This is a genomic window from Clostridium weizhouense (genome assembly GCF_019431045.1).
GTDB lineage: Bacteria > Bacillota > Clostridia > Clostridiales > Clostridiaceae > Clostridium > Clostridium weizhouense.
The window spans coordinates 230,687-346,029 of sequence record NZ_JAHXPT010000002.1; the positions used below are offsets into that span (position 1 = coordinate 230,687).

Below are 115,343 nucleotides of genomic sequence, written 5' to 3' on the forward strand. Positions count from 1 at the left end.
ATTGCTATAACTCTTTTTTCTTTAATTTTATCTAATCCAACCATTTTAATCATATTATTAACAGTAGTAGGACTAGTAAAAAAGACAATATCAACTTCATCAAATACTCTTTTATTTTTTACCTCTCCACAAACAGTTTCATATATATTAACTTTGTCTACATTCACTCCTTGTTTAATAAGTTCTTCTTCTATATATTTTCTACTCTTTGATGAACATGGTAATAATACATTATCATTTTTCTGTAAATTAGGTTTTAAAACTTCAACTAATCCTTCTGCAATAAATTCATCTGCCTTTATATCTGGAATTATTCCTCTTTCTTTAACTGCTTTTTCAGTAGCATTTCCTATTACTGAAATTTTTGCTTTTAAACTTCTTATATCATATTCCTTTTTCATTAAATAATCAAAAAATACATCTACTGAATTTACAGAAGTAAATACTATGTGATTATATGTTTTAAGTTTATCCATATAATTTTCTAAACTATTTTTAATTGGTTGAATTTCTATAGAATGTATTTCTGTTACCTCTGCACCTAATTCTACTAATCTATTTTTTAATGGCTCTGACTGTCTTTTTGATCTAGTTATACATATATTTTTTCCAAACAGCGGTTTATCCTCATACCACTTCAAATCTTCATTTAATTTAACTACATTTCCAACAACTATTATACAAGGGGATTTCAATTTAGCCTTTTTAACTTTTTCTTCAATATCAGCTAATATACCTGTTACTTTCTTTTGTTTTGATGATGTCCCTTTCATAACAACTGCACATGGTGTATTAATATCTTTTCCATTAGACACTAGATTTCTTACTATGTTCCCTAAATTTTCAAGTCCCATCATAAACACTAATGTTCCTTCTTCTATTGCAAGTGCTTTAAAATTAGCATTCATTTTTCCAGCAGACATTCCTGTAATAACATGAAAACTTTGAGCTATTCCTCTATGTGTTATTGGAATACCAGCATAATTTAATACAGCTATAGGGGATGTAACACCTGGTATAACTTCAAAAGAAATATTTTCTTTTACTAAAGCTAATACTTCTTCTCCTCCTCTACCAAATACATAGGGGTCTCCTCCCTTTATTCTGCCTACAACATGTCCTTCCTTTGCAAGTTTTACTATCATTTGATTTATTTCTTCTTGTGTCTTATAATGAGCTCCTGGCTCTTTTCCACAATAATATATTTTACAATCTTTATCTAAATAATTTAATATATTATTTGAAACTAATCTATCATACAATACTGCTGTACATTTTTTTAAATATTTTACTGCTTTTAGTGTTAATAATTCTTCATCTCCAGGACCTGTTCCCATAATATATACTTGACTCATACTTCTATAATTCTCCCTTTAATATTTTATTAGCTAATCTTTTTCCTAAATCAATATTATTATTTTTTTCACCTAAAATATCTTTTTTAATTACTTTACTTCCAACTTGATAAGTCCCAATCATATAAAGATCATTTCCTCTTATTTCTGAATATGCTCCTATAAGACTATGACATCCTCCATTTAATTCCTTCATAAAACTTCTTTCAGCTTCTACTGTTAATCTTGATATTTTGTCATCTAATGCTTTAAAATATTTTTTTGCATTACTCATTTTTAGAGTTTCAATTCCAAGTGCACCTTGTGCTATAGCAGGTAAAAACTCTGTTGGATCAAAATATTCAGTTATTAACTTTTCCTGATTTAGTCTTTTTAGTCCTGCTGCTGCTAAAATAATACCATCTAAATTTTGTGTTTCCATCTTTTCTAATCTAGTTTGAACATTTCCTCTTATCGGAACTATTTCTAAATCATTTCTAAGAATCTTAAGTTGAGCTGCTCTTCTTATACTACTAGTCCCTATTTTAGCGCCCTTAGGTAATTCTTTAAAACTTATATTATCTTTTGATATAAGTGCATCTCTTACATCTTCTCTTTCTGGTATAGATACTATTTCAAATTCATCATTTAAAGCAAATGGTACATCTTTCATACTATGCACTGCACAATGTGCTCTTTCTTCTAGAAGTGCAATCTCTATTTCTTTAACAAAAAGTCCTTTTCCTCCTATTTTATCTAAAGAAACATCTAACCTTCTGTCTCCTTCGGTTACTACCAATAATTTTTCACTATCTATATCAAAATTATCTCTTAATCTTTTCATTATTATTTCTGTCTGTACCTGCGCTAATTTACTCTTTCTTGTTGCTATTATTAAATTGTTCATATTTTCATTAGTCCTCCATAACGAAAGTTATTATTTAATTATCCAAGTAAATATTCAACTATTTCTTTAGAAAAATACATATTCAATATTAAATTACTTTTTCCTTTATCATAAAAATATTTAAAATCTTCTGTTCCAATAAAATTTATTATTTCTTTTTTGTGATTTTTTAAAATTTTAGCTTTATTTCTAATGTCAGTAGTAAAACCTATAAATTCATCATATTCTTTTAACACCTCATTAACCTTATTAGAAAGCAACACTGCCCCTTTAGGATTACCTCCTATTGTATTTATTCCAAATGATATATTTTCTAAGTCTTTTTGAACAGGTACCACACCCATTCCTTCTTTAAAATTAGATGAATTTATATATATCTTAAAATTCTCTTCACAATATTTTTTTACCTTTTGAATTGTATTTATATCATCAATAGCAATTAAAATAATATGTTTATCTTTTATAAATTCACAATTAAATTCTTCTTTTATAAGTTTTAATTTACTTTTTGAATTCTTAGTAAGCTTTATAATTTCTTCATTAAATTCTTTTGATATAACTTCAACATAACATCCTAAATTTATAAAATGCCTAATCTTTATAAGACTAGCTTTCCCTCCTCCTATTACTCCTATTCTAATTTTACTAGAAAGTAACGATATAAAAGAATAATTTACTTTCCTGTCATAAATATCTTCTCTATTATTCTTAAACACTCTTCGCCACTTCCTTTTAAAAATTCTTGCTTCATTACTTCGATTGCTCTATTTATATAATAATCCGAAGTACTTTTAATTAATTGATTTGCTAAATTAATATCTTTTTCACTTTTAGATTTATTTTTAAAAGTGAAAATTCTTTTTTTATATACTACTTCACTATTATCTTTAACTTTCTTAATTACTGGAGATATACATCTAAGTTTTCTCCAATCATAATATTCATTTAAATATTTATCCAAAATAAATTTATTAGAGTCCATTTTATCAAAACGCATTTTTTTATTTCCATCATTAATTAAACTAATATTATCAATATTATATACTTCAGTTCTTTCTATATTTTTCACTTTTTCTTCAACATCTCTTGGAACTGCTAAATCATAAATTAAAATTTTATTTCCTTGCAGATTAATATCCTCTTTTTTCACAATTATATGTGGAGCTGAAGTACATGAAATTATACAATCAACTTCATTTATATAATTATTTTTCTCATCAAAATTAATTACATTAACTATATTATCATTATTGAATTCTTCTTTTATTTTGAGATTTCTAACCACCAAATATATACTCTCTATTTTGTGAGCTAATAAATATTTCATAATTAATCTTCCTACATCTCCATAACCTATTAGCATAAATTTTTTACAATCCCTATTAATTGCTTCATTTACCGCAATAGATGATGATGAAACTGGTATTTCATATAGTCTTGATTCACTTTTAAATCTTTTACCACATGTTAAAGCATATTGAAAAAGTCTCTGTAATTCCAATTTAACAGCCTTTTCATGTAAAGAAAGTAAATATGCATTTCTTACCTGACCTAAAATTTGATCTTCACCTAAAATTTTTGAATGAAAACCACAAGTCACTTCAAATAAATGCTTACATGCTTTTCTATCTTCAGAAATAAACACATATTCACTATAATCATAATTCCAATTAAATATTTCAAAAATCTTTTTTAATAGTTCTTCTTTTTCAAAAGAAGCATTAAAATAAATTTCTGTTCTATTACATGTTGCTAATATTACCACTTCATCTAGATATTTTAAAGATTCTTCTATATACGCTTTACATTTATTAGATTGTATTGTTAATTTTTCTCTTATATCTATTGGCGTATTCTTTTTTATTCCTATTAATCCTATCATTTATTGTTTCCACCTTATAAGTTTAATTATTTATCAAATTATCTCAACTTTAGACAAAAGTTATTAAAAAAAATTTAGATAGACTACATATTCTATCATAATTATATATTAATATCATACTAAAATACAAAATTATATAATTAAATACTAAATTTTTTTATATTTCATATCTTAAAAGTAATTATAAAATTTATATGATTATAATTTATTTTCTCAATTTGTTCTTCTTGTAAATAATATTTTGCTATATAATAATTATTATCTGCCGAAAAACATTATAAATTAAATTATAAATTTATTCTAGTATTTAAGATACATAAAATAATTTAATTTAATATCTGTGCATTAATTACGTTGATATATCTATAATTCAGATATTAATTTATGTAAAAATTAATATCTGAATTACTACTATCTATATTACAATGATATATGTACCACATTTTCTCTCTGTAATAATTAAGAATAATCAAAAAAATAACAAATTCATCTGTAAATTATGTTGTTTTATTTATTTAAAACATTATTTATAAATTCATCTTTACCAACCCTATCTAGAACTTTTGATATTCGTTCTCCTGACTTTCCAATTTCTTTGTAATATTCCATTATCTTATCAATCATTGGTATCAATTCTTCCTCTTTGAATATTTTCCCTAAAGAATCACCAATTCTTATTCCTCTTCCAAATCTTCCTCCTATAAATATTTCTCCACCTTTTTCTTTAGCTAACACAGCTTTAGTTTTACATGCTCTTACACATCCACCACAATTTACACATAAATCTTTATTATAAACTACCTTCTTCTCTATTATTTCTAGTGCTTTTTGTCTACATGCACTAACACACAATCCACATCCAACACAATTATCTAAAATAAACTCAGGAATTGTTCTTCCTATAATACCTATATCATTTATATTTGCCTTTGCACAATTATTTGCACACCCTACAACTGCTATTTTGCATTTATGTGGTGTATTGGTTCCAAAATATTTATCTTCTAATTGTCTACATATTTCTTGAGTATCAATATTTCCATGAAGGCATACTGTACCTTTACATGAAACTAGAGGTCTAACTTTTTGACCTGTTCCACCATGCCTTAATCCCAATTTTTTTGCTTCTTCTATTACTAATTCAACATCATTATCTTTAATCCATGGAACTTCAATTTGAAGTCTTGTTGTCATTCCACAATATCCTCTACCATATTTTTCAGCAATACTATTTATATTATTTAATTCTTCTACTGTGAAATTTCCTGCTCTTCCTAAAAATCTTACTTCAAAATGTTCCTTATCATTTTGAAGTAAAAATCCTAAACCTTTTAACTCCTTTTGTCTTTTTGCATTAACTGCCATAACTTGTCCTCCCTAAAAATAAATATATTTACTAATTTTATACTAGTTTTAACATATAAATAATAAGTTCAAATCTTTAACTTATATGTTAAAACTTCTGTTTCCTATTTTAATAAAACCATTAATTATAATCCAATACTTTTTAATGTATATTTATAATAAGTATATGGTTATATGTGTATTTTTGTATTTATTGGATATAATGTATTTATATATAATTTTTATTAAACTAAAATGAAGTTTAATAAATACCTCTTCACTTAAATTAAAAATATATAATAACTATATTTATAAAATCTAAAAAACATATATTAGGAGATTTTAAAATGAGAATACCAAAACATATAGGAATAATTCCTGATGGAAATAGAAGATGGGCATTAGCTAACCAACTAACTAAAGACAAAGGATACTCTTTTGGAATATCACCTGGATTTAATGTTTTTAAACTATGCCAAAAAGAAGGAATTGAAGAAGTAACTTTTTATGGTTTTACAGTAGATAATACCAAGCGTCCTAATGAACAAAAATTGGCATTTACAAAAGCATGCATTGAATCAGTTATGCTACTTACAAAAGAAAATTGTGAAATATTAGTACTTGGAAATACTGATTCAAATCTATTTCCTAAAGAACTATTACCTTTTACTAAAAGAACAAAATTTGGTCAGGGCGGCATAAAGGTAAACTTCTTAATAAACTATGGTTGGGAATGGGATCTTAATATTTTAAAAACACAAGATTCATCAAAAAAACATGTTATACCTTATATACATTCTCAAGATATATCTAGAATAGATTTAATTATTAGATGGGGGGGACGGAGACGATTAAGTGGTTTCTTACCTGCTCAATCTGTATATTCTGATTTTTATATTTTAGATGAATATTGGCCTGATTTTAATGAGAAAGATTTCTATGATGCTTTAGCTTGGTATGATAATCAAGATATTACTCTTGGTGGTTAAAATATTATAATTGAAATCACAAAAAATAGAAGTAAATTATGCTAATATATAATATAATTTACTTCTACCTTTAAGCACATTTCACTCTTTATATTTAAATACAATTAATTTTAAATATATAAATTTGATTAAATTTATATAAATGATTTTAAAAATATTATAATAATTAAAACTGGAGCTATGTACTTAATTATAAATATTAAAATTCCTATTACTTTTTTATTGTTTAAGGTTTCATTATTACTTAATTGATTACAAACACATTTTTTATTTACAAAATATCCAATAAGAAGAATTATTAATAATCCATTTATAGGTAAAAATATGTTTGAAACAAGAAAATCACATAAATTAAAAAATGACATTCCAAATATCAATTTATTTCCAAGACTTCCTTCACTGCTAGCTGATAATGCAGCAAATGAACCTAAAATAGAAATAATTAATATATTAATTATTATTGCTTTTTTTCTTTCTATTTTTAATTCTTCTGTAAAAAAAACAATTACAACTTCTAATAAAGATATCATCGCCATGGTTGCAGCCATTGCAGTAAGCATAAAAAACATAATACATAATATTTTTCCACCTGGCATCTGTGAAAAAATTAATGGTACAGTATTGAATAATAATCCTGGCCCACTACTTGGCTCCATTCCAAATGAAAATACTGCTGGGAATATAGCAAGACCTGCCAAGAGTGATACAACAGTATCTGCTATAGCAACTTTACTTGCAGTATTGATTAATCTATTATCATCAGTATAGTAACTACTATATGTAATCATTGATCCAGTACCTACAGACAATTTAAAAAATGCTAATCCTAGAGCTGAAATTATAACACTTATATCAACTTTTAAAAAATCAGGATTTATTAAAAATTTTATTCCTTCTAAAGCTCCTGGTAATGTTATACTTCTAAATGCACAGATTATAAGAAGAATAACTAATACAGGCATTAAAGTTTTAGTTAATTTTTCAATTCCACCTTTTACACCTAATACTAATATAATTCCACCTGTTAAAAGTGCAATAAACTGCCATAAAATAGGTAAAATTATATTTGTGCTAGTATTATAAAAAATACTATTTGCAGTTTCTAATGTTATTCCATTAAAGGTTCCGGTTAATGATTTAAAGACATATGAATAAACCCATCCAACAACTACCGTATAAAAAAACATTAAAAAATATGTAGCTAATAATGCTATAATTCCTATACTTTTAAATCCTTTTTTATCTGTAATTCGAGATATCGCTCCATATACATTTTTCCTTGTTGTCCTACCTATTATAAATTCACTAATAAGCACCGGCAAACCAACCAAAGTTACACAAAGCAAATAGATAATAATAAATGCTGCTCCGCCATTTTTTCCAGTAATATAAGGAAACATCCATATATTACCTAATCCCACTGCTGAACTAAGTGTTGCTAAAAAAACTGTTAAACTTGATGAAAATTTTTCTCTTTTATGTTCCACATAAATCCACTACTTTCTTTTGTCAAATAACTTTCTAATATAATTTAAATATTATTTTTAATATAATATTTAAATTATTTTCCTCTAAGTATATTTATTTAACTAAATCATATAACTTATACATAACTTTAATAAATTTTCAGTAAAAAAATTAAGAACTATTTTAAAATACAAGTTTAATACGTATTTTAAAATAATTCTTATCAATTTTATTCTTATATATATTTCTAACTAGATAGTATTAATTAGAACATATCTATTTAAGTAGCATTTAATTAAACAATATTAAGAAATTTCATTAAGATTATAAGGAGTATTTTGATAAACGCAATAATTTAACCAATTTCCAAAAATTATATTAGCACTTCCTCTCCAGGTAAACTTAGGAATACTATTTATATCATTATCTACAAAATAATTTTTAGGAATATCTATTTCCATACCTTTTTCTTTATCTCTTATAAATTCTTCTTTTAATGTATTTCTATCATATTCAAGATGTCCCATAAAAAAAATTTTTCTTCTATCTTTAGTTGCAACAATAAATACCCCAGCTTCTTTTGATTCAGATAAAATTTCAAGATCATCAAATTTTTCAATATCTTCTTTTTTAACTTCTGTATGCCTAGAATGTGGAGCATAAAACTCATCATCAAGACCTCTTGTCAAATCAGCATTTTCATAATTCACCCAATGAGAAAATACACCAAATATTTTTTTGTTTAATTCATATTTAGGTATTTTATAGTGATAGTATAATGCTGCTTGTGATCCCCAACATATATGTAATGTAGAAAATACATTTGTATTACTCCATTCCATTATTTCAGTTAATTCTCTCCAATATGCAATATCTTCAAATTCCATTCTTTCTACAGGCGCCCCAGTAATTATTAACCCATCAAACTTTTCTTCTTTTATTTCATCAAAATAACTATAAAACTTGTCCAAATGTTCTATTGGCGTATTATGAGAAACATAAGTCTTGGTTTGGATAAGCTTTATCTCAACCTGTAATGGAGTATTTGATAAATGTCTTAGTAATTGATTTTCTGCTAATATTTTTTTAGGCATTAAATTAAGTATTGCTATCTTTAAAGGTCTAATATCTTGTGTATTTGCTCTTTTATCATTCATCACAAAAATATTTTCCCCTGATAATACTTTAAATGCTGGTAATTCTATTGGAATTTTTATCGGCATTCCGATTTCCCCCTTTATTACTTATTGCTTAAATTTAACATATTTTGATTAATATGCATTGTTTATACCTATTATATCAAAAAGTCGAGGCTTATCAAAATTTCCTAATATAAAAGTTCTAATAAAGTTTGTTCATTAATATATCTCTTATATTTCTTATATCTCTTATTAATTATTCATTAAAATTTTTTATTATTTTTTTTAACTTTATTATAAATTATTTTATAAAGTTAGAATTTTAATATAAAATTTACTTTGTTTATTAAAAATTAAAAACTCATTGAAATTTATGTATTTTATATAGAATTATTTAATTAATTATTTATGATATACTTATAATTATACAAACAAAAAGGGGGAATTAATTTTGATATTGCATCAAGATCTTATTATTGGTTTTATAGGAACTTATACTAAAAACAATACTATGGGGATTTATAAGTTTAGCTTCAACTCAAAAATAGGAAAAATAGAAAAGATCAATTTAGCTTATGAAATTGATAGTCCAAATTATTTAGCTATTGATAAAGAAAGAAACATACTATATTCTGCTTGTAAATTAAATAATAAATCTGGAGTAGCTTCATTTAAATTTTTTGGTGAAAAAGATTCTATTGATCTTATTAATTACAATGTTGTAGAAGGAGAAGCTCCCTGCCATTTAAGCATACGTAAGGATAAACAGCTTTTAATTTCTTCAAATTATTATGAAAATAAAATGAATGTTTATAATACTTTAGATGGTATAATTTTAACTTCTTATGCAAGTGCTGAACATAAAGGTTCAAGTATTGATCCAATAAAACAAACAAAACCGCATATAAACTGTTCTATTTTTACACATGATGAAGAGTTTATATTATCAGTTGATTCAGGAATTGACAAATTAATGTTATATACATTTAATGATAATAAGTTAGTTGAAAGAGATGATCTTAGTTACCATTTTCCTAAAGGTACTGGACCTAAACATATAACTTATTCAAAATCTAAACCGTTCTATTATGTGTTAAGTGAACTAACTTCTGAAATTTTTATTTTTAAATATAATAAAAAAAGTAAAACTCCATTTGAAAATATTCAAACAGTAAGCTCTTTAGCGCCAAACTATACTGGTAAAAAATCTGGTGCTGCTATACATGTGCATAAAAATAATAAGTTTTTATATACTTCTGATATAGAAACTAATTCTATTAGCTTGTTTTATATAAATGAAAATAACGGGAAATTAGACTACATAAATGCATTTTCTTGCAATGGTAATTCTCCTTGTGATTTTCAAATAGATCCTGCCGGAAAATATATAATATGTGGAAATAAAGATTCTGATAATATAAGTATTTTTTCTATTAATCAATCAACAGGCTCATTAAAGTTTTTAGGTTCAGAACATCTTCCTGGACCTACATGTATAAAATTTATTGATTAAAATGAAGTAGAAAACTCTACTCATGTACATTCGTGGGCTAAGCTCAAAGAACTAAATATAAAATTGTGGATTCTCACTTAAAATATAATAAAAAAATTCGACTATAAATTTAGTCGAATTTTTTTATTAATGATATAAAAGCGTATTCTTTATAATACAAATTTTTCTATAGCATATGCTACTCCATCTTCATCATTACTTTTTGTTATAAATTCTGCTACTTCTTTAACTTCTGGGAATCCATTATCCATAGCAACACCTAAACCTGCATACTTAACCATAGATAAATCATTGCCTGCATCACCCATAGCAATTACTTCTTCTCTTTTTATTCCAAGACTTTCTGCTAATTTTTTTAGTCCTTCACCTTTATCAACTTCTTTATTCATAAATTCTAAGAAGTATGGAGTACTTCTTAATACTGTATATTTTTCATAAACCTCTTTAGGTAATTTTTTTATGGTTTCTTCTAAAACTTCTTCTGGATCTATCATCATTACCTTTACTATGTTTTCATCATCATCAATTGAATCAAAATCTGCTATAGTTATATTAATTTTATTTATATCTGCTTCAACTTCTGTATATTTACTAATTTTAGGAGTTATTAATCCTCTTTCTTCAGAAAAAGCATGTATATTTACACCTGTTTCTTTAGCTATATTATTTAGGTATTTTAAGTCTGATCCATTTAAGACAGTGCTAGACATTATCTCTCCAGTTTTTGCATTTTGAGATACAGCACCATTAAAGCTAAGAACATAATCTTCTTCTTTTAATAAATTAAGTTCTTCCAAATAATGCCTTAAACCTTCAGAAGGTCTTCCTGAAGCTAAAACAACTTTAACACCTTTTTCTTCTGCTTTTTTTATTGCTTTTTTATTTCTTTCAGAAATCTTTTTATCACTTGTTAATAATGTTCCATCCATATCTAATGCTATTAGTTTATACATACTCTTCCTCCAATTGTTTAAAATTAATTTAGTATATAAAATACTAAATTACTACTACATCACATTGTATCATAATAAAAGATTTTATCATACTTAATGCATAAATTATCTATTTTTCCAAAATAAACTTTTCTATTGCATATGCTACTCCATCTTCATCATTTGTCTTAGTTATAAAATCAGCTACTTCCTTTACTTCAGTAAATGCATTTCCCATAGCTATACCTAACCCTGCATATTTAATCATAGATAAATCATTAGCTGCATCTCCAAAAGTAATTATTTCATCTCTATTTATTCCCAACATTTGAGAAAGTTTTTTTATGCCCTCACCTTTACTAACATTTTTATGCATAATTTCTAAATAGAAAGGAGTACTTCTGCACATACTATATCTTTTATAAATTTCTTTAGGCATCTTTCTTAATGCTTCTTCTAATATTGGTTCTGGATCTATCATCATTAATTTAATAATATCTTCCTCATCATCTATAGTATTAAAATCCACTACATTATAAGTAATTTCATCCATTTCAGCCTCATGATCTGTATACTTATTAATTTTAGGCGTTATTAGTCCTCGTGTTGGTGAAAACGCTAAAATATTTATTCCTAAATTATCCGCTATATTAGTTATATACTTTAAATCATATCCTTTTAAAATAGATTTAAATATTATTTCTTTTGTTTTTACATTTTGAGCCATTGAACCATTAAAACTAATTACATAATCTGTTTCTTTCAACAACTCAAGTTCTTTTAAATATCTTATTAACCCCTCAATTGGTCTTCCAGAAGTTAAAACCACCTTAACCCCTTTTTCTTCTGCTTTTTTTATTGCCTCTTTATTTCTTTCAGAAATTTTTTTGTCTGTTGTTAATAATGTTCCATCCATGTCGATAGCTATTAACTTATACATAATTACCTCTCCCCCAAAAGATCATATTATATAACTTAATAAAATAAGTAAATCACCTTCATTTTACAGTAATATTTTATATTAGGCAAATAATGGGAGAGTATGCTTTAATAACATGAGTTGTAATATCTAATACATTTAACTCACATTTTGTAACTAATATATATTTTTTTCATAATATAAAAATATATATTAGAATTTGTTGAGGTATTGTTATGCTTGAATCAATATTGTTAGTTTCATCTTTATGTATAGATTCCTTTGTTGCAAGCATTGCTTATGGTACATCCAAAATTAAAATCCCACCAGTATCTGCTTTAATAATAAATTTAGTATCTACATGTACACTTGGGATTTCTTTATTCATTGGATCTATAGTAAAAAAATTTCTACCTGGTAATTTGCCTATGATAATAGGATTTATTCTTTTAATGTGTCTAGGTGTATATAGATTATTTGAATGTATATTTAAATCATATATCTCTAAACGTTCAAAAATAGACACACCTTTAACTTTTAAATTATTCGATTTTAAATTTGTATTAGATGTTTATGCTGATGAAACAAAGGCCGATTTTGATAATTCTAAAATATTAAATCCTAAAGAAGCATTTTATTTAGCATTAGCTTTATCACTAGATAGTTTGGCTGTAGGATTTGGTTCCAGCTTAACTAGTATTAACTATCTACAAGTTATTATTTTATGTTTTATTATAGGATTTTTAGCTGTATCTATCGGAGTTTTTGTTGGCAAAAAAGTAGCTGATAATATAAATATTGAACTTTCTTGGCTATCTGGTGCATTACTTATAATATTAGCTATTATTAAATTTTTATAAAATTATAAGGCTATGCTTTAAAACATAGCCTTATAATTTTATATTTAAATATCTAAAATTTCTTTTATCTTATTAATATCTATATTTTCCTCAAATATCTTTGATAGCTTTTCATATTGTTCATTCTTATATTCAGCTATTTCTTTAACATTATTATCTTCTGAAACTTCGATATTATTATTTTTTTTCAATGCATTTATAAATGCATTAGTAAATTCCTCTGAATCAAATATCCCATGCAAATAGGTTCCTACTACATTTCCAAATTTATTACATACCCCAATAGTATTTCCTTCTAAATCTTTTATAAATGATTTTACATTTTTTCCAACTTTGCTTATACCATTGTGTATCTCATATCCACTGACATTTTTACTTTCTAAATTATTAATATTCTCCAGATTACACACTACCTTAGCTTCTACTTGTTTTGTGATCTTTCTTTCATTAAATCTTGTTCTTATATCTAATAAACCAAAACCTTCTTCCTGTAGAACTTTACCTTCTACTCCTGCCTTATCTAAGAGTAATTTTCCAAGCATTTGGTATCCACCACATATTCCTACTACCAATGTCCCGTTTTGATGTAAATTAATTATTTCATCAAACAAACCATTATCTTTTAATATTTTTAAATCTTCAATAGTATTTTTAGTTCCTGGAATAATTACTAAATTAGGCGTTTTTAAATCTTTTGCACATTCTACATATCTAACATTTACATCTTTTATTCTATCCAAAACAGTAAAATCAGTAAAATTTGACATATGAGAAAGCCTAATTATAGCTATATCTAATTTCTCTTTTTTCTCTATATTTTTAATCTTATCAGTAACACTATCCTCATCATCAATATCTAAAATCTCATAAGGCATTACACCTAGTACAGGTATTTTAATTATATCTTCTAATTGTTTTATTGCAGGTTTAAAGAATTCTTTATTTCCTCTAAATTTATTTATTATAACACCCTTAACTCTTCTTCTTTCTTTTTCTGATAATAATTGTAATGTTCCAACAATAGATGCAAAAACTCCACCTCTATCAATATCTGCTACTAAAATTACTGGTGCATCTACACTCTCTGCCATATTCATATTGGTTATCTCAGTTTCCTTTAAGTTTATTTCTGCACAACTACCTGCACCTTCTAACACAATTAAATCATAATCACTGCTTAATTTATCATATGCAGATTTGGCTCTGGCTCTTAATTCTTTATTTAATTCCTTATACTTATAAGGTTCAATATTAGCATAAACTTTTCCTTCAACTATAACTTGAGTATATTCTCCACTTGGTTTTAATAATATAGGGTTCATCAAAGCACTAGGCTCTATTTTACATGCTTCAGCTTGTACTACTTGAGCTCTCCCCATTTCCAATCCGTCTTTTGTAACATATGAATTTAAAGAAATATTTAAAGCTTTAAAAGGAGCTACCTTTAATCCTTGATTTTTTAAAAATCTACATAAAGCAGTTGCCAAAGTACTCTTACCAACTGAAGATGCTGTACCTAAAAACATTATATTTTTCTTCTTCATACTACCCTCCAAAACCGTATTTTACCATAAGACATATGAACAAAAATAACGAGTCCAAAATGCCCTGATTATTTTTTCATTAGACAAGGACATAGATTAGTCTCATAGCAAACCTATTAGCCAAATCTGCTGATGCAGTATAATGAAAAATAAGCTTAACAAATGGACTTGTTATTTTTTGATTATGCCTAATATTTAATAATTAAGTATTTTTATTTACTTAATTGTTAAATATCCGTAGTCACCTGAAGTTTCTTTTTTTATAATTTCAAAATCAACTTTTTCTTTAAATATAGGTCCATCAAAAACAAATGTATGATATTCTCCATTCTCACCACTTGGATCACATCCCATTTCTTTTATGTTATTAACAATTTCTTTTGTTAATATAAGACCTAAAAATTCTTTATTTAATAAATTTAAATTTACTTTTTTTATTACAGTTCTAAATCCTATCTCTAAAAATTCATTAGTTAACTTTTCCCTATCTTCTTGCCATAATGGAAATTCACCTATAATTTCAGCTTCATTACAACGCTCTAAACACCAAGATTTATGATTTTCTATATCTATATCACCAAAAACACATAAATCAATTCCTAATTTTTTAGCATTTTTTAAAGCCTTCGAAAATTCTATTGAATAATCATCTCCATTAGGACAATTAACTTCTAACAAAGGTATGTCTAAAACCTCTGCAGTTTTTTGAAATAATTCTTTAGGTATCCCATGAAACCAAGAATTATTATTTTTATCAAATGTAACTAAGAGTGCAGCTGGTTTGTATCCCTTTTGAATCATTCTATACAAAGATAACATACTATCTTTACCACCACTATACGAAATTACAAATTTTAAATTTTTCATACACACACCCTCTAAACTAAATTACTATAACTAATACATTAATTTACTAAAAATTATATTCTTTTTACATATTTTAGCATATATTCAGAATATTTTTTATACTTTTAATTAATTTAATATTTTCTTCTTCTAATTTTACAGCTACTCTATAGTAAGATTCATCTAATCCCTCATAATTACTACAACTTCTTATTAAAATTTTATCTTCTAAAAGTTTTGATTTTAAATCAATTTTAGAATTAATTTTAAAAAATATAAAATTTACACTAGGATTATATACTGTTAAATTATTTAATTCTTTTAAACCATTATATAGTAAAGACTTCTGATATTCCATATAATCTATTGTTTTTCTTATATACTTTTTATCTTTAAGTGATGCTCTCGTTGCTAAATCTGCTAATATATTTATATTCCACGCCGGAGTTATCTTGTTTATCTCATTTTTAAATTTATTATTAGCTGTTATTGCATATCCTATTCTCATGCCTGGTAATGCAAAAAATTTAGTAAGTGATTTTATTATTATTAAATTAGAATATTCTTTTATAAATGAGTTCATTGACATATCTTCTTTTATAAAATCTAAAAATGATTCATCTATCAATACACTAGTACCAGTTTTTTTAGATTTCTTTAGAATATCTATTAATAATTTTTTATCACTTATTACACCTGTTGGATTATTAGGATTACAAATAAAAATCAAATCTAATTCATTATCAATATAATCTAAAATATCGTCTTTTATATGAAAATTATTTTCTTCGATTGTTTTATAAAATTTTGCTTCTGCATTAATAGCTTCAACAGCTTCTTTATATTCAGAAAATGTCGGAATAGGAATTAATACTCTTTTAGGATTTAATGCTCTTACTGCATTGAATAATACTTCTGCTGCTCCATTTCCCAAAATCAAATCATTAATATCAACATTTTCATATTCTGATATTTCATTTTTTAGCTCAAAATAAGTTATATCAGGATATTTCTCTATCTCTTTTAAGTTATCTACTATTGCTTGTTTAGCTTTATCTGACATTCCTAATGGATTTATATTAGATGAAAAATCTATTATATCATAATATTCTATTCCTCTTTTTCTTGCTATTTCTTTTACATTTCCTCCATGTCCTAAGTTAGCCACAGACATATCCTCCAATACTATTTAAAATTATAGCTAATATGTAACCTAAAACCGTGCTACAGTATAATACTTTTGAAGTTTTATTTACATCCTCTATACTAATTTTATTAATCATATCACCTATAGTAGGTTTTTCTACCAACTTTCCAAAATAATAATTAGCCCCTCCTAGTTCTATGCCTAATGCACCTGCCATTGCCGCCTCAGGATGTGCACTATTAGGACTAGAATGATTATATCTATCTCTTTTATATATCCTAAAACTATTTTTATAATTATATCCTAAAATCATAGATGAAATAATTATAAAAATACCTGTTATTCTTGCAGGAATATAATTAAATACATCATCTAATTTAGCTGGAAAATATCCAAAATCTTTATATTTATCATTTTTGTAACCAAACATTGAATCTAATGTATTAACACTCTTATAAACCATAGCTAACGGTGCTCCACCAATTCCTGCAAAAAATAATGGTGCTATAACCCCATCTGACATATTTTCTGCAATTGTTTCTATTACCGCTTTTATAATAGCAACTTTATCTAAATCATTAGTGTCTCGTCCTACTATAAATGACAATTGCTTTCTTGCACCTAAAATATCATCATTAATAATAAACTTAATAACTTTATACCCTTCTACCACTAATCCCTTGGATGAAATACAAAAATATATTAATATTCCACTTAAAACCACTCCAAAATAGCTATTAATTCTAGTAGCTAAACTTATAATAAAAAAATTAAACTCAAAAGTTAAAAATACAGTAATTACCCATGTAATTAAACCCGCCATCTTTAATGAATTGCTTAATAATTTTCTCATTAAAATCTCTAACTTACTTGCTATGCTTCCAATTATTCTAACAGGATGAACTGGATTTTCAGGATCACCTATTAATAAATCCAAAATAAATCCAATAGTTATTTCTATCATTCGTAAACCACCTTTTATTTGTTTCAACTAAAAAATCTTAGTAACATTTAGTATTTTTATAGGAAATTCAGTTGATATAACTACTTTATATCCTTCTCCTACATTTGGTTGCCACTCTATAAAACTTTTTTTATTATCATATAAAATTTCTAACAACATACCTATAGTTCCACCATGTATAACAGCTACAGCACTATCTATATTATTAATTTTTAAGGATTCTATTAGTTTATTAAAACCTATTTGTATCCTACTTTTAAATTCTTGTCTACTTTCTCCATTTGGACAACTTACACTTCCAGTCTCATCTATAACCCACTCATTATATTTAGGATGGTCTTTTAAATCCTCATGTGATTTTAATTCAAATTCACCAAAATCATATTCACAAAGTTCTGATAAAATATCATATTCCTTGTCTGGATATAAAATCTCTAGAGTTTGATTAGCTCTTTTTAATCCACTTGTAAAATATTTTTCACACATTGGATATTTATTTTTTTCCTTCTTTAAAATTAGTTCATTTATTCCCTCATCACTTAATGGAACATCTGATTTACCATAATATAATCTTTCCTTATTGCAATATGTTTTTCCATGTCTAATCAAGTATATATCAATTTCTTTCATCTTTTAATACCTCTTCTATTCCAAAAAATATTCTAGATACCTTTTTAGCTTCTTTTGATAAAAACTGTAGAACTTTTCCACACTCTTCTCTCCAAATTCTATCTTCTTGAGTTAATGGAACTATACCAGAACCTATCTCATCGCAAATAATTGTTTTATCCTTCAAATAACTTAAATTTTCTTTTATGATTTCTAATGCATCTATTTTCTTTAAAACACATTCTCTAATAAAAACATGAAGTCCAACTATACATTTATATGAGAAATCTAAATTACTATCATTACAAAAAAATAAATCTTCTTCTTGTAAGTTATACTTTGATTTTACAAAATCAATCTTTCCATTATACGCTCCACCGAAAACTAAAATCATATGACCTTCCTCTCTTCATATATATAATACATATTTTAATTAAAGTTAATATTGATTCTAAAATATTCCTGCTACTAATAATCCAGCTATTTCTCCCATTACTAATGAAAATCCTGCTACATCTCCAGATATGCCACCTAATTCTTTAATACATTTGTTTACACAAAAAGTTATAATAAGGCATATAGTCGGAACAATTATTATTCCAATAGATTTTAAGAACATACAAGAAATAAAATACGTTAAAACTAGTGCTGTTAGTAAAATAGTTTTATCCTTAATCCCTGTACCTTTTTTAAAATAACTTCCTAAGAGACTTTCTTTAATTGTAATTTTACTAATTAAAAAATATCCTGCAATACATCTACTTACTATAGGAATTAAAATTAAAATATATGGATTATTCCTTTTTTCTAAAAATGAATACATACTTCCAAATTGCACAAAAAATAATATTATAAGTGCTATTACTGCAAAGGCTCCTGTCGCTGAATCTTTTAATATTCTAAGTTTTTCTTTTCTCTCTCTTCTTGATAAAATAGCATCACAAACATCCATGAAGCCATCTAAATGTAACATACCCGTTACAATAAACGGAACCACCATAAGTAAGACACTTTTTAAAATCAATGATATGTTAAAAAAATTTAATATATAAAAAATTCCTACCCATACAGCACCTACAATACCTCCAATCAATGGATAAAATTTCATCATATTTTTAGCACCATCATCATCCCACTCCACATATGGCATTGGAATTATAGTAAACATACTTAAACACATAATAAGTCCCTTTATAAGTTTTTTCATACTTAATTCATATCCTTTCTAAATATAGTACAAGTAATAATATATTATTTTTTCGCTATGTTTTAATATCAAACATTCACTTGAAACATATGCTATATTTCAATATGGACTAAATTAAATTTTTCTTATGATATTTAACATTATTAAAACTACATTCAATAACATTTTCACATACTTTAGCTAATTCAGTATTAATCCTTCCTAACTCTTTTTTAAAATTTTCACTTACATTATCATATTTTATTGAATCATTAAATATATAATCTGATATAATTACAACATTTTTAACTTTACATATTATTTCTTTGATATCATTTAATATTTTTAATGACGGAGATTCTATTATACCATCTTTTATAAACATTTCATTAACTAAAAGAGAGGTTACACTATCAATTAATACAGTATCTTCTTTATTAATATTTTTTGATACTTCTTTTAAATCTTTAAATTGTTCTAACGTAAAAAATCCTAATCCTAATCTTTTTCTAATATGTTTTTCTATTCGTTTTTTGTCTTCCTCATCATATGGCTTCATTGTAGCTATATATATAACTTTATCTTTATTTAAAGATAAAGCTATCTTTTCACCGTAATCAGATTTGCCACTCTTTGATCCACCTATTATCAAATAATTCATATTATTTCTCTATTCCTATTCTTGAATTAATACCTTTTTGATAAGGGTGTTTTATTACTTTTATTTCTGATACATAATCAGCTATATCTATTAAAACTTGATTTGGATTTCTTCCTGTTAAAACAACTTCTAAACCTTTAGGCTTACTTTTTAAAAATTCCATAACCTCCTGTAAGTCTATTAAATTTAAATTAATAGATGCTATTATCTCATCTAATATAAGTAAATCAATATCTTCATTAATAGATTTTAATGTAACCTCTTTAAATCTTTTTGAATGTTCATTCTTTGTTTTAAACTGCTCTTCCTCCGACATAAATTTAAAAAAGCTTTTTACGGGTTCTCCCTTATAAACTTGAAAATTTTCACCTAATTTTTCAATAGAAAGTAATTCTCCCGTATTATTATCTTTTAAAAATTGAGTAAGCAATACCTTTTTTTCTCTACCACATGCCCTCATTCCAAGTCCCATAGCAGCTGTTGTTTTTCCTTTTCCATCTCCACAATAAATATGTATAAGTCCTAAATCCATTATCATCATTCCTTACTTTTTATTTTACCTATATTTAAACCATATTAAAAAATAGTAAAGCAGCATATTTATTTTATCTTATACTTCATCTAAAAATCCAGTTAATAACTTACAATTAATTGATTTCTTTTTAGGCACATGAAATAATGTTCCTTATTTAATATAAATTCCTTTTATTATTTGTTTTATCTACATAATATTAATAAATCAAAACAATTATAACATAAGAGAAATAAGCCAACGATACCTTTTATATCATTGACTTATTCCTCTTATTTAATAGTATATTTTTCTATATTAATCCATTTTCTTTTAAAAATTCTTTTGCAACATCATTTGGATCTTCTCTTAACTCATCTACTTTATAATTCATTTCACTCATTACTTCATTTGTTATTAAAGGTGATATATTCTCAATAATAGGTAATATTTCTGGATATTTATCTAATACCTCAGAACGTACAATCGGAACTGCATAATATGGTGGAAAAAAGTTTTTATCATCTTTTAATATTTTAAGATCATATTTTTTTAATAATCCATCTGTTAAAAATGCATCTACAACATCACTTTCATTATTCATTAAAGCTGTATATTTAGGTGTACCATCAATTCCAATTTCTTGTTTAAAATTAAAATTATATTTCTTTTTTAACCCTATGACACCATCTTCTCTATTAAGAAACTCTAATGAAGTTGTAGCTATAAGTTTATCACCTACTTTAGCCATATCAGTTATTGAATCTAAATTATATTTTTGAGCTGTTTCTTTTTTTACCGCTAAAGCATAAGTGTTATTAAATCCCATTTGTTTTAATACTTCAATATTAAATTTTTCTTTATAATCTTTCTTAACAGTATTATAAACTTTTTCCACATCAGATATTGGCGGATACTTTAAAGTATCTCCATAACATGTACCAGTATAATCAACATACATATCAAGTTCTCCTGTTTTTAATGCTGAAAAACATATTTGAGTACCCCCAAGAGCCTTTTTACGTTCAACTGAAATATCTGTATTAGCTTCTATAGCTTCCGAAAGTATATTACAAAGTATCTCTTGCTCTGTATAATCCTTGCTTCCTATAGAAATTGTTTTATCATTATTTTTTAACGGTATATTATTTACTATAAATAAGGCTAATACTATACACGCTATAACTCCAATAAATTTCTTTAATTTCTTATTTTTCTTTAATTTTAGAACTAGATTTTTAGAAGTTCTTTTCTGTAAACTAATAGGTGTGACTAAAATTTCAATTATTCCAAATAAGAAATCAACTAATAATGCTAATATACAAGCTGGAATTGCACCTGCTAATATCTGATAATTATTAACTGTTCTTATTCCTGAAAAAACTAAATAACCTAATCCTCCGCCGCCAATAAAAGCTGCCATTGTCATAAGTCCTACTGCAGTAACTGCTGAAATTCTAACTCCTGACATAATAACTGGTAAAGCTAAAGGTAACTGTACTTTTACTAATATTTGAAATCTTGTAAGTCCTATAGCTTTTGCAGCTTCTAGCATTTGTGGATTTATGTTTTTAATTCCTGTATTTGTATTCTTTATAATAGGCAATAATGAATATAATACAACCATAACAATTGCAGGAGTTGTTCCTATTCCTAAAAATGGTATTGCAAATCCTAACAGTGCCATACTAGGAATAGCTTGAACAACATTAGCTACTGCTATAACAGGTTTATTTAATTTTTTTATATAACTTATGCATATACCTACTGGTATTGCAATCACAATTGCTAATCCTACAGCTAAAACCGTAAGTTTTATATGTTCAATTAGCAACATAAAAATTTGTGATTTAGATTCTATCAAATAATTCCAAAAACCATCCATTGTTTATTCTACCTCCTCTGTGTCCAAAAATTGCTGACTAAGAGTTGTAAACAAACTACTTTTAGTTATTATTCCTTTTAATATATTATCATTATCAATAACAGGAATTTTAGATATTTTCTTTTCTTTAACTAGCTCAAGTATATCTATTATTGTTTCATCTGGAGATATATTTAAAAAGTTAGATTCCATTACATTTTTTATAGATATGCTTCTATCCGTTTTATTTTGTATTTGTTTAGCTGTAATAATTCCTAAAAGACAATTAGATTTGTCAATTACCATTAAACTATCAACCTGAAAACTTCTCATTTTTTCCATAGCTTTTAATAATGACATATTTTTATAACAAGTAACTGGATTTTCAATCATTATATCTTTTGCTTTTATAAAATCTGGAGAAGACCATATTCTATTTTTACCAATAAATTCACTTACAAAATCATTACATGGATTTTTAAGTATATTTTCTGGAGTATCGTATTGAACTATCTCCCCATTATTCATTATACAAATTTTATCTGCTATTTTTATAGCTTCATCCATATCATGTGTAACAAAAACTATAGTTTTTCTTAATTTAGATTGTAAATCAATTAACTCATCTTGAAGTTGTAATCTTGTTATAGGATCAAGGGCACTAAATGGTTCATCCATCAATATTACTTCTGGTTCCGTTGCAAATGCTCTTGCAACACCTATTCTTTGTTGTTGTCCTCCACTAAGTTCAGTTGGGTAACGATCTAAATATTCTTCTGGATTTAGTCCCACCATATTCATCAATTCATACGTTTTCTTTTCTATAAAATTTTTATCTACCTTTTCTACTCTTTGAATTATTTCAATATTTTCTCTTATAGTCATATGAGGAAATAATCCCGTCTGTTGAATAACATACCCTATATTTCTTCTTAACTTTATAACATCTTTAAATGCAATATCTTCCCCATTAATTAAAATCTTACCTGTAGATGGTTTTATAAGAGCATTTATCATCTTTAGAGTAGTAGTCTTACCACATCCACTTGCACCAATAATACTTACTAATTCTCCTTTATTTATCTTAAAAGATATGTTTCTTAAAACATTTTGATTTTTAAAAACTTTACTTACATTCTTAAATTCTATCACTAAAAATCTCCCCCTCTTCGCAAGTAACAACTTTATTATAACATAAAGTTGTTACATTTTCCCAAAAGCTATATTTTAATTGGATATGAGATAATCACATGCTTTAATAGGAAATCATCATCAAGGTATGCTTTTTATAATATATTTTTAAGTAAAAAAATAAAGACAACATATTTTGTTGCCTTTAATTATAAGCGTTATGGATACATAAAATTGTAAACTCTTTCATAACAATCTTCCTCACCTACAAAATAGAAAATATCTCCTTCTCTAAATACAGCATATGGTCCTGGTGACATTACTAAAGAATCTCCTCTTTTTATTGCTATGATGGTTGCAAATGTATTGTGCCAAAAATTAATTTCTGATATATTCTTTCCTATGTAAGGTGTATTATTATTTATGTTTATTTCAAATGGTATAAATGGATTTATAGACTTAAACCTATCCGTTTTATCTATTAAATCTAACAGTTGTTCCTTAAGATATTTATTTTCCTCTGTTTGTCTTTCTATACTACTTAATATTTCTTTTTTCAAGTCGTTTACTGTTTGAATATCTTCATACTGCTTTACAAATTTAATTGCATTTTGGTGAGATTTTATTACAACCCCACTTCCTTTGGTCGTATCTACAATCTCCATATCATTTAAAATACAAATGGCTCTTCTAGCTGTTTCTGATGATACACTATATTGAGCTGCTAAAGCTGATCGTGCATATATTTTATCTCCCACTTTATAATGCCCATTTGCTATTTTCGAAGCAATATCTGCAGCTATTTGTTGATATACAGGACTTACTATTTTCAGTTTTTTCTTCATTTTTCCTATCCTCTTATTAAAATGTATATTTATAAAATAATTATTAAATTCACAGAAAAAATCCGATAAGCGGATATTTTTACTCTTTTATTTTTTTAGATTATATTCTCTAAAAAATAAGTTTTCAACACGTATTTTACCATACTATATAAATTTATTCTATTGTTTATATATAATCTGTTATTTATATATAAAATAAACAGTTAGATATAACTAATACATCTAACTGTTATATTATTAAAATTTATTTAAACTTATTTTTTATTATTTATTTTAAATTTATAACACTACCTCTTTCTATAAGTTGTGTATCTAATTCTATTATCTCATTTTCACATTTATTCTCAATTATTTTTATTAAAAGTTCACATGCAGTTTCTCCGAGTTTATATATTGGTTGTGCTATTGTTGTAAGTTCCGGTTCAAACAAAGCTGACATATTTATATTATCAAATCCTAATATAGATATATCTTCAGGTATCTTATAACCATTTCGTATAAGATACTTCATTCCCCCAAGTGCCATTACATCACTACTATAAAATATAGCATCAATATTTTTTGAAACTGATAATAATTCCTCAGTAGCCTTAATTCCTCCTTCAATAGAAAAATCTGACTCTATCATTAAGTTTTCATTATATAATCCCAAACTTTTACTAGTTTCTATATAACTTTCATTTCTTAATTTAGCTACTTTAACTTTTGCATTTCCACCAACAAAAGCAATATTTCTATGATTTAATTTATATAAATATTCTATTCCCTGTTTAATACCTTCAATATTCTTAGAAAATACACCACTATATTCATTTATCGATTCTACATATCTATCTACTAAAACAAAAGGAACTTTATTACTCTTTAATATATTTAAATTCCGTTCACTATTACCACCTGCCGCAAATATAACACCGTCAACTAATTTGCTTATAAGTAGTTTTACATATTTTTCCTCTTTATCTGTATTATTATAAGAATTACATAAAATAATATTATAATTTAATTTTTCTGCAGTATCTTCTATTGTTTTTGCCATCATTGCAAAGAAGGGATTCTCTATGTCAGGTAATATTATCCCAATTGTATTAGTTCTATTTGTACTTAAACTTCTAGCTACAGTATTGGGAATATAATTCATTTCACTCGCAGCTTTAAGAATTTTCTTTCTTGTTTCATCTGATACATTTATTGGTTTATTATTTAATACCATAGAAACTGTAGTCTTTGAAACATTTACTTCCTTAGCTATATCCATTATAGTAACTTTTTTCACAATGTCTCCCTCCATAATATAACTTATAATAAGTTCTATTATCTTTATATTTTATAGCATTCTTATAATACCAAAAATAATTAATTTTACCAAACTATTTTTTATAATAAATAACTTTTCAATACTTAATTTCTTATAAATACGATTCTATTTTTTTAATTATAACATATAGTAAAAAAGCTTTTAAATGCATCTTATCGATAAAAGATCTCTACTAAAAGTAGAGATCTTTTATTAGTTATATTTATTTGGTTAATACTTTTAATTCTGCTGGAACTTGTTTTTCTACAGTTTCACCTTTTAAAATTTTGCCTGCTTGTTCTACAGAAAGTTCTCCCATTAACCCTGGTTGTTGAGCTATAGTTGCAGTCATCTCACCAGCTTTTACAGCTGTTTCTGCATCTGCATTTCCATCAAATCCTATAACCATAACATTTTTATTAGCTGCCTTTAACGCTTTTACAGCCCCTAAAGCCATTTCATCATTATGAGCAAATACTACGTCAAAATCTGGAGTTGCTTGAATTATATTTTCCATTACTGATAATCCTTTTTGTCTATCAAAATCTGCTGCTTGGCTTGCTACTACTTTTACATTACTTTTACCAGCTATAATATCATTGAAACCTTTACCTCTATCTCTTGTAGCTGATGCACCTGGTACACCTTGAAGTTCTACTATATTAATAGTTTGTTTATCTTTTAAAGTCTCTAACATATATTCTGCTGCCATATTTCCACCTTTTACGTTATCAGAAGATATATGAGAGGCAACTTCCCCACCATTTGCTTCTCTATCTAAAGTTATTACTGGTACTTTGCTATCATTAGCAACTTGTATTGAATTTTTAACTGCATCACTATCTGTTGGATTTATTATTAATGCAGCCACACCTTGTTGGATTAAATCTTCCACATTTGATCTTTCTTTAGTAGAATCATTTTGTGAATCTAAAACTACTAGCTCATACCCCATTTCCTTAGCTTTCTTTTCTGCACCCTCTTTCATTGAAACGAAGAATGGATTATTTAATGTTGAAAGAACCATACCTACTTTATTATCATTAGTCTTTTTTTGTGAACATCCCATAAAACTTCCAACCATTAATGCTCCAGCCATAGTAAGTGATAATAATTTTAAACTTCTTCTTCTCATAATTAATTTCCTCCTCTTTGTCTTATAAATTATTTATATTTTTTTAAGTATCTTTTTTATTTTCTCCCTTTTTTGTCTAATAATACAGCTACTAATATAACTATTCCTTTTATTATTAATTGATAGAATGGTGATACATTAAGAAGATTTAGTCCGTTATTTAAAACTCCTATAATTAATGCACCTATTATAGTACCCATTACACTTCCTTCTCCACCTGCAAGGCTGGTACCACCTATTACTACTGCAGCAATTGCATCTAATTCAAATCCTGATCCTGCATTCGGAGAAGCTGAACCAATTCTACTAGTTATAATAACACCACTTATTGCAGCTGCTATACCTGAAACTACATATACTAGAGTCTTTATTCTATCTGTATTTATACCTGAAAGTCTTGCTGAATCTTCATTTCCACCTAAAGCATATAAATATCTGCCAAATCTTGTTTGAGTTAATACGTAATATGCTATTCCTACCATTATGGCTGTGATTATTACTGGTAGTGGTAATATTCCTAATTTTAAATTTCCTATAGCATTAAAACTTCCTGTTAATCCTGATATAGGATTTCCATTTGTAAATACATAAGTTACACCTCTAAATATAGTCATAGAAGCAAGAGTAACTATAAATGCTTGAACTTTTCCTTTTGAAATAAGCATTCCATTAATAACACCTACTATAATACCTACTACTATTGCAGCCACGATCGCCAAGAATACGTTTCCATTAGAGTTAATAATTGATGCAGCTAATGCTCCACTAATAGCTAATGTTGATCCTACTGATAAATCTATTCCTCCTGTTAAAATTACAAATGTCATACCTATAGCAATTATTGCATTCACAGAAACTTGAGTTAATACGTTAGTTATATTTGATATTGATAAAAATCTTGGAGTTAATATAGAAATAGCTATACATAATATGAAAAGCCCTATTAATGATTTATATTTTGATAAATTTTTATTTTTAATACTTTGCATAATTATCCCACCTTTTTTCACTTTATACCTACAGCTAACTTCATTACTGATTCTTGGTTAGCTTCATCTCTTGAAAGTTCGCCTGAAACTGCGCCTTCTCTCATTACCATAATCCTATCGCTTATGCCTAAAACTTCTGGTAAATCTGAAGAAATCATTATTATAGCTTTACCCATAGCTTTTAACTTATTTAATAATTCATATATCTCCTTTTTAGCTCCCACATCTATACCTCTTGTGGGTTCATCAATAATTAAAACTTTAGGTGATAATAATAACCATTTTGCTAAAATAACCTTTTGTTGATTACCTCCACTTAAATTTTTTATAAGTTGTTCAGCATTTGGAGTTCTTATTCTTAATTTCGCAATATAATCTTCAACATCTTTTTCTTCTAAAGATCTATTAACACGTTTTAAATTGTTTTGGTACACCTGTAGATTTGCTAATGTCATATTTTCAGCTACAGACATTCCTAAAATTAGTCCTTCTTTCTTTCTATCCTCTGGTAAATAACATACCCCTTTATCTATAGCATCCTTTGGGCATTTTATATTTACCTTTTGACCGTCTATAAATATTTCTCCACTTTCACTTTTAAAATCTCCAAATATTGTTTTTGCAAGTTCTGTTCTGCCAGCGCCCATTAAGCCTGCTACACCAAGTATTTCACCTGCATCAACTTTAAAAGAAACATTTTTAACTTTCTTTTGATAATTTAAATTCTCTACATTTAATATTGTTTCACCTTTTTCAACTTTCTTATATGGGAATTGATCTTCTATAGTTCTTCCTACCATCATTGCTATTAATTTATCATTATTAATATCAGCAACCTTAGCTTCACCAGCATATTTACCGTCTCTAAGTACTGCCACCCTATCACACATTGCAAATATTTCTTCCATTCTATGAGATATGTATATTATAGCTATATTTTTTTTCTTAAGATTATCAATTACCTCAAATAATTTTTTAGTTTCTACATCTGTAAGTGCAGTTGTTGGTTCATCCATTATGATTATACTTGAATTTTTAGTTAAAGCTTTTGCGATTTCTATCATCTGCTTTTCTCCTACATTGATATCTCTTACCAATGCTTCTGGATCAACAGTACATCCTATTTGATCTAAGAATAATTTACTTCTTTCTATTAAAAGCTTTTTATTTATCTTTCTTGTATATTTAGAAAATTTTTCATTTCCTAAGAAAATATTTTCTGCTACTGTTAGATTAGGGAGAACACTTAACTCTTGATGTATTATGGCAATTCCTAAGTTTTCTGCTTCTTTGATTCCTTTAATAGTAACCTCTTCACCATCTATAAATATCTTTCCCTCATCTTTAGTATAAACTCCACTTAAAATTTTCATTAAAGTAGATTTTCCTGCTCCATTTTCTCCCATTAAAGCTGTTACTTCTCCACCATAAGCCGTAAGATTAACATTATCGAGTGCTTTTACTCCAGGGAAGATTTTTGATATATTATCCATCTTCAATTTAGGTTTCTTTGTTTCCATTAGAATTCCCCCTTTTTTAAAAAACAACTCCTGATTTTAAAATTATATTTGCATAAGGAGTTTGTTCTCCAGTTCTTACTACTGCTTTACATTCCTTTAATTTAACTTTTAATTCTTCATGAGAAATAAATGTTACTTTAGTATCTTTTATTTCCTCTTTTATTTGATTAAATATATTAGGATTAATATCCTTAGTTTCAGTAGCTAAAATAACTTCTTCAACTTCTAATTCTAATAAAATAGCTTTCATTGTATCCATAAAAGTTGGTAAATCTTTTATAAGTGCTAAATCTATTCTTTTAGTTTCATCTGGAATAGGTAATCCACAATCTCCTATTGCTAACATATCTGTATGACCCATTTTAGAAATAACTAAGGATAATTCACTATTTAATAACTGTGTCTTTTTCATTTTATAATTCCTCCTTATAAGTTCTTATTACCTCTTCTAAATATGGTATTGATGTTTGAGCACCTTCCTTTTGGACTGCTAATGAAGATACCATATTTCCAAATTTAACAGCTTTGGTCAAATTATCAAATGATAGTTCATTAATACAAAGCTTAGAACTTAATCCACCTATAAAACTATCACCTGCTGCTGTTGTATCTATTGCATTAACTTTAAATGCATTTACTATCTCTGCATCTTCTTTAGAAACTACTGCTGCACCTTTTTCTCCTAAAGTTATAATTGTATATTTAACGCCTTTATCTATTAAAATTTTTGCAGCTTTTTTAGCGGTTTCTAAATCTGAAACTGTTACTCCTGTAATAACTTGTGCTTCAGTCTCATTAGGTATTATCATATCAGTATACTTTAATAACTCATCACTTATTGTTTTTGCTGGTGCTGGATTTAATATTGTTATTTTATTTAATTCTTTTGCTCTTTTAAAAGCTTTTATTGCAATATCTTCTGGAGTTTCAAATTGTGAAATTACAATATCACTATTTAAAATTGCTTCTTCTGCATTATCTATATCTTTATCATCTATTTTCATATTTGCACCTGGTTCAACAATTATAGAGTTATTTCCATTTTTATTAACCATTATCATTGCCATACCAGTTGTTTCATTTTCATCTATTGAAATATATTGAGTGTTCATACCTTCTTTTTTAAACCCCTCAACCATATTCCTTCCATTATCATCATTTCCAACCTTACCAATCATATAAACATTAGCACCTGATCTTCTTGCAGCTACTGCTTGATTAGCCCCTTTTCCCCCAGGTATCTTTTTAAAATTATTTGATAAAATTGTTTCTCCTTCTTTAGGCATATTTTCTATTTGAAAAACAAAATCCATATTTATGCTTCCTAAAATACAAATGTTATTCATATTAAATTAAACCTCCATATATATTATATGTTCTTTAGTTAATCGGTTTACTTTACCGGTTAACTTTATAATACACTGCTTTGAATACATTTACAATAGATTTTTTTTATTTTTTCTAATAAATTAAATACATATTTAGAATCAAATACTTTATATTGAATTTAAAACCATGTTTCTAACTTCTTTTTATAATATTATAATTTCTTAATATTTTTAATTTATTCATATAGAAAAATTAATATCTCTATCTTTTATTTATTAAAAATCACTATGTTTTAAGTGACTATTAATATTTTAAAACATAACTTTAAAAATAAATAAAAGAATCTTCATTAATTTAAAGATTCTTTTATTTTTCACATATCTTATAGGAAACATCTATTACATTTTTAATCAATTTATCAAATCCATATTTGATTTAGTATAAATAATTTTTATTTTAAATTCTATTTTTCAAAATTAATATATTAACTATCACTTAATCTATTTAAACTATTATAATGTTTTATATCATATTAAACCTTTATCAAAGAACAAATGTATAACGACTAATTACATTAGAAATAAATAATAATAGACTAGATATAAAAGCATGGTATGCTCTTTTAATTTCTTTTTCATCTTTACTTATAGATGAAATTCTTTGGTATTCTACCCAATTTATGCTTAAAAAAACTCCTGCTGCATAAATACCCAAAGTATTTGCAACTTTAGGATTATCACTCTTATCAACAAGATTTTCTGCATAATTAGTACCCTGTATTTGATCTATCAGTTTAGCTCTTTGCCAAAAATTAAAATCTAAATTTTTTAATAGTGATATAATAATAACGTATAATGTATTAATTGATAAATTAATAATACCTATTTGTCTCATTAATTCATTTATATCTATTTCTGAAGAAGTATTATCTGTTTGACCTTGTGTAGAACTATCAGTTGAAGTACTTGAACTTGTATTTTCGTGCTTAGTTTCTGATTTATTTATGTTATTAAAGTTTTTTTGGCTATTATTCTCATTATTTTTTGCCATTATCTCACCTACATTATAAATACTATTAATTATTAATCTATGCTTTATCTTAAAGGCGACAAAGTTAATACATTAATTAAAATTAATATTATATTATTTAATGTATGTATAATTAATATAAATGGACTTTATTAGTTATAAATATACTAAAAAAATGATGCATCAAAATTATTTAATACATCATTCTTACTATAAAAATAAATTTTATTTAAAAATATAGTTTAATTTATTTTTCTTAATTCATCTAAATAACAATCATCTATCTTTGCTTCTTCAAATGTAGCCATGTTATTCATTACTGCACATGCTGAATCCATTATAGAAAAAGCTAAAGGGCACCCACTACCCTCTCCAAGTCCCATATCCAAATTTAAAATAGCCTCTAATTCAAGTTCCTTCATAGCAATTTTAAAGCCAATTTCTTTTGAACCATGAGAAGTAAACATATATTTTTTAACTTTCGAATTTAATCTATATGCTACAAGTGCTGCAACTACTGATATAAATCCATCAATTACAACAGGTATTTTATAATATGCTGAACCTAAAAACACCCCTACCATTGCTGCTATATCAAACCCTCCAACTTTTGATACTACATCTATAGGGTCATTTTTTTTAGGCTTGTTTATATTTATTGCTTTTTTAACTACTTCTATTTTCTTTTTGTAAGCTTCCTCTAAAAGCCCTCCTCCATATCCTACAACATCTTCTACATTACACCCTGTTAATGATGATAAAACAGCACTACTTGTTGAAGTGTTACCTATTCCCATTTCTCCAACTCCAAGTATTTTATAACCTTCTTCTTTTGCACTTTCTACTGCTTCAACTCCAACTAATATTGCATGAAGTGCTTCCTCATAAGTCATTGCATTTCCTTTTGCTATATTATTAGTTGATTTTCTTATCTTCCTATTTAAAACTGATGGATGAGTAAAATCGCTATTTATTCCTACATCAATCACTTTTAAATCTGTATTATTAGCCTTAGCAATTACTCCAACACCTGTTAAGCCTTTAGTAAAATTAATTGTTTGTGATAATGTTACATACTGTGGTGTAGATGCAACACCTTCTTCCACCACTCCATTATCAGCGCACATTATAATTATTGCTCTTTTATCCAAAGTATTTTTTATATTTCCAGTAATCCCAGCAAGCTTAATAGCCATAGTCTCCAATTTACCAAGACTATTTAAAGGTTTGGCAAGTGAATTCATTCTATCAGTTGCTTTCTTTATTACTAAACTATCTAAATCACTTATTCCTTCTAGTACTTCTTTTAATAACTTTTCACTATTACTCATTTTTTTAATTCACCTATTCCCAACACTACTTTTTATATTATTTATTTATGCTATATTTTAAAACAGTGTTGATATTCTAGTATAAGCCTGAACTGGCATTGAAATTTATACTACAATATCAACCTTCACTTAAAACATAGCCTTTATTTAAAACATAGCCTTTATTTAAAATAAATTCCTCTGTCCATGAAACTTTATACCAAAATACAAACTATTTTAAAAATATTATTTTAACTTACTTATTAAATACTTTATTAAATCTTCTTCGTTATTAAATTCTAAATCATATTTAAACTTAGGATTTTCAATAACTATTAACTTAATATTACACTCTCTTACAGCCTTAAGCTTCTCTAAAACACCCCCTTGAATTCCACTATCTTTAGTTAATACAGCTTTTATATTATATTGGTTAATAAAAGCTTTCTCTAATTCATATGATATGGGGCCTTTAAGTGCTATTATATCTTCAATTTTTACTCCAGCTTGGATTATCTTTCTCAAAACTTCATATGAAGGAAGTATCCTATGTAATACTCTATAATTAAAATTTATATCTAAAAATTTTGAAATATTATTACTTCCTGTTGTGTTTAATACATTTCCATCTAATGATTTCATTAATTCAATTGCTTCTTCATAATTTTTTACTCTTATTATATCTTCACCCTGAATTTCTTCTAAAGCTCCTAGTCTTTCATATCTAACATAATTAATTTTAAGTTCTTTAGAGCATTCTATTGCATTATTAGTAACCTCTTTTGCATAAGGGTGTGATGCATCAACTAAAATTTTTATTTTATTTTCTTTTATCCATTTAATCATATTTTCTTTATTTAAAGGCTTAGTATTTAAACTTTTAAATTTAAACTTTTTTAAAAGTTCTCCACCATAATTAGTTGCCGTGGTTATAGCAATATCTTCAGTGTATTCATTAATTAACGATAGAATTTTTTTCCCCTCTGAAGTCCCTAAAATAAATCCTATCATTATTTTATAGCATCCCTTTTCTTGTTAGAATATCCTCTTGGAGTTATAAAGCATCCATCTTTTAAAAAGCTCTTTGAATTTCCAATTATAACAATAGACATCATATCAACTATTTCATCATTAAAATCTTTAATTTCACACAATGTATAACTTTGACCTTCTCTTAAAGCATTCCTAACAACTGCAACTGGAGTGGAATCTTTTCTAAATTCTTTGATTATCTCCATACATTCACCTAAATACTTATCTCTTCCCTTACTCTTAGGATTATAAAGAGAAATAACAAAATCTCCTTCTGCGGCAAGTCTTACTCTCTTTTTTATATCTTCATAAGGTGTCATTAAATCACTTAAACTAATATTACAATTATCATGCATAAGTGGAGCACCAACTATTGAACCAGCTGAACTTGATGCAGTAATTCCTGGAATTATTTCAACATTTTCATCCGTTTTCATTTCAAGAATTAATCCTGCCATTCCATAAATTCCTGAATCTCCAGTGCTTATAAGTGCTACATTTTTTTCTTTAGAAAGCTCTAATGCTTCTCTACATCTAGCCTCTTCCCCCATCATTCCTGTTGAATGAACTTCCTTATCATTTATTAATTCCTTTATCATATCTATGTACTTTGTATATCCAACAATTATATCGCTTTCTTCAATCCCCTTTATAGCCCTAACACTCATATTTTCTATTGAACCTGGCCCTATTCCTATAACTCTAAGTATTCCCAAAATCTTTTCCTCCTAAATATTTAAATTGCTCAATGTTTTAAAATAGTGTTGATAAAGTAAAGTCCTCTGTCTATGAGCTTTATCCGATAGCTGGTATCTGTAATTTCATAACAGCTACACGCTCCTGGATAACAACTTCTAACCATCAGTCAAAGACAAGCTTTATCTGATGATAAGAATTCTGTTTATACGATAATATCAACTTTTACTTTAAAACATAAACTATATTATTCCTTAACTCCAATACATAATGTAATTCCATTATCTTTTATTTTATTAACTATTATTTTTCCACCTGATAAATCTACACATGGCTCACAAACATTATAAACACCAACATTTTTTAATACAAAATCACTTTTTTCAAATTTATCTTCAACTTTTTTTATTTCATCTACAGAAAATGTCTTAAATTCACATTCTAAAGTTTTACTTAAATCAATAATAGCTTTTTCATTTTTCTTTATATCAATAGATACTATTTCTTTAACTGCTTTAATATCTAAATTATTCATAGTCAAATATTTTCTTATACACTCTTCTAGTTTTTCACTTGGAGTATCTCTTCTACATCCTATTCCCAAAATTAAATCTTTTTTTATTAATCTTAAAATTTTAGAATAGTCTAAACCATTATTTAAATTTAATTCCTTAGTTTCATAGATTTTATCTTTATCAGCTTTTATTTTGTGAGTTATCCAAATAGAATCTTCTCTTAACATTGGTATTAATTCATATCCTTTAAGTTTATCCAACTTTTTATAATCATCTTTTATCCCTACTAAATTCCCTTTTACCAATAATGAAGATATATACTTTGCTTTCTTTAAGTCTTCTATTATAAAATCATTATGTTTTGCTAAAACATCTGGAGCAACTATTCCCAAATTATCTGTTGCAGTTGTTATTATAGGAGTATTGTTTAAAAGCTTAGATATCTTTGTAGCCAGTTCATTTCCTCCACCTAAATGTCCTGATAATAAACTTATAGAGTATTTATTAGCCAAATCAACTACAACCACACCTGGATCTTTATCCTTAGTTTTTATAAAAGGCGCAATAGCTCTTACTGCAATACCTGTCGAAGATATGAATATTATTCCATTTGAATTATTAAATGCTTCTTTTGTAACATTGCTTAAATTAAAATCATACGTACTATATAGATTATTAAACGAGTTTATCTCTTTACTACTATCTAATTCACACTCACAATTATTACCTTCTTCTTTTATGTATAAAATTCCATTAAAACTCTTCTTAAGAAAATATGCCATCTCCTTTCCTTTAGGAGATGGACATATTATACTAATCATTTCTTTTCCTCTGCCTCTCTGAACATATGAGAGAAGCTTTTATCATATAATAAACTTTTTTCAAAATCACTATCAATAAAATCTCCAACCAAAATCTGTGCACATTTAGTGATATTATTCTCTTTTACTTTTTCAACTATATCATCTAATGTTCCCATTATTATTCTTTCATCTTCCCAAGTTGCTCTTTCTACAACCGCTATACCTACATTCTTTTTATAGCCTGCTCTTAATTTTTTAACAACCTTTTCTATCATTGAAACTGAAAGAAATATAGCCATAGAAGCTCCTACTGATGCTAAAACTTCAAGATCTTCTGTTTCTGGTACAGGAGTTCTACCTTCTACCCTTGTTAATATAACTGTTTGGGTAACACTAGGAAGAGTAAACTCTCTCTTTATTGAAGAAGCTGCTGCTGTAAAAGAACTCACTCCTGGAACAACTTCATATTCTATGTTTAATCTATCAAGTTCAACCATTTGCTCTCTTATAGCACCATATATTGATGGATCACCTGTATGTAATCTAACTACTAATTTACCCATCTGTTCTTCCATAGTCATAACTTCTAATACGTCTTCTAATGTCATATTAGCAGAATTATAAACTTGAACATCTTTCTTGCAATATTCTAAATGTTCTTTTGAAACTAAAGAACCTGCATATATTACAACATCAGCTCTTTCTAATAAATCTCTTCCTCTAACTGTGATTAAATCTACTGCTCCTGGTCCTGCTCCTATGAAATAAACCATATTACACCTCTTTCTTCATTTAAACCGAAATTAATCTTTCCAAAATGACTCATCTAAAATTTTATTCTCTGCTTGCTATTATTAATGACATATAATCTCTAAGTTTTAATATTGATTCTCTATCAGTTAATACAGTTTCACCTTCTCTTCCAACTCTACTGATATAAGTATAATTAAATCCTTTTTCTTCTAATATATTTAACACTTCTTCCTCATGTTTATACAGCTTCATTACTACAATAAATTTTTCATCTGTTATTTCATTTATCTTAGCTGCAGGTAAGATAACCAATTTTTCATTACCAATTACTAAAGTTTTATCTACTAAACTTGCTCCTGCACAAAAAGATGTTATTCCTGGAACTGTTTTAACCTCAAAACCATGTTCCTTAACATGACTTAACATATGAATATAAGTACTATAAACATATGGATCTCCTATAGTCAAAAAAGCAACGTTTTTTCCTTCTGATAATCTTTTTTCTATAAAGTCATATGCTTCTTTAGACTTTATCGTTCTATCTTTTCCACCCATTGGGAAATGCAAAATTGCAACTTCTGCATCATCTCTTACATAATCTTTTGCTGTCTCAAATGCAATGCTTTCTCCACCTTCCGTTGCTGTTGGTGCAACTATTACATCACATTTTTCTATTATTTTTGAACCTTTAACAGTTATAAGTTCTTTATCCCCTGGTCCTACTCCTACTCCGTATAATACTGGCATACTTTTTTTATTCTCCTTTTCTACATTGAATAATATATATTGGATTATGTGCTATCATCATTAAACTATCTTCTCTATTTTTGCTTATATTAGCTAATGTAACTTCAATCTTATATCTTAATGATTGCATCTTTTCAATAGCTTTATATGCATTATCTAATGTAATAAAATTCATAACAATTGTTCCATTATCACTTAAAACATTATTAGCATTAAATATTATATCATCTAAATTTCCAGCACTTCCCCCTATAAATATAGCATCAAATTTAACCTTTTGACCTATTAATATAGTTAAAGTTTTAGTTGCTTCTTCATGAACTACTTTTACATTCCTACAATTAAACTTTTCCACATTACTTTTTGTAATTTCATAAGCTTCATCATTTTTTTCTATAGCTAAAACTTTTCCATGTCTAACCTCTTTTGAAGCTTGAACAGAAATACTTCCAGTCCCACTTCCTATATCTAATACAAATGAATTATCTTTTAAATTCATTTTTCCTATTGATAATATTCTTATTTCTTCTTTTGTCATTGGACAATTGCCCCTAATAAATTCTTCATCCTTTATAAATGCCATTTTTTTCACCTTTTCTTCCTAATAATTATTAAAATACTTAAATCACTAAAGCTTTGATTTATAAATTTTTCTGGCTTTCCTTCTATTATTCTTTCATCTCCATATGAAAGATTTTCTCCAATAATAACTTTGCAATTAATTGATGCATTATTTAATATATCACATAATTTCTGAGGATTATTTTTTTTATCAGTAAGCCAAATAGTTATATTATTTTCATTAACAACTTTTAAAAATTCCTCATCTCTTCCATGTAAGCTTCCTAAATATGCTTCATTCCAAGGTAATTTAATTTTTGAAGTTAAATACTGAAAAGAACTAATTCCAGGTATTATTTCAAAATTTTCAGTGATACTACTTTTTATATAATTAGTTATTCCATAAAAAGTTGGATCTCCTGATGCAACAATTGAAACAACTTTTTCTTCTGTACTTACTAAGATTTTATCAATATCTGACAAACTCTTCAAATAAATCTTTTTTTTATTAATAAAATCTAAAGAATCTAATGCTCTTTTAAACCCTACAATAACATCCGAAGTTTCTAATATATTTATTGCTTTATTAAGCATATAATCCCTATGTCCTGGTCCAAGTCCTACTATATATAACATCAATTTCTCCTTCAAGCTTTAAATTAATATATTTTAAAATTTATTAGATTAACTATGTTTTAATTTAAAGAACTCCATAATAGTGTAGGTGTTGATGCTCCATAATACATTACACCATCAACTTTTAATTCATCATAAACATATTCTTGCATTTTATTTAAAATTTTAGTTCCCATATTTTTATATAAATCTGAATATCCTTCTCCTAAAAATTTAACTGCACCTTCACAAGTCTTTTGCTCTAGTATCTTTTCTATTAATGAAATATCAAAACCTAAAAGAGCTAATTCTAATGCAATAACCTCCAGTCTAACACCACACACTCTACTATGAGTATTAAAACATCCATATGCTATTTTACACATCTTACCTATATGTCCCACTATTATAACCTCTTTAACTTTATAAGAAACACAACTTTCTAATGCAAAACCTATAAAATTTGAGCATATTACTATCTCATCTTCCTTATATCCTAAGGCTTTACAATAATTTTCACCCAAATTTCCAAAAGTTAAAATAAGCCTTTTATTATTTAACGCTTTTTGTTTAATTTCTAATTTTATAGAGGCTTTTAAAGCATCTTCAGACATTGGATATACTATTCCTGATGTCCCTAAAATAGAAATTCCCCCTTCTATTCCAAGTCTTGGGTTAAAAGTTTTTTTACCTATTTCAACACCTTGTGGAACTGATATTATTACTCTTACACATTCATCTTTAGGTAAAATTTTTTCTACTTCCTTTATAATCATTTCCCTTGGAACAGGATTTATAGCAGGTTCTCCTTTAGCTACAAATAAACCTTCTTTAGTTACTTTTCCTACTCCTACTCCACCTTCAAGTATAATATTTTTACTTTCATTTATAATTTTACCTTCTGAAAATATACTTTTATCCTCTTTATCTACTCTTTGAACTTTTGCTTTTATTTCAATTCCCATAGTAATATCTTTATCATCACCACTAAACTTTAAAATAGTACATTCAACAAAATCTTCACCTACAAATATACTATCAATAGGCATTTGTACTTTTATTCCTTTTGGAGTATCTATTTCTATTTCATTTAATTCTTCATCTTTGATTTTATTAAAAAGTAACATTGTAGCTGCCTTTGATGATCCTGTTGCACATGCCCCTGTTGTATATCCACATCTTAACTTTTTACCGCCACTATCAACATACATTTGAAACATTAAAATTCACCTCCAAATTGGAATATATAAGTTCCAATAAAATTTGTTAATTAAAGATATAATTTTCTATAAAAATTATATCAACGATTATAAATGTATTAACTTAATTAGAATATATATATTTAATTAAAGTATTATTTTCTTTTAATTGTTAAGATATCAAAAAAAGTACTACCAAAAGCAACCCCAAATGGAATAACCAAATTCTCTACTATCTTAACTTGCCTTTTAATCAAATATGAAAATACTATATTTATTCCTAAAAATATTATAAAAATAGTAATAAATTTTAATAATCTCTTTCTGATATCATTCCAGCTTATATCATCTCTTCTTAATTTTCTAATATTTAAAATCGAAATTTTTACCATATAAATAGCGACTATTCCCATATAAATAAGACCTAAAAATACATATATTACATATCCAATTCCAATTTTACTTATGAATTGATTATTTATTTTATTATAAGCAATAAATAAAATAATTAGTGTCCATATAATAAATATATTACAAGCAATACTTGTAACCTTTGATAACAATTTATTTTTCATACACTAAACTCCCACTTCTCATACTCTTATTAAATTTAAAACAGTATTAATATTTTAGTTTAAATTTATCTTTTTACTATCATATATAGCAGTGCATTTATAATCGCTGCTCCTACTGTGCTACCACCTTTTCTTCCTTTTACTCTTATATATGGAATCTTTAATTCTTCCATATTTTCTTTACTTTCAGCGGCTCCTACAAATCCGACTGGAACTGCTACAATTAATTTAGGGTTTGCTTTACCTTCTTTTATCAACTCTTTCAATTTAAATAATGCTGTAGGAGCATTACCAAAAACAAATATATCTACATTATCACTACAAGCTTTTTCTACTGCTGCCATACTTCTTGTTATTCCATTTTCTTTAGCAGCTTTATGTACATCTGGCTCATTTACATAACAAATCACCTTACTATCTGTTTTAGATAATGCCATTTTATTTATTCCATTTAAAGCCATATTGGTATCTGTATATATTGTAGCACCCTTAGATAAAACTTCCTTTGCCATCTCAATTGCATCTTCACTTATTTCAACAAGATCTTTATATTCAAAATCAGCAGTTGTATGTATAACTCTTTTTACGATTAAAAGCTCCTCATCAGTAAAAGAATGTTCTCCTAACTCCTGTCCTATTATTTCAAAACTCTTTTCCTCTATCCCCATAGGATTCTTTAAATAATCCATATTATTCTCCTTTTTATTAATAATTTTAAATACTATTTTTATAATACCATAAAAGCAAATAGATATTATTTAATACTATTATCTAAATTTTCAAAGTTTACTGTCTATTATTGACTCTAGAAACTCAATATTTCCCAAGAAATTAACATGTGCATATGCTGCTAATGTATTATTCTTTAAATAACCACATTTCCACACTATCTTTTCCCCATCATATTGATTTTTTTCCACTTCATATATTTGATGTTGTTTTAATTTAACTTCTGATTTGTGAAATTCATGTGCATTTATTTCAAATTCCTTACCAAAATATTTTTTATCTATTTTGACTTTGCAATAACCAAATCTCTTTAATGATTTAGTCATTTCACTTTTTCCATTTAAAAAACCTACCATTTTAAATCCATCTATTTCTTCTGTTAAATACATAAGTCCGCCACATTCAGCATAACATCTTAAACCATCATTTAATGCCTTTTTAATGCTTTCTCTCATAGATAAATTTTTTTCTAAATCTTCTTTAAAAACTTCTGGATATCCTCCACCTATATATAAAAAATCTAAATTATCAGGTAAGCTTTTATCTCTAAGAGGACTAAAATAAATTATCTCACCAATCATTTCTAAAAGTTCTAAATTATCTTTATAATAAAAACTAAATGCTTCATCCAAAGCTATTCCTATTCTTAATCTTTTATCTTTAGAAAATATCTTTTCTTTCACTTTAATACTATCTTTATTTAAAAAATCATTATCTAACTCTTTCATATTTCCTAAAAGTTCATCTATATTAACATATTTAGATATAAGATCTCCACATATATCTAATTTTTCTTTAAGATTATCAACCTCCATACTTTGTATTAATCCTAAATGTCTACTAGATAATTTTATTTTTTCATCTTTAGGTATATATCCAAAAACTTTAATATTACAATTTTGTTCTATAGCATATTTTAAAAGTTTATAGTATTTCTCACTCACTGAATTTAATACTACCCCAACTATATTAGCTTTTCTATATTCCTTAAGACCATTTATTTCTGCACATAAAGTTGAGCTTTGTCCCTTAGGTGATAATACTAAAACTATTGGCATATCATCTAGTGTTCTTGAGACATCAAAAGTTGATGATTTAGAGCTTACTCCAATACCATCATACAGTCCCATAACCCCTTCAATTATTCCAACTTCTCCATTTCCTTTAAAGTAACTTTCCTTTACACCTTCTTCTCCCATTAAAAAAGTATCAAGATTTCTTGATAATATTCCAGTTACCTCTTTATGAAATGCTGTATCTATATAGTCAGGCCCAACCTTATAACCTTGAACCTTTAATCCCTTTTTTATTAATGCTTTCATAAGCCCTAAAGTAAAAGTAGTTTTTCCACCACCACTACAATTTGAAGAAATAATTATAGATTTCATCTTGTAAATATCCCTCTTCTTTCTTATTTTAGAATATGTTTTAATAGTTGTTGAGATTTTAAAACATATTTTAATGCTTCAGCTTTTTAGTAAAACCATATTCTGAATATCTATCTTCTATAATGTCATATATTCTTGCAATATATAGATTAGAGAACTCATCTAATTCTCCTAATCCATGCATATAAGTTTCTACTTCAATTCCTTCTTGTTCTAACATGCTTTTCCAAGAATCTTCTTCATCTGAACCCATGTCATTCTTAACATGATCCCCTGCAACAACCATTAGTGGAACTAATTTCACCTTTTTTATATCTTTATTTTTTATTTTAGTTAATACAGTATCAAATGTCGGATATCCTTCAACAGTACCTACAAAAACATTATTATATCCTTCATCCATTAATACATTTTGAAGTGATCCATAAACTGCATTTGAATAATGTGCTGTTCCATGTCCAAATAATATTATATTTTCATCTTTATTTAATAAACTTGATATACTTTTTATAAATAAAGTATAGTCTTGTGGTAATTCTTCAATTCCTTGATAATAAAATATAGGTCTTCCTATTTTAATTGAAGAAAAATAATCTTTATATTTATCAACTACTCCTTTAACATAATCAAACTCTTCACCTGGAATCATATGTAATGGTTGAACTATAACCTCATCAAACTCTCTCATTTTTAAATTTTCTAGAGCTTCTTCTGGTCTTAATACATCTAAATTATGAACTTTCTTTAACTTTTTTATAATTTTATGTGCAGTAAATGCTCTAAATATTTGATAATCTTTAAATTCATCTCTAATTTTATTCTCTATTCTTTCAATTGAATTTTCTAATGCATCTAAATAACTTGTTCCAAAACTTACAACTAAAATTGCTTTTTTCATTATATATTTTCTCCAATCTTAAATATTAATTTTTAGCCATGTACTCTTTCCAAACGTAGTGCATGAATAATGATGTGGCATATGATTATTTTTTATTCTTTAGTTTGTACTTATAATACTTATAAAACAAAACATTCTATAAGTTATCCTCAGATTTTAAAATATATAATTTTCTAAAAAATAAAAAACTGCCATTACTTAATAGCATTAACTCTCAGTAAGGACAGTTTAAAACATAACAAAGTAAGAAATCAAAATACATTAATAAATACACTTTTATTCGATTTCTCTAAGTTTGCTTTTTCCTTCCCTCCGAAAGATAGCATATTATTTTAGGCAGGTCTCCTGACTTAGGTGTCTTTCTACTCTTCTCTTCCTTCCCAACAAAATCGTCAGTGGATTTTTTGGCTAAACCTTATGTTTAACTGAGAATTAGTCTCCCTTTACAGTAGCGGGGGCTGTAGTGGATTTTAACCACTTTCCCTATTAATCTAGTATAGAACCTAAAACACTATTATTCTATTATTCATAAATTATAAGATACTACTAAACTTTAATCAACTAAAATTATATATGTATTTAATTTAAGCACATTAATTTGACTTGTATACTAAATTAATTAATTTTACCAAATGGCTTAAAATCAAGGTTTATTAAATATCAAAGATTAGAATGTCGGCTTTTTGAAATATATATCCAAATAACTGCATAAGTCTAACACATTAAATAAAATAATAATTAAATAGACAATTATACTGTATATTATCTTTTTAATATACCTTATTACTATAATAAAGTATTTAATATCAATAATCTATTAATTGAATAATATAATATGGAAATCAATTGTTTAGATGTGTACTATGGACTTTAATTATTTTAATTTTGAAGAATTTATGAAAGCTGCTAAGGAAAGTCAAGAAAAAGCAAATACTACCAATAATTGTAATGCTGAATCAAATAATTGCAATGATATACCTGGAGGTTTTCAAGATTTAAATCCTCAATTTTTTATACTTATGGCAGAAATTTTAGGAGCTGTTATGGCTGGTAAATTACCTTTTAATGTACAAAATGTTATTGGTAATTGGCTTGAATTACTTGCTCAAGTAATACTTACATTTAATGCCCAACAACAATATTTCCAAAGTGGTCCTGGAAGATATTATAATGTAAATTTTAAAAATGTTGATAACTCATCCTGTTCAAACTCTAGCAATACAACTCAAACATCAAGTAATGCAGGAAATTCATCTGCTACTCAAGAAGATTTACTAAAAAAAACTTTTAAAATGTATGAAAATGAAATAAATAATCTAAAAGAAAGTATAGAAGATTTAAAAAAACAAATAGAAAAATTAAAATGTAATAATCAAAAATAAAAAGTTACCTAAAACATATAATTTAATTTTAATATGTTAGGTAACTTTTTATTTATATATTTTATGTATCCTTAACCTATTCCACCATATCTAATTCCAAGAATTATTATGATTATTGTAGCTGGTATAAATATATATCTTCCAAAAGTAATAAACCAACTACCTAATTTATATTTTGCACCTGTATTTACTCCATCTAGAACGTCTTTTTTATTAACAATAAAATAGAATACAACTGCTGTTATAACTGCACCTATTGGTGATAAAACAATAGTTATAAAATTTGTAAAATTATTAAACCATTCACCATTCAAACCTAGTGGGATAGACAAAATAAATGCTATAATTGCAGTAATTAAAGTTGCTTTCTTTCTACTCCATTTAGTTAAACTTAAAACAGCTTCAACAGGACCTTCAAGCATTGCTATTGATGATGAAATAGATGCAAAAATTATACTTAAAAAGAATAATGCACTTAATAAACTTCCAAACTTCATTGTTTGAAATATACTAGGTACAGTTACAAACATTAAAGCTGGTCCCGCTGTAGGGTTTAATCCTAATGCAAACACAGCTGGCATAATCATAAATCCAGCTAATAACGCTGCTAATGTATCAAAAAAGGCAGTACTTATAGCACAGTTTGGTATATCAAACTTATTATCTGCATAACTTCCACATACAACCATGCAGCATCCTGTTATTGATACTGTAAAAAAGGCTTGTCCCATAGCCATTACCCATGTCATAGGCTTAAGAAGATCTGACCAATTTGGTTTTAATAAATATCTGACACCATTTAATGAACCTGGTAAACTAAGTGACTTAAATATAAGTACAAAAAATATTATGAATAATAATGGAATAATTATTTTATTAATTTGTTCTATACCTTTTGAAACTCCAAAACTAACAATAATTAATGTTATTATAACAGCTAATGCATGCCAAAATACTACATTAGGACTATTAGCAAAAGTAGCAAAATAAGCTTCAGTATTTATTGATGATATTTCTCCAGTTAAACTTATAAAAAAATATTTTAATACCCATCCAATAACAACTGTATAAAACATAAATATTCCTATTAATCCTAAAGTCGGAATTATAGATACTATAGATCCTCCTTTAATGTTTTTTTCTTTAAATACTTGTCTTATAGCACCTAGTGAACCTTTTTTATACATTCTACCAAAAGAAAATTCACCCATTAACCCTACAATACCAAGAAGAGCAACAAAAAAGAAATAGGGAATTAAAAATGCTGCTCCTCCATTTTCTCCTAATTTATACGGAAACATCCATACATTTCCCAAGCCAATTGCTGCTCCAATACATGATATTATAAATCCGATTTTAGTAGAAAATCCTTCTCTTTTTTCTAAGCTTTTTTCCAAGCCTTTATCTAAGCTTTTCTCCAAGATACTTTTCCTCCTTAAAATTAGGCACAATCAAAAATTTTTTCATATGCCTTACAATTATCAGTATTAATTTTATACATATTAACTATTATATGTAAACTATAATAGTTTGTAAATAAAATCATACATTTTATTATATTTTTTTATTATATTGTTTAATAAATTAACATTTTATTATATTTTTAGACATTAATAACCCGACAAATTCAGATTAATTAATTCATTATTTCAAAATATCTACTTTTCCTTAGATTTTATCACCCTTTAAGTCTTCAAAAATTTTATACTTTCCTAGACATTAAAAAATGAGGAACGATTTTTTTTGAAAATCTTTCCTTATTTTTTAATTTTATTATGCTTTAAAATAGTGGTGATATTATAGTATAAAAGTAAAATTACATTTTAATCTTCTAATGCTCTTCTTCCTATCTTAAATCCAATAACATTTTCTATTTCTTCTAAAGCTTTTTTATTCTTAGGATCTATAAACACACAAGTATATCCCTTTTCTCCCGCTCTTCCAGTTCTACCTATTCTATGTATATAGCTTTCTACTGTTTCAGGTATATCATAATTATATATATTATCTACACCACTTATATCAAGCCCTCTGGCTGCAACATCTGTAGCAATTAAATATTGAATATCTGCATTTCTAAATGACTTCATTATTCTTTCACGTTTAGCTTGTGGTACATCACTGTGAATTTTAGCACAGTTATATCCCCTTTTGTACAATCCCACTTCAAGATCATCTGCTCTTCTTTTAGTTCTACAGAATATTATTGCCATAAAAGGATTATCTTCATCTAATACTTTACACAAAGAATCTTGTTTTCTTCTATCCGTAGTTTCTACAACTTGTTGTTTTATATTATCTAATGTTACTTCTTCTTTTTGTATTGTAATAAATACAGGATCTTTCATGTATCTATAAGATAATTTTTTAACTTGAGGATTCATTGTAGCTGAAAAACATAGTGTTTGACGTTTTTTAGAAGTTTCTTTTATTATAGCTTCAACTTCATTTTTAAATCCCATAAGTAACATTTGATCTGCTTCATCTAATACAAATGTTTTTAATTTACTAAGATCCACTGTTTTTCTCTTTATATGATCTAACAATCTACCTGGGGTTGCAATAATTAATTGAATATTACCTTTTAACTTATTTAACTGAGAGCCAATATCTTTCCCACCATAAGCTGCTAAAATATTTATATCTTTACTCTCTTTAAGTTTCATAGCTTCTTCAGTTATTTGAATTGCTAATTCCCTTGTTGGAGTCAAAATAAGAGCTTGTATAGAATTCGTCTTCGGAGATATATTTTCGAAAATCGGTAATAAAAATGCCAATGTTTTTCCTGTTCCTGTTTGTGCCTCTGCGATAACATCTTTTCCATTCTTAATATAAACAATACTCTCTTTTTGTATATCAGTAGGTTGTTTTATTCCTCTTTTATTTAATAAATTTATCGTATTTTCATTAATTCCTAAATCTTTAAAATTCATCTATATATACCTTTCATTATTAACATATTTTTATGTTTTTTATTTATTCAAACTAGTCAATAATAACACATTGTTTAAAGCAAATCAAAATTATAATAAGCTATCTAAAAATAGAAATTATATTCTATTTTTAGATAGCTTTAATCTTTTAACAAAAATATCTTTTAAATACACATATCTCTGTTAAGCTTTAGGCATAATCAAAAATAACAAGTTTATATGCCCTAATAAATTTAATTCCCAGCTCTATTAAAATGACGACTTGAAAATCCTTCTCTTTTTATAGATTTATGTTTCGCATTAGGGTTATGATTATGTCCCTCTTCAGTTATAGGTGTTTGATAATTACACTTTTCCATTCTTGCTATTTTATTATCTGGTTGACTATCCTTTGCCATTTAAAATACCTCCTAAACATTGCAGTATTTATTACAAAGTTAGTATGTCCTTTCATATAAAATATTATTATAGTTTTATATGATATATTATTTAGCCTTGTTCCTTAAACTATAAATTTTTTTAGTATTATTATATTTAAAATAAATGTTGATATTTGAGCATAAACTTTAAGCTAATATAAATACTGTTTTTTATATAGATTAAATATAAGTTTTTATTATTTATAAATTCTAATTCTTACTTAATACAATTAAGTATAAATATTGATTGTAAAGAAAATATTGACATAATAATTTAATAAGCGTATAATAAACTTTGTTGTAAGGCCCATTGGTCAAGAGGTTAAGACGCCACCCTCTCACGGTGAAATCATGGGTTCGATTCCCGTATGGGTCACCATTGTAGTAAACATCAGTATTTAAGGTAATTAAATCACTGATGTTTTTCTTATTTTCCCGACCTAATTTTTTATATTTTACACCATTTTTACACCATAGTTTTTTATATTAAAATATGTGTACTACTCTACTTCTATTAATAGAAAGACTAGTGCTTTAAGAAAAATTGGTAGATATATTTGTAGTATTGATAAACAAAATGAGTATATAAATTAACCCTAAAGGTATTTTTTACCTTTAAGGTTTTATTTTACTCTAATAATCTTCCTTCTAAATATGACCATTTTAAATAATCTGGATTACTATAATAAACTGATGAATTAAAGTCTGAAATTTCATCACTTATAAATGAATTAAATACTTCAAATAAAACATCTGCTAAATTATCTTTTTCTGAAATTATGCTTAATATTAATCTTTGATATACTTTTCCTATAGATTGAACACTTGGAATATTGTATTTACATAATCCAACTGTATCAAAGTTACCTTCTTGTATATTAAAATATTCTATTATTTCATCTGAAACTTGCTCAAATGATAGACAATGATTAACCTGAGCAATATCTAATTGCCTAGATAACTCTTTCCTACCTAATATTTCAACAATTGTGGATCTTCTATTTTTGCTTTTTCTACTTATAAATTCTATAAGACAGCATACATAAAACAAATCATTTTTTTGAGTATCATTCATTAATAATTTCACCTCTTTCAAACTTAAGGCAATCAAGAGCTTTTAATGTATGAAAACTTATTTGATGTGTTGGATGCTTAAATTTTGCTAATTGCCAAAAAATCTCTTTTGAAATATCACCTGATAAATAATCATTTACAAAATTCCATACTGTATCGTCAGCCATAGGACCTTCCACAATATCATATTCATGTATAAATCCTGATCTACATTTTGCAATAAAATCTAACCATTCATCATTCATTTCCTCAAATTTTAATATTTTCAAATTACTTTTTTCTATATAAGTGTAGTAATTTATTGTTGGCGTTTTTCTATTTCTTTTTGCCCACTTCTCAGCTTGTTCATAATTATTTGTGCAATAAAATCCCCATGAAAAATCTTTAGTGTACTTACTTTTTCTGATTTCAGGAAACTCTACTTTTTCTCCTGAAGCATGATATAACATAAAACATTTCCCTTTCTTTTAAGCATATTATTAATCAAATTTACTAATTCTATAATTTAAAAAACTCATTTTAACCCTCTTATATATACCTATACTACAGTCATCATAAAATTTATTTTATCCCAATTTATAACCTTAATATATTACTTTTAATATATTAAATACATGAAATTCTCTGTTCTATTATTTATTTTATCATATCTTTTAAGAACTGTAACTGTACTTTGATTTAATAATATGCATGTAAATAAACTTCTACCATGCACATTCTACCTTTAGAATTTTTACTTTAAATTACTAATTATATAACCTATTTATTTAACAATTTTATTTTCAATTGTTAAATAAGATATATAGTTTTATTTTTTTAATACATAAAAAATAGTAAAATTACAAATTAAAAATCTTGTCAAGTCGCATTATACAAGCAAATTCTTAAATTCTTAAATTCTAAACTTCTAAAATTTTTTTCTTTTTTTATTCTTTTCTTTTTTAGAATTTTAGATTTTTAGAAGCTAAAATATCTTGTGTTTTAAAATTAACTTTAAGTTTTATTATTTAAATTTTTACTTTTTAAAATCTAATTTATTTTTATGTAACATATTTTAACTTTCTTCATATATTATTACTATAACAAATGATTATGAGTAACAAAGGAGTAATGAATTATGGGAAATTGTTGTGGAAATTGTTGTAGATGTTGTTGCAATCGTTGCTGCAATCCATGCTGTAATAATTCTTGGGGCGGTGGATTCAATAATGCTTGGTTCTTATTACCATTCTTATTTTTCTGGTAAAATATCACAATAGTAAATCCGAGTATATGATAAATATAACTTTTTAATAATATTAGATTAAAATCAAATATTATATAGATAAAAATAGATCTAAAAGGTATTTAATTTAACCTTTTAGATCTTAATTTTTTTCTTATAATAAAATAAAATATTTTTTCTATTATTCATAACTCTATAATTTTTTGATTATTTTGTAACATATATTATTAAAATTACTATATTATATAATGAATATAATTTATCAAAAAATAATTTTAAAGAAAGGTGTTTATATGAATAAAAATGAGTTTAACTATGACGAAATGAATTATTTAACTGAAACTGATAACACTTCCCCATACTTATTAGAGAAAGAAATCTCTTATAATGATGATACTTATGAAAATAATACTAATCCTTCTTGTTTAATTGGTAATAGTATTAATTTTTCAATTGATGAAAATGATAATGAAATCAAAGCTGATATGATTGTACAAACTAGAAAAACTGTTCGTGTATGGGGACAAATTATGGATCCTCATGGTAATAAAATACCTTATGCTTATGTAAAATTATTAAAATTAACTCCTAATGGTTTAACTGGGATTGCTCATACTTTAACAGATCATCAAGGATTTTATCAATTTGATATTTGTGAATATCAAACTGGAAATAAATATACTATCGTTGTAAGTAAAGCTTCTACTGGTTGCGAACGAATTATTTCTACTGGATTAATGATTCCAAATGATGATTGTGATGATTTAAAAGATTGTTATTAAAATCTATATTTATCTAAAATCTGAAAGAAGTGATAATTTTGACTAAAGGAATAATTCTTGCAGGTGGAAGTGGCTCAAGATTATATCCATTAACAATGGTAACATCAAAACAATTATTACCAATATATGATAAGCCGATGATTTACTATCCATTATCAACTTTAATGTTAGCTGGAATAAGAGATATATTAATAATTTCAACTCCTACAGATTTACCTAACTTTAAAAAACTATTAGGTACTGGAGAAAACTATGGTATTAATTTATCTTATAAAGAACAACCTTCTCCTGATGGTTTAGCGCAAGCATTTATATTAGGAGAAGATTTTATCGGAAATGATAATTGTGCAATGATACTAGGAGATAATATTTTTCATGGTAATGGATTAAAAAAACATTTAAAAAAAGCAGTTAATAGTTCAGGTGTTGCAACTGTTTTTGGGTATTATGTTGATGATCCTGAACGCTTTGGAGTAGTAGAATTCAATAAATATGGTAAAGCAATTTCATTGGAGGAAAAACCAAAACTTCCAAAATCTAATTATGCAATTACAGGACTTTACTTTTATGATAATAAAGTATGCGAATATGCGAAAAGTTTAAAACCATCTTCTCGTGGTGAATTAGAAATCACTGATTTAAATAATATTTATCTAAAAAAAGGTAAGCTTGATGTAATAACTTTAGGTAGAGGTTATGGTTGGCTTGATACTGGAACTGTTGATAGCTTAACAGAGGCATCTGAATATGTTCGAGTTATAGAAACTAGACAAGGATTAAAAATAGCATGTTTAGAAGAAATATCTTTTATAAATGGATGGATTAATAAAGACTCCTTACTTATTAGTGCAAAACAATATGGAAACAGCCTTTATGGTGAACATTTAAAAAATGTCGCTAAAGGTAAAATATTTTATTAAAGTTTAGTATTTAATCTTAGGAAGTGATAATTTCATGAAAAAATTCACATTATTCTTATCTAACATCTGTAATTCATTACTTACAAAAGATGTTGGTCTTATTCCATTTGTTATGCAAAAATATTATAATTACAGCTCTAGTATTATAACTATGCATAAAGAAGATAATTTAATTGATAATAACATTTATTTAGATAACATGCCTATTGAACTTGTACTAAATGAAGATTATTTAGTAGAATCTTTAAAGAAAACAGATGTACTTATGCTTATTGGAATTTATGATTTTAATTTAGATATTATAAATAAATATAAAACTATAAACCCTAAAGGTACAATTTATCTAAAACTTGATGCTAATCGTTATTGGATGAATAGATTGAATCAAAATATTGATCCCTTTATTATTGAAACATTAAAAAAATGTGATTTAATAACTGTAGAAGATAGTAAACTACAAAAATTTTTAAATTTAAATTGGGGATTAAATATACAAGTTATCCTTAATGGGTATTATGATTTCACTCCAGAAAAAACAGTAAAATATGAAGATAAAAAAAATACTATACTTTTTGTAGGTAGAGTAGGTTCCTCTGATAAAGCTAATCATATTCTCGTTGAGGCATTTAAAATAATCCAAAATAAACTAACTAATTGGAATTTAGAATTGGTTGGAACAATAGAACCTGCTTTCTTAAATTATCTAAATAAATGTTTTGAACAAAATCCAAATCTAATTCAAAAGATTATTTTAACTGGTAAATTAAATAAATTTGAATTAAAAAAACGATATGAAAAAGCTAAAATATTTTGTTTAACATCTCCTTGTGAGGCATGTGCTAATGTTTTTTCTGAAGCAATATCAAATGGTTGTTATTTAATATCTTCTGATGTAGATGGAGCTTTAGATATTACTAACTTCGGTAAATATGGAACAATAATGTCTGCAAATAATGAACATACTCTTTCTGAAATTCTTTTAAAGATTTGTACTGATGATAACTTATTAAAAAATAATTGCATAAATTCTCAAATATATGCACAAAATAATCTAAAATGGATTGATATTTGTTCTAAATTAAATAATTTAATTATACATGTTTAAAACTATATCATATTCCAAATTATTAGGCATAAAAGGTTCAAATTATAATTATTTTAACTATTGTGATATTTTTGATTATAAATTTTTTTAAAAATAATATTTTTAATTATCTTAAATATAAAAAGCTGACAAATATTGATTTTTAATCATTTACTGTCAGCTTTTTTGTATTTTAGTTTTAAAATTTATATTTAATTTTGAATATTATTTATTTCTAAATACTCCTTGTAAAATTTAATAAATAAATCTCTGTAAGTATAAAATCCATTTGCAATATTAACTACTCCACAATCATGTGTACACCATGGTGTATCTTGCTTAGGAACAACAACTTTATACCCTTTATTTTTAAATTCCAAACATTGGGAAGCATCATAAAAATGCCATCCTGTAAATATATCATCTCTCCACTGAAGATCATATTGTGTTATCATAATCAACCCATCAATACCTTCTACATCTTCATATAATTGATCCGGATTTTCAAAATCTAATAATGCAAGTACCCCAGTACTACTTTGATAAACTTTTCCAAACTTATTTATTCCTTCCCACCATATACCACTATCAGGTATAGTTTTAACACCGCACATTCCAATTAATCCTATTTTTTTATCTGAATTAAATATATTTAATATATCTTCTATAAAGTTTTTATTAATTATCATTACATCTTGATGAAGATAAACCTTATACTTAGAATCACAATTATCTATAGCATAATTGTAAGCTTTTGTTATACTTTCTGCATTTCTAATAGGTAATATTTCAATGTCAAACCCCTCTGGTACTGTAAGATTATCTATATAATACTTACTTTCTTCATATGCCAATTCATCATTAACAACTATTATAAAGCTTATTTTATTATTATTCATTTACATTAATCCCCCTAAATAAATAATAAGTTCATTTAAATTTCTATTAGAAGCTTCTTGTTTGATTTTATCAAGAACTTTTTCTTTATTAATAATCTCTTTATTAATAAAATATTTAATATCATGTTCAAAGTATTCTTCATCACGTTCATACATATTAAATATATAATCTAATGCTTCATCATTACAAACATCATTATCAATTCTCATAAGCATATATTTTAACTTAATTAACTCTGCTTTAATATACCTATTAGGATCTATAATTTTACCAGCTTTTACACGATACTGATATATATAATATTGACTTCTCATTTCTTCATTAGTAAGTCTACAAAGTTCATTTATTAATTCATGATCTGGTTCATTTACATAAACATTATTATACTTTATATCATTAACTTCATATCCAGTCACAGTAAATAATTTTCTTATTTCCTCTAAAGTAAAAAATCTTAAATGTGTTCTATCTAAAATTCCTTGATCTGTATAGGTAAATTTTCCATTAATAATCTCTCTAAGAATACTTATATGAATCAAATTAGGAATACTCGCTATAATTTTTCCAGATAATTTTAAATATTTTCTTAACTTACTCATAGCTTCCCATGGATTTATTAAGTGTTCTACTACATCTCCTAAAATTATATAATCAAAAAAATTTTCCTCATAACTTATTTCCATGTTTTCTATATTTCCTACTATGGTATTAGATATTCCTTTAGCTATTTCTGCTGCCTTTTCATTTATTTCAATTCCATATAATTCTACATTTTTAAATTTATTTTTTAATTCTATGAGTGTTGCACCTGCACCACATCCAATTTCTAATACTTTTATTTTTTTTCTTGCATCACAATCCATCATTTCTATTAAATCATTTCTTGAATTATTGCTATAACTAATATTAAATCCCCACTTAAAATCCAATTTAGCTTTATTGATTGCAAAATACATGGAATAAGCATTCATATCTTTACTAAAAGAAACACTTCCAAAATGATGTATAAAACAGTCATTACATAATAACAAATAATACCCTTCCTTTAATATCCTTAATGATATATCATCATCTTCATAGTTTCCAGGAGTAAATAAAGGATCCAAGACACCTACTTTATTTAAGACTTCCTTTTTTATAAGATAACAAAATCCTACTAGTCTATTCTTGTAAAGCCATTTTTCTTCATTTGATATATTAATTTTCTCTGAAAACTCTAACATCTCTTGTATATCATTATATGCTACACCAATTTGCTGGGCATTAGAGCAATTATTAGTTATAGCCCCAACAGCACCTATATTATCTTTGCTATATAAAGCTTTCTCTAAATTATTTAACCAATTAGGAGTAACTATTGTATCATTATTTAACAATAGTATATTTTCTCCTTTAGCTACATCTATACCTTGATTACACCCTACTGGAAATCCTAAATTTCTTTCATTTAATATTAATTTCAAATCTTCTTGTTTTTTTAACCAGTCTACTGTTCCATCTGTAGAATTATTATCTATTACTATTATTTCATAACAATTTTCAGGAGTAAATCTTCTAATACTTTCTATACACAATTTAGTATATTCTAATTGATTATATGTTAAAATTATTATACTAGTAGCTCGTACACTTTCTGTAGTATCACTTTTATAATCTTTTATATAATTTAATGTTTCTGTTCCTACATTTATATTTCCATTCATAAATAAAAAAACTCCTTATTATATAATTTATAAATATTCAACATAATCACTTGTTTTTATTGGATAGTTTATTTTAGGAGGTTCTATTTTTCTTCTGTTAAATTCATCTTTAAAATACTTTCTATTATATTCAATTTTTTCTGAATTAGGTATAAATGATGCTGCTAATTCATTAAAAAAATAAGAACAATTTAAATTTCCCATTTTAAAATAGCATAAACATAATTGAAGGCTTGGAATCCATGTATAATAATCCTTTAAATCCGGTGCTGGATTTCCCTTTTCATGTCTACAATCTAAGGCTACTCTATACCAAAAAGCTGATTGCTTAATTAAAGATTTTTCTATATAATATTCTCCTAATGAACAGCATAAATCTGCTCTTGGAATATCTACTTGAAATGATTCAAAAATTATTGATGGTACCTTATCTTTCATATCCATTAACTTATAGCAATCAACTATTTTTGAATATGCTGTTTTTACATCTTCTATCCATCCTTGCTTTGTTCCTAGAAATTTTTTATAATTTTTAACTGCTTCTTTATAATAAGCATTATCTTTTAATTCATTTGCATAATATAAACGATCTCTTGGAGTAAATACGAGCTTTTTCTTTTCCATATCTCTAAATATTTGAAGGTTTCTATCTGTATATTCTTTAACTTTACCATGTTCTATTGCAAATTCTCCAATCATACCTTTTCCATATACCTCTAAATATTCATGTACATGTCCTATCCATTTAAAATTCATAGATCTTTTTACAATCCTATTTCTTCTTAATGAATAACTAACTTCTCCATTGCTATTCCTACTAAGAATATATTCTCCGCTTACATAATCATAAGTTTTATCAAAATTACAAAGTAAATCCTCAATGTTTTTTATGTTTTTATCATCAATAAAATCATCACCATCTAACCACAATATATATTCACTAGTTGCTTTACTAAATGAAAAATTTCTCGCTAATGCAAAATCATTAACCCATTTAAAATCATAAATTTTTGCATTAAATTTCTTTGCTATATCTTTTGTTGAATCCTTAGAACCAGTATCTACAATTATTATTTCATCAATAAATGATTTTACTGAACTTAGACAACGTTCTAATGTTTTCGCTTCATCTTTAACTATCATACACAAACTTAAAGTTATATTTTTATCCATACTAATAACTCCCTTCATTTAAAATCAATCTGTTAAGTTATATGAACATTAATCTTATAAATCTTGTAAAATAGAATAAATTTAACAATAAACCAATATTCCCATTAAAAAAATCACTTATTTATAATATGAAACTTAATCAAAATATGTACCATAATTTTTTTCTTTTAATATAAATATACTTTGATCTTGTAGTTAACTAATGTCATAAATTAAACGGCTGTATTAAAATTTCTATTAATACAGCCTAAAAAAATATATTTTACTACTTAATATGCAAAAATAATTTTCACTAAAATAAATGAAATTATTCCTACTTTTAAAACCTCATATTAAATCACTTATACTATAGTTATTCCTCCACCTCTTTGTAAATCAAGAGCTAATACATAAGGAGTAGTTGCTGTCATTCTTTGTCCGCTTACAAATAGTAATCTATCTCCTGCACTAACTGGAAGTGCTAATCCTGATTGACCTCCAGTAGATACTGTATTTAAAGGTGTTATTACTGAAGTATATACTGGTGATAAAGGTATCTCAGCTGATAAAGGAACAAAAGTATTAGATGCTGGTGATGAAATCCACACTTGTACAAATGGAGTTACTACAGCATCTCCTATTGTTGTTATAGTAGCTAGATTATTTACTACAAAACCGTAAATATCTGTAATAGTTCCATCACGTGGAACCATAAATGCATAATTATTAAGGTCTGGTGCAAAGTTATTAAGATTAATAGTACCTCCACTTATAGGTTGTGAATTTGAAGCACTTCCAAAACCAATTAAACCTACATCACTTGGAGCACCAGTAATAGAATTAGTTCCAATTACTGATGTTTGTGAAGCAAATGGTATAATTGATCCTGATCCATCAAGTCCTGTTGCTCCAGTTGCTCCGGTTTCTCCGGTTACTCCTGTTGCTCCTGTTACTCCTGTTGCTCCTGTCTCTCCTGTTGCTCCAGTTGCTCCGGTTACTCCGGTTGCTCCAGTTGCTCCGGTTGCTCCGGTTGCTCCTGTTACTCCTGTTGCCCCTGTTTCTCCGGTTGCTCCGGTTGCTCCGGTTGCTCCGGTTTCTCCTGTTGCCCCTGTTGCTCCGGTTGCTCCTGTTTCTCCTGTTGCTCCTGTTGCTCCGGTTGCTCCGGTTTCTCCTGTTACTCCTATTACTCCTGTTGCCCCTGTTGCTCCTGTTGGTCCTGTTGCTCCTGTTGCCCCTGTTGCCCCTGTTGGTCCTGTTGCTCCGGTTGCTCCTGTTGCTCCGGTTGCTCCTGTTGCTCCAGTTTCCCCAATTGCTCCTGTTGGTCCTGTTGCTCCTGTTGCTCCGGTTGCTCCTGTTGCTCCTGTTTCTCCTATTTCTCCAGTTTCCCCAATTGCTCCTGTTGGTCCTGTTGCTCCGGTTGGTCCTGTTGCTCCGGTTGCTCCGGTTGGTCCTGTTGCTGGAACGCCAGTATCATTTAAACCAATAAACCAATTTCCATTAAATCCAATAGTAGGACTTTCACCTGTTGCCCCTGTAACACCTTTAGCATAAACTCCAGTATCTATTCCTCCAATAAACCAATTACCATTTGGTCCTATAATTGGAGTAAACCCTTGTTCTCCTGTTGGTCCTTCTGGACCTGTTGGTCCTGTTGGTCCTTGTGGTCCTTGTGGTCCTATTGGACCCGGTGGACATATCTTTTGTGAGCCTCCACATTCACATGGATTGTTACAGTTATCACATTCACATGGGTTACAGTTATTGCATTCATTACTACAATTACCACATTGACTATACACATAATGATTTCTCATATTATACACTCCTTATATTTTTAATATCAAAATATATATTCATATAATTTAACAACAACAATTACTTGATAGTATTTTAGTTGTAGCACAATTACTTGTTGATTCTCCAGTTGAAGTAACATTTATGCCATTATCACTAATAGTATAGTAATAATCAACACTTGCTACGTTAGTTATTGTTGATGGTTTTGGTCTGCATAAAACTTCTGCTTGAAAACTTATTGTTATACTAGAATTGGCATTAATTGTACCAAGATTTATTCCCCCATTAAAAGTATCTATATATTGAGGAGTTTCTCCTATAAATACACTAGATGGTAATAAATTCAAACATTCACTCAATTCATCATAAAACATTACTTCAGTTATATTTACATTACTATTATTTCTAATCAATATAAAATAACTAATTATCTCACCAACAGTAGCCACTTTTTTGTCTACTGATTTCTTTAAGCATACATCTATATTTATAACAGGGGTAACTACCTCATTGCTTTCTACTTTCATACTATTGTTATAGTTATCCATATAAGTTACTACAGCTTTATTAGATACATAATCTGGTGGACAATTTGGATTAACTTTAGCATCAAAACTTATTATGATACTTTCTTCAGGATCCATATAGCCTATATTAATAATTTGGTTTTTCAATTCTTCTTTTCTACATCCATTTAAGGTTAATGTTCCTGGAATAAAACATGCACCTTTACTTAATATATCATTCACTTTTATAGAATTTACTCTTTCGTTACCAGTATTGGTAATAACTATGGAATATCTTATTTTATTAGAAATTCCAATAAACATATAACTTCTATCTGCGATTTTGCTTACACTTAATATTCCCAATTTATGCTTCCCTCCTTATATAGCTAGTTTGTTGTCCTTGTATTATTATATGAATTTAGCACTAAAGTTGTTCTATTTTTAAAAGGTAATAAAACAGTAAAATTAAAATTTGAAAAACAAAGAAGTCTCTAATATATAAAAAATATATTGAGACTTCCTGTTATATTATCTGTTAATCTGCAATTCTTACTACTGTTAAAGATGAAGAATTTCCAAGGAACACTCCTACTATTCCACCTATTTCAATTCCAACTGCTTGACCAGCAGTTAATCTAACTATAGCTTGTCCTGAATAAGTTGTTCCAGAACTTATTGTTGCAAGAACATTAGAACCTGATCCTAATATTGGACTTCCATCTACAGTCAACCTAGAATCTGCTCCTAAAGTGGTATTTATCGAAGAAACAACATAATAGTCCAATTGGTAAACACCATCTAATCCAACTTCTACTGTAGAATTATTTAATGTTTCATTTAAAATAGCAGTTCCCTGATTATTTAATGGAATTTGAGCATAAGAACCTAAAAGAACATTAACACTAAATGTTGTATTAGTATAATAGAAACCATATGCTGTTAATGATGGTCCTGTTGCTCCTGTTGCTCCGGTTACTCCGGTATCACCTATTGCTCCTGTTGCTCCAGTTGCTCCAACTGGACCTGTTTCTCCGGTTACTCCAGTTGCTCCTGTTGCTCCTGTTGCTCCTGTTGCTCCGGTATCACCAGTTGTTCCTGTTGCTCCAGTTGCTCCTGTTGCTCCAGTTGCTCCTGTTGCTCCTGTTGCTCCTGTTGCTCCTGTTGCTCCTGTATCACCAGTTGTTCCTGTACATGGTACTCCCGTTGGGCCTATTGCTCCAGTTACTCCAGTTGGACCAGTTGCTCCAACTGGACCTGTTTCTCCTGTTGCTCCTGTTACTCCCCTTGGTCCTATTGGACCTGGAGGACATACTCTTGTATTACAATTAAATTCACTACAACTATTATTACATGAATTAATACATCCTTGATTAATATTTTGATTACATAAAGGTTTATTGTTCACTACAATGCACTCCTTTTTTTATTCAATTAATTACTTATATTTTGAACATTAACATGTCCAAGTACTATTAAAAACTTTAGTCATCACTTCATTACTACAAGTATCTCCAAGTGAAGTAATTGGAATTTGATTATCTAAAATTGTATAATTAAATTCTATTCTTCCCATATTCTTTATTACTGATAATTCTGGTAATGAAACTATCTTAACTTGAAAATTAACAATAATACTTGAATAAGGATTTAATCTTCCTAAAGCTATACCTTCATTAAAGTTTTCAATATATTGAGGTTCTAGATTTATTAACACACTTGCTGGAAATAACTCTACTTCCATAGGCAATTCATCATAAAATACAACATCATCTATCTTAATATTGCTATTATTAATAATTAATACTGAATAACTTAATACCTCTCCAACCTTTGCAATGCACTTATCTACTGTTTTTTTCATTGCCACGTTAATTTTAATTACTGGTATTATTACTTCTGGACTTTCAACAGTTATTATATTATTATTTTCATCACAATAAGTTACTATAGCTTTATTAATAAGTTCTGTTGGTGGATTAAACTTAACTACTTCAACATCAAAAGTAACTAGTGTATTAGAGCCTGGATTTATTGAACCTATATTAATATCATTATCTATTCCAAAAACATTTTGACAAGTTCCATTCACTGTAAATGTTCCTGGTATAAAGTATCCACCTTTACTAATGACATCCCTTAATTTTACACAAGTGGCTTTAGTATCTCCTATATTAGTTATAACTACAGAATATTTAATTACATTTGATATTCCAAAAAATACATAACTTTTATCAGCACTTTTTGTAACTTTTAATTCTACCACGCGTTACCCTTCTCCTTTCTAAAACATTTTAAATTATAAAATTAAAAAATCTTATAAATTACCTTATAATCCCTATATACTGACTTTATTAAAATTAATTAACAAGACATAATTTTGGCATTAATAAGAAGTGTAATATTTTTAAAGAAGCATCTACTATTTATTTGCTTATAGTAAATATCTTCAACTATCGCTTCAATATCAACCTTACTACCAACTACATAAGTTGATGGTAATATTATGAAACTAGAGAAAGGTACACAATAATGTGCTGAATGTACTGATTGTTCAACAGTATCTGAAGTATATTCTATTATTTCCTTTAGTACCCCTCTAACTATTAATTTATATCCAGATAAAATTTGTCCCTCGTTTGATATACTCGTTGGAGTGCTTATTACATGACATTCTAATATTTCTGCATCTACCTTCATATCATTAATTTCTTCTATATCTGGTTTTTCACAAGGTATACATAAATTATCATCTATTGATATTTGTTTAAATGTGCTTATTCCAAGATGAACTTCACTTACTCCTGCTTCTCCACATGTAGATGTTTTTTCTCCAAAACATCCATTTTGTAAATTATAATTAAATGTTACTGTGGCTTTATTTACAAGTAATCCACTACAATTGGATGAATTAACAACAACTACATAAGTTAATACAATACATTCTCCTGGATCTATAGATCCAACATATACTTCTATATCATGACCTATATTATTAATTGGTTGTCCATTTACTTCAAAGGTATTATCCGCTAAGCATACTTCCTTAGGTAATATATCTCTAAATAAAATATTTTTAGCTTGTAAAGTGCCTGTATTTATAAGTTCAACTTCATAAATTATACTATCTCCTCTAGAAGCCATTTGCTTATTAGCTTTTTTAACTATTTGTATTTCTGCAACATCAATTTTTATTTGAACAACATTACTAGTTATATCCATTGCCATTAAATGATTGTTTAAATTAATATCACAACTAAATTTAGCTATAGCGCTATTTTCTATATATCCATTACATGGTCTAGATAAGACTTTAGCCTTAAAAGTTAAAGTTTTAATTTCACCTGGTTTTAAACATCCAATATTAACTCCAGATAATACACTTTCATTTGGTAATGGCATATTTCCTGCTACTATACTTCCATATTTAAATTCTAATTCACTTACTAATGTGTCAATAATAGTAACATCATCGATTAATATATCACCTTCATTAATAATAGAGATATTATAAGTTATAATATCTCCAACTATAACATTTTCTTTATCTACGCTTTTTTGTAATACTATATTATATTCTTGTGCATCCATATTATTGATAGTCATATTTTTTCCTCCCTTTCTAACAGAACTTTACATCTATAAATAGAAGTGCGCACTTAAATATATTTCTATTATTTAATTTTCTTGTATAAACAGACTCAATATGAGTATTTACGCTTATTCTATTAGCACGAAGTAAATCACATATATTATTTCCTTTAACTTCATTAGGGACTATTACAAAAAAGCTTTTTAAATTTTCATAATGAGCTGCATGAACAGATTGTGTTGGTTCATCTGCAACATAAGTTACTTTTTCTTTTATTCTTAATTCTACAACTAACTTACTTCCAGTAAGAACTTGTCCTTCATTTGATGTTCCTACCTCTGTTTCAACAATTCTTAAACTTTCAACTTCTGGTGATACTATAACAGACAATATATTCTCTATATCTGGTTTTTGACAAGGTATTTCTAAAATCTCTGATATTTCTTCTTCTTTAAAATACATTGCTTCTCTAGGTAATATATTTTGAGTGCATACACCTTTAAATATTGCCATTTTAACTCCTCCTTTAACAACTTATATCTGTAACTAATAACAAGGTTATATTTGAGTATACACATCTTGAATCCATCTGCTCTACTGATATATCTTCTATTAATGCAGATGGATTAATATATGATCCAGGATTAAATTTTTCTGGTAATACTATATAACCACAAAATGGAATACTTTGATGGAAAGTGTGTACTGATTGAGTTGGCTCATCAGCTACATATTGAATTTTATAATTTATATCTCCACATACTAATAATTTAAAACCCGTTACTTTTTGTCCTTCTAAAGATATTCCTATTGGAGTTTTTATTATTTCATATTTAACTATATCTGTATCAGCATACACTTTTACAATTTGTTCTATATCTGGTTTTTGACATGGCACACAAAAAGTACTTTCATAATTTATTTGTCTAAAATTCTTCATATTATTTTTGGTACAATTATCAATCCCATTATATTCAATCAATCCTCTAATAACAGATGCCATATTTATCCTCCTTATACTTTTCAAATAAACTTTATTTTTAATATATGTTCTAATTAAGTTAATCTATTTATAATATTTTTTAATTATATTAATCAATTAACAGTATATCTTTAGAAGCATATATCTTATAAATTTCTTAAATAATTTGCTAATGTAAACATTAGCAAATTATTTTTATATAATATATTTATACTTTTATCTACAATCGCATTGTGGTACTCCTGAATTTGGGTTACAAGGATTGCAATTTGATTCAGCTGCTACTACTTTTTCTACACCGCCTATAGATGCTTTACCTACTAATATTCTAAAACATGTTCCATCTGTGCATGGACAGATATCAAATTGATAAAAACCTAAACAATCTGAAATAGTATGTGCTATTCCTTCATAACAACCATTAGGTGTAATTTTAATTAATTTCAAATATGCGTATGGTACAGGTTTGCATGAACAATCTTTTATTTGTCCCCAAACTCTTACACTTTCTCTATAACTTACAGTAATGTCAGCTTTAATTTCACTGTCACAATTGTCTATACAGAAGTCTATACTATTTCCTACTACATATGAATCATCTGGACATGAGTTATTACATGACTCACATACTTCTGCCACCTTCTTTTTATCATTGCATCCATATTTCATTCCTGAATTGTAATTGTAATAATTTTTATTCATAATTTTCCTCCTAAATTTATACTTTATTATTTATATGAACATTGTCCTTATAAATCTTTGTAAATATGATAGATTAAAAATTAAATATCATTCCAAAAGAACAATGAACAAAACAAAAGATAACATCAATCTTAACTCCTGTTTTCTTCATTCTTAATAATCATTTCTCATTCCATAGTAACTAATATATTATTTAATCAATTAATGTGTGAGTAGTTTATTAATTTTTTTTTAATAAAAAAAACACTATATAATGTCATTTTTCATTATATTTTTATACACAAATTATCTATCATAATTCATATCAATAGCTTTAAAAATGTATCTTTTTTACGCATAAAAAAGCTACCACAAAACGTTTTATCGCTTTATGATAGCTTAATATTAAGACAAATTTGATATATATGGTTGAATCTTAGCTATTAATAGCAGACATACATTAGTATAAACTGATTCTATGTCTCTCTTTCTAAAACTAATATCTTCTATTTTATAATCTATGCTTATTTTACTTCCTAATTTAAAATCTAACGGTAATACAATAAATTCAGAAAATGGTATATGTTCAGTTATAGTATAAAGTAATTTTTTACAATCACAAGATGAATACTCTATAATTTCTTTTATTATACCTTGCAATACTATTTTATATCCCGTTAAATTTTGACCTTCATTTGATTGTCCTTTTATTGTTTCAACAATATGATACTCTAATATCTTTATCTCTGAAGTAACCTTATATACATCTCCAATACAAGGTTTATTATCTCCTTTATAAATTTTCTCTGATCTGCACACATATTTAAATGTTGAAATTGTTGAATCAATATCTAATATTTTTTCAATTTCATTTCCTTTAAAGATTAATCCTGAAGTTTGTTTGTAATTAAAATTTACTTTTGTTACATTTATTATTTTTGAATTATTGTTTGATTTTGTATATTTAGCTTTATAAGTTATAGTTACTTTTTCACCAATATTTAAATTTCCTATTAATATACCTTCCGATAAATTTATATTATTTACAATTTGCCCATTAATAGCAAATCCTCCATCCTCTATAATTAACAAATCACTTATTTTTTCATTTAATATTATGCTTTTTATTTCTAATGTTCCATCATTCTCTATTTCAATCTCATAATTAATCTCTTCTCCTAATGATACTTCTTTCTTATCAGCTACTTTATTAATTTTTAAGCTTGCTAATTGTATATTTATTCTATTTTCATTGCTTATAGCATTTCCTTCTCTTATTTTATCTTCTCCTGCAAGATTATACTCATATTGACCAATAGAAACATTGGTTATTATTCCCGAATCTGGTTTAGAAAGTATCTTAGCATCAAATTCTATTTCTTTTATATCATCTTTCTTTAATACTCCTAAATTTATACCTGATAATATACTTTCATTAGATACATTTATGTTGTCTACTTTAATTGTATTATTTAAAAATTTCAATTCTGGTTTTAATATATCTCTAATTATTACATTATTTATATCTATATTTCCTTTATTTTGTACTAATATTTTAAATTTTACAGTTTCTCCTACTATCGCTTCAGAAACTAATGCTTTTTTGGTTAATAATAATTTAGGTGTTAATACATGGATATTACATTTATTTGAATATAATATTATATTACTTTTACTCTCATCCAGATATGTTGCTTCTAATTTAGCTTGACTTTTAATATATTTTTTATTATCAGTATTGGTTAATTCAGCAATAACTTCTATTACTTTAGTTTCTCCTTCTTTTATTTTATCTATATAAAATATTATAAATTTATTATATCTATTTATATTCTTAATATTTATAGAATCTATTGTTGCATCGTGTATTTTTAATTCCTCATCTATTTTTTGCATTATATTTACATCTAAAAGATCATATTTACTTTTATTAACAATTGATATTGTGTAGGTAAACATTTTTCCAAAATCAACATTATTATTGCTCGACTTAAGCTTTATATCAATATCACAAGCTAATTCACTATTATCTTTAACACTATTTTTTTTTATCTCACTCTCAAACTCTTTCCCCATCCAACAAACTCCTCCTTTTTATTAATATACATAATCCCACTTACTATATATCATTAATAATATAATTATTCCATTAAGAATTTTTTTATTACATAAATAATAGCTTGATTTTTTATTATTAATTTTTATAATAGCTTATATTTCTTATACTAACTACATAGACATTAGTATAAATCAAATTTTATAGGAGGTATTATGCATTCTTTGAAGAAATTCTTTAATTATGATACTAGTCAAATAGATTTCTTTTCTATTAAAAGTATTAATGTTAATATCCCTTTAAATAATATTAATACTTGCAATATCGTTTCTTACACTTGTGATCAAAGTATTAATAATTGGGAGTTAGTTGATAATTCTGTAAGATTAAATATTTCTTTCTTATTTAAAATTTTATATACTGTACCAAATTCATCTGCTTTAAGTATTTTTAAATATGAATATTATTGCTATGATCTAATTACTTTGCCAAATAAAATTGATGGATTTGATTTACATAAGATTAATATTAAAAAGAAATTAAAGCCTATTTGTGATATTATTTCAATGTCTTTATTAAATTATGATACTTCTTATATTTTAATTTCATTAATAATTATTAATAAAATTGAAATTTTACATTCATTAAGTATTATTTATAATGTGATTGATGAAAAATCTCAAAATTTTTTATATGCATCTGATATCTTATTTAAAAATTTAATTCAATTAAATTTTTCACATAGAGATTATAAACATATTTGTTTTTCTTATTATGAAGATTGTTTTTATTATTATATAAATGATAACATTTATCAGTATTTACTATTAACTAATAATGAAGTCTTTTTATTCAATGATAGTTTATTAAAATGGTTTTGTAACATTTCCAAGAATAAATTTATAATTTATAGAAATAATGAATTTAATAATTATATTATACTTGTAGATATAAAGAATAATTTAGAAACATTAATATATAAATTTAATGAAAAATCTAAAATTAAAAGCTTTAATTTTAGTAATAATATATTAAGTTTTATAGTTTCTACTGAAGAAAAGGAACATTTAATTATTTTAGATATTTATAATGATATTTTATTGAATAAAGAATGTACTTTTAATGATATATATATAAATACTTCTCATGATATTCTAATAGGTACTAATAAAAATAATTTACAATTAATTAATGTTATTGATAAATCAACAACAGATGTTTTAATACCTTTTAATGATTTTATAATTAATAATTTAGTATTTTTTTCAAGTAATATCATTATTATTTCTGGTATATATAATAATGTTAGTTATATATTGTCATTAGATATTAAGAATTTATTATTTAATGAATTATTAAAGGGAAATTTTATTATTTCATCTTTAGAAGTAGATAACAGAGGTAATATAATTTTTTCTTCTAATCAACTTAAACTTTTTAATATATATATTATGAAGCCTGGTGAAAAACCTAAACTAGCATTAAAATTATTTTCTCCGCATTTAAATTTATTAGTTAGAAAGTAGGGATGTTTTTTTATGTTTTTTGAAGATTTACCAATTGAATATTATGGTGTAGATAATAACTCAAAATATAATTCGCCTATAGTAACAGAGAAAATTATACATTTTCCTGATAATATTCATCCCAAAAATATTCTTAAAGTATATAGCGATTTAGATGTGATTTTTAATACTCAAAGTAATACATTAGAAAATATGTATTATTGTATATGTAATATTAAATTTAATATAGAATATATTGATAATAATAAAGATGATACAATAAGCATATTTAATGATTATCTTTATTGCCCTTTATATTTTCCTATTACTAATAATTTTTCTTTAAATAATTTTAATCCTAAAATTTCAAACCTTCACTTAAAGTTATTAAATACATCTGATATTTATGTTTATATATCAATTTCTCCTTATTAAAAGGTCTTTTAATGAATAAAATTTTTTCTATTAAATGTTTAAGTGATAAAAATGCTTTAAGTGACAAGCTGCTCCAAAATATATATGTGCGTACAATTAGAGGAAGTATTGTAACTGATTCTTCTTTTAAAAGTTTATTTGATATTTCTATTAGTTCAGATATAATTAATATTTCTTCTATAAAATTTCAAGATATGAATTTAAATATTTTTAATTGTAAATTTACTTTTAATATTATTAGTATAGATAATTTTGATAAAGCGATTTTTTCTAATTATGATTATAATTTTATAATCAATAATAAAACATTTAATAAAATAGAAAATTGTGAATTACTTTTATTTGATGGTTATGCTTATATAAATTCAGAATTCAATATAGAATTTAATATAGTCGTCGGCCTTGATTTTTCTACAAATAATATACCTAATAATCAAATTGTTAATCCCACAATAGAAAACAATAGTGATTTTATTAATGATAACATTAAATTATTATTTGATAAGGAGTTTATTTGATTTATGAATATTTTATATTATGCTCTTCCCTGTTTTTTAATTGATAGTGAGGTATTTAAATACTCTATTAGCCATTTAAAAACTTTACTAAATTATAGTAAACTAACTAATATTAATCCAATCATCATAAAAGAAAAATTAATATCAAATAATTCATTAAAAGATATTATTCCTGAAATTCCTGAAATTAAATCATTAGATTTCTCTTTGAATAATAATTATAATCTTATAGAATTTGTAAATAAAAATAACATAGACATTTATCATTGCTTTCATAACGGTTTTTCTTTATGTGAAAATTTTAATGCTGCAAAAATATCTACTATATATACAACTTTACCATTAACTTCTGAAAGTTCTTTAGATAATTCATACTATAAAATGTACTTAGATAGAGTTACAAAAACTTTAAATTTCACTGATTCAATTATTGTGCCTTATAATTTTATGAAAAAAGATTTATGTAATTTTTTTTCAATCAATAATAAAAAAATTCATGTTATTCCACCAGTTATTCCATTTAATTTAATAAATAAAAGTAAACCTTTAAGTAAAATCTACGTTAAAAGCAAATTTAATATTACTGGCGACTATTATATTTATATAGGAGAAATAAATCCAAGAAATACTCTTATTGATACTTTAAAATTATTTAAATATTATTCAAATAATAGTAATGTAAAATTAATATTATCTTTAACATATCTTAATAAAAATAAATATCTATATTATGAACTAATTTCTTTTATTGATCGAATTAACTTAACTTCTAAAGTTATTTTTCTTAACTCATTAAATTATGATGATTTTATTAATTTAATAAATTCATCTATATGTTTTATAAACTTAAATCCTTTTAATGAATTAAACATAACTACTTTATATGCGTTATTTTTAAATACAAACATATTGGCATATCAAACTTATAATAACTTAGAATTTTTAGAAGATTACCCTATATATATTTCAAATTATATAGATGCTTATGATATTGATCTTTCTGTGAATAATTTTGAAAAAATTAGTACTAATACTGATGAAATTTATTCTATACTGAATAAATTTCATATTGATGGTGTATTTGAGAGTTTTTATAATATATACCAAAATATTTTATAAGAATGGATGTGATTTAGTGGGATGGGAAAAAAATCTAAATTCTTTTGTATTTGTTCCTAGCAAAAAAATATTACCTGAATTTGATAATTATAAAATAAATTCTACTGTATGTGATTTAAACTATTCCTTATATTTTCCATTAGATGATATCACTAATATATCATATGATATTTCATTATCATATTTAGGTACTTCTATAATATCTTCTAATAATAACAATGACTTTAAACTTCATAACGAATATTTAAAAAATGTAAAAATACTAGTTTCTATAAGAATCGAATATAAAAATAACTTAGAAATTAAATTTTTTAATTTAACGTATGTATTTGGCGATTTTTTGATATGCTGTAATAAAGATTCTACTATAAATATATCACCTGAATTAATATGCTTATGGAAATCTTCAGATAATAAAATTAATTTGACATTTATATACGTCTTGATAGAAAATAGTTCTTAAACTTCTTGCTTTTAGGAAACATGTATTAAATAAAAATTGATGTATATTTTTATAATTAAATATACATCAATTTTTATTTAATCTATTATTATTTAAATTTTCCATTAAGAAATCATTAAATCTATAGATGCATTGGCAAATATTGTATTTTCTTCTATCAATTTAATTTTCTTATTAACTATTTCAAAATTTTTATCATAATTATTTTTATGCAATACTGATTTATCTAAATTTATAAATTTATTTAATAATTTTTTTATTTCTAAATTTCTAATTTCCATTTTATCTATTGGTATATATTCTATATCAAATATTACTTTTGCCATAATAATTATATTTTTTCTATTATTAATATAATTATATCTGAGGTTTGCAATCTCTATATTCATATCAACTAATTCTTGTATCTGTATATTACTATCCAATACTTTATGAATAAATTCTATATCAACTTGTATCATTAATATTATCTCCTATCACTACCTGGTATACAATATATTATTTAACCATTGTAACTACATTATATTTCTTTAGTTAAATAATATTTTATATATAACTTATTTAACTTTCTGTAAAATTAGCAGTTACTATTGCAGATATGTTTGTGTATATTAAATTTTCCTCTCTTAATTCACAATATATATCCTCTATATAGGAATTTATTATTATTTTCTTCTTTCTTAATAAATCTATCATATTAGTGTTATTATGTTCTAAAGGTAAAACAATATATACTGTTTTCACCAATTTATTGTCATTTAAACCTAAAGTATTTTGAAACATATACTTTATTTTCATATTCATTATTAATTCAACTTTTAACTTATACCCACTAAAAAATACACCTTCATTTGATAACATTATAGGGGTTTTTATTATATCAGTTGATTCTATATTTATGTTTACATTAATAGATAAGATTTTCTCTATACTATTGTCCTCTAATTTTATATTACTTTGAAAATCAAATTCTTTAAAATAATTTGATTTTATATTTTTACAATCATCTACACCTAATATTTCAATAAAATTATTTGAACTATTCATATTCCTCCCTCCTTTAATCTTACTTTTCAACTGTTGATAGCAATGTAACCAATACTATTATTTGTTCATTACTTAATAGTTCTGCATTAATTTCTTCTATAAAAATAGATGGTATAAGGATATGAGAATTTACCATATCTTTATGCAGAATCATACCACTAGAAAAGTTCTGTTTATGGTAAATACAATATATTTTGTTCTTTTCATTTTCTGCTAAGTAATCTATTCTTAATTTAACTTCTCCTTCAATAATATATTTTTTACCAGTCAATTCTTGTCCTTCTAAAGACTTTCCTTGTGGTGTATCTATTATTCTTGTACTATTTATTATAGGCTTCATGCTTACCTTTATTATCTCTTTCAATGTGGGTCTATTAAGTGGTAAATCTATTATACTTTCTAAATTAAATTCTTTATAGCAAGTAAGATCTTTAGGAATATATTCTGATATCCCTGAATATTCAATTAAATTTTCATATATGTTAATCATTACATACTCCTTATCTAATATTTATTTTATAACGTGTGGATTAAGTAAATATTAAACTCCACACGTATATAACAATTATTAATCAGCAACTTTTACAAAGTAATGAGCATCTTTATAACTATCCTCTATTACTGTTTGATATACGCCTTTTTCATCTGTGATCATATTGCAAATTGGAATATATTCTGTTCTATAATTTATTAATTCACATCTAAATAAAGTAACCTTTTTATTTTTTACTATGTTTCCATTCTTATCTCTAAGTATTCCAGATATATTAATGTATTTTACTTCTTCCATTTGTATATCCACATACTTTTCATTACATATTCCATTTAAATTCAAATCTATATACTTACTTCTATAATCTTTTTCTTTCTGTACGTTTAAATTATAAGTATAATCTTCTTTTTTATTTTTAATATTATTTTCTTTTTTATTGTAATATTCGTTATTTTTTATTCTTTCATTATATATAATTGACATTTCCTCCTCCCCCTTTTCTATAAAATCATATACATAAAGTATTTTATAATAATATATGATACTTTATATATTTGTGTTTATTAATATATTAGCATTAATAAACATTTTATTTTTATCTATAATTTTTGAGTTTATATCCAAAATTTTTATATCAATATTAAATTCTTCTCCTTCCATAAAATCATATGGTAATAACATATTTGATGTGAATATTTTTTTTGTTGAAAATAAATGTATCTCTTCATTATTTAAATTTGATATATATTCAACTGTATATTGTACCTGTCCTATAATATCCAATTTATATGCTATAATTTCTTTAGAATCATAATCATAATTCCGTTGAATTTTTCTAACATTCTTATTCATTATAGTTGGTGTTAAATAAATTTTAGTTATTTCATATATTTTAGGCTTTATCACTGATATATCTATCATTTCTTCTAGCAAAAGTTCTTTAAATATCCTATTTGTTATTTCAACTGCTACTTCTTCTGTCTTTATTTCAGTATACCGTTCATATTGATGATCATCAGTTTCATAATATACTGTAGCAATTCCATTTACTACTACATCATTACTTCCCCTAATTCCATTATATTTAAAAACTTTTTCAATTATTAATCCATCATTAGGTTTTATTTTTATCAATCCACATATGTTATTAACATATTCCCCATTTAATGTAGTTAAATCTTTAACTTCCTCTAATTCCATTCCGTTCTCTAATCTATAATCTATTTTGATCGGTACAGTTCCATTATTAATTAAAGTAGATGTATATTTTATTTTTTCTCCATTTAATAAAACATTTTTATCAGATGTTAAAAATGTTTTTAAACTAACATTTTCTATTTTATTTGTTAAAGTTTCGCTATTATACTCTTTATATAATTTTTTATTATCAAAACTAAGCTTATAATATCCACCTATTTTATAATATGTTATAATATTTCTATTCACATTTAATTCCTTAACTTTCGCTAAATATTCTATACACAATTCTTCATTTGCAAGTATTTTCCCTATAATTATTCCTTTTCTTATATCTAATTCATTATATGAATTATTTCTTATATTAATTTTATCCTGTATAATTTCTATTTCTTTAGGTATATATAAATTTAAGAATGTTTCTTCTAAATCATGATTACCCATATTTTTTATAATAATTTTAAAATTTGCTATTTCTTCAATAAAAAAATTATTCTTACTGCTTTCTATATAACATTCCAACTCTTCATTTATTATTTCTATATATAATTCTTCTGTTCTCTTTTCTATCATTATTTCTTCATTTTGAAATTTATAATATCCTTTTACTATAAGATTAAATTTCACATTATTTTTCTTATTAAAATCATTTAAATTAATCTTTATAGGAACAATTAATTTTTTATTAACTTCTAAAGTTTCTAATAAATCGCTTTTTTCTTCAATAATTAAATTTATATTTTCTTTATTTTCATATGAAATAAATTCAATATCATATAAATCAACATTTCCTGTATTATTAACTTCTATAAATCCATTTATTTCTTTATTATTTATAAAATAAGGCTTGTCTATTATAGTTTTAGCATTAAATTCTCCATAAACTATTTTGTATTGTTGTTCTTGTAAAATTAATGTATTATATATAGTCTTATTACTCACACCTAGATAACTATATGATACTTCACCACATATTCTTATATCATCATTTAATTCATATGAAATTGTATCAAATTCTATTTCTATAAGTTTAGTTTCATCTTTTTTAATTATAGGAATAATTAATTCTTCATTATTAAAATAACTTGATTCAATTTTTCTTTCATCAAGTTTTATGTTTAAAAATTTAATATTATTTGACTTTTTTAATTTTATTTTTACATCTTCAACTGCAACATTACCTAAATTTTTTAATGTTATATAATATATTTTTTTATCTTCTTTCTTGTAATAACAAATATCTTTTTTATCTTCAATTTCAACTAAAGATGAATATATAATTCTAGTATCTTTAAAAGTAATATCTATTTTTTTTAGTATTTGATTTTCTTCATACTCTAAATGAGAAGTACTTATTAACCAATCTGAATATGAACTCTCTTTAACTCTCAATTTATATGTTATATTTACACTTTCCCCTATATCTAATAAACCTATATCTATCCCGTCATATATATTAGCTTGTTTAATAATTTTATTATTTATTTTAAAAGAATCCTTTACAAATTCACTATTACTATTTATCTCCTCTTTAAATATCAAATTTTCACATTTTTTATTTCCATTATTTTTTATATTTAAATAATATGTTACGCAATCACCTATTGTACAAATTTTTTTATTACATTCTTTACTTGGTATTTCACCATTTAAATTATTTAAAACAACTCCACAACCTACTAATTTAACTTCATTAGATTCATATAATTTTTTTACATTCTCTCCTTTTTCCTGATTAAAATATTCATATTCTAATATAATTTTAATATTTTTTTCTTCTATATCTGGTTTTTGAATATAAACTTTTGATTTTAAACTCAACTCTTCACCACAAAATTTATTTAGTTTTATACCATCAAATATATTCTCATCTTCAATATTTCTATCATTGATTACTATATTATTTATTCCTATATTATTTGATGCTTTTAATTTAATATTTAATTTTTCTATTGGTATGTTTCCTATATTATAAACTTTAAAATCTAAAGTAATTGAATTATTAAAATATACAGTATTACTAGAGAGTGTTAATGAATTTTTTTCTATAGACTTAACGCCAAAATGCCCTTCTCTTACATAAATAGGAATACTCTTTTCTACTGAATTTTTAATCCTATACTTATACGTATAATCATCAAAATAATCATAAGTTACTAATGTTTTTAAATTTTCTTTAACATTATTTACTCCTATTACTTTCCCTAAAACTATAATTTCTACTGATTTTAATGGCTCTAGAACGCCTACTGGAACACTGATTTCATTATTAAATTTAACATTATCAATAATAATACTTTCAATTTCTATATTTTCTGGTAATAATTCTTCTACTATTAAATTAACTGCTTTTATATTTCCGCTATTAGTTATTTTTATTTTTTCAATAATATCATCATTAATATATAATTCTTTCTTATTTATTTCTTTAATTATATCTAGTTTTACACCTTTTACTTTTGTTATAACTTCTTTACTTATTATTTCATTTAAAATATTGTCATCTTCATAATATTTAAGACTTATATGATTATTTATACTACCATTGTGAGGTATATCTTCTACACATACCGTATAGTTTATCCTTAATGAATATCCTGATTTAAATATTGGTATTTTAAATACTTTATTGGAATCTAAAAACTGCTTTTTATCATTTACACATAAACTATTTTCCTTATATTTAGTGCCTTTAGGTATATTTATAATCAAACTTAAATTGTTCATATCTATGCCTAATTTATTTTCAAGATATATACTATATTCTATTTCACTATATAAAGTTGCAATTTCTTTATTAGATTTTATTGATAAGGTACTTTCTAGTAAATGTTTTTTGTTCACTATTCTCACCCCATTTTGGTAAATATGATTATATACTAACTTATCTTTAATATTAAAAATATATGCATAGTTATACTTAATTTAGTATTACTTTCATAAAATAAATAGTAAACATATTTAAAAGGAGTGAATTTAATTGATAAATAATGTTTCTAATTCCTCAGTAAAATATATAGGTATATCTAGTCCATATAAATTTAGTACTAAAAATTTTAAACTTTTTAATTTATCTCATTTAGTTACATTAAATTTAGAAAACTCTTATATAGAAAACATTATTCAAATTCAATCAAATATAAATATACTAAACTATAAAATTATAAAAACACCAATAGGTACTTCATATGATGGTTGTATATTTACTGGAAATAAACTTTTCTTTACTGGTATTATTAATACTACTATTCAATATGTTTTAAATAGCAATTTAAATAATATTTATTTTTATAATACAAAAATATTTTTTGTTGAATCTATAAATTTATGTGATTATTCTCCTTATACGTCTAAAATCACATTATCAAGTAATATCATTGATGTATGTAGTAATAAATTAAATGATTCAAATATTTATTTAACTTTTAATTTATATGTAGAAGCTAATTTTTAAAGAAAGGAGATTTATTCTTGAATATATGTAGTAATGATCTTGAATCACTAAATTTTTTAAAAGAAATTAATTATTTTAAAGAAACAAGTATTAGTGGTTACATATCTCTTAATAATAAATTTGAAGATATAAAAAAGCCCTTAACTCTCTTTACCAATGTTATTATAAATTCTGTTAAACTTTTTACGGGTAATAAGTTAGTTTCTAATGAAGGTCAATACTTAAATACTCATAGATTACTTATTGATTATTCTATAAAGGAGAATTTAAAATATATTAGTTATCATCCACTTAATAATATATTTTTTTATTCCTCTCCAACAATATCTAAATATTGTTATATTTCTCTTCCTAGTTATATTAATAATATTGATATAGAAGATATAATTAATAAAAAATTGTATAACATTTCTCCTTATATAGAAAATGTTGAATTTTGTTATATTGATAAAAGAACCTTTTATTATAATGTGACTATTCTTATTAACTTTTTACCATTAATCAAAAATATTTTATAATAAAAACAGAAAATATTTTTAATTGAGTGAAAAAGTATAGAACTATCCTAAATGAATATTAATATATTTAAGATAGTTCTATTGCTCTTTAAATTTATTTATAAATTTACCCCTTGTTGCAAACAAGTTTTTAAGTCTTCATCAGGTTCACTTATTGATTGTATGTTAAATGTATCTACTAAATATTGTAATACATTTGGACTTATAAATGCTGGAAGTGAAGGTCCTAAGAAAATCCCTTTTACTCCTAATGAAAGTAATGCTAAAAGGTCTGCTACTGCTTTTTGTTCATACCATGATAAGATTATTGATAATGGTAATCCATTTACATCTGTATCAAATGCATCTGCTAATGCTGTAGCAATTCTAACTGCAGAATATGCATCATTACATTGACCAACATCTAATAATCTTGGAAGTCCTGCAACTTCTCCAAAGTTTAATTTATTAAATCTATATTTCCCACATGCAAGTGTAAGGATAACACAATCTTTTGGAACCTTCTCTGCAAACTCAGTATAATAATTTCTTCCTGGTCTTGCACCATCACATCCGCCTATTAAAAAGAAATGTCTGATTTTTCCTTCTTTAACTGCATTAACAATCGCCTCTGCATGACTTAATGTTGCATTATGACCAAAACCAACAAGAATTTCTTTTGGTTCTTCACTTTCTTTAAATCCACCTAGTTCTAGTGCCTTTTCTATTATTGGTGAAAAATCTTTATAACCATCTTTATCAGCCTCAATATATTTAACTCCATCCCAACCAACTACACTTGTTGTAAAAATTCTATCCTTATAAGTCTCTCTTGGTCTCATTAAGCAATTTGTAGTCATTAAAATACAACCTGGTATACCATCAAATTCTTTTTGTTGATCCTGCCAAGCTCCACCATAATTCCCCACAAGATGTTTATACTTTTTAAGACCTGGATAACCATGACTAGGTATCATTTCACCATGAGTATATATATTAATTCCTTTACCTTCTGTTTGTTCTAACAACATTTCTAAATCTCTTAAATCATGACCTGAAACAATAATAAATGGACCTTTTTCAATATGTACATTAACTTTATGAGGACTTGGATTTTGATAAGTTTCAGTATTAGCTTCATCTAACTTTTTCATGACACCCACACTCATCTCTCCAGTTCTCATAGTCATACGAATTAACTCTTCAACAGTTAATTTATCATTTGTTGTACACTCTAATCCTAAAAAATAAAAATTATCAACTTGATTATCATTATAACCTAAGAATCTAGCTTGATGACCATATGCTGCTATTCCCTTTAATCCATAAATTATTGTTTGTCTTAAAGACCTTACATCTGCATCTATCTCTTGATCAAACATAATCCCTGCTTTTTTAGAATCTTTAAGCATTTCATCCTTAGTTTCACTTAAATTATAAGTTGCTTGTTCTGGATATTCTTTATCAATACCTATTCTATCTCTTAGATTTTCTTTTATTTTTTGAGATTCCTTAAGCATTTTAACATGAACTTCTGCATCAAAATTAACATTAGTAAGTGTAGTAAATAAACCATTTTCTACAAAGCTTACAATATCTTTTTCTATTTCTTCACCTTTTTCTATAAGTTCTTTAGCATAACAACTTATTCCTTTTAATTGATATATAAGTAAATCTTGAAGATTAGCTACTTCAGGTGTTTTTCCACATACACCTATTTTAGTGCAACCTTTCCCCCCTGCTGTTTGCTCACATTGATAACAAAACATTGGATTTTCTTCCATATAAAATCCCTCCTTAAATACTAATCTTTATTAGTATTTTAAGAAGGGATTATTTTATTCATTAATTTAAAGCTTTTAATAAATCTTCAATATTTAATCCATGTACAATCGCAGCCTCTTCAAGACTTTCTGCTTGAGCTGAAGGACACCCAACACACCCCATACCAAAGTTCATTAAAATTTGAGGGGCGTTTTCCTTAACACGTATTATTTCACCTATTGTCATATCTTTAGTTATCATCTTATTTTCCTCCTCTTATATTGTTTAATGTAGTTAAATATTTCTTCTCTAAATTTTCTAATATATTTATGTTTTCATTTCTTATAGACACATTCTGATTTTCATAATCTACACACTCTTTATCTATATTTTCTAATATATCAGTATTTAACTCTCTTTGAGCAAATTTATATATAACATTATCTTCTTTTTCAATATGCCTTTTTAATAAATGTGTATAAGAAATAGCATTAGCAATTACATCTAACTTGGCTTCTTCATCACCAACGTTTAAGTTTTCAAGTGCTTCTTCAAGATTTTTTATATATAATCTTCCCAAATCATGTTCTACTAACATTCCATTCTTTATAGTTTTTTCTCCTAAAGCACCTAAGTTTTCTACCATTCTATTAAAAAGTATTATCTCTTCTTTATTATGATGATGTCCATCTGCATAATTTTTAATAAAATTTATCATTGAATAAAAATCATCATAATTCACTTTATCCTCTTTTAATAATTTAAAACATGCATTCCTTACAACATTAAGCATACGCTCAATATATCTATGTTCTTCCATCATTATATCTATTGCATTCATGTTAATTTCTCCTATTAAAACTTATTTTTTCTTAATTGATTTCAATCCATTTTCATGTTCAATATAGTCAAATTCATTATTTATTTCATTAATAAATGCTTTAATCCATAAACCTCTTAATCTATAAAATAAGTCTACATCGCCTTGCTCTTTTTCCCATATATCCTTATGAACACATACTCTTATAGTCCACTCTACAGTACTTTCATTAGCAGTAAATATTTCATTTACTCTATCACATGGCATACCATCTAAAATATAGTCATTTACACTATTAAATATTTCATCAGCACTATTTAGTTTTCCTTTATCTTTTTTAGTTTCTTTAGCTGCTTTTATTGCTTGATTAATATATATTCTTTCCATTCCATTATAAGCTTCCTTATTATTATGAAGAATTTTAGTAGTCCACGCAGCCATTCTTCCTTCTGCAGAATGTATTTTTTCTTGTAGCCATCCATGTATATTACTTGTATCTATCATTTCTTCAAGAGGTTTATTCGGAAGTTTCTCTCCATACTTATCATTAATTTCTTTACTTAAACTTTCAATATCTAAATTCTCACTTTTAGCAAGATTAATTATTTCAGATTCTAGTCCTTCGAACCATAATATTTTATTAAATAACCAATAATGTATTTTTCCTAAATATAAACTCATTTTTATTTTCTCTCCAATCTTTATTTATTTTTATATATTTAAAATTTATTTTTTATTTAAGTCTTCTTTAAATTTGTTCTTGTCTACAATAGAAATTATATTATAGTATTGAACTTAATTATGTAACATTCGTTACAAATTTAAATTATTTTATTACTTATTCAAAATATAATGCTAAAAATAATCTAAAAACACTTAATCTCTTCAAAATATTCCTTTGATTATAGCTATATCTTCTTTTATCAAAATGAAAAAAATATCTTATTATAATAAAAAAACTTAAAATGATAATAGATTTATATATTTTTATATGATAACATTAGTTAGACAAAGGTATCTTTATTTGAAAAGATGCCTTTATTCGTTTATATGTATTATTAAAAATATATTGTATATTATGCAAGGGGGAATTTTAATATGGAATTTAATTACAACCTTCCAGTAAATCTTTTATTTGGAAGAGGTAAAATAAATCAGGTAGGTAATGAAGTAGCTAAATATGGAAAAAAAGTTCTTATAGTAACTGGTAAGAACAGCACAAAAAAAAGTGGATTACTTGATAAAACAATTAATTTATTAAAACAAGCAAAAATTGAAGTTGAAGTTTTTGATAAAGTTGCTCAAAATCCACTTACTACAACAATATATGAAGGTGTTGAAGTTGTAAAAACAACAGGATGTGATGTCATTTTAGGGCTTGGTGGCGGAAGTATTATGGATGCTGCAAAAAGTATTGCATTTTCAGCTAAAAATTCTGGTGATATATCTGACTATATATTTGGAATAAAACAAGGAACAGAAGCGTTACCAATAATTTTAGTTCCAACAACATGTGGAACAGGAAGTGAAGGAAATAGTTTTTCAGTTCTTACTAATCCTGAAACTAAAGATAAAAAATCTCTTAGAACCAATGCTATTATTGCTAAAGCATCAATTGTAGATCCAGAACTTATGGTTACAATGCCAAAACATATAATTGCATCAGTTGGATTTGATGCATTAGCACACAACATGGAAGCTTATTTATCAAAAATAGGACAACCATTAACTGATATAAAAGCCCTTTATGGAATTAAATTAATAGCTGAAAATTTACCTAAAGTCTATAATGATCAAACTGATTTAGATGCCTTTGAAAAAGTAACTTTAGGAAGTACCTTAGGTGGTATGGTAATTGGAGTAGCAGGGGTAACAGCACCACATGGACTAGAACATCCTGCAAGTGGATTACATGATATTGTTCATGGAAAAGGTCTTGCTGCATTAACACCAATAATTATTGAAAAATCATGGCAAAGTGATATAGAAAAATATACTGATATATCAAAATTATTAGGTGGTACCAACGCTGAAGATTGTTCAGATGCTATAAGAAATTTCTTAAAAAAGATTGACTTAAACATAACGTTAAGTGAACTTGGAGTAGAAGAAAAGGATATTGATTGGATGGCAGAAAACTGCATGAAAGTTTCAAAACCAAGTATTTCAAATCATCCTAAAGAATTTACATTAGAAGAAATAAAGGATATTTATTATAAATCATTATAAAGATCATATTTATACAACTAATATTAACAAACTCAATATTTTTTATAAATAAATTAATTAAGTAGTTTCTAAATTCAAAATTTAAAAATATTAATAAAAGGAACCTAATAATATACATTAAAAATATTTTATATTCTTAGGTTCCTTTTTTATAAATTATTTTTTAGTTAATCAATCATAGTTTATTAATCTATAGGTTTAGATTTAACAAATTTTTCAGCTATATCATATGAGTTTTCAGTTCCATTAAAAAAGAAAACAGAGTAATAAATTCCATCTTCTTTCCAAATATATTCTACTGTAGGTGTATAATCAGTTTCTTCATATTTAAAGACTTCCTTATTATCAATATTTAGTTTTTCAGCTTTAATTTTCTTAGGTTTATTATCTTCTGTATTTTCTCGAATAAAATAACCATTCTCAGCTATGTTATCATAAACTTTTGAATTTTTTTGTGCAGTAAAAGTTATTGATCCATTTTTATTAGAATAAAAACTGTTAAGTTCATAATTAATTTTATTATTTTCTATATCAGAATCTCCAGAAATACCTACACCTGAATCATTTATTTTTACATCTTCATTAATTGTTAATGGAAGTTTTGGGTTAAATCCTAATAATTTTTTTGCTTTTTCTAAATCTTCCTTATCATAAATACTCATTACTCCTATTTCTGTTGAAACTTCTCTCTCCACAGAATAGTTTACATTTTTTATTTCTTCTGGGTATTTTATAGACTTTGCTATTTTCTCTATATTGTCTTCTGAAAGATTTAATATTTCCTTATCATTAAATATAGAATTATATTCTATACTATACCAAATACCTTCATTTTGCCATGCAAAATATTTGTGAACATCTTTACGCTCTGGAATAATATACTCATCTGTCATTATAGATGGTGTAGTTGATTTTAAAGTAACGCTCAATCCATTTATTCCCTCTAAATTCATTTCTTCTTTTTCGCCTTCAATTCTAGCCCTAATAGATTTATATGAACTCTCAATTTTTTTTAAAGATTCCACTGGATCTTTTTCAAAAATTTGGAATGCAATTTCGTCTTTTGATGCATCTGAATTTTTTAAAAATATATTCAAGGCATTTTCATTATCTGAAAGTTTTATAAGCTGAAAACATGAAACTCTTGGGTTATATCCAGGCATAAAATCTGGTATTTTGAATTTTAATCCCCATACTTTTTCTACTTTTTCTATATCATCATAAACTTTTTTAGGTGAATCAATAAGAAACTTATCTCGATCCTTTGAGCTTAGTATACTATTGTTATTTGAAGTGGTTGATACAACATTATTAACTTCTGCTCCTTGAACTATAATATTATTTGTAAACATTAAACTTGTAGCCAATGCTACTCCTAAAGCTGCTTTAACTGATATTTTGTAAGATCCATTTTTAAAATTTTTTATCATTTTAATTCTCCCCCTAATTTGATTACTATTTTCAAAAGAAATTGCCAATTGTGAATATTTATTTTTATGTGAAAATTTTTTCGAAAAATTTATAAGAGTCATTCCATACTTTACTTTTTCTTCTTCCCCAAGAATTTCAAGTACACTTGCATCACAGGCGTATTCTCTATAAAGTTTGATTTTATTAATTGCAATCCACACTAAAGGATTAAACCAATGTATTGAAAGTGCAATTACTCCAATGGAGTTGTAAAATAAATCCTTCCTTTTATAATGCATTAACTCATGTAAAAATATATGTGAAAGTTGATTTAAATCTTTTATTCTTAAAACATGTTCTGGAATATATATTTTAGGTTTTATAATTCCCAATATGCATGGACTCTTAAATGTATTATGAATAAAAACAGGAATGTTTTTTCTAACATTAATTCTATTAACACAACTATTCATTAAATTTTGAATTTCAGAATAATTATCTTTTTTCAAATATTTAACTCTTCTTTTAAAATTAAATATTGATAATAGAAATATTGAACTTAAAATTACTGCTCCTATAATCCATAAATAAGAAAATATTTTAAAAATAACTGATATTAACTTTTGTTTTTCAGCATTTTGTATTTCCTCTTTTTCATTTATTTCAGTATTCATATTATGATTTACATTATTATTTTTATTAACCACTATAGGTAATTCTTCTTCTCCTTTTAATTCATCTTTTTGATTTTGTATTTGAATAACATTTTCATATTTCTCATAAAAAGTACTAAATAAATTAATATTCATTTCAGGAATTGTAGGTACAAGTAATCTTATAATTACTAAAATCCACAATCCATGTTTAATCCTTACACCAATATGATTATTAAATACTTTTAAAATTAACATAAGTATTAAAATACCAATACTTGTGGTTAAAGAAGTTTGTAAAATCCATAAAAAAAATTTTTCTAAAATTCCCATAAAAACCTCTCTCTCTTCCCCTTATGCAAGTTTTATATAAAATTTTAATATTCTAAAATTGCTTTAATTTTGTTTTTCTTTTTTATCTTTAAGTAGGTTTTCAAGCTCTTCAATTTCTTCTATAGATAATTCTTCTTCTTCTAAAAATTTACTAAAGAGAATTCCTAATGCTCCATCATATACTTTTTTAAGAAAAGATTCATTTTCTAATTTTATGCATTCATCTTCAGAAATTAAAGGATAATAGTTATAAACTCTACCACACCTTTCAAACCCTATTGCACCTTTTTTTATTAATCTTGTAATAAATGTTTTTATCGTTTGAGTTGACCAATTTATTTTTCCAGACAAAGAATTTATTATTTGTTCTGATGTTAAAGGGTTGTTTTTCCATATTAGTTTCATTACTTCCCATTCTGATTCAGATATTTTTGGTACCTCACTCATATTTATCATCTCCTTTTTTCCAATTATTTTTAAGTAAATTCCCCTGTCCATGAGCGTTATACTACAATATCAACATTCACTTAAAACATAGCCTTATTTTAAAACATCATATAAGCCTTAATATTTTTAGTTATATTTTAAATCTACAGTTGTAAATTATAATCTTAGTCTACAATTGTAGATTTAAAATGTCAATATTTATAATTAGAGTAAATTCTTAATATTTACTTAAAATATTACTAAATTTTATTATAAGAACCAAAAAGACTATATCATTTTATAACTAACAATTATAAAAATGATATAGTCTTTATACTATAATGTCACTATTCACTTAAAATATATATTATCTTTTAAACTTTATTTTATTTAGTATTAGATTTAGTAAAACTCCAACAATTGCCGCAAAACTTAATCCTGATATAGATATTGTATCATTTATTTTTATTCCTACTAAAATCCCAAATTTTTTCTCTATAACAGTTCCCAAAAGTCCTATTACTAATATTATAATAATTACAAGTAAATTTCTCCAATCAATTTTTACTTTTTGATATTTTATAGTATTAAATCCAACTAATGAAATCATAGAGAATAACATTATACTTATTCCACCCATAACAGCTTGTGGAATTGTGCTTATTGCCGATCCAAACTTACCTATAAAACTTAACATTATTGCAAATAGGGCTGCTAATCTTAATATTGATGGATCATAATTTTTTGTAATTGCTAAAACTCCAGTATTTTCTCCATATGTAGTATTAGCTGGTCCACCAAATGATGCAGCTATCATAGTAGCTAGTCCATCTCCTAGTAAAGTCCTATTCAATCCTGGCTCTTCTATAAAGTTTTTCCCAACTACTTGACCATTTGTTGTTATATCACCAATATGTTCCATAAAAGTAGCTAGTACTACTGGTGCAATAATCATTATAGCTCCTAAATCAAATTTAGGTAATGTAAAATGTGGTATAGCTATAACACTCGCTTCTGAAATTGCTTGAACATTAACATATCCTGTAAAATAAGATACTATATACCCTATAATGACTCCACATAATATTGCTATTTGAGATATGAAACCTTTTCCTAAATATTTTACTGATAAAGTTACTCCTAAAGTTATAACAGCAATCATTAAATTGTCTTTAGCCATGTTAAAAGCTGTTGGAATTAAATTTAATCCTATTACCATAATCATCGGCCCAACAACCTGTGCTGGTAATACATGTTTTATTTTATCAGTACCAATTTTTTTGATAATAAAAGACATTAATACATAGATTAGACCTGCTATCATTATTCCACCTTGTGCATATCTTAAATCGCCATATGTTTGTCCAACAGCGCATATTACTGGAATAAATGCAAATGATGAGCCTAGAAAGACTGGAACTTTCATTTTTGTACAAACATGAAATACTAACGTTCCAATACCTGCACAAAATAATGCTACTGAAATATCAAGACCGGTTAGAATAGGCACTAACACTGTTGCACCAAACATTGCAATTAAGTGTTGTAATGCTAATACTATATTGCTTACCGTTTTTTTCCACGAAATTTCTCCGAATTGTTCTTTTGTACTACTTATAATTTCTGACATAAAAAAAATACCTCCTTAAATACATAAGAGGAAAATACTATTATCTCCCCTTTTTAGCCTCTCTGGACTAAATTAAAAGTTGTTGTCAAATTTTTAGTTTTTAATAATATAAATTACTTTTTAATTATTTATTTTACTTTTATATCATTCCTTATCTTATTATATCTAAAATTTTAAAAAAGTAAATAAATTTTTACAAAATATTTATTTTATTATTTGGTTTTGATTTTATATAAAAAAACCTATAAAGTCAATATTATTTTTTGATATTTACTTTATAGGCAATATTTCTTAATTAATGTTATATGTTCTTCTTAATATTACATCTTGATTTTAAATAAAAATAAAAATTCTATTCTTTAGGTATCCAGCTATTTACTAAATCTTCATTATTCTTCATCCAATTCTTTGCAACTTCTAAAGGATCTTTATCACTATTATCTTGGATATCGCCCATTAAAGATCCTAGCTGTTTGCTATCCATCTTAAAATTATTTAAGAATTGTGAAACTTCTGGCATGTCTTTTGAAAAACCTTTTCTTGCAATTGTATAAATATCCTGATTTTCACCATAAACTTTTTTAGGATCATCTAAGAATTTAAGATCCCAACGTGCAAACTTCCAATGAGGTTCCCAACCTGTTACAACAATTGGTTCCTTTTTATCTAGTGCTTTTTTAAGCATAGCTGTCATTGTAACTCCACTACCTTCTACAAGATCTAAATCTAAGCCATACTCTTGTATTGCTTTATCTGTAGCTTTCATTATACCTGCACCTGGATCGATACCTATTATTTTTCCTTCTAATTGATCTTTAATTTTATTTAAATCTTCTATACTATTTATATCCATATAGCTAGGAACTACTAATCCTATCTTAGCACCTTCAAAATTTGTTCCTATTTTTTCTATATTTTCTCCATATTTATCCATATAATCTTTATGAGCAAGTGGTAGCCAAGAATCTAAGAAAGCATCCATATCACCAGTTGATACTGAAGTATATACCATACCTGCTTCTCCTTGTTTCATCTCAACTTCATATCCCATTTTATCTTCTAATACAGCTTTAGCTAAATTAGTCATAGCTATTCCATCTGCCCAATTTACATATCCTAATGTTACTTTTCCTTTTGAATTTTCCGTTTTTTGTGTTGAATTTTTTCCACATCCACCTAGCATTCCTACAGCTAATATCCCAACAAACGCTAATGACATAATCTTTTTTAAACTTTTGTTCATTATTATTCCTCCTCGTATAATAAGTTTATAGTCAGTTAATTTACTGCCTTATTATTAAATCTCGTTTTAAAGAAATATCTGTAATTAATTGTATTAAAGCAAGCATTATTATTATAACCATACTTGGTATAATTAATAATAAATCTTCCAATCCAAATATTAACGTTTCATTTATAATTTTAAACTTTTATAAAAAAAACCTATAAATTAAATATTAAACTAATAATATTTAATTTATAGGTTATATTTATTAATAAAGTTATATGTTTTTTATTGCAATATATGATTTGATCTAAAAAATGTTAAAAGAGAAAGATTTTCAAATTTAATTAAGATTACTTAAAGTGAATTTCAGATAGTTTAAACTTACTGTTTATAATTTTTATAAACCAATTGAATATTACAATAAATTATATTTTTAAAACATATACTTTAATAAAAACTATTAATTTATTCTTTAGGTATCCAACTATTAACTAATTCTTCATTATTTTTTATCCATTCCTTCGCAACTTCTAATGGATCTTTATTGCTGTTTTCTTGAATATCACCCATTAAAGATCCTAGTTGTTTGTCATCCATTTTAAAATTATTTAAGAATTGTGTAACTTCTGGCATATCTTTTGAAAAATTTTTTCTTGTAATTGTATAAATATCTTCTGCTTCACCATAAACATTTTTTGGATCTTCTAAGAATTTAAGATCCCAACGAGCAAATTTCCAATGTGGTTTCCAACCAGTAACAACAATTGGTGCCTTTTCATCTTCTGCTTTTTTAAGCATAGCTGTCATTGTAGCTCCGCTACCTTCCATAAGTTCTAAATCTAATCCATAGTCTTTTATAGCTTTATTAGTAGTTTTCATTATGCCTGCACCTGGATCAATACCTATTATTTTTCCATCTAATTCATCTTTAACTGAATTTAAATCTTCTATACTATTTATATTCATATAGCTAGGTACTACTAATCCTATCTTCGCACCTTCAAAATTTGTTCCTATTTTCTCTACTTTTCCTTGATATTTCTCCATATAATCTTTATGAGTAACTGGTAACCATCCATCTAAAAAGGCATCCATATCTCCAGTTGATAATGAAGTATAAATCATTCCGGCTTCCCCTTGCTTCATATCAACTTCATATCCCATTTTATCTTCTAATACAGCTTTGACTAAATTAGTCATAGCTACTCCTTCTGCCCAGTTTACATATCCTAATGTTACTTTTCCTTTTGAATTTTCTGTTTTTTGTGTTGAATTTTTTCCACATCCACTTAACATGCCTACTGCTAATATACCAGCGAATGCTAATGTCATAATCTTTTTTAAGTTTTTATGCACTCTTATTCCTCCTTTATTTATTAAATCTCTTATTTAAGATATATTTGTAGTTAAATTAATTATTTTTTTTATTTTTTCCTAAAGATTGAGTTATTCTGTCTAATACCATAGCTAAAATAACTACAGCTAATCCACTTTCAAAACCTGTACCAACATCCATTTGAGTAATACCATTATATACTTCTCTACCTAATCCACCAGCACCTATCATAGCAGATATAACAACCATAGATAATGAAAGCATTATTGTTTGATTTACTCCAGCTAATATAGTTGGCAGTGCAATAGGTAATTGTACTTTATATAACATTTGATTCTTGGTAGATCCAAATGATTTTGCGGCTTCAATTACATCTTCTGGAACTTGTTTAATCCCTAAATTAGTAAGTCTAACTGCAGGTGGCATAGAAAAAATAACAGTAGCTATAGCTCCTGGAACTTTTCCCATTCCAAAAAATAAAACCGCTGGAATTAAATATACAAAGGCCGGCATTGTTTGCATAAAGTCTAATATAGGTCTTAATATTTTAGCAACTCTATCATGCCTAGCTGCATAAATTCCAAGTGGTACACCTATAAGTAAAGAAATAAACGCTGATACCAATATAAGTGCAAGTGTTTCCATTGTTTGAGGCCATAATTCCATAGCATCAATAAATAATAACCCTACAAATGTAAAAACAGATGTCTTCTTATCGGTAAGTTTTAATGTTATTAAAGTAAGTACTATTATTATAACTATACTTGGTATAATTAATAATAAATCTTCTAATCCAGTTATTAATGTTTCATTTATGATTTTTACTAGTTTAAAGAATGGTTCTATATTATTTTTTAACCAATCTATTATAAACTCAATATATGATCCTATATGTAATGTAAGCATATTATTTATCCTCCTCTCCAGCAATTCCAGCAATTATTGTAGATCTTTTTATTATCCCCATTAAAATATCATTCTCACCAATAACTGCAATAGGATATTTTGTATCCTTAGCTACAGATAACAAATCAGAAATCGCTTCATCCGGAGATGCTTTAGGAACATCTTTTATTACTATCTCTTCTATAGTTTTTATGTTTTTCTTTGCAAGTTCTAATGCATCATCAATATTTACAATCCCTTTTAGTTTTCTTTCTTTATTAATTACATAAATACTAGAAATTCCTTCATCTTTCATAATCCTAACCGCTGCTTTTGGACCATCTTTTTCAATTCGTATAGCTTTTGCTATTTCCATAATAGTAGACGATGTTATTACTTTTGTTCTATCTACATCTTGAACAAATTTTCTTACATAATCACTAGCTGGATTAGTTAATATATCTTCCGATGAACCTATTTGTTCTACAATACCATCTTTCATAATTGCTATTCTATCACCCAATCTTAGTGCCTCATCTAAATCATGAGTTATAAATATTATAGTTTTCTGCATTTTAGCTTGTAATTGTAACATTTCTTCTTGCATTTCTTTACGTATTAATGGATCTAATGCACTAAAAGCTTCATCCATAAGAAGTATTTCTGGCTCTGTAGCTAATGCTCTAGCTAGTCCAACTCTCTGCTTCATCCCTCCACTTAATTGATCTGGCATACTTTCCTCATATCCTTTTAAGCCTACTAATTCTAAACATTCATATGCTTTTTCTTTTCTCGTTTTAGAATTTACTCCCTGTATTTCTAAACCATACGCCACATTATCTGAAATAGTTTTGTGAGGAAAAAGTGCAAAGTTCTGAAAAACCATAGCAATTTTTTTTCTTCTAACTTCTAGAAGTTCATCTTCATTGCATTTTAATATATCTTTTCCGTCTATCAAGATTTGCCCACTTGTAGGTTCAATAAGACGATTTAAACACCTTATTAATGTTGATTTTCCACTCCCTGATAATCCCATAACTACAAAAAACTCACCTTTATTAACTTCAAAACTAGCATTATTTACACCAACAGAATTTCCTGTCTTACCATGTATCTCAATTTTATTCATTCCTTTTTCCAACATAGGAATCACTTTTTTAGGGTTTTTTCCGAAAATTTTATATAAATCTTTTACTTCTAATTTCGACATGTTTACCTCCTCTAAAATTTCTTTTAAACTTATTATTAAATATATAAGCTCCAATAAAATTTGTTCATTAATATAAATCTTAAAATATTTATAAATAATATCACTTACCAGTATTGTGAGGAACTTATATAGACAATTTATGATATATATGCTTTTAACTAGATATGATTAATTTAAAGATATAATTTTTTTATAAAAATTATATAAAGGATTATAAATATAATAACTTAATTAAAACATATATATTAATATTTATGTGATATATACTTAGTTTTTATTAAGTAACAACTCTAATTTATCACAAAGTTGTTACTTTTGTCAAATCTCTATACATAATGGCTATAGATTTTTAATATAAAAATATACATTAAAATATACAAATATTTTAAACTAATATAATAATAAATATTCATATATTTTAACAATATTTTCAGTCAAACTTATACTATTTCAACAAAATATGTTATAGTATAGAATATATTTACAATCTATTAACCGTAATAATATATACTATTTTATTCTATATATATAGGTAAATTTATTTATTATATTTTAAATATAACTAAAATATTAAGTTAAAAAGGAGCTTTATTTTATGGATATTAACTATTCTACACTTATTATGACACTTATTAATTTTGCTTTATTAATTATGTGTGTATTTATAGTATTTAAAGCTATACGAGGATTTAAAAATTTTATTATTAGAAACAAAGCTATAGACCAAAAATTAGACACTATTTTAGATAAATTAAAAGAGAAAAACTAATAAATAAAAAGAGTAGATATCAAGTTAAATTTTGATATCTACTCTTTTTATTTATTCATATTAATTTCTATTTATACATTACCCGTATAATCTGCATTTAAAAACATATTTGCTTCTTTTGTACGTCTACGATATAAGCCTTCTATTCTTCTACCTCCACCATTAGACCATGCTTGAAAATTAGATATGAGAATATTTCTATTTCTTATTCCATCAACCACATTTTTGTATAGTGTAGAACTTAATAGTCCTGCAATTCCGCAATTATATGCAAAACTTACTAATGCATCAAATTCATTTTGAGTTAAAGTTATTCCTTTAGAATCTAAATCTTTTTTTATTGCTTTGGCATATTTATTATTAACTAGTTCTCTTAACATTTCACTAGCTTGACTTTCTGTAATATTTGATAAGCCCTTTATTTCATCACCCGTCATGCCATATCCTAATGTCAATACTCCAACTGTATCATAATACGGTGTAGCAGAGAATCCTTCCCAAGATTTTATAAAATTAATACAAGCATCTGAAACTAAATAATTATTTAACATACGACCATCTTTATCAAAAATATACTGCTTTCCATTAATAGTTGCAGTGCAGTCTATATAGCATTTACCTTTATATCCATTACTATTTTCTTCTAGGTAATACCATATTCCTTTTAATTGAAGCCATCCGGTCTGCATTGCACCCTTTTCATTCATATAATACCATGAACCATCTTTATCTTTTACCCATCCCGTTTGCATTATACCTTCATCATTTAAATAATACCAAGTTCCATTATCTTCATACCACCCTTTTATAACTTTTCCATCCGGGCCTTCTACACACCATTTCCATTGTGACATATTATTTACCCTCCCCTCACCAAATATATACTTCTAATTAGATACTATAATTAAAGACATAATTCTCTATAATAATTTAAAATTTATTTAATATTACATAATATGAAGTTTATTTTAAATAGGTTACTTTTAATTTAAAATATCTCATTTATCTTAGATTTTATTCTTCTTTCGATTTCTAAAAATTCTATACTTTTTTGAGACATCAAAAAGGGAGTGTCTCAAAAAAAGTATCTACTTCATGCATTTACTTACTGTATTTTAAGACAATCCCTTATATTAATTTTATAATAACTATTTTATTAATCTAATTCTAATATTGTACCTGTTCTATTAGTAAATGATTGCTTACATTCCCTATTAAAAATATCAACTGCTTTATCACCAGTACAATGGGATAAACCTAATAATTCAACTCCAGATTCTTTTAAATAATCAACTGATTTCTTTATTCTTTCATCATCAGCTTCTATAAGATGAGTTCCACCAATTATTCCTATTATCTTTTCTTTAGTTCTTTCTTCTATAGTCTTAACCATATTTAAAAAACCTGGATGTGCACAACCTAGCAATATAATTAGTCCCTTTGAAGTTTTAATTCCTAATGCTACTTCTTCATCAAATGTGTCAACTATATATTCATTATCAACCTTAAGTTTCATATTTTCATTCACTTTTTCAAAATTATAATATTTATTAAAATTGGAAAATACAAAAATATCATCACTTATTTTTAAAATATCTGTTGTTACATCTTCTGTAATAAGATCTTTACTCTTTATATATTCTTTATCAAAATCGGTTCCTATATATGCATAACCAGGTTCTTTTGAGAAATCTGATTTAAGTGTTCCATCTGAATAATGATATTTATTTATTCTTTCAAAGAAATATTTACTTACTATAAGTTTAGGCTTAATATTATAAGTCTCTAATAATTTTTTTACCCCACCACAATGATCATAATGTGCATGACTCAAAACTAAAATATCAGTCTTTTTAAGATCAACATTTAATTTTACAGCATTTTCAATAAAATCTCCTGTTTTTCCTGTATCAAATAAAACATTACAATCGCTTCCTTCAATAAACATAGAAAGACCATGTTCATTTTTTAGCTTTTCTTCCTTATCTAATGTATTTTCTATTAATGTGGTTATTTTCATATTAACATCTCCCTTTTTAGGCACATGAAATAAAATAATAGATCAACGATGTAGCATATATTTTGTTTCAGACAAGAAGACAAAATATACAAACATACTAGTCTATTTTTTGAATGTGCCTTATATTGTAGCTGCAAACTCCTTTAAAAGTTCTGCTGTAGAATTAAGTTCTTGAACTGTTGCAGTAATTTCTTCTAACCCTGATGCTTGTCTATCTAATAATGAATTTGAAGCATTAAATCTATTATATATCTTATTTATTGAATTTTGTATATCACTCAATATTTGATTAATTTCATTTATAGATTGACTACTTGATTGAGATAATTTTCTAATTTCATTAGATACTACACTAAATCCTTTTCCATATTCCCCTGCTCTTGCTGATTCTATAGCTGCATTTAATCCTAACAGATTAGTTTGTTTAGCTATACTTTCTATAAATTTTAACACATCATCTGTTTTCTTATAATTATCATTTGTAATCTTTATAAATTTTTCTATATCTGCATTAGTTTCAGATATTTTTTGAAGTCCAGATGCCATATCAGATAAATTACTACCTATTTGACCTAACGACTCTGATAAATTGTTTGACATATCTGCCATCTTTTCTTTTCTTTCTACACTCATTCCAATTACAATTGTTCCTGCCATTTTATTATTTTCAAAAACTGGAATTGCTATAGTTTTTAATGGTACACCAAAAACATCTTCAGGAACTAACACAGACACTTGTTTTTTAGCTTTTAAGCATACATCAGCTGCACAGCCATTTGGTATTAAATCTCCTGTTTTAGATTGCATTTTTAAATTTTCACTATCTTTTACCAACAAAAACTTTTCAGTATTAGATATCGTAAAAATTAATTCATCATCAAAATAATATTTAAAATATGGCATTAAAGTATAAAATGCTTGCATTAATTGATTATCTTCTATCTTATTTATCATAAAGCTCACTCCCAATATTTTATCTACTGCTATGAAAACTAATATTTATGTTTTATTAAATTAGAGCTCCTTTCAAAATACAAATATTTATAAATATTAGTTTTATCATTTGATATTGTTTTCAATATTATATCACTTTTTCATTATTTTGGACAATTATTTTATTTTTTCCATTTTTGTTTTAATTGTATTAAAAATAGACCTAAATATTAAAATAAATTAATATTTAGGCCCTTAAATTTTTATAGTTTTATTTACATTATAAATTAGTAATTACAAATATTTTTTATAATAATCTTCTCTAAATTTAATACTACATTAAATTTATTATTAAAATTACACTGCCTTCGCATTTTCAAACTGTGAATTATAAAGGTTAGCATAAAATCCATTTTGAGATAATAATTCTTCATGATTTCCTTGTTCTATAATATCTCCATCATTCATTACAAGAATTAAATCAGCATCTTTTATGGTTGATAATCTATGAGCTATAACAAAGCTAGTTCTTCCCTTCATCAGATTATCCATCGCCTTTTGAATAAGTACTTCTGTTCTTGTATCTACTGAACTTGTAGCTTCATCAAGAATAAGAATTTTGGGATCTGCTAATATAGCTCTTGCTATTGTTAATAACTGCTTTTGTCCCTGTGAAACATTACTTGCTTCTTCATTTAACTCCATATTATATCCATCTGGTAAAGTTTTTACAAAATTATGAACATGAGCTGCTTTAGCTGCTTTTATTACATCTTCATCAGTTGCATTTAATTTACCATATCTAATATTATCCATTATGCTTCCATTATATAGCCATGTATCTTGTAATACCATCCCAAAAGCTTCACGAAGTTCACTACGATTAAAGTTTCTTAAATCATTACCATCAATTAAAATTGCTCCATCATTTACATCATAGAAACGCATTAAAAGCTTAATCATCGTTGTTTTACCAGCTCCTGTTGGTCCTACAATTGCGACCTTTTGTCCTTGTTTAATTTTAGCATTGAAATCATTTATTATAATTTTTTCTGGGTTATATCCAAAGTGTACATTTTTAAATTCTACATTACCATGAACATCATCAATAGATGCAGGATTCTTAACAAATTGTTCTTCCTCTTCTTGCTCTAAAAATTCAAAAACCCTTTCAGCAGCAGCTGCTGTTGATTGTAGTAAATTTGAAACTTGAGCAATTTGTCCCATTGGTTGAGTAAAGTTCCTGCTATATTGAATAAATGATTGAATATTACCAACTGTAATTCTACCTTTAATAACAAAATATCCACCTAAAATTGAAACTGCTACATATCCAAGATTACCTACAAAAGTCATAATAGGCATCATAAGCCCTGATAAAAATTGTGATTTCCATGCTGACTTATATAATATATCATTAGATTTTTCAAATTCATCAATTACTTTTTGTTCTTTATTAAACACCCTAACTATATTTTGCCCACCAAATACTTCTTCAACTTGCCCGTTTACATGACCTAAATATTTTTGTTGTTCTTTAAAATATTTTTGAGAATTTTTAATAACAACTCCTATAATTCCCACAGAAATTGGAACTATACATAAAACTACTAAAGTCATTATCCAATCAATACTAAACATCATTATCATAATACCTATTACAGTTGTTATTGATGTTATAAGTTGAGTCGCACTTTGATTTAAACTTTGAGATAAGGTATCTATATCATTTGTAAAAATTGATAAAACTTCCCCATGAGTTCTTCCATCAAAAAATTTCATTGGCATACGATGAATTTTTTCTGATAATTCTTTTCTTAACTTATAAGTTAACTTTTGAGAAACATTTGTCATCAATATTCCTTGTATGAAAGAAAATATGGCACTAACAGCATATAGACAAATTAATATTACAAGTATTTCACTAATTTTATTAAAGTTAATTCCTGGACCTCCAGATATCTTACTCATAAATCCTTCAAATAACTCAGTAGTTGCATTACCTAAAATTTTAGGTCCTACTATAGCAAATATTGTACTTCCAATAGCAAAAATAAATACAAGTATTATAGGAGTTTTATATTCACTTAAGTACTTTAATAGTTTACTCATAGTACTTTTAAAATTCTTAGCTTTTTCTCCTGTGCCCATTTTTCCGCCGCCCATCGGAGATTTTCTTTGCACATTATTCTTACTCATCCTCAAGCTCCTCCTTTGAAAGTTGTGATAAAGCAATTTGTTTATAAACTTCACAAGATTTTAATAATTCTTTATGTGTCCCTATTCCTACTATTTCCCCTTCATCTAAAACAATAATCTGATCAGAATTTAACACTGTACTAATTCTTTGAGCTACAATTAAAATAGTACTATCTTTTATTTGTTCATTTAATGCTTTTCTAAGAACAATATCTGTCTTATAATCAAGAGCAGAAAAACTATCATCAAATATATATATTTCTGGTTGTTTTGCAATTGCTCTTGCTATTGATAACCTTTGTTTTTGACCACCTGACACATTATTTCCACCTTGAGAAATTGGGCTATTATATGTATCTTGTTTTGCTTCTATAAATTCAGTAGCTTGTGCAACACTAGCAGCTTTTACCATTACTTCATCTGAAGCATTTTCAAGACCATATTTAATATTGGATTCTATTGTTCCTGAGAATAGCATTGCTTTTTGAGGTACATAACCAATTTTATTTCGTAAATCATATTGAGTAACATTTCTTACATCTACTCCATCAACTAATATCTCTCCTCCTGTTACATCAAAGAAACGAGGAATTAAATTAATTAATGTAGTTTTACCACTACCTGTACTTCCTATAATTGCTGTAGTTTGTCCTGGTTTTGCAATAAAGTTAATATTACTTATAACATCTTCTTCTGCATTTGGATATCTAAAACTAACATTATTAAATTCTACATAACCTTTTTTAGTATCATCAAATTCTTTTACTGATACAGGATCTTCTACTGATACTTCTGTATCTAAAATTTCTGCAATACGCTTTGCTGATACCGCAGCACGTGGCATCATAACTGATATCATTGAAAGCATTAAGAATGCCATTATAATTTGCATTGTATATTGAATAAATGCCATTAAATCTCCAACTTGCATTGTTGCATTCTCTATTTTACTAGCCCCAACCCATACTATTAATATTGTAATTGCATTCATTATAAATATCATTGCAGGCATCATGCATGTCATTATTTTATTAACAAATAAATTAACATCTGTTAAATCTTTATTTGCTTTATCAAAACGTTCTTCTTCATGTTTTTCAGTACTAAATGCGCGTATTACTGGAAGGCCTGTCAATATTTCTCTAGCAACTAAGTTTATTCTATCAACTAACTTTTGTAATTTTTTAAATTTAGGCATAGCAGTTGCAAATAATATAATAACAAGACTTAATATAGAAAGTACTGCAACACCAATAACCCAAGACATTGAACTATTAGTATTTAAAACTTTTATATAAGCACCTATTCCAAGAATTGGAGCATATAACACAAATCTAAGTACCATTACTGTAAGTAATTGAACTTGTTGGATATCATTAGTACAACGTGTAATTAATGATGCTGTTGAAAAATCATCAAATTCTTTATTTGTAAATCCAACAACCTTTTTAAATATACTGCTTCTTAGATCACGGCTAAATATGGCTGCTACTCTTGAAGCTATTAAAGCTACAAGCATTATTGATACCATACTCACTAATGAAAATCCAAGCATCTTTGCACCAGATACAAATATATAATGTGTTTGGTATTTATCCATATCTATACCAACTGTATTATATTCATTTCTTACAAATGAAACTGCCATTTGATTAATAGTATTATCATCTAACTTACTAAACGTTTCATTCATTTTTGATGTTATTTCTTTTAACTGTTCTTTTGGCATAACTTTAAATGCATCGAATATATCTGCACCTTGTGGTAATACCCCAGCTGGAAATGAGTTAAGTATCTTCTCTTCCACTGCCTTAACTTCATCTGATCCACTTTCAAAATACTCAAGCAATACCATTGGTTTTCCCAATATTAAATTTAGTTCTTCAATTTTATCTTTATTAGTACCTTTTAATACATAAAGATTTTCTTCTTCTAATAAAGGATAATTATTATTTGAAGTAGATGCTTTAGAAAGTAAATCATAATTTTCTATCACTTTTTTATAATCTTCATTTTCCATAAATAAAAAAAGTTTTTTCATTTCGCTCTCTCTAATTACATCTGGAGTTATTTTATCTACTCCTCCATGTTGAATACCTATATTAACAATATTTGAAGTATATTTAGGTAAAGTTAAATCACAAGCTGATTGTATAACTAATAAAACTAATATAGCTAGAATAGGCCAAACTGATCTTTTTAAATGTTTTAATAATTTAAGCATATACTTTTAATCCTTTCTTTTTTGTTTATTATTGAATAATTTTTAAACTTATAGTATTTGTACTGGTGGTTAAAATTTATCCCTTAATTAACCAGTATTACTAATTGTTTTTTATTTTTAATTATCAACATTTATTTACTATGAAACTTATCTTACAACGAAATTTTATTTATGTCAATAAATATTTACTGTTAACATTTGTTGACTTTTTTATAATTACTGTATAAACTTAATTATAGATACAATATGTAAAATCTAAATGAAATGTTAGGTGATTTTCTTGAAAAATAAAGATACTTTAGAAATTTTAAATGAATTAATGGACCTCTCTATTTGTATGAAAAAATTGATAATTAGACCAACAGAAACAAATTCTGCAATTATTATTAGTAGATTACAAATGCAAACATTGTGTGTTTTGGATAAATTTAATTCTATTAATATGACTAATTTAGCTAAAGAACTTATGATTACTAAACAGCAAACCACAGGTATAGTTAATAATTTAGTTAATAAGGGATATATCAATAGAACAGTTAATCCTGAAAATCGTAAAGAAATCTTGCTTACTAATACAGAATCTGGCACAGAAATGCTTAAAACTATTAAAGCTAATATGACTGATAAATTATATAAGTATTTTGATATATTGTCATCTGAAGATAAAAAGAAAGTTATTGAATCTTCAAAAACAATAAAGGAAATTATAAAAAAAATAGAAAAACATAATTTTTAATAAACTATCCATTATATTCAGTAGAATTATACTAACGACTTCAGTTTCTTATCAAAGAAGCGGAGTCTTTTTATTATTTTAAAATTTATAATAAAGTTTAATTTACAGATACTGTCAAAAAATAAGAATATAGTAAACTTACTCTGTAAATTTAATTGTTTATAAATATTTTATTATACAATCTATATCATTAATATTATTCCATCAAAAGTATTAATTTTATTCAAATAAATAATTATCAAATTATTTAACTAAAAATATTTCTATTAAATTAAATAATCTCTCTCAAATAACTGATATATTTAAATATTTTCATCGTTAATAACATACCTTAAAAGAATTATAAATGAAAATAAAATAAATACCCTTTGAAAAATATAAAATATACCCCCTTCAACTTCATCTTTATTGTCTAATAAATGTGAAGTTGGCCAAAATGACATAAAACTAAGAATCAAATAAGTTCCTATAATTATTTTAAAAATTAAATTCATATTAGATGAATACACTAAAGAAAATGCTCCAAAACTTAGAGTAAATGCCCATATGGAGTTTAATATTCGTACAAAAAAATTAGACTTTTCTATATCTTGCCACCAAAATATTAACAAAATTTTTTTTATTACTAAAAATACTTTTTTCATAATACCTCCATTTTTATAATAATTTTTTATATAAAGATCAGTTCTACTAACAATATATTAAGAGGTTTTAAATTAATATAATTATACTACTTTTCATTATAAAAAATTGCTAAGTGACTATGGAGAGTCGATTTTTTAACCATGTATCCTTTCTCTATGTAGCACATAAAAAATAGTGCAGCATATGATTATTTTTTATGAGTACTTATGGTACGTCTAAAGCAATATATTCTAGAAGTTATTCTCAGATTGTTTAATAATATAATTTCTCTTAAAGAATAAAAAAAGTTGATATTAAGTATAAAGCAAATTTCAAAACCAATTCACCCTTATACTTAATATCAACACTGTTTTAAAACTTAATTAATTATTTAATATTATGTATAGCCGAAATATATGCTATACCCACCCCTATGACCATTACTATTAAAATAGTTATAAACATCCACATAGCATTTCACCTCCAAAATATGAATTCATAAAACTCAACATATTCTTGGCAATAACTCTCCTTGTGCCATTTTTAATATTTTTGTTGATCCCAAAGCATTTTCAATGTAAAGATTTTTTTTATCATCTTTTATAACTTCACCAATTATAGCGGAATTCTTCCCTAGTATATTTGACTTCATCACCTTTAATACTTTTTCTACTTCGTTTTTACTAACTATGCAAATTAACTTTCCTTCATTAGCAACATATAAAGGATCAAAACCCAGAAGATCACAAAAATTCCTAACTTCATCAGTTATAGGTATATCTTTTTTATAAATCTTCATGCTTTTTTCGCTAATATTTACTAACTCATTTAAAGTGTTAGCTAATCCTCCTCTTGTTGGATCTCTCATAATTCTAATTTTTTTAGTACATTTAAGAATTTCTTCAGTTAACGTATTCAATGGAGCACAATCGCTTACAATATTAGACTGTATGCCGAGCTTCTCTCTTTCGTTAATTATACACATACCATGTTCTCCTATTGTTCCACTTAAAATTATTTTATCTCCTACTTCTATATTGCTACCTTTTAATATATATCCATAGTTTTCTATTACTCCGATTCCAGTAGTGTTTATATATAATTTGTCGCCCCTTCCTTTTTCTACAACTTTTGTATCTCCCGCTACTATTTTAACTTTTGCTTCTTTTGCAGTAATAGCCATTGATTTTACTATTTTTTTAAGATCATCTATTTCAAAACCTTCTTCAATAATGAATCCCACTGTAATGTATAATGGAGTTGCTCCACTTACTGATAAATCATTCACAGTTCCACAAATACTTAATTTCCCTATATCTCCCCCTTTAAAAAATATTGGATTTACTACAAAGCTATCTGTTGTTACTGCAATTTTTCCATTAAGTTCATTTAATATAGCTGAATCATTTTGCTCTTTTAATTCTTTTGTATTGAAATATCTTATAAATATATCTTCTATTAGTTGATTAGTTTCTTCTCCTCCACTCCCATGTGCTAAAGTTATAATATCCATATTACCTCCTAAATATTCTCATATACTATTCCACAAGATCCTTCACTCGATACCATACAAGGCCCTATTGGATTACTTGGAGTGCATACTTTTCCAAACAATATACAATCTTTTGGTATTTTAATTCCTTTTAAAATTTCTCCACATATACAATTTTTATTTGATATAATTTTCTTATCTTTTAATACGAATCTTATGTTTGCATCAAAATAACTATATTCTTCTTTTAACATATAACCTGTATTTTTAATATTTCCTAGTCCTCTCCAAATACTATCTCCATTTATAAAAACCTCTTCTAATATCTCTTTACTTTTTTTATTTCCAAACCCTTTAACAAAGGTTTTATAAAAATTAATACAATTATACTCATCTTTTTCCTTCATCATTATTATAGAAAGTATTCCACACAATATATCTATAGCTTTAAAACCACACACTGCCATTGGTAATTTATATTTCTTTGATAATTTTTCAAAAACTTTACTTCCTATTATTGTTGCCACATGACCTGGACATATAAAGCCATCAATCTTTATCTTTTCATCTAAAATTAATGCTTTCATTGCATTTGGCATAGTTTTTAATGAGTGTAAAATAGAAAAATTATTAATGTTATTAATTTTTGCTTCTTTTAAAGTCAATGCTATTAAAGGTGCTGTTGTTTCAAATCCTACTGCTAAAAATACTATTTCTTTAGTTTTATTTTCTTGCGCTATTTTTAATGCATCTAATGGAGAATATATAATCCTTATATCTCTCCCTATCGCCTTTTCTTCTCTTAGAGAACTTTTAGTTCCTGGAATTTTAATCATATCTCCAAATGAAGTTATAATTATATTTTTATTCCTACTTAACTCTACTGCACTATCTATATAATTTTGAGGGGTTACACATACAGGGCATCCCGGACCTGATATCAATTTTATATTTTCAGGTAATAATTTATCTATTCCATTATCATAAATACTTTTTGTATGAGTACCACATACTTCCATTATTCTTATTTCTTGTATTTCCGTTGCTTTTTCTTTTATTTTTTTTATCAACTTAAGAGCTATTTCTATTTCTTCTGATTTCTTTAAATTATTAATATACATATCATTTTCCCTTTATTAAATTATATTAGCTTACTACAAAATCTTACCTAAGCAAAATATTACATTATTAATGTTTTAAATATTTCTAATGTCTCTAAAGCTTCTTCTTCATTCATTTTTTCTATTGCACACCCTGCATGTACTAATACATATTCCCCCTCTTTTAAATCCTCTATTAGCATTATGTTTATCACTTTATTTATTTTTCCAAACTGAATCAATGCATACTTACTATATATTTCTAATACCTTACCAGGAATTGCTACACACATATCTTTTCTCTACTCCTTACACAATTCATTTGCTATAATAAGCTGTCCTATAGATAATCCACTATCATTGCACGGTATAACTTTATGAGTTAAAACCTTAAAGTTATCATTTTTTAATTTAGTATATAATCCTTTTAATAGTATTGAATTTTGAAATACTCCTCCACTTAAAGCTACTATATTTAAATTTTCATCTTCTCTAATTTTAATCAAAAGTTTATACGAAAAATCTATTATAGTATTATGAACTTTTAGTGCTATTTCACCTTCGCATAAGTTATTTCTTATATCCATTAAAATTTCTAATATAATTTTGTTAGTATTTACTATATATATTAAATTTTTTTTAATTATTTCATATTTATATTTCTTTTCATATTCTGTCTTATTATTTAACGAACCTTTAAAATCTTCTGCTAAATTTTGTAGATACAAAGCTGCCTCTCCTTCATAATCTACATCCCCTGTAAACCCTAAAATACTAGCCACTCCATCAAATAATCTTCCAATGCTCGATGTTAAAGGAGAATTAATATTTTTTTCAATCATCTTAATAATAAAGTTAATAGACTTATTCTTAAAAAGTTTTTCAACTTTTTGCATTTTATTTTTTGAATCATTACACATAACATCAAAAAAATTTTCTATACTTTTGTAATCATTTATATAATTAAAATGATTTTCTTTACACCATAATTTTTCCTCTTTAAAAGCTTTATATATTAATGAAACACCAATTTTCCATGGTTCTTTTACTGCTCCATCACCACTAGGTAGAGCCATGTATTCAATATGACCAACTCTTCTAAATTTTTTATAATCACATATTAAAAATTCGCCTCCCCATAACTTCTTATCTTCTCCATATCCAACGCCATCAAAAGCAACACCAATAACTTTGTTTCTCTCATTATTTTCAAACATGCAACTAACTATATGAGCATGGTGATGATATACCCCCACCATATTGCAATTATTGTGTAATTTTATTGTTTTATATTGATTATTATTAATATAACTTTTAATAAAATCATTTGACCAATAATTAGGATGATTATCGTAAGCAATTATATTAGCTTTAATTTTATAAATTTTTTGTATAAAGTTTAAATGTTTTTCAAAATACTTGATAGATTCAATACTATCCATATCTCCAATATATGGACTAGTAAAAAAATAATCTCTACAACTTAAAGAAAATGTATTTTTAAATTGAGAACCTAAAGATAAAATATTATTTTCTAAATTATATTTATACGATAATGGTGCATATCCTCTTCCTAACCTTATAAGCCTTTCCTCATTTAACGTTACAATTGCTACAGAATCATCTATTGGATTATTAATATTCCTATCATGAATCAAAAAGTAATCACAAATATTTTTGAGCTTGTCTATTGCTTGAAAATTATCATATATAATAGGAATTTCGCTGTAATTTCCACTAGTAAAAATTAAAACATCTATCTCATCATCAAATAATAAATAATGAATTGGACTATATGGCAATACTACTCCTAATCGTTTATTATCAAATGCAATATTATTCGGAAGTAAACTATTCTTTTTTTCTAAAAGTAATATTGGCTTTTTATTTCCAGTTAAAATCTTTTCTTCTATTGGATTTATATTGCAATATTTAGAAACAATATCCTTATTTCTCATCATTAATGCTAATGGTTTCCGTTTTCTATTCTTTCTAATTCTAAGCTTTTCTATTGAATCTTCATCCTTACCATTACATATAAGATTAAATCCTCCTATACCCTTTACACATATAATTTTCCCCTCCTTTAAATACTTTTTAACCTCATCTACTTCATTAACATTTTGAATTACTTGTCCTTCATTGTTTAAAAGAGTTAATTGTGGACCGCACTTTTTACAGCATGTTGGTTCTGCATGAAATCTTCTATTTATAGGATTTCTATATTCTTTAGTACAATCAAAACACATTGTAAACTTAATCATTGAAGTATTCTTTCTATCATAAGGAAGATTATCTATAATAGAAAATCTTGGCCCACAATTAGTACAATTTATAAAAGCATAATTATATCTTCTAGAATTGTTTATATTTAATAATTCTTTTTCACATTCTTTACATGTTGCTATATCTGGAGATATTAAAGTAATCTCTTTATTATCTACGCTACTTTCTATAATTTTAAATTCTTTAGAACTTCCTAATTGTTTATCTTCTATTTTTATTTCATCTATATAACTTAACTCTGGTGGTTTTTCCTTGATTTCTTCTGAAAATTTTTCTACCTCTTTAAAACTACCTTGAACTTCTATAACTACCCCCTTGTTAGAGTTCTTAACATATCCTTTTAAATTATTATTTAATGCTAATCTATAAACAAATGGTCTAAATCCAACACCTTGTACTCTTCCTTTAATTACAATCTTTTTTCTTATCATATTTCCCACTTCTTTATATATATGATTACTCCCCTTCTATTCTATAAAGTAACATCTCATAACCTGAAATTATTTCACTACTCAAACAATTACACTTAGGACATTTTTTATTTGTAAAACTTATTGAAAATTCTTGTTTACATTTTTTACAATATGCTTTAGCCTTAACTTCATTTATTTCTAATTTTGCCCCCTCACAAATTCCATTTTTACTTAATGCTTCAAATGCAAAAATAAGATACGATTTTTCAATATAATAAAATTCTCCTATTTTTAAAATAATTTTAGTCACCTTATTGATATTATTTTTTTTACAATTATCTTCAACCATATCTATTACCGAACTCATTAAAGATACTTCATGCATAATCCACACCATAAACCCTTTTAAATATATTTTTTATTTCATTAAATACTTTAATTGATATATTTAAGAATTCATTTTTTAAAGTTTTAGATAACTCTAAAGAAAAATCTATTTTTTCTATCTCTATACCTATTAAATAGCCATTTACTTCTCTATATTCTTTTCTTAAAATCTTTAATAAACTTTCATTATGCTCATCTCTACTATTTGTAATAAAACTATCACATTCTTTAAAATCACAAATAGAAATAACTCCTGGCTTTAATCCTAAATACATGCTATCAACTATAATAACAATGTCTTCTTTGTCTATGCAGTCCAAACAATACATGTAATCAGTTTCTCCAATTATAACTTTTATGTCTTTATTGAGTTTCTCTATTTCATCTTTTATTTTTTCTACTATCTTTACTCCTATCCCATCATCACAAAGGAGTATATTTCCTACACCAAAAATTTTTATCATACTATATTTATATTAAAAGGTTTATATTTATCACTAACAATATGAGCGGCACAATTTAAACATGGATCAAAGCTTCTAACTATTCTTCCTATTTCAACTGGATATTTAATATCATTTATTGCTGTTCCTATTAAAGCTTGCTCAACTGTACCTTTTACCCCTTTGCCATCTTCAGGTGATAAATTCCAAGCTGATGGAGGTATTAATGTATAATTTGAAACAACCTTTTTATCTATTGATAACCAATGTCCTAAAGCACCTCTTTCTGCTTCTATTAAACCTATTCCTTTTGCTTTTTCAGGTATTTCCCACTCTTTTTGATATGCTTTTCCCATCTTAAGTAGTTCTATTAGACTTTTTATTGTTTCACAAATTCTCTTTGCTTCTAAAGACTTAGCTACAATTCTATCCATTGTAGATATTCCGCCACTATATCCCCCATTTAACGTCATTCTTGCTAATGAACCTACTTCCATAGAATACCCATTATATCTTGGAGCATTTATCCAACTATATGCATTTTCTTTATATGCATTAGGTTTTGCTGGTTCATCTAAGCCTGGAATAATTGTTTCTGAAGTTCCGTTTGCCCATGTTTTTGTAACACTCTCAGTAATATTATTAATATCAAATTTTTCTTTTACCCCATTTATAAGTACTCCTGGAACACAATACTTTATTGGTGGTGAATAATCATTGTATAATTCATAACACATTAGATTTCCATGACCTTTACCAATTTTAAAATAATCATTATATACTTCTGATATTCTATAAACATCTGGTATTAGTTTTTCTTCAACAAAATTATCTATTACATTAATACTATATTTAATATTTTCTATCTGCTGAATATTAATATTTGTAGTTGTTCCTCCTACAAATATTCCATGACAATGTGGTACTTTCCCTGCCAATTCAGCTACTCCTCTATGTGCTTCTCTACTATATTTTACTGCTTCTAAATAATCAGCATTTATTCTGTCGGTATCAGCTTTAGATAATCTATAATCAACTTGCTTTGCTGATTCAGTTTTATATAATGGATTCAAATGTAATATATCTACATAATCAGGAAACACAAAGAAATAAATATGCCTTAAATAATTTTGGAGTAATTCAAATCCATTAGCAATATCACGTACAATTCTTCCATTAGAATCTGGTATAACTTTCATTGCATCCTCTAAAGCTAAAGTTGCAGCTATTGTATGATGTGTAGAACAAATTCCACATATTCTTGGTGCTAAATATATAATGTCAAATGGTGATCTTCCTTGAAACATTTTCTCAAATCCTCTAAATTGACTACCACTACTTTTAGCATCAATAATTTTATTGTTTACAATCTCTACTTCAATGTTTAAAAGTCCACTTACTCTTGTTATAGGATCAATTGTTATTTTAGTCATCTCTCTAAACACCCCCATATCTCACAAATGGCTCATTGCCATCTGGAAACTTAGGTCCAGCACATCCTATGCAGTTTGTATTATCTCTAATTGGCCAGTTTTCAGTTCCATTCCACCTACTTATTGGACAATACGCATAAGTCATTGGCCCTTGACAGCCTAACTTAAACATACATTCTTCATCACCGAATTTCTTTGCAAATATTCCTGCATCAAAGAATCTTCTTCTTGAGCAATTATCATGAATTGTATGTCCATAATATGCTTTTGGTCTTCCATCACTATCTAATTCCGGTACTCCATAAGAAGTAAGATACCCTAAAATCCCCATAGTCCAAACTGGATTTGCTGGACATCCTGGTATTAAAATAACATCATCTCTTTTTAGAAATTCTTTAACACTAACAGCCTCTGATAAATTAGGTCTAGCAGCAGTAGGTCCACCATAAGAAGCACAAGTTCCTACTGTAATAATATATTTTGCATTTTGAGCTATAGTTTTAACCCCTTCCATAGCAGTTATTTTCCGGCCTTTATAAGTTGCAATAGTTGTATACAATCCATTATCTTTTAAAGGCACTGCTCCACATATTATAAATACATAATCAGTATTCAATGTTTGTAATATTCTCTCAAATGCTATTTCTCCAGAATCTCCACATATACTACCAAAATAATTTAAATTAACAAATTCTTTAAGTAAATATAAAACGTCTGGATCTTTTGCATCAAGCAAAGAGATTACTTCTCCAAAACAACCTGAAATTTCAAGCCATATAGCATTTATTTTCTGTTTTTTTCCTGATTTAACATCTTCAATCGCTCTTTTTGTAAATTTCACTGCTAATTCTTCTTTATTTTTTTGTAAACTACAATTTATTTTACAATTACTACAATTCTCATAATTTAAACCTTTATTTTTTTGTATATTTATTTCCTCACAAGAAGTATTAGTAGATTGTAAATCTGTATATTTTTCTACATCATTATCTTTTACTTGATACATATAGGAATTTTTATTATATGAGTAATCTATATTTCCAATTCCATACAATTCTTCTACTTTTACATATTTTACTGGTACTATAAACCCATTTTCCATTTTTAAAATGCACATATATCCCTCTCCTAAAAATTATCATTATATATAATATTATTTTACTTTTAAAAAAATTCTTCTATGATAACTGTTCTAAAAGAAATAATTCATAATAAAAATATTGTAAAGAAAACTTTTAGAGTACTAATAAATATTTGATTATAAGGAGAAATTAAAAATGAATGAAAAGACAAAAAATCTAGTACGAGCTGGATTACTCCTAGCATTAGGAATAATAATTCCATATACCTTTCATATGACAGGATTACCAGGTAATATATTTTTACCTATGCACATACCTGTATTACTTTGTGGATTTATCCTTGGAGAAAAATATGGTTTACTTATAGGATTTATAACTCCATTAATTAATTCAATTATTTCAGGAATGCCTCCTATATATCCAATAGGAATATCTATGGCATTTGAACTTGCAAGCTATGGGCTAATAGCAGGATTAATGTACAAAAATAAAAAATATAATATTTTTATCTCTTTAATAACTGCTATGATTATAGGTAGATTAATTTCAGGTATAACAAATTATATTTTGTTAACTGTTTTAGGAAATGGCTTTGTACTTGCTTCATTCTTAACAGGTAGTTTTATAAAGGGAATATGGGGAATAATTATTCAACTTATATTAATACCAATAATAATTAAAGTTATTGAAAATAAAATAGATAAGGATGTAATTATAAATGGATGATTTAGAATTTTTTAATAGTGTTGCATTTAAGTGGGATGAAATGTGTAAACATGACGATAAAAAAATCAGAAGAATTATAGAATTATCAGATATAAAAAGTGGTGCTAAAATACTTGATGTTGGAACAGGAACAGGTATATTAATTAGTTATTTATTAGAAAAATCTCCTGCTAAAATCGTTGCCGTTGATAATTCTGAGAATATGATTAAGGTATGTAAAAATAAGTATAATGATAAGCGAGTTGAATTTATTGTAAATGATATTATGAATCTTGAGAATTATACATTTGACTATATTTTTATCTACTCAGCTTATCCACATTTTAAAGATAAATATTCACTATTTAACAAACTTTATAATCTTTTAAATAAAGGTGGTAAAATAATTATTGCTCATTCAGATAGTAAGGAAAAAATAAATAATGTGCATTTAAAAAACCCTCAAATAAAATACAATGTACTTCCTCCAGTAGAAAACACCATAATCATAATGAACAATTATTTTTATATTGATAAAAGTATCGATAATGAAGAAATGTATTACGTGTCTGGAATAAAATAACAAACAAAATACCAACGTCTTATATAAAAACGTTGGTGTTTATTTTATTATTTACCTATATTTTAAGTGAATGTTGATATTGTAGTATAAAACTCACGGACAATAAAATAAAAAAAAGATGACTCCTGTTCAATACAGAAATCATTTTTTTAAATTAGCATACTCTTTTTTAAACTCTCCTTGACAAAGGGTACATTTTACTATTTATGCTTTGCTATCAATTTAATATTTTTTAATCTTTTCATGATATCGTTTGCACCTTTACCAAAATAATCATTAAGTAATAAATACTCTTTATATAAGCTATCATATGTAACTGCATTTTCATAAATAGGCTTAAATATCTCTTTTTTTACTTTACCTAATTGTCTAGCTACATCATTTGCATTTTTATATCCTGTCACTTCCTCTTTTGCTGCTGCAATACCTAAAATAGCACTACCTAAAGCTCCTGATTGTTTAGTATCTATAATTTTTATTTCTTTATTACATACATCAGCATATATTTGAAGTAACATAGGATTCTTTAATGGTATTCCACCAGCTACACATATTTCATTAACTGGAACACCATGCTTTTCAAATTGTTCAATAATAACTCTTGTCCCATAAGCAGTTGCTTCTATTAATGCTCTATAAATTTCTTCTGGTTTAGTCTTTAATGTCATTCCTAATATCATACCTGTTAAATCAAAATCCATTAAAGTCGATCTTACTCCATTAAACCAATCTAATGCTATAAGTCCACTCTCTCCGACTTTATAGTTTTCTAATTTTTGATTTAATAGATCAAAATCACTAATATCTAATTTTTTTGCTTCTTCTTTATATTTAGCTGGTAAGGCATTTTCTTTAAACCAAGCAAAATGATTTCCCACACAACATTGTCCAGCCTCATATCCAAAATATCCTGGAAGAATACCATCCTTTACTATTCCACAAACTCCTGGAATTCCTTCTTCTGTTTCAGACAATAACATGTGACAAGAAGATGTCCCCATAATTATAAGCATTTTTCCTGGTCCATCAATCTTACTTGCAGCTACAGAAGCATGAGCATCTATAATACTAACACCTACTGGAGTACCTTCTTTTAATCCTGTTTTTTCAGCCATATTTTTAGTTAGATATCCTAAACATTCACCTATGGATTTAATATTAGTAGATAACTTTTCCTCTACTATATTCTCCATTTTTTTATCTAGTGAACTGAAAAATTCTTTACTTGGATAACCCATTTCATGATGATAAAAAGCTTTATAGCCTGCTGCACAAGCACTCCTTACCTCTTCACCTGTTAATAGCCATGTAATCCAGTCACATGCTTCTAAAATTCTACCACTTGCTTCATATACCTTAGGGGCTTCTTTTACAATTTGCATAATTTTAGGTATCATCCACTCACTTGAAATTTTTCCACCATATAAAGACAGCCATTTTTGATTTGTCTCACTTGCAATTTTGTAAATTTCATCAGCGCAATATTGGGCTGAATGATGATTCCATAGCTTTGCATAAGCATGAGGATCATGTTCATATTCTGATAAATAACAAAGAGGAGTACCATCTTTGGTTGTTGGTAATATAGTAGAAGAGGTGAAATCCACACCTATTCCTACTATATCATCATTATTTACTAAATTTTCATCAATAATCCCTTTTAAAGTTTCAATTAACCCTATTTCATAATCTTTAGGATGTTGTAAAGCCCAGTCAGTTCCTAACTCTTCTCCTGTTGGAATGTTATCTACCATTACTCCATGTGGATATTCATAAATTTTAGTTATTAACTCTTCTCCTGTTTTTATATCAATTAATAATGTACGAACTGATAAAGTCCCAAAATCAATACCAATAGCATACTTATCCATAATTTTTATACCTCACAAATTCTACTTTTATTTTTCTCTATACTTTAGAGATATGGCTGTATCAAAAAACATGCATATCTTTATTTACTATATTTAAGCGAATGTTAATATTGAATATAAGGAAAAACTAGCATTCAAATTTGATTATACTCAATATTAAGTTCTTAGATATAGTAACATTTATCTTGAAACAGACCCTTCAACTAAGATACAGCTTTGTTTTTAATTAAGTTTGTAATGTCAGCTACCGAATCTACAATTATGTCTGGTTGAACACTACTCTTACCAATATCCTCTTGTTTAGTTTCTCCACTTAATACTAATATAGATAAAACATCGCTATCTTTAGTTACTGCTATATCTGTATATAATCTATCTCCAACAACTGCAATCTCATCTTCTTTATATCCAGTTTCTTCAATTATATATTCCAATGTATGATGAGAAGGTTTACCAAAAAACTCAGGAAATCTATTTGTAGAACTTTCAATTAACCTTGCCATTGATCCACAGTCAGGAATAAATGTATTTCCTTCCATTGGACAATTTAAATCTGGATTAATTCCAAAATAAATTTTTCCTTCTCTTATAAAGCTACAAGCCTTTTCAAGTTTTTCATAAGTAAGAGTTGTATCAAATCCTATGATTACAACATCCGGATTGCAATCGTTTAATTCTATGCCAGAGTTTCTAAATTCATCTAATAAAGATTCGGTCCCTACAACATAAACACTTTTTTCAGGATAATTTTTCTTTAAGTATTTTATCATTACATGAGTTGATATCATCATTTGTTTTGGCTCAATAATTATATCCATATTCTTTAATTTTTCAATATAACTTTCTTGACTCTTTGATGAATTATTGGTAAAGAAATAATATTCTCTGTCTGTTTGTTTTACTGTATCTAAAAATTCATTAGTAAAATCAAATAAATTTTTACCTAAATAAATGGTTCCATCCATATCTAAAATAAAACATTTAATTTTATCTATTTTATCCTTCATATACTTATTATTTAACTCTATATATTGAGTTTGTCCACTTTCAAAATAATCCCCAATTTTTGTTGCCATTTTATCAGCAATACCTAAATCCCATAGTAATTGTAACAATGTATAACGATCCCTAACTTCTTTGGCAACTAATATACTATCTTTAATCATTTCATAATCAACACCAACTTGTTTTGGATTAATTGGTGCATCTAAAGATAATAAAATATCTTCAATTACTTTAACATTTGGTAGAGATTCTTTTACAACCTTTATAATTTCATCCCAATGTTTTTCTATTTGTTTTATTCTCTTTGCATGAATCTCTTTTGAGTTTTTCTTTGTTTTTCCTTCTAAAGCTATTACACCATTTGCAGCACATCCATAGCTTTTAATCATTTTTTCTTCCCATGCTTTTTGGCTATAATTCTCTACAAATTCCTTAGCTTTATTAAAATCTATTTCTTCTTTTAATAACATTTCATATAACTTTATAATAGCTACTGTTCCAATTCCTACTTTTGTTCCATGCAATACAGCTTTTCTACCCTCAAATAAGAACTTCATTTCCCAATAGTGAGAAATATGATGTTCACTTCCAGATGCTGGTCTTGAATTTCCAACAAAACTCATTGCAATTCCTGTTCCAATTAAAGCTTCAGTAATATTACTTATAGCTTCTTTTGAACGTAGCATTACTTGATCTGCACTTTCTACTACCTTTTTTATAGATTTTTCAACCATTTTAACTATTGTCTCACAATAATATTCCCCATTTACAATATTAGCAATTTTCCAGTCACATAAGCAAGTATATTTTCCCAATATATCTCCTAATCCTGCTGTTATCATATTCATTGGAGCTTCTGCTAAAATATCTACATCAGCTATAATAGCTATTGGAGCATGAGCGTCATAAGTTGTTTTTAAATTATTAGTTATAAGTGCTGCTCCTACTGATGCAAATCCATCCATAGATGGCGCTGTAGCTATAATCATATAATCTATTCTAAGTTTATAGCTTATATATTTACACATATCGTTAATAGTTCCAGTACCTACTCCCAATATGACATCATAATTTTCTTCCATAGCAAGTTGTATTTTCATAATAGTTTCTTCGTTTGGAACAACTTCATCATCATCTAATACAATTTTGCTTATTTCAATATTTGCTATTTTAAGGATTTCTTCCACTTGTTTTCCTGCTGCTACGTATGTATTCTTATCTGCAACCATAAATATTTTTTTATAAGATTTATTCTTAATATACTCCGGTATTTTTTTTACTGCACCTTCTGATATTTCTACATAGTCTAAATTAGTTTTATGATTTTTTCCACAAGAACAAGTAAAATTTTGATGTAAGTAATCTGAAATAGAATTTTTTTCTATATTAATCATGCGTACCACCCTTTTAATATATTTATTTTTGCTAGCAAATATATTTTATACTGTCATTATAAATACTACTTACAATAGGTGTCAATCAAG

The 115,343-nt window shown here is 25.9% G+C and carries 110 protein-coding genes, 1 tRNA gene and 1 riboswitch (1 of these 112 cut by a window edge); of the genes, 21 read left to right on the forward strand and 90 right to left on the reverse strand.

Annotation, left to right across the window (positions count from 1 at the left end):
* The 5 genes from cobA to KYD98_RS03770 all read right to left on the reverse strand — a co-directional run.
* Positions 1 to 1,355, reverse strand: partial view of a uroporphyrinogen-III C-methyltransferase gene (gene cobA / locus KYD98_RS03750; protein WP_219778245.1) — the 5' portion only. 100 nt of this gene lie to the left of the window's left edge; only the first 1,355 of its 1,455 coding nucleotides appear in the window; it begins with the start codon at positions 1,353 to 1,355; its stop codon lies beyond the left edge, outside the window.
* A gap of 4 nt (positions 1,356 to 1,359) precedes the next feature.
* Entirely contained in the window at positions 1,360 to 2,241 is an 882-nt protein-coding gene (gene hemC / locus KYD98_RS03755; RefSeq protein WP_219778246.1) for a hydroxymethylbilane synthase, read from the reverse strand.
* Positions 2,242 to 2,279: 38 nt separating this feature from the next.
* Positions 2,280 to 2,957: an NAD(P)-dependent oxidoreductase gene (locus KYD98_RS03760; RefSeq protein ID WP_219778247.1), complete on the reverse strand. Its 678-nt coding sequence runs from the start codon at positions 2,955 to 2,957 to the stop codon at positions 2,280 to 2,282.
* The gene (gene hemA, locus KYD98_RS03765; protein ID WP_219778248.1) at positions 2,915 to 4,123 is read right to left on the reverse strand and encodes a glutamyl-tRNA reductase; all 1,209 of its coding nucleotides are present in this window, start codon (positions 4,121 to 4,123) and stop codon (positions 2,915 to 2,917) included. Before hemA ends, KYD98_RS03760 begins: the two co-directional genes overlap by 43 nt.
* A gap of 507 nt (positions 4,124 to 4,630) precedes the next feature.
* Entirely contained in the window at positions 4,631 to 5,488 is an 858-nt protein-coding gene (locus KYD98_RS03770; RefSeq protein WP_219778249.1) for a ferredoxin-like domain-containing protein, read from the reverse strand.
* Positions 5,489 to 5,814: 326 nt separating this feature from the next.
* Here KYD98_RS03770 and KYD98_RS03775 point away from each other — a divergent pair, with 326 nt between their 5' ends.
* The gene (locus KYD98_RS03775; protein WP_219778250.1) at positions 5,815 to 6,456 is read left to right on the forward strand and encodes an undecaprenyl diphosphate synthase family protein; all 642 of its coding nucleotides are present in this window, start codon (positions 5,815 to 5,817) and stop codon (positions 6,454 to 6,456) included.
* A gap of 134 nt (positions 6,457 to 6,590) precedes the next feature.
* Here the strand turns inward: KYD98_RS03775 and KYD98_RS03780 are convergent, their stop codons facing one another.
* Both KYD98_RS03780 and metA read right to left on the reverse strand, forming a co-directional pair.
* The gene (locus KYD98_RS03780) at positions 6,591 to 7,943 is read right to left on the reverse strand and encodes a sodium-dependent transporter (protein WP_219778251.1); all 1,353 of its coding nucleotides are present in this window, start codon (positions 7,941 to 7,943) and stop codon (positions 6,591 to 6,593) included.
* A 285-nt stretch (positions 7,944 to 8,228) separates the two neighbouring features.
* Positions 8,229 to 9,146, reverse strand: coding sequence for a homoserine O-acetyltransferase MetA (gene metA, locus KYD98_RS03785; RefSeq protein WP_219778252.1), 918 nt, complete (start codon positions 9,144 to 9,146; stop codon positions 8,229 to 8,231).
* 367 nt (positions 9,147 to 9,513) lie between these two features.
* Between metA and KYD98_RS03790 the strand changes: the two genes are divergently transcribed.
* The gene (locus tag KYD98_RS03790; RefSeq protein ID WP_219778253.1) at positions 9,514 to 10,575 is read left to right on the forward strand and encodes a lactonase family protein; all 1,062 of its coding nucleotides are present in this window, start codon (positions 9,514 to 9,516) and stop codon (positions 10,573 to 10,575) included.
* Positions 10,576 to 10,724: 149 nt separating this feature from the next.
* Here the strand turns inward: KYD98_RS03790 and yidA (KYD98_RS03795) are convergent, their stop codons facing one another.
* On the reverse strand, positions 10,725 to 11,528 hold the full coding sequence (yidA, locus tag KYD98_RS03795) for a sugar-phosphatase (RefSeq protein ID WP_219778254.1): 804 nt from the start codon (positions 11,526 to 11,528) through the stop codon (positions 10,725 to 10,727).
* A 109-nt stretch (positions 11,529 to 11,637) separates the two neighbouring features.
* Positions 11,638 to 12,447 carry a sugar-phosphatase gene (gene yidA / locus KYD98_RS03800; RefSeq protein WP_219778255.1) on the reverse strand — a complete coding sequence of 270 codons (810 nt, stop codon included), beginning with the start codon at positions 12,445 to 12,447 and terminating at the stop codon, positions 11,638 to 11,640.
* 215 nt (positions 12,448 to 12,662) lie between these two features.
* Between yidA (KYD98_RS03800) and ytaF the strand changes: the two genes are divergently transcribed.
* Positions 12,663 to 13,286 (forward strand): sporulation membrane protein YtaF, encoded by a 624-nt coding sequence (gene ytaF, locus KYD98_RS03805; protein ID WP_219778256.1) that lies wholly within the window; start codon positions 12,663 to 12,665, stop codon positions 13,284 to 13,286.
* A gap of 44 nt (positions 13,287 to 13,330) precedes the next feature.
* Here the strand turns inward: ytaF and KYD98_RS03810 are convergent, their stop codons facing one another.
* From KYD98_RS03810 to KYD98_RS03965, 32 genes are all read right to left on the reverse strand, one after another.
* Complete coding sequence (locus KYD98_RS03810; RefSeq protein WP_219778257.1) at positions 13,331 to 14,830, reverse strand: cobyric acid synthase; 1,500 nt, start codon at positions 14,828 to 14,830, stop codon at positions 13,331 to 13,333.
* 216 nt (positions 14,831 to 15,046) lie between these two features.
* Positions 15,047 to 15,697 carry a Dph6-related ATP pyrophosphatase gene (locus KYD98_RS03815; protein WP_219778258.1) on the reverse strand — a complete coding sequence of 217 codons (651 nt, stop codon included), beginning with the start codon at positions 15,695 to 15,697 and terminating at the stop codon, positions 15,047 to 15,049.
* 73 nt (positions 15,698 to 15,770) lie between these two features.
* Complete coding sequence (gene cobD / locus KYD98_RS03820) at positions 15,771 to 16,844, reverse strand: threonine-phosphate decarboxylase CobD (RefSeq protein ID WP_219778259.1); 1,074 nt, start codon at positions 16,842 to 16,844, stop codon at positions 15,771 to 15,773.
* Positions 16,837 to 17,787: an adenosylcobinamide-phosphate synthase CbiB gene (gene cbiB, locus KYD98_RS03825; RefSeq protein WP_219778260.1), complete on the reverse strand. Its 951-nt coding sequence runs from the start codon at positions 17,785 to 17,787 to the stop codon at positions 16,837 to 16,839. The genes cobD and cbiB overlap by 8 nt, the downstream gene beginning before the upstream one ends.
* Before the next feature lie 27 nt (positions 17,788 to 17,814).
* Entirely contained in the window at positions 17,815 to 18,417 is a 603-nt protein-coding gene (locus KYD98_RS03830; protein ID WP_219778261.1) for a histidine phosphatase family protein, read from the reverse strand.
* A complete protein-coding gene (locus KYD98_RS03835) occupies positions 18,404 to 18,790 on the reverse strand; it encodes a bifunctional adenosylcobinamide kinase/adenosylcobinamide-phosphate guanylyltransferase (protein ID WP_219778262.1) in 387 nt (128 codons plus the stop codon). Before KYD98_RS03835 ends, KYD98_RS03830 begins: the two co-directional genes overlap by 14 nt.
* Before the next feature lie 57 nt (positions 18,791 to 18,847).
* The gene (locus KYD98_RS03840; protein ID WP_219778263.1) at positions 18,848 to 19,603 is read right to left on the reverse strand and encodes an adenosylcobinamide-GDP ribazoletransferase; all 756 of its coding nucleotides are present in this window, start codon (positions 19,601 to 19,603) and stop codon (positions 18,848 to 18,850) included.
* 109 nt (positions 19,604 to 19,712) lie between these two features.
* Positions 19,713 to 20,243: a bifunctional adenosylcobinamide kinase/adenosylcobinamide-phosphate guanylyltransferase gene (locus KYD98_RS03845; RefSeq protein WP_219778264.1), complete on the reverse strand. Its 531-nt coding sequence runs from the start codon at positions 20,241 to 20,243 to the stop codon at positions 19,713 to 19,715.
* A gap of 1 nt (position 20,244) precedes the next feature.
* Positions 20,245 to 20,775 (reverse strand): cob(I)yrinic acid a,c-diamide adenosyltransferase, encoded by a 531-nt coding sequence (locus tag KYD98_RS03850; protein ID WP_219778265.1) that lies wholly within the window; start codon positions 20,773 to 20,775, stop codon positions 20,245 to 20,247.
* 292 nt (positions 20,776 to 21,067) lie between these two features.
* Complete coding sequence (locus tag KYD98_RS03855) at positions 21,068 to 22,639, reverse strand: ABC transporter permease/substrate-binding protein (RefSeq protein ID WP_219778266.1); 1,572 nt, start codon at positions 22,637 to 22,639, stop codon at positions 21,068 to 21,070.
* A 3-nt stretch (positions 22,640 to 22,642) separates the two neighbouring features.
* On the reverse strand, positions 22,643 to 23,770 hold the full coding sequence (locus KYD98_RS03860; protein WP_219778267.1) for a betaine/proline/choline family ABC transporter ATP-binding protein: 1,128 nt from the start codon (positions 23,768 to 23,770) through the stop codon (positions 22,643 to 22,645).
* A 197-nt stretch (positions 23,771 to 23,967) separates the two neighbouring features.
* Positions 23,968 to 24,594 carry a GntR family transcriptional regulator gene (locus tag KYD98_RS03865; RefSeq protein ID WP_219778268.1) on the reverse strand — a complete coding sequence of 209 codons (627 nt, stop codon included), beginning with the start codon at positions 24,592 to 24,594 and terminating at the stop codon, positions 23,968 to 23,970.
* Positions 24,595 to 24,862: 268 nt separating this feature from the next.
* The gene (locus KYD98_RS03870) at positions 24,863 to 25,870 is read right to left on the reverse strand and encodes a LacI family DNA-binding transcriptional regulator (protein WP_219778269.1); all 1,008 of its coding nucleotides are present in this window, start codon (positions 25,868 to 25,870) and stop codon (positions 24,863 to 24,865) included.
* 244 nt (positions 25,871 to 26,114) lie between these two features.
* Positions 26,115 to 27,026 carry a ribose ABC transporter substrate-binding protein RbsB gene (gene rbsB, locus KYD98_RS03875; protein WP_219778270.1) on the reverse strand — a complete coding sequence of 304 codons (912 nt, stop codon included), beginning with the start codon at positions 27,024 to 27,026 and terminating at the stop codon, positions 26,115 to 26,117.
* Between the two features lie 56 nt (positions 27,027 to 27,082).
* The gene (locus KYD98_RS03880; protein ID WP_219778271.1) at positions 27,083 to 28,015 is read right to left on the reverse strand and encodes an ABC transporter permease; all 933 of its coding nucleotides are present in this window, start codon (positions 28,013 to 28,015) and stop codon (positions 27,083 to 27,085) included.
* A 17-nt stretch (positions 28,016 to 28,032) separates the two neighbouring features.
* Entirely contained in the window at positions 28,033 to 29,535 is a 1,503-nt protein-coding gene (locus KYD98_RS03885) for a sugar ABC transporter ATP-binding protein (protein ID WP_219778272.1), read from the reverse strand.
* Between the two features lie 16 nt (positions 29,536 to 29,551).
* The gene (gene rbsD, locus KYD98_RS03890; protein ID WP_219778273.1) at positions 29,552 to 29,947 is read right to left on the reverse strand and encodes a D-ribose pyranase; all 396 of its coding nucleotides are present in this window, start codon (positions 29,945 to 29,947) and stop codon (positions 29,552 to 29,554) included.
* A 1-nt stretch (position 29,948) separates the two neighbouring features.
* Complete coding sequence (rbsK, locus tag KYD98_RS03895) at positions 29,949 to 30,881, reverse strand: ribokinase (protein ID WP_219778274.1); 933 nt, start codon at positions 30,879 to 30,881, stop codon at positions 29,949 to 29,951.
* 526 nt (positions 30,882 to 31,407) lie between these two features.
* Positions 31,408 to 31,914, reverse strand: coding sequence for a hypothetical protein (locus KYD98_RS03900; RefSeq protein ID WP_219778275.1), 507 nt, complete (start codon positions 31,912 to 31,914; stop codon positions 31,408 to 31,410).
* Positions 31,915 to 32,135: 221 nt separating this feature from the next.
* Positions 32,136 to 33,224 carry a nicotinate-nucleotide--dimethylbenzimidazole phosphoribosyltransferase gene (cobT, locus tag KYD98_RS03905; protein WP_219778276.1) on the reverse strand — a complete coding sequence of 363 codons (1,089 nt, stop codon included), beginning with the start codon at positions 33,222 to 33,224 and terminating at the stop codon, positions 32,136 to 32,138.
* Between the two features lie 225 nt (positions 33,225 to 33,449).
* Positions 33,450 to 34,214 carry a cobalt-precorrin-6A reductase gene (locus KYD98_RS03910; protein WP_219778277.1) on the reverse strand — a complete coding sequence of 255 codons (765 nt, stop codon included), beginning with the start codon at positions 34,212 to 34,214 and terminating at the stop codon, positions 33,450 to 33,452.
* Complete coding sequence (cobJ, locus tag KYD98_RS03915) at positions 34,214 to 34,951, reverse strand: precorrin-3B C(17)-methyltransferase (RefSeq protein ID WP_219778278.1); 738 nt, start codon at positions 34,949 to 34,951, stop codon at positions 34,214 to 34,216. Before cobJ ends, KYD98_RS03910 begins: the two co-directional genes overlap by 1 nt.
* Before the next feature lie 227 nt (positions 34,952 to 35,178).
* Positions 35,179 to 36,267 (reverse strand): cobalt-precorrin 5A hydrolase, encoded by a 1,089-nt coding sequence (cbiG, locus tag KYD98_RS03920; RefSeq protein ID WP_219778279.1) that lies wholly within the window; start codon positions 36,265 to 36,267, stop codon positions 35,179 to 35,181.
* Positions 36,264 to 37,022: a precorrin-4 C(11)-methyltransferase gene (cobM, locus tag KYD98_RS03925; protein ID WP_219778280.1), complete on the reverse strand. Its 759-nt coding sequence runs from the start codon at positions 37,020 to 37,022 to the stop codon at positions 36,264 to 36,266. The genes cbiG and cobM overlap by 4 nt, the downstream gene beginning before the upstream one ends.
* A 61-nt stretch (positions 37,023 to 37,083) precedes the next feature.
* Positions 37,084 to 37,749 (reverse strand): cobalt-factor II C(20)-methyltransferase, encoded by a 666-nt coding sequence (locus KYD98_RS03930; RefSeq protein WP_219778281.1) that lies wholly within the window; start codon positions 37,747 to 37,749, stop codon positions 37,084 to 37,086.
* A gap of 7 nt (positions 37,750 to 37,756) precedes the next feature.
* Complete coding sequence (cbiT, locus tag KYD98_RS03935; RefSeq protein WP_219778282.1) at positions 37,757 to 38,332, reverse strand: precorrin-6Y C5,15-methyltransferase (decarboxylating) subunit CbiT; 576 nt, start codon at positions 38,330 to 38,332, stop codon at positions 37,757 to 37,759.
* 5 nt (positions 38,333 to 38,337) lie between these two features.
* On the reverse strand, positions 38,338 to 38,946 hold the full coding sequence (cbiE, locus tag KYD98_RS03940) for a precorrin-6y C5,15-methyltransferase (decarboxylating) subunit CbiE (protein ID WP_219778283.1): 609 nt from the start codon (positions 38,944 to 38,946) through the stop codon (positions 38,338 to 38,340).
* 59 nt (positions 38,947 to 39,005) lie between these two features.
* Positions 39,006 to 40,145 (reverse strand): cobalt-precorrin-5B (C(1))-methyltransferase CbiD, encoded by a 1,140-nt coding sequence (cbiD, locus tag KYD98_RS03945; protein WP_219778284.1) that lies wholly within the window; start codon positions 40,143 to 40,145, stop codon positions 39,006 to 39,008.
* Positions 40,146 to 40,279: 134 nt separating this feature from the next.
* Positions 40,280 to 40,699 carry a hypothetical protein gene (locus KYD98_RS03950; protein WP_219778285.1) on the reverse strand — a complete coding sequence of 140 codons (420 nt, stop codon included), beginning with the start codon at positions 40,697 to 40,699 and terminating at the stop codon, positions 40,280 to 40,282.
* Positions 40,700 to 40,764: 65 nt separating this feature from the next.
* Positions 40,765 to 41,388: a precorrin-8X methylmutase gene (locus tag KYD98_RS03955; RefSeq protein WP_219778286.1), complete on the reverse strand. Its 624-nt coding sequence runs from the start codon at positions 41,386 to 41,388 to the stop codon at positions 40,765 to 40,767.
* Positions 41,389 to 41,478: 90 nt separating this feature from the next.
* Positions 41,479 to 42,816 carry a cobyrinic acid a,c-diamide synthase CobB gene (locus KYD98_RS03960; protein ID WP_219778287.1) on the reverse strand — a complete coding sequence of 446 codons (1,338 nt, stop codon included), beginning with the start codon at positions 42,814 to 42,816 and terminating at the stop codon, positions 41,479 to 41,481.
* 70 nt (positions 42,817 to 42,886) lie between these two features.
* Positions 42,887 to 43,714, reverse strand: coding sequence for a sirohydrochlorin cobaltochelatase (locus tag KYD98_RS03965; RefSeq protein WP_219778288.1), 828 nt, complete (start codon positions 43,712 to 43,714; stop codon positions 42,887 to 42,889).
* A 318-nt stretch (positions 43,715 to 44,032) separates the two neighbouring features.
* Positions 44,033 to 44,236: riboswitch (cobalamin riboswitch) on the reverse strand.
* A gap of 341 nt (positions 44,237 to 44,577) precedes the next feature.
* Here KYD98_RS03965 and KYD98_RS03970 point away from each other — a divergent pair.
* On the forward strand, positions 44,578 to 45,096 hold the full coding sequence (locus KYD98_RS03970) for a hypothetical protein (RefSeq protein ID WP_219778289.1): 519 nt from the start codon (positions 44,578 to 44,580) through the stop codon (positions 45,094 to 45,096).
* Positions 45,097 to 45,167: 71 nt separating this feature from the next.
* Here the strand turns inward: KYD98_RS03970 and KYD98_RS03975 are convergent, their stop codons facing one another.
* The 3 genes from KYD98_RS03975 to KYD98_RS03985 all read right to left on the reverse strand — a co-directional run bounded on the left by KYD98_RS03975 (position 45,168) and on the right by KYD98_RS03985 (position 48,427).
* Entirely contained in the window at positions 45,168 to 46,517 is a 1,350-nt protein-coding gene (locus KYD98_RS03975) for a sodium-dependent transporter (RefSeq protein WP_258049619.1), read from the reverse strand.
* A gap of 402 nt (positions 46,518 to 46,919) precedes the next feature.
* Complete coding sequence (locus KYD98_RS03980; protein WP_219778290.1) at positions 46,920 to 48,029, reverse strand: DEAD/DEAH box helicase; 1,110 nt, start codon at positions 48,027 to 48,029, stop codon at positions 46,920 to 46,922.
* 233 nt (positions 48,030 to 48,262) lie between these two features.
* The gene (locus tag KYD98_RS03985) at positions 48,263 to 48,427 is read right to left on the reverse strand and encodes a hypothetical protein (RefSeq protein WP_219778291.1); all 165 of its coding nucleotides are present in this window, start codon (positions 48,425 to 48,427) and stop codon (positions 48,263 to 48,265) included.
* A 325-nt stretch (positions 48,428 to 48,752) separates the two neighbouring features.
* On the opposite strand from KYD98_RS03985, the gene KYD98_RS03990 reads away from it, so the two are divergent.
* A tRNA-Glu gene (locus tag KYD98_RS03990) sits at positions 48,753 to 48,827 on the forward strand.
* A gap of 249 nt (positions 48,828 to 49,076) precedes the next feature.
* Here KYD98_RS03990 and KYD98_RS03995 read toward each other — a convergent pair.
* Together KYD98_RS03995 and KYD98_RS04000 are read right to left on the reverse strand one after the other, a co-directional pair.
* Positions 49,077 to 49,523 carry a hypothetical protein gene (locus tag KYD98_RS03995; protein WP_219778292.1) on the reverse strand — a complete coding sequence of 149 codons (447 nt, stop codon included), beginning with the start codon at positions 49,521 to 49,523 and terminating at the stop codon, positions 49,077 to 49,079.
* On the reverse strand, positions 49,516 to 49,971 hold the full coding sequence (locus KYD98_RS04000; protein ID WP_053341553.1) for a DUF3990 domain-containing protein: 456 nt from the start codon (positions 49,969 to 49,971) through the stop codon (positions 49,516 to 49,518). The genes KYD98_RS03995 and KYD98_RS04000 overlap by 8 nt, the downstream gene beginning before the upstream one ends.
* A 668-nt stretch (positions 49,972 to 50,639) precedes the next feature.
* Between KYD98_RS04000 and KYD98_RS18080 the strand changes: the two genes are divergently transcribed.
* From KYD98_RS18080 to KYD98_RS04015, 4 genes are all read left to right on the forward strand, one after another.
* On the forward strand, positions 50,640 to 50,768 hold the full coding sequence (locus KYD98_RS18080; RefSeq protein WP_258049620.1) for a hypothetical protein: 129 nt from the start codon (positions 50,640 to 50,642) through the stop codon (positions 50,766 to 50,768).
* Between the two features lie 272 nt (positions 50,769 to 51,040).
* Positions 51,041 to 51,529 (forward strand): hypothetical protein, encoded by a 489-nt coding sequence (locus tag KYD98_RS04005; RefSeq protein ID WP_219778293.1) that lies wholly within the window; start codon positions 51,041 to 51,043, stop codon positions 51,527 to 51,529.
* 38 nt (positions 51,530 to 51,567) lie between these two features.
* Complete coding sequence (rfbA, locus tag KYD98_RS04010; RefSeq protein ID WP_219778294.1) at positions 51,568 to 52,449, forward strand: glucose-1-phosphate thymidylyltransferase RfbA; 882 nt, start codon at positions 51,568 to 51,570, stop codon at positions 52,447 to 52,449.
* Between the two features lie 34 nt (positions 52,450 to 52,483).
* Complete coding sequence (locus KYD98_RS04015; RefSeq protein ID WP_219778295.1) at positions 52,484 to 53,554, forward strand: glycosyltransferase family 4 protein; 1,071 nt, start codon at positions 52,484 to 52,486, stop codon at positions 53,552 to 53,554.
* Between the two features lie 191 nt (positions 53,555 to 53,745).
* Here KYD98_RS04015 and KYD98_RS04020 read toward each other — a convergent pair whose 3' ends face one another.
* The 12 genes from KYD98_RS04020 to KYD98_RS04075 all read right to left on the reverse strand — a co-directional run bounded on the left by KYD98_RS04020 (position 53,746) and on the right by KYD98_RS04075 (position 66,922).
* Positions 53,746 to 54,432, reverse strand: coding sequence for a glycosyltransferase family protein (locus KYD98_RS04020; protein ID WP_219778296.1), 687 nt, complete (start codon positions 54,430 to 54,432; stop codon positions 53,746 to 53,748).
* Positions 54,433 to 56,136, reverse strand: coding sequence for a bifunctional glycosyltransferase family 2 protein/class I SAM-dependent methyltransferase (locus KYD98_RS04025; protein WP_219778297.1), 1,704 nt, complete (start codon positions 56,134 to 56,136; stop codon positions 54,433 to 54,435).
* Between the two features lie 27 nt (positions 56,137 to 56,163).
* A complete protein-coding gene (locus tag KYD98_RS04030) occupies positions 56,164 to 57,309 on the reverse strand; it encodes a glycosyltransferase family 2 protein (RefSeq protein ID WP_219778298.1) in 1,146 nt (381 codons plus the stop codon).
* Positions 57,310 to 57,650: 341 nt separating this feature from the next.
* Entirely contained in the window at positions 57,651 to 59,102 is a 1,452-nt protein-coding gene (locus KYD98_RS18085) for a spore surface glycoprotein BclB (RefSeq protein WP_308462429.1), read from the reverse strand.
* Positions 59,103 to 59,150: 48 nt separating this feature from the next.
* Positions 59,151 to 59,957 (reverse strand): DUF11 domain-containing protein, encoded by an 807-nt coding sequence (locus KYD98_RS04040; RefSeq protein ID WP_219778299.1) that lies wholly within the window; start codon positions 59,955 to 59,957, stop codon positions 59,151 to 59,153.
* Between the two features lie 172 nt (positions 59,958 to 60,129).
* Complete coding sequence (locus tag KYD98_RS18365) at positions 60,130 to 60,954, reverse strand: BclA C-terminal domain-containing protein (protein WP_444546595.1); 825 nt, start codon at positions 60,952 to 60,954, stop codon at positions 60,130 to 60,132.
* A 93-nt stretch (positions 60,955 to 61,047) separates the two neighbouring features.
* On the reverse strand, positions 61,048 to 61,857 hold the full coding sequence (locus KYD98_RS18370; RefSeq protein WP_219778301.1) for a COG1361 family protein: 810 nt from the start codon (positions 61,855 to 61,857) through the stop codon (positions 61,048 to 61,050).
* Positions 61,858 to 61,955: 98 nt separating this feature from the next.
* A complete protein-coding gene (locus KYD98_RS04055) occupies positions 61,956 to 63,197 on the reverse strand; it encodes an SPOCS domain-containing protein (protein ID WP_219778302.1) in 1,242 nt (413 codons plus the stop codon).
* A gap of 16 nt (positions 63,198 to 63,213) precedes the next feature.
* On the reverse strand, positions 63,214 to 63,696 hold the full coding sequence (locus KYD98_RS04060; protein WP_219778303.1) for a hypothetical protein: 483 nt from the start codon (positions 63,694 to 63,696) through the stop codon (positions 63,214 to 63,216).
* A gap of 13 nt (positions 63,697 to 63,709) precedes the next feature.
* Entirely contained in the window at positions 63,710 to 64,186 is a 477-nt protein-coding gene (locus KYD98_RS04065) for a DUF3794 domain-containing protein (protein WP_219778304.1), read from the reverse strand.
* A gap of 195 nt (positions 64,187 to 64,381) precedes the next feature.
* On the reverse strand, positions 64,382 to 64,867 hold the full coding sequence (locus KYD98_RS04070) for a hypothetical protein (RefSeq protein ID WP_219778305.1): 486 nt from the start codon (positions 64,865 to 64,867) through the stop codon (positions 64,382 to 64,384).
* A gap of 384 nt (positions 64,868 to 65,251) precedes the next feature.
* Entirely contained in the window at positions 65,252 to 66,922 is a 1,671-nt protein-coding gene (locus KYD98_RS04075; protein ID WP_219778306.1) for a DUF11 domain-containing protein, read from the reverse strand.
* Positions 66,923 to 67,117: 195 nt separating this feature from the next.
* On the opposite strand from KYD98_RS04075, the gene KYD98_RS04080 reads away from it, so the two are divergent.
* From KYD98_RS04080 to KYD98_RS04100, 5 genes are read left to right on the forward strand one after another with little or no spacing between them, the layout of a single operon-like run.
* A complete protein-coding gene (locus tag KYD98_RS04080; RefSeq protein WP_219778307.1) occupies positions 67,118 to 68,428 on the forward strand; it encodes a hypothetical protein in 1,311 nt (436 codons plus the stop codon).
* 12 nt (positions 68,429 to 68,440) lie between these two features.
* Positions 68,441 to 68,842 carry a hypothetical protein gene (locus tag KYD98_RS04085; RefSeq protein ID WP_219778308.1) on the forward strand — a complete coding sequence of 134 codons (402 nt, stop codon included), beginning with the start codon at positions 68,441 to 68,443 and terminating at the stop codon, positions 68,840 to 68,842.
* Positions 68,843 to 68,853: 11 nt separating this feature from the next.
* Complete coding sequence (locus KYD98_RS04090; protein WP_219778309.1) at positions 68,854 to 69,360, forward strand: hypothetical protein; 507 nt, start codon at positions 68,854 to 68,856, stop codon at positions 69,358 to 69,360.
* A 3-nt stretch (positions 69,361 to 69,363) separates the two neighbouring features.
* Entirely contained in the window at positions 69,364 to 70,479 is a 1,116-nt protein-coding gene (locus KYD98_RS04095; protein ID WP_219778310.1) for a glycosyltransferase, read from the forward strand.
* A gap of 16 nt (positions 70,480 to 70,495) precedes the next feature.
* Complete coding sequence (locus KYD98_RS04100; RefSeq protein ID WP_219778311.1) at positions 70,496 to 70,942, forward strand: hypothetical protein; 447 nt, start codon at positions 70,496 to 70,498, stop codon at positions 70,940 to 70,942.
* A gap of 104 nt (positions 70,943 to 71,046) precedes the next feature.
* Here the strand turns inward: KYD98_RS04100 and KYD98_RS04105 are convergent, their stop codons facing one another.
* From KYD98_RS04105 to KYD98_RS04125, 5 genes are all read right to left on the reverse strand, one after another.
* Positions 71,047 to 71,403, reverse strand: a complete 357-nt coding sequence (locus tag KYD98_RS04105) for a hypothetical protein (protein ID WP_219778312.1) — start codon at positions 71,401 to 71,403, stop codon at positions 71,047 to 71,049.
* A 100-nt stretch (positions 71,404 to 71,503) separates the two neighbouring features.
* Entirely contained in the window at positions 71,504 to 71,989 is a 486-nt protein-coding gene (locus tag KYD98_RS04110; RefSeq protein WP_219778313.1) for a hypothetical protein, read from the reverse strand.
* A 19-nt stretch (positions 71,990 to 72,008) separates the two neighbouring features.
* Positions 72,009 to 72,479 carry an SPOCS domain-containing protein gene (locus tag KYD98_RS04115; protein ID WP_219778314.1) on the reverse strand — a complete coding sequence of 157 codons (471 nt, stop codon included), beginning with the start codon at positions 72,477 to 72,479 and terminating at the stop codon, positions 72,009 to 72,011.
* Between the two features lie 78 nt (positions 72,480 to 72,557).
* On the reverse strand, positions 72,558 to 72,965 hold the full coding sequence (locus KYD98_RS04120; protein WP_219778315.1) for a hypothetical protein: 408 nt from the start codon (positions 72,963 to 72,965) through the stop codon (positions 72,558 to 72,560).
* Positions 72,966 to 73,028: 63 nt separating this feature from the next.
* Positions 73,029 to 76,523, reverse strand: a complete 3,495-nt coding sequence (locus KYD98_RS04125; RefSeq protein ID WP_219778316.1) for a COG1361 family protein — start codon at positions 76,521 to 76,523, stop codon at positions 73,029 to 73,031.
* A 136-nt stretch (positions 76,524 to 76,659) separates the two neighbouring features.
* Here KYD98_RS04125 and KYD98_RS04130 point away from each other — a divergent pair, with 136 nt between their 5' ends.
* The gene (locus tag KYD98_RS04130) at positions 76,660 to 77,133 is read left to right on the forward strand and encodes an SPOCS domain-containing protein (RefSeq protein ID WP_219778317.1); all 474 of its coding nucleotides are present in this window, start codon (positions 76,660 to 76,662) and stop codon (positions 77,131 to 77,133) included.
* Positions 77,134 to 77,150: 17 nt separating this feature from the next.
* On the forward strand, positions 77,151 to 77,651 hold the full coding sequence (locus KYD98_RS04135; RefSeq protein ID WP_219778318.1) for a hypothetical protein: 501 nt from the start codon (positions 77,151 to 77,153) through the stop codon (positions 77,649 to 77,651).
* A 98-nt stretch (positions 77,652 to 77,749) separates the two neighbouring features.
* Here KYD98_RS04135 and hcp read toward each other — a convergent pair whose 3' ends face one another.
* The 4 genes from hcp to KYD98_RS04155 all read right to left on the reverse strand — a co-directional run bounded on the left by hcp (position 77,750) and on the right by KYD98_RS04155 (position 80,895).
* Positions 77,750 to 79,414 carry a hydroxylamine reductase gene (gene hcp / locus KYD98_RS04140; protein ID WP_219778319.1) on the reverse strand — a complete coding sequence of 555 codons (1,665 nt, stop codon included), beginning with the start codon at positions 79,412 to 79,414 and terminating at the stop codon, positions 77,750 to 77,752.
* 61 nt (positions 79,415 to 79,475) lie between these two features.
* Positions 79,476 to 79,655 (reverse strand): DUF1858 domain-containing protein, encoded by a 180-nt coding sequence (locus KYD98_RS04145; protein ID WP_219778320.1) that lies wholly within the window; start codon positions 79,653 to 79,655, stop codon positions 79,476 to 79,478.
* Between the two features lies 1 nt (position 79,656).
* Complete coding sequence (locus tag KYD98_RS04150) at positions 79,657 to 80,235, reverse strand: hemerythrin domain-containing protein (protein WP_219778321.1); 579 nt, start codon at positions 80,233 to 80,235, stop codon at positions 79,657 to 79,659.
* Positions 80,236 to 80,256: 21 nt separating this feature from the next.
* Positions 80,257 to 80,895, reverse strand: coding sequence for a hypothetical protein (locus tag KYD98_RS04155; protein ID WP_219778322.1), 639 nt, complete (start codon positions 80,893 to 80,895; stop codon positions 80,257 to 80,259).
* A gap of 417 nt (positions 80,896 to 81,312) precedes the next feature.
* On the opposite strand from KYD98_RS04155, the gene KYD98_RS04160 reads away from it, so the two are divergent.
* A complete protein-coding gene (locus tag KYD98_RS04160; RefSeq protein WP_219778323.1) occupies positions 81,313 to 82,443 on the forward strand; it encodes an iron-containing alcohol dehydrogenase in 1,131 nt (376 codons plus the stop codon).
* Positions 82,444 to 82,628: 185 nt separating this feature from the next.
* On the opposite strand, the gene KYD98_RS04165 is transcribed toward KYD98_RS04160, so the two are convergent.
* The 7 genes from KYD98_RS04165 to KYD98_RS04195 form a co-directional block, all read right to left on the reverse strand.
* Positions 82,629 to 84,839 carry a M56 family metallopeptidase gene (locus tag KYD98_RS04165; RefSeq protein ID WP_219778324.1) on the reverse strand — a complete coding sequence of 737 codons (2,211 nt, stop codon included), beginning with the start codon at positions 84,837 to 84,839 and terminating at the stop codon, positions 82,629 to 82,631.
* A 63-nt stretch (positions 84,840 to 84,902) separates the two neighbouring features.
* A complete protein-coding gene (locus KYD98_RS04170) occupies positions 84,903 to 85,286 on the reverse strand; it encodes a BlaI/MecI/CopY family transcriptional regulator (protein ID WP_219778325.1) in 384 nt (127 codons plus the stop codon).
* Between the two features lie 346 nt (positions 85,287 to 85,632).
* The gene (locus KYD98_RS04175) at positions 85,633 to 86,895 is read right to left on the reverse strand and encodes a uracil-xanthine permease family protein (protein ID WP_219778326.1); all 1,263 of its coding nucleotides are present in this window, start codon (positions 86,893 to 86,895) and stop codon (positions 85,633 to 85,635) included.
* A 352-nt stretch (positions 86,896 to 87,247) separates the two neighbouring features.
* On the reverse strand, positions 87,248 to 88,138 hold the full coding sequence (locus tag KYD98_RS04180) for a glycine betaine ABC transporter substrate-binding protein (protein ID WP_219778327.1): 891 nt from the start codon (positions 88,136 to 88,138) through the stop codon (positions 87,248 to 87,250).
* A 450-nt stretch (positions 88,139 to 88,588) separates the two neighbouring features.
* Positions 88,589 to 89,479 carry a glycine betaine ABC transporter substrate-binding protein gene (locus tag KYD98_RS04185; protein WP_308462430.1) on the reverse strand — a complete coding sequence of 297 codons (891 nt, stop codon included), beginning with the start codon at positions 89,477 to 89,479 and terminating at the stop codon, positions 88,589 to 88,591.
* A 55-nt stretch (positions 89,480 to 89,534) separates the two neighbouring features.
* Positions 89,535 to 90,365: an ABC transporter permease gene (locus KYD98_RS04190; protein WP_219778328.1), complete on the reverse strand. Its 831-nt coding sequence runs from the start codon at positions 90,363 to 90,365 to the stop codon at positions 89,535 to 89,537.
* A 1-nt stretch (position 90,366) separates the two neighbouring features.
* Entirely contained in the window at positions 90,367 to 91,554 is a 1,188-nt protein-coding gene (locus KYD98_RS04195) for a quaternary amine ABC transporter ATP-binding protein (RefSeq protein ID WP_219778329.1), read from the reverse strand.
* Positions 91,555 to 92,149: 595 nt separating this feature from the next.
* On the opposite strand from KYD98_RS04195, the gene KYD98_RS04200 reads away from it, so the two are divergent.
* Complete coding sequence (locus KYD98_RS04200) at positions 92,150 to 92,323, forward strand: hypothetical protein (protein ID WP_219778330.1); 174 nt, start codon at positions 92,150 to 92,152, stop codon at positions 92,321 to 92,323.
* Positions 92,324 to 92,394: 71 nt separating this feature from the next.
* Here the strand turns inward: KYD98_RS04200 and KYD98_RS04205 are convergent, their stop codons facing one another.
* The 5 genes from KYD98_RS04205 to KYD98_RS04225 form a co-directional block, all read right to left on the reverse strand.
* Positions 92,395 to 93,177, reverse strand: a complete 783-nt coding sequence (locus KYD98_RS04205) for a lysozyme (protein ID WP_219778331.1) — start codon at positions 93,175 to 93,177, stop codon at positions 92,395 to 92,397.
* A gap of 302 nt (positions 93,178 to 93,479) precedes the next feature.
* Complete coding sequence (locus tag KYD98_RS04210; RefSeq protein WP_219778332.1) at positions 93,480 to 94,343, reverse strand: MBL fold metallo-hydrolase; 864 nt, start codon at positions 94,341 to 94,343, stop codon at positions 93,480 to 93,482.
* A 120-nt stretch (positions 94,344 to 94,463) separates the two neighbouring features.
* Positions 94,464 to 95,297 carry a methyl-accepting chemotaxis protein gene (locus tag KYD98_RS04215; RefSeq protein WP_219778333.1) on the reverse strand — a complete coding sequence of 278 codons (834 nt, stop codon included), beginning with the start codon at positions 95,295 to 95,297 and terminating at the stop codon, positions 94,464 to 94,466.
* Positions 95,298 to 95,633: 336 nt separating this feature from the next.
* Positions 95,634 to 97,475 (reverse strand): ABC transporter ATP-binding protein, encoded by a 1,842-nt coding sequence (locus KYD98_RS04220; protein WP_219778334.1) that lies wholly within the window; start codon positions 97,473 to 97,475, stop codon positions 95,634 to 95,636.
* A complete protein-coding gene (locus tag KYD98_RS04225; RefSeq protein ID WP_219778335.1) occupies positions 97,468 to 99,699 on the reverse strand; it encodes an ABC transporter ATP-binding protein in 2,232 nt (743 codons plus the stop codon). Before KYD98_RS04225 ends, KYD98_RS04220 begins: the two co-directional genes overlap by 8 nt.
* Before the next feature lie 280 nt (positions 99,700 to 99,979).
* Between KYD98_RS04225 and KYD98_RS04230 the strand changes: the two genes are divergently transcribed.
* Positions 99,980 to 100,435 carry a MarR family winged helix-turn-helix transcriptional regulator gene (locus KYD98_RS04230; protein ID WP_219778336.1) on the forward strand — a complete coding sequence of 152 codons (456 nt, stop codon included), beginning with the start codon at positions 99,980 to 99,982 and terminating at the stop codon, positions 100,433 to 100,435.
* Positions 100,436 to 100,737: 302 nt separating this feature from the next.
* Here the strand turns inward: KYD98_RS04230 and KYD98_RS04235 are convergent, their stop codons facing one another.
* The 9 genes from KYD98_RS04235 to KYD98_RS04275 all read right to left on the reverse strand — a co-directional run bounded on the left by KYD98_RS04235 (position 100,738) and on the right by KYD98_RS04275 (position 109,547).
* Positions 100,738 to 101,079 carry a hypothetical protein gene (locus KYD98_RS04235; RefSeq protein WP_219778337.1) on the reverse strand — a complete coding sequence of 114 codons (342 nt, stop codon included), beginning with the start codon at positions 101,077 to 101,079 and terminating at the stop codon, positions 100,738 to 100,740.
* 485 nt (positions 101,080 to 101,564) lie between these two features.
* Complete coding sequence (hypE, locus tag KYD98_RS04240) at positions 101,565 to 102,572, reverse strand: hydrogenase expression/formation protein HypE (RefSeq protein ID WP_219778338.1); 1,008 nt, start codon at positions 102,570 to 102,572, stop codon at positions 101,565 to 101,567.
* Positions 102,573 to 102,580: 8 nt separating this feature from the next.
* A complete protein-coding gene (gene hypD / locus KYD98_RS04245; protein WP_219778339.1) occupies positions 102,581 to 103,672 on the reverse strand; it encodes a hydrogenase formation protein HypD in 1,092 nt (363 codons plus the stop codon).
* Positions 103,673 to 103,731: 59 nt separating this feature from the next.
* Positions 103,732 to 103,944 carry a HypC/HybG/HupF family hydrogenase formation chaperone gene (locus tag KYD98_RS04250; RefSeq protein WP_219778340.1) on the reverse strand — a complete coding sequence of 71 codons (213 nt, stop codon included), beginning with the start codon at positions 103,942 to 103,944 and terminating at the stop codon, positions 103,732 to 103,734.
* Positions 103,945 to 103,953: 9 nt separating this feature from the next.
* Positions 103,954 to 106,368 (reverse strand): carbamoyltransferase HypF, encoded by a 2,415-nt coding sequence (gene hypF / locus KYD98_RS04255; protein WP_219778341.1) that lies wholly within the window; start codon positions 106,366 to 106,368, stop codon positions 103,954 to 103,956.
* A 25-nt stretch (positions 106,369 to 106,393) separates the two neighbouring features.
* A complete protein-coding gene (gene hypA / locus KYD98_RS04260) occupies positions 106,394 to 106,735 on the reverse strand; it encodes a hydrogenase maturation nickel metallochaperone HypA (RefSeq protein WP_219778342.1) in 342 nt (113 codons plus the stop codon).
* Positions 106,728 to 107,201, reverse strand: a complete 474-nt coding sequence (locus tag KYD98_RS04265; RefSeq protein ID WP_219778343.1) for a hydrogenase maturation protease — start codon at positions 107,199 to 107,201, stop codon at positions 106,728 to 106,730. The genes hypA and KYD98_RS04265 overlap by 8 nt, the downstream gene beginning before the upstream one ends.
* Positions 107,198 to 108,613, reverse strand: a complete 1,416-nt coding sequence (locus KYD98_RS04270) for a nickel-dependent hydrogenase large subunit (RefSeq protein WP_219778344.1) — start codon at positions 108,611 to 108,613, stop codon at positions 107,198 to 107,200. The genes KYD98_RS04265 and KYD98_RS04270 overlap by 4 nt, the downstream gene beginning before the upstream one ends.
* 4 nt (positions 108,614 to 108,617) lie before the next feature.
* The gene (locus tag KYD98_RS04275) at positions 108,618 to 109,547 is read right to left on the reverse strand and encodes a hydrogenase small subunit (protein ID WP_373368722.1); all 930 of its coding nucleotides are present in this window, start codon (positions 109,545 to 109,547) and stop codon (positions 108,618 to 108,620) included.
* Between the two features lie 343 nt (positions 109,548 to 109,890).
* Between KYD98_RS04275 and KYD98_RS04280 the strand changes: the two genes are divergently transcribed.
* Together KYD98_RS04280 and KYD98_RS04285 are read left to right on the forward strand one after the other, a co-directional pair.
* The gene (locus KYD98_RS04280) at positions 109,891 to 110,421 is read left to right on the forward strand and encodes an ECF transporter S component (RefSeq protein WP_219778345.1); all 531 of its coding nucleotides are present in this window, start codon (positions 109,891 to 109,893) and stop codon (positions 110,419 to 110,421) included.
* Positions 110,414 to 110,983, forward strand: a complete 570-nt coding sequence (locus tag KYD98_RS04285; RefSeq protein ID WP_219778346.1) for a class I SAM-dependent methyltransferase — start codon at positions 110,414 to 110,416, stop codon at positions 110,981 to 110,983. Before KYD98_RS04280 ends, KYD98_RS04285 begins: the two co-directional genes overlap by 8 nt.
* A gap of 200 nt (positions 110,984 to 111,183) precedes the next feature.
* Here the strand turns inward: KYD98_RS04285 and KYD98_RS04290 are convergent, their stop codons facing one another.
* Positions 111,184 to 112,854 (reverse strand): ribulokinase, encoded by a 1,671-nt coding sequence (locus KYD98_RS04290; RefSeq protein ID WP_219778347.1) that lies wholly within the window; start codon positions 112,852 to 112,854, stop codon positions 111,184 to 111,186.
* 203 nt (positions 112,855 to 113,057) lie between these two features.
* Positions 113,058 to 115,253, reverse strand: a complete 2,196-nt coding sequence (locus KYD98_RS04295) for an iron-containing alcohol dehydrogenase (protein ID WP_219778348.1) — start codon at positions 115,251 to 115,253, stop codon at positions 113,058 to 113,060.
* Positions 115,254 to 115,343: the final 90 nt, after the last annotated feature.

Bases quoted from the DNA above. Each gene is read 5' to 3' on its own strand.
- hemC (WP_219778246.1), bottom strand. From the start codon at position 2,241: ATGAACAATTTAATAATAGCAACAAGAAAGAGTAAATTAGCGCAGGTA.
- hemA (WP_219778248.1), bottom strand. From the start codon at position 4,123: ATGATAGGATTAATAGGAATAAAAAAGAATACGCCAATAGATATAAGA.
- KYD98_RS03770 (WP_219778249.1), bottom strand. From the start codon at position 5,488: ATGGCAGTTAATGCAAAAAGACAAAAGGAGTTAAAAGGTTTAGGATTT.
- KYD98_RS03775 (WP_219778250.1), top strand. From the start codon at position 5,815: ATGAGAATACCAAAACATATAGGAATAATTCCTGATGGAAATAGAAGA.
- metA (WP_219778252.1), bottom strand. From the start codon at position 9,146: ATGCCGATAAAAATTCCAATAGAATTACCAGCATTTAAAGTATTATCA.
- yidA (WP_219778254.1), bottom strand. From the start codon at position 11,528: ATGTATAAACTAATAGCATTAGATATGGATGGAACATTATTAACAAGT.
- yidA (WP_219778255.1), bottom strand. From the start codon at position 12,447: ATGTATAAGTTAATAGCTATCGACATGGATGGAACATTATTAACAACA.
- ytaF (WP_219778256.1), top strand. From the start codon at position 12,663: ATGCTTGAATCAATATTGTTAGTTTCATCTTTATGTATAGATTCCTTT.
- KYD98_RS03810 (WP_219778257.1), bottom strand. From the start codon at position 14,830: ATGAAGAAGAAAAATATAATGTTTTTAGGTACAGCATCTTCAGTTGGT.
- KYD98_RS03815 (WP_219778258.1), bottom strand. From the start codon at position 15,697: ATGAAAAATTTAAAATTTGTAATTTCGTATAGTGGTGGTAAAGATAGT.
- cbiB (WP_219778260.1), bottom strand. From the start codon at position 17,787: ATGATAGAAATAACTATTGGATTTATTTTGGATTTATTAATAGGTGAT.
- KYD98_RS03830 (WP_219778261.1), bottom strand. From the start codon at position 18,417: ATGAAAGAAATTGATATATACTTGATTAGACATGGAAAAACATATTGC.
- KYD98_RS03835 (WP_219778262.1), bottom strand. From the start codon at position 18,790: ATGATTTTAGTTTTCGGTGGAGCGTATAATGGAAAGATTGATTTTGTA.
- KYD98_RS03840 (WP_219778263.1), bottom strand. From the start codon at position 19,603: ATGAAAAAACTTATAAAGGGACTTATTATGTGTTTAAGTATGTTTACT.
- KYD98_RS03845 (WP_219778264.1), bottom strand. From the start codon at position 20,243: ATGAATTATTTGATAATAGGTGGATCAAAGAGTGGCAAATCTGATTAC.
- KYD98_RS03850 (WP_219778265.1), bottom strand. From the start codon at position 20,775: ATGGATTTAGGACTTATACATATTTATTGTGGAGATGGAAAAGGAAAA.
- KYD98_RS03855 (WP_219778266.1), bottom strand. From the start codon at position 22,639: ATGGATGGTTTTTGGAATTATTTGATAGAATCTAAATCACAAATTTTT.
- KYD98_RS03865 (WP_219778268.1), bottom strand. From the start codon at position 24,594: ATGAAGAAAAAACTGAAAATAGTAAGTCCTGTATATCAACAAATAGCT.
- rbsB (WP_219778270.1), bottom strand. From the start codon at position 27,026: ATGAGAAGAAGAAGTTTAAAATTATTATCACTTACTATGGCTGGAGCA.
- KYD98_RS03880 (WP_219778271.1), bottom strand. From the start codon at position 28,015: ATGCAAAGTATTAAAAATAAAAATTTATCAAAATATAAATCATTAATA.
- KYD98_RS03885 (WP_219778272.1), bottom strand. From the start codon at position 29,535: ATGGAAACAAAGAAACCTAAATTGAAGATGGATAATATATCAAAAATC.
- rbsD (WP_219778273.1), bottom strand. From the start codon at position 29,947: ATGAAAAAGACACAGTTATTAAATAGTGAATTATCCTTAGTTATTTCT.
- rbsK (WP_219778274.1), bottom strand. From the start codon at position 30,881: ATGAATAACATTTGTATTTTAGGAAGCATAAATATGGATTTTGTTTTT.
- KYD98_RS03900 (WP_219778275.1), bottom strand. From the start codon at position 31,914: ATGGCAAAAAATAATGAGAATAATAGCCAAAAAAACTTTAATAACATA.
- cobT (WP_219778276.1), bottom strand. From the start codon at position 33,224: ATGAGTAATAGTGAAAAGTTATTAAAAGAAGTACTAGAAGGAATAAGT.
- KYD98_RS03910 (WP_219778277.1), bottom strand. From the start codon at position 34,214: ATGATAGGATTTATTTTAGGGACTTCAGAGGGGAAAAAAATTCTATCG.
- cbiG (WP_219778279.1), bottom strand. From the start codon at position 36,267: ATGATTAGTATAATATGTCCATCTCCTAAAGGAAAGGAGATGGCATAT.
- cobM (WP_219778280.1), bottom strand. From the start codon at position 37,022: ATGGTTTATTTCATAGGAGCAGGACCAGGAGCAGTAGATTTAATCACA.
- KYD98_RS03930 (WP_219778281.1), bottom strand. From the start codon at position 37,749: ATGCCAGTATTATACGGAGTAGGAGTAGGACCAGGGGATAAAGAACTT.
- cbiT (WP_219778282.1), bottom strand. From the start codon at position 38,332: ATGGCATTTATAAAGGATGAAGAATTTATTAGGGGCAATTGTCCAATG.
- cbiE (WP_219778283.1), bottom strand. From the start codon at position 38,946: ATGTTATATATAGTAGGACTTGGACCAGGACATAGGGATTATATGCTT.
- cbiD (WP_219778284.1), bottom strand. From the start codon at position 40,145: ATGTTTCAAATGTATGTTGATAGTGGCGGTAAAAAGTTAAGATGTGGA.
- KYD98_RS03950 (WP_219778285.1), bottom strand. From the start codon at position 40,699: ATGAAAAATAAATTGTTATCAAAGGTTACAAGTATTGCTTGTAATATA.
- KYD98_RS03955 (WP_219778286.1), bottom strand. From the start codon at position 41,388: ATGGATTATTTAAAGAATCCTATGGGGATAGAGGAAAAGAGTTTTGAA.
- KYD98_RS03960 (WP_219778287.1), bottom strand. From the start codon at position 42,816: ATGAAATCTATAATTATTTCTTCAAATTGTAGTGGTGGTGGAAAAACT.
- KYD98_RS03965 (WP_219778288.1), bottom strand. From the start codon at position 43,714: ATGAAAAAAGCAATTTTAGTTGTAAGTTTTGGAACAAGTTATTTAGAT.
- KYD98_RS03970 (WP_219778289.1), top strand. From the start codon at position 44,578: ATGGACTTTAATTATTTTAATTTTGAAGAATTTATGAAAGCTGCTAAG.
- KYD98_RS03980 (WP_219778290.1), bottom strand. From the start codon at position 48,029: ATGAATTTTAAAGATTTAGGAATTAATGAAAATACGATAAATTTATTA.
- KYD98_RS03985 (WP_219778291.1), bottom strand. From the start codon at position 48,427: ATGGCAAAGGATAGTCAACCAGATAATAAAATAGCAAGAATGGAAAAG.
- KYD98_RS03995 (WP_219778292.1), bottom strand. From the start codon at position 49,523: ATGAATGATACTCAAAAAAATGATTTGTTTTATGTATGCTGTCTTATA.
- KYD98_RS04000 (WP_053341553.1), bottom strand. From the start codon at position 49,971: ATGTTATATCATGCTTCAGGAGAAAAAGTAGAGTTTCCTGAAATCAGA.
- KYD98_RS18080 (WP_258049620.1), top strand. From the start codon at position 50,640: ATGGGAAATTGTTGTGGAAATTGTTGTAGATGTTGTTGCAATCGTTGC.
- KYD98_RS04005 (WP_219778293.1), top strand. From the start codon at position 51,041: ATGAATAAAAATGAGTTTAACTATGACGAAATGAATTATTTAACTGAA.
- KYD98_RS04015 (WP_219778295.1), top strand. From the start codon at position 52,484: ATGAAAAAATTCACATTATTCTTATCTAACATCTGTAATTCATTACTT.
- KYD98_RS04020 (WP_219778296.1), bottom strand. From the start codon at position 54,432: ATGAATAATAATAAAATAAGCTTTATAATAGTTGTTAATGATGAATTG.
- KYD98_RS04025 (WP_219778297.1), bottom strand. From the start codon at position 56,136: ATGAATGGAAATATAAATGTAGGAACAGAAACATTAAATTATATAAAA.
- KYD98_RS04030 (WP_219778298.1), bottom strand. From the start codon at position 57,309: ATGGATAAAAATATAACTTTAAGTTTGTGTATGATAGTTAAAGATGAA.
- KYD98_RS18085 (WP_308462429.1), bottom strand. From the start codon at position 59,102: ATGAGAAATCATTATGTGTATAGTCAATGTGGTAATTGTAGTAATGAA.
- KYD98_RS04055 (WP_219778302.1), bottom strand. From the start codon at position 63,197: ATGACTATCAATAATATGGATGCACAAGAATATAATATAGTATTACAA.
- KYD98_RS04060 (WP_219778303.1), bottom strand. From the start codon at position 63,696: ATGGCAATATTTAAAGGTGTATGCACTCAAAATATATTACCTAGAGAA.
- KYD98_RS04065 (WP_219778304.1), bottom strand. From the start codon at position 64,186: ATGGCATCTGTTATTAGAGGATTGATTGAATATAATGGGATTGATAAT.
- KYD98_RS04070 (WP_219778305.1), bottom strand. From the start codon at position 64,867: ATGAATAAAAATTATTACAATTACAATTCAGGAATGAAATATGGATGC.
- KYD98_RS04075 (WP_219778306.1), bottom strand. From the start codon at position 66,922: ATGGGGAAAGAGTTTGAGAGTGAGATAAAAAAAAATAGTGTTAAAGAT.
- KYD98_RS04080 (WP_219778307.1), top strand. From the start codon at position 67,118: ATGCATTCTTTGAAGAAATTCTTTAATTATGATACTAGTCAAATAGAT.
- KYD98_RS04085 (WP_219778308.1), top strand. From the start codon at position 68,441: ATGTTTTTTGAAGATTTACCAATTGAATATTATGGTGTAGATAATAAC.
- KYD98_RS04090 (WP_219778309.1), top strand. From the start codon at position 68,854: ATGAATAAAATTTTTTCTATTAAATGTTTAAGTGATAAAAATGCTTTA.
- KYD98_RS04095 (WP_219778310.1), top strand. From the start codon at position 69,364: ATGAATATTTTATATTATGCTCTTCCCTGTTTTTTAATTGATAGTGAG.
- KYD98_RS04105 (WP_219778312.1), bottom strand. From the start codon at position 71,403: ATGATACAAGTTGATATAGAATTTATTCATAAAGTATTGGATAGTAAT.
- KYD98_RS04110 (WP_219778313.1), bottom strand. From the start codon at position 71,989: ATGAATAGTTCAAATAATTTTATTGAAATATTAGGTGTAGATGATTGT.
- KYD98_RS04115 (WP_219778314.1), bottom strand. From the start codon at position 72,479: ATGATTAACATATATGAAAATTTAATTGAATATTCAGGGATATCAGAA.
- KYD98_RS04120 (WP_219778315.1), bottom strand. From the start codon at position 72,965: ATGTCAATTATATATAATGAAAGAATAAAAAATAACGAATATTACAAT.
- hcp (WP_219778319.1), bottom strand. From the start codon at position 79,414: ATGGAAGAAAATCCAATGTTTTGTTATCAATGTGAGCAAACAGCAGGG.
- KYD98_RS04145 (WP_219778320.1), bottom strand. From the start codon at position 79,655: ATGATAACTAAAGATATGACAATAGGTGAAATAATACGTGTTAAGGAA.
- KYD98_RS04150 (WP_219778321.1), bottom strand. From the start codon at position 80,235: ATGAATGCAATAGATATAATGATGGAAGAACATAGATATATTGAGCGT.
- KYD98_RS04155 (WP_219778322.1), bottom strand. From the start codon at position 80,895: ATGAGTTTATATTTAGGAAAAATACATTATTGGTTATTTAATAAAATA.
- KYD98_RS04160 (WP_219778323.1), top strand. From the start codon at position 81,313: ATGGAATTTAATTACAACCTTCCAGTAAATCTTTTATTTGGAAGAGGT.
- KYD98_RS04165 (WP_219778324.1), bottom strand. From the start codon at position 84,839: ATGGGAATTTTAGAAAAATTTTTTTTATGGATTTTACAAACTTCTTTA.
- KYD98_RS04170 (WP_219778325.1), bottom strand. From the start codon at position 85,286: ATGAGTGAGGTACCAAAAATATCTGAATCAGAATGGGAAGTAATGAAA.
- KYD98_RS04175 (WP_219778326.1), bottom strand. From the start codon at position 86,895: ATGTCAGAAATTATAAGTAGTACAAAAGAACAATTCGGAGAAATTTCG.
- KYD98_RS04180 (WP_219778327.1), bottom strand. From the start codon at position 88,138: ATGAACAAAAGTTTAAAAAAGATTATGTCATTAGCGTTTGTTGGGATA.
- KYD98_RS04190 (WP_219778328.1), bottom strand. From the start codon at position 90,365: ATGCTTACATTACATATAGGATCATATATTGAGTTTATAATAGATTGG.
- KYD98_RS04195 (WP_219778329.1), bottom strand. From the start codon at position 91,554: ATGTCGAAATTAGAAGTAAAAGATTTATATAAAATTTTCGGAAAAAAC.
- KYD98_RS04200 (WP_219778330.1), top strand. From the start codon at position 92,150: ATGGATATTAACTATTCTACACTTATTATGACACTTATTAATTTTGCT.
- KYD98_RS04205 (WP_219778331.1), bottom strand. From the start codon at position 93,177: ATGTCACAATGGAAATGGTGTGTAGAAGGCCCGGATGGAAAAGTTATA.
- KYD98_RS04210 (WP_219778332.1), bottom strand. From the start codon at position 94,343: ATGAAAATAACCACATTAATAGAAAATACATTAGATAAGGAAGAAAAG.
- KYD98_RS04215 (WP_219778333.1), bottom strand. From the start codon at position 95,297: ATGATAAATAAGATAGAAGATAATCAATTAATGCAAGCATTTTATACT.
- KYD98_RS04220 (WP_219778334.1), bottom strand. From the start codon at position 97,475: ATGAGTAAGAATAATGTGCAAAGAAAATCTCCGATGGGCGGCGGAAAA.
- KYD98_RS04225 (WP_219778335.1), bottom strand. From the start codon at position 99,699: ATGCTTAAATTATTAAAACATTTAAAAAGATCAGTTTGGCCTATTCTA.
- KYD98_RS04235 (WP_219778337.1), bottom strand. From the start codon at position 101,079: ATGAAAAAAGTATTTTTAGTAATAAAAAAAATTTTGTTAATATTTTGG.
- hypE (WP_219778338.1), bottom strand. From the start codon at position 102,572: ATGGATATTATAACTTTAGCACATGGGAGTGGAGGAGAAGAAACTAAT.
- hypD (WP_219778339.1), bottom strand. From the start codon at position 103,672: ATGTATATTAATAATTTAAAGAAATCAGAAGAAATAGAAATAGCTCTT.
- KYD98_RS04250 (WP_219778340.1), bottom strand. From the start codon at position 103,944: ATGTGTGTAGCAATTCCTGGTAAGGTATTAGAAATATATAGTAAGTAT.
- hypF (WP_219778341.1), bottom strand. From the start codon at position 106,368: ATGATAAGAAAAAAGATTGTAATTAAAGGAAGAGTACAAGGTGTTGGA.
- hypA (WP_219778342.1), bottom strand. From the start codon at position 106,735: ATGCATGAAGTATCTTTAATGAGTTCGGTAATAGATATGGTTGAAGAT.
- KYD98_RS04265 (WP_219778343.1), bottom strand. From the start codon at position 107,201: ATGATAAAAATTTTTGGTGTAGGAAATATACTCCTTTGTGATGATGGG.
- KYD98_RS04270 (WP_219778344.1), bottom strand. From the start codon at position 108,613: ATGACTAAAATAACAATTGATCCTATAACAAGAGTAAGTGGACTTTTA.
- KYD98_RS04280 (WP_219778345.1), top strand. From the start codon at position 109,891: ATGAATGAAAAGACAAAAAATCTAGTACGAGCTGGATTACTCCTAGCA.
- KYD98_RS04285 (WP_219778346.1), top strand. From the start codon at position 110,414: ATGGATGATTTAGAATTTTTTAATAGTGTTGCATTTAAGTGGGATGAA.
- KYD98_RS04290 (WP_219778347.1), bottom strand. From the start codon at position 112,854: ATGGATAAGTATGCTATTGGTATTGATTTTGGGACTTTATCAGTTCGT.
- KYD98_RS04295 (WP_219778348.1), bottom strand. From the start codon at position 115,253: ATGATTAATATAGAAAAAAATTCTATTTCAGATTACTTACATCAAAAT.